We start from the raw sequence: 115,343 nt of genomic DNA on the forward strand, positions 1-115,343 counted from the left end.
GAAACTTAAATCAAAAAATAGCAGCTTAATATTTTGTCCAGTTTTTTGTTGCAAATCCACAAAAACAAAAATCAACGTAAAATTTCTAAACCCAGGGTTAAAACCCTGGGCTATAACATCTACGCCCTTACAGGGCTTGGGAATTCTTATTTGGAGGTCTAAGTCCAAGAGTGGAAAGAAGGTGCTTCAAAAGAAAGATCGCATTTTACTTATTTCTCTTAATCCTTAATCTATCTGGAATCATTTCATTCCCAAAACTCCAGTTTCAATAATATTTCTATTGAATTTCTACCATATTTCCACTTTATTTCAACCTAAGGAATATCTCAATATCCATAAATATCTACCAGTATCCACAAATATCCACAACCCCTATCCCGAATCGCTTTCCTTTCAAGACTTCCGCCAAAACTCTAGTTTTCATTATTTTTCAATCATAGGAATAACTAATATCTAAATATCAATCAATATCCATAATTATCCCTAACCCCTATCCCGAATCGCTTCGCTCTCGGGATCTTCGACTAAGATCCAGTTTTAACCCTATTTCTATAGTATTTCTACCATATTTCCACTTTATTTCAATCAATATCTATTAATATCCATCAATTTCCCCCAATATCATTTAAACCCAATTCCCATATTATAAAGCCCAAAAGCATAAATATCTGCAATTTCCTGAATCTGCATGGAAGTAGGCTTACCAGCTCCGTGGCCCGCATTGGTTTCTATCCTGATCAAAACAGGGGCATCTCCCTGCTGTGCGTCCTGCAAAGTCTGGGCAAATTTGAAGGAATGCGCGGGAACTACCCGGTCATCGTGATCGGCCGTAGTCACCAAAGTGGCCGGATAGCTTGCCGGCTTGAGGTTATGTAAAGGGGAATAGCCCTTGAGGTATTTGTACATTTCTTCGCTGTCATCGGCTGTACCATAATCATAAGCCCAACCTGCCCCAGCTGTGAACTGATGGTACCTCAGCATGTCCAAAACGCCTACAGCTGGAAAAGCAACTTTTGCCAGATCAGGTCTTTGGGTCATCACCGCGCCTACCAAAAGTCCGCCGTTACTCCCTCCTCTCAAGGCAAGGTAATCAGATGAAGTATACCCTTCATTGATCAGGTATTCTCCTGCTGCTATAAAATCATCAAACACATTCTGCTTTTTTAATTTGGTTCCATCCAAATGCCAGTTTTCTCCATATTCTCCTCCACCCCTTAGGTTTGGAACGGCATAAACTCCTCCATTTTCCAACCAAACTGTATTGGCAATGCTGAAAGCAGGAGACAAACTCACATTGAAGCCTCCATAACCGTATAGAATGGTTGGATTCTTCCCATCTTTCTTCAATCCTTTTTTGTGGGTGATGATCATAGGAATTTTAGTCCCATCCTTTGAAGTATAGAACACCTGATTGCTTTCATATTTTTCCGGGTCAAACTGAATGTCCGGCTTGTTGTACAGTTCGCTTTCACCACTTTCGATATCGTACTTATATATTGTACCGGGAGTGATGTAAGAAGTAAAGCTGTAATACAATTCTGCCTCTTCCCTTTTGGCTCCAAATCCACCTGCGGTACCTATTCCCGGTAAGTCAATTATTCTTTCTAGATTCCCCTCGTAATCCAGCTGTCTTACCTCCGTGATGGCATCTTTGAGATAGGATGCGAAAAATTTGCCACCTCCTTTTGAAATACTCACCACACTTTCTTCTTCAGGAATAACATCTTTCCAGTTTTCAGGATTTGGATCATCAAGAGACGCTATCACCAGTCGGTTATTCGGAGCATTTTTATTGGTAAGGATGAAAATTTTCCCATCCTGATGATCCACCGGATAATTATTGCTTTCCATATTGTCCACCACTTTTACAATGGGGGCATTTGCCTTTTCCAGTTCTTGAATGTACAATTCATTTCCTGAGGTAGAATTGGCAGCAGTAATGGCCAATATTTTCCCATCTTCACTTACAGAGGCACCTACATACCTTCTTGGATTGTCATCATCTCCGAAAACCAGTTTATCCTCAGATTGTGGGGTCCCTAATTTATGAAAATACAATTTATGGTTGTTGGTAAGGGCTGAAAGCTTAGATCCATCAGGCTTGTCATAGGTACTGTAGAAAAAGCCTTCATCTCCTTTCCATGCAATACCTGTAAACTTGGCATCTTCAATTTTATCCTCAAGCAATTCTTTACTTTCTGCATCCATTACATAGATGTCTCTCCAATCAGACCCTGCAACAGAAACCGCATAAGCAAAGAGCTTCCCATCTTCCGTAAAAGCAGAACCGGCAAGTGAAGTCGTTCCATCTTCAGAAAGCTTGTTAGGATCCAGAAACACTTCTTCATCTCCCCCATCTACCGGCCTTCTGTACATCACAGATTGGTTTTGTAAGCCGTCATTTCTGTAGTAGTATTGATAATCGCCCTGGATTCTTGGAGCAGATAACTTTTCATAGTTCCACACCTCTTCCAACCGCTTTCTGATGTCTTCTCTGAAAGGTATTTGTTCCAAATATCCAAAGGTTACCTCGTTTTGGGCGGTCACCCAAGCTTTGGTTTCATCTGCATAATCATCTTCCATCCAGCGGTAGGGATCTGCTACTTCTTCTCCCCAGTAGGTGTCTATTTGGTCACTTTTTCTTACTTCCGGATAATTCACGTCTATCTTTTCAAATTTTTGTTTTTGTGCACAAGCTCCCAATAGGGCTATGCCAATTGCTGTAAATAAAGTCTTATTTGGGGTCATTTCTGTTAATATTTAGTATATAAAAAAAGGCCTGTTAAAAGACCTTTTAAATTCATGTTATAGTAAATCAAAACCAAGATATGGTACAAGCACTTTCGGCATCCTGATCCCTTCTTCAGTCTGGTTGTTTTCCAAAATTGCTGCAACTATTCTAGGCAAAGCAAGAGCTGAACCATTAAGTGTATGGGCAAGTTGAGTTTTCTTATCTACTGTCCTATATCTCAGCTTCAGCCTATTGGCCTGGTAGCATTCAAAGTTACTGACGGAACTTACCTCCAACCACCTTTCCTGAGCTGCAGAATAGACCTCCATGTCGTATGTAAGTGCTGAAGTAAAACCCATATCTCCTCCACAAAGCCTAAGCACTCTGAAAGGAAGCTCAAGCTTTTTTAATAAACCCTGCACATAAGCACTCATTTCCTCAAGTGCTTCGTAGGATTGGTCAGGATGGGAAATATGCACCACTTCTACCTTGTCGAACTGATGGAGTCTGTTTAACCCTCTCACATGGGCACCCCAAGAACCCGCTTCACGTCTAAAACATGGTGTATATCCCACATTTTTGATAGGAAAATCAACCTCGTTCAAGATCACATCTCTGTACATATTGGTAATAGGGACCTCAGCTGTCGGTATCAAGTAAAGCTTGTCGGCGGTAGCCTCGTACATTTGTCCTTCTTTGTCCGGTAACTGTCCTGTGCCGTATCCAGAATCTTCATTGACCAAAATAGGCGGCTGAACTTCATAGTATCCGGCTTTTTGGGCTTCATCCAAAAAGAAGTTGATCAATGCCCGCTGCAATCTTGCTCCACGGCCCTTGTAAACAGGGAATCCGGCTCCTGCAATTTTGACCCCCAGATCAAAATCTATGATATCATACTGTTTGATCAATTCCCAATGTGGTTGACTCCCTTCAGGCAATACAGGGATTTCTCCAAATTCCAGTACAATTTCATTATCCTCTGCAGACTTTCCGGAAGGCACAGATACATGCGGAACATTGGGAATGGTATATAAAAGTTGCTTTAAATCCTCCTCGATATTGTTGTAAGCATCCTCAAGAAGCTTGACTTGTTCTTTGATCTCGGAAGTTCTGGACTTGATTTTCTCGGCTTCCTCCTTTTTACCTTCCCGCATCATCATTCCAATTTGCTTGGAAATACTGTTGGATTCGGCTTGGAGGTTATCTCTTTGAACCTGAGTATCCTTCCTGGCTTTGTCCAGTTCAAGCACTTGGTGCAAAGTAGCTTCCGCATGTGGGAAGTTTCTTTTTTGCAAACCTTCAAGTACGGTTTCAAAATTGTCGCGAATGGTATTGACGAGTAACATAAATCAGCTGATAGTTGAAAATAATAGGCGCAAAGATAAGGATGTTAGTGAAATAGACCTTCCGAAATCTGTATCAATCTAAGTAATAGACTCTTTTTACCCTGGAAGAAATGTTGGTCAGCAGTTCATATGGAATTGTTCCGATGTTTTCTGCCAGTTCTTTTAAAGAAATCCCTGGACCATAAACCAATACTTCATCTCCTTCCTCTGCATTGATTTCAGAAATATCTATCATACACATATCCATACAGACGTTTCCAATCACTTTAGCTTTTTGCCCTTTAATGAGTACGTATCCTTTCCCATTGCTGAAACGCCTGTCAAATCCATCTGCGTAGCCTATGGCAATGGTGGCAATTTTTCCATCCTTCTCCATGAGCCCCTTTCTTCCGTAACCAATGGTTTGCCCTTTTTTGAGCATTTTGATCTGAGAAATACTGGTCTTTAATGTACTGATCGGCTTGAGCTCTGAGTCAAACTTTCCAGTTACCTCCACCCCATAAAGCCCTATCCCCAGTCTAACCATATCCAATTGAAACTCTGGAAAAGCAGCTATACCGGCAGAATTCAGTGCATGAAGTATTGGTGTATAAGGCAAATTCTCTGTGACTCTTGAAGACATCTCCAAAAATCTGTCTAATTGCTCCCTCGTAAACGTTTCATGTACTTCCTCATCTGCGCCAACCAAATGTGTGTACAAACTGGCAACCCTTATTTCAGGGAATTCCTGCAATAAAGAAATGAGTTCGGGCAAATGAGTCTCCTCAAAACCCAAACGGTGCATCCCGGTATCCAAATCCAGATGCACAGAGATTCCTTTTTTCATATTTCTGCAGAAAAGTCCCAATTGCCTGAAAAATGAAGGGCTGAAAACAACTGGCTCTAATTTGTATTTTAAGAGATGTAAAAATGATTCTTGTACAGGGTTCAAAACCATGATCGGAAGTCTGATTCCCTCATTCCTCAAAGCTATTCCCTCATCTGTATAGGCAACAGCTAGATAATCAGCTTTCAATTGTTCCAAATGATTGGCAATTTCTGAAGCGCCGCCCCCGTAAGCAAAAGCTTTGACCATAACCATTACTTTGGTGCTAGGCTTTAGCCGACTTTTATAATAATTGTAATTGTGGGTAAGTGCGTTTAGATTTATTTCCAAAGCAGTTCCATGAACTCTTTCTTGCAACCTGTTGACTACTTCCTCAAATCCAAACTGACGGGCTCCCGTGATCAAAATCAAGTCATTTTGAAACTTAAGACTATTGATGGCTCCCAAGAGTTCTTTCGTATTTTCATATAGTTCTGTTTCCCCTTTGAAGAATTTACCTAACCTTTTAATCTCCCTTCCTACTCCAATCAGCCGGTCTATTTGATATTTTTCCAACATACCCGCTACCTCCACATAAACCTGCTTCTGATTGCCCACCTGAAGCATGTCCGATAGGATCACCACCTTATTGTTTTTAGGTCTCTGGGCGGACATAAAATCCAATGCCAGTTTCAATCCAGCCAAGTCATTGTTGTAAGTATCATCAATGAGAAGACATTGGTTAATTCCAGGCTTCAAAGTCAACCGCATATCTACAGCCTTCAGGTGGTCAAGCCCGATTTGGATAGTCTTAGGCTCCATTCCCAGACTTATTGCTGCTACGATGACATGCCTAACGTTTTCCAAAGAAGCCTCATCTGCAAAAGGGAGCAAAAATGTAAAAACGCTAAGGTCCGGACGCATCATTAAAATCCTGGCTTTTCCCTCATTCTTTTTGACACTGAGGGTATAGTCTGCTCCCGGCACCTCTGACCAAGCAATTAGTTTTTCCACAGAATAAATTTTCCTCAATGCTTCATCAGTTAGATTTTGCTCTTTTCTATAGATAATAAAGCTACAATCTTTGAACAGCTTCAGTTTTTCTTCCAGCTTTTGTAGCTCTGATTCAAACCCTTCTTCATGGGCTGTTCCAAGATTTGTGAAAATACCCAGTTGGGGCTTTAGAATTCGTTCAAGTTTTTCCATTTCACCAGTTTTGGAAATTCCAGCCTCCATGACAGCAACTTGGTGATGGTTTTCTATCCCAAAAACTGATAAAGGAACACCCACTTGGGAATTGTAGCTTTTGGGGCTTTTGGCGACAGCAAACTGTTGACCCAGAATCTGGCCAAGCCATTCTTTGACTATGGTTTTTCCATTACTTCCTGTGATTCCTACCAATGGGCCCAAAAAACGGCCTCTTTCATAGATAGCCAATTGCTGCAGTGCCCGATGTGTATCCTTCACGGCCACAAAAGCTGTAGAATCTTCCAGATCATCGGGGATACGATAACCTTCTTTGACAAGAAAACTCCTTACCCCTTGCGCATAAACTTCAGAAATGAAGTCATGCCCATCAAACTTTGCTCCTTTCAGTGCTACAAAAAGCGTCTGATCAGCCTGCATGATGTTTCTGGAATCAATGACAATATTTTCTACAGACAAATCATCAGAATCTCGAAGGAATTTTCCGTCTGTCAATTCTTTGATCTGTGAAGATTTCAGCGCTTGCATCATGGCTTCAATTTAAGCAATTAGCTTTGGCTTTTTTTCTTTTTGAAAAAGACCTGTTTAATCCATCTTGGGAGGAATATTGCACCCAATAGCAAATAAGGATAATATGAAAGCAGTCTCCATAGAATACTGGTCACGAAGGTATATCCAGATAGAAACTCTGAGAAAAACTGAGCAAAGAAAAACTCCGCAGTACCACTACTGCCTGGAGTTGGCGAGATCATCATGACAATCCACATGATTACTTGCCTGGCAAAAATGATGATATGCTCACTTACACTTAATGCTTCATACGCTCCAATCAGGGCATTGAGCATCAGATAGCGGGAACTCCATATAAATATGGTTGCCCCTATGATAGGTAGCCAATAATTCCAACTTTTGCCTACCAGTTCTTTTGAAGCTTCGATGATTTGGTTGCCATATTCATTGGCTGAATGCTTCCATTTGCGAAGCCATTTGATAGAATAAATCCGCAATAAAACCCATTTGAATACACGTGGCCTGTAGAAAAGCGCCAAAGCCATGATCAAAGAATAAATGGCATAAAGGGCATAACTGGTCCAGAACAATACTTCAAGACTTCTCCCAAGCTTCATTTCCATGACCCTACTGGCGGGAAATATATTTCCTTGTGCAAAAAACAATATAATTGGTGCACCGATCACAAAAAACAGGTTGTCCAAAATAGCGGTCACCATGACGAAAGCAATAGCCTTGCCCAGCTTTATGCCTTCTTTGTGCAGAATAAAAACAGCTACAGCTGTTCCTCCTACAATGGAGGGAGTCACCGCAGAGGCAAATTCCCAGAGAATAATGACATACAAAGCCCTGATCCAGGTCAATCTCTTTCCGGTGATTTCACGGATACGGTAAATATATCCTGCATCTCTGCACAAAATGACAAAAATCGCTAGAGCTATGCCCCAGGCGGAGGCATCAAATACACCTCTCAGTGTTTTTGCATTGACATTGGGATCAAGATAGAACATCAAGAAAACAATACCTACCCCTATCAGGACTGGAACCCAAATCTTGTTGGGATTGAGCGTTTGGAAAATTTTCTTATTGTCTAACTTCATACACTACTCCGTAGCCACCTGTTCTGTCTTTTCTACCCAAAAATTATTAAACCCATCTCCGATTGTAATGGTAACCTGAGATAACTGCAGAAGTTCCAAAATTGCCAAAAATGTGTAGATGACAAAAATCTTATCCGGCTTATAATCCACAAATTCTGAAAAAGGCACTCTTTCCCGAAATGCTATCTTTTCCAAAACAAAGTCCTTTTGTTGCTCTATGGTGTAGGGGTATTGAATTACGGTATGCTTGGTTTCATCTGTTCTGGCAGCAAATTTGGCCATCACCCGCTGATATACCTTCAGCATTTTGTACAGGTCGAGATCCTGAATTTCGGCCTCCACATCTTCCACTTTAGAAAGAGCCTTAAGTTCCGAAGCTATGTTCCCCCTCTTTTGTTTAGAAAGGCGCTCTTCCTCCAATTTAGCCAAATCCGCAATCACCGATTTATACTTTTTATATTCCAACAAATGCCTGATCAGCTCCTCTCTCGGGTCGATTTCCTCTCCATTCTCATCCAATTCAGGTCTGGGGATCAGCATCTTGGATTTTATTTTCATCAATGTGGCAGCAAAGAGTATGAATTCACTCGCTACCTCTATTTCCATTTTTTCCAAATGATGGATATATTCGAGAAAATCTTGGGTGATTTTTGCAATGGGAATATCATAAATATCCAGTTCATCTCTTTCGATGAAAAAGAGCATTAGGTCGAAAGGACCTTCGAAAAGTGGCAATTTGATTTCGAAACTCACTGGTTACTATTTATTTTCTCTTAATTTTGCACGGTATTTGGAACCAAAGATATCCAAATAATGCTAAATTAAGCATTTGGAAAACAAAAAGAGCCTGTAAGTCTGACATCGTCCTTATCAAAATCTTTTTATAAACAATTGGCATCGCATGATGTTAATTAACTTTAATAAATGAAACGTTTCGCTGATGATAATCCAACCAGGTAAACTCTTATCCCAGATCAATAATCCCGACGATCTGAAAAGATTTTCAAAAGACCAGCTTGTACAAATATGTGATGAACTCCGACAGTTTATAGTTGACAATGTATCAGTATATGGAGGACACTTCGGTGCCAGCCTGGGCGTAGTGGAACTTACTGTTGCATTACATTATGTGCTCAATACCCCAGAAGACCAATTGGTTTGGGATGTTGGACACCAAGCTTATGGTCATAAAATCCTAACGGGTAGAAAAGAGAGATTTCACACCAACAGGTTGTATGGCGGACTTTCGGGATTTCCCAAGAGAAAAGAAAGTGAATACGATACTTTTGGTGTTGGCCATTCAAGTACTTCGATTTCCGCTGCTTTAGGGATGGCAGTGGCATCCAAATATAAAGGGGATAAGCTCAAGCAACACATAGCAGTAATCGGTGACGGTTCTATGACCGGCGGGATGGCTTTTGAAGCCATGAACCATGCAGGTGTCTCCGATACCAACATGATTATCATCCTCAATGACAATTGCATGTCCATTGACCCCAATGTTGGAGCACTTAAGGATTATCTTACAGACATTACTACTTCCCACACCTATAATAAAGTAAAAGATGAAGTTTGGAACTTGCTTGGAAAATTCAGCAAATTCGGAACTTCTGCCCAAGAGGTAATTTCCAAAGTGGAAGGAGCCATTAAATCCGCAGTACTAAAACAAAGTAACCTGTTTGAATCTCTCAACCTCAGGTATTTTGGACCTGTAGATGGACACGATGTTAATCACCTTGTAGAAGTATTGGCAGACCTAAGGGATATTCCCGGACCAAAAATTCTTCATTGCGTCACCGTTAAAGGGAAAGGCTATGCTCCTGCCGAAAACGGTAATAAAACTACTTGGCATGCACCAGGTCTTTTTGATAAGGTGACGGGAGAAATTTATAAAAAAACTCCTACCAAACCGCAGCCACCCAAATATCAGGATGTTTTTGGTCACACCTTGGTTGAACTCGCTAAAGAGAACGATAAAATAATGGGGATAACACCTGCAATGCCATCTGGTTCTTCGCTTAACATCATGATGAAAGAAATGCCGGACAGAGCATTTGATGTGGGTATTGCAGAACAGCATGCAGTGACTTTTTCGGCCGGCTTGGCTACGCAGGGGATGGTTCCTTTCTGTAATATATACAGCTCTTTTATGCAAAGAGCATACGATCAAGTTATTCACGATGTGGCTTTGCAAAATCTTCAAGTGGTGTTATGTCTTGACAGGGCCGGTTTTGCCGGAGCGGATGGTCCAACTCACCATGGAGCATACGATTTGGCTTATTTCAGATGTATTCCAAATATGGTTGTATCCGCTCCTATGAATGAAGAGGAGTTGAGGAACTTGATGTACACAGCAACCAAATTTGAAGGTCCATTCTCAATTCGATATCCAAGAGGTCAAGGCGTGATGCCGGAATGGAGGACACCTATGAGAGAAATCCCTATCGGTCAGGGAAGGATTGTCAAAGAAGGAAAAGATGTAGCCATTCTGACCATTGGCCATATCGGTAACTATGCTGTGGAAGCAACTGAGAAGCTTGCCTTGGAAGGAATGGATCCAGCGCACTATGACATGAGATTTGTCAAACCATTGGACGAGGACTTGTTGCATGAGATTTTTGGAAAATTCAGTAAGGTAATCACCGTAGAAGATGGCTGTCTGATGGGAGGTTTTGGATCAGCAGTGATCGAATGGATGATGGACCATGATTATCAGGCACAGGTAAAACGTCTGGGCATTCCAGATAGAGTTGTAGAGCATGGTGAGCAGTTGGAGCTTCATAGAGAATGTGGCTTTGATCCTGAGGGAATCATGCAAGCAGTAAAAGAGTTTGCAAAAATTGAAGTTGTGAAAAAATAAATCCTTTTTAGAAAATTCATGGTATGAGTATCACGGTTATCAATAAATCCTCACTAGCCAAAGACATTTGGTTTGATGACAACAAGATGTTTATCCTTTTAGAGGACGGTAGAGAATTGGGCATCCCCTTAGAATGGTTTCCAAGGTTGAGAAAGTCAACAAAAGAGGAGTTATCAAAATGGAGATTAATTGGCGATGGAGAAGGAATACATTGGGATTCTTTGGATGAGGATATTTTGGTAGGGGCTTTGCTTTAATTCAAAAAGTTTCATGTTTCTACCCTTCTTTACCAGTAGCCTCAATTTCTGATACCAATGGATGTTACATAACAATCTACTAGTAACTAGTTCCGAAGGCTCGGAATCGATTTGACCTGAATTCCCAAGCTTAATTTCATTACAGCAAAGTTCCGTATATACATAATAAGTTTTTCTCAGGTACAATATTTTTCTTAGTTTCAATGCATGATAGCTTTTTCTAAAAACGGTAAGGGGCTTCCAGTCATACTTATTCACGGGTTTTGTGAAAGAAAAGAAATGTGGAAAACTTTTTCTGACCACTTATCCACATCTTACACGGTGTATTGCCCTGATTTACCGGGATTTGGGGAGAGCACACTTCAGGAGGAAAAGACAAATCTGGAAAGCATAGCAGTAAATCTTTCCGAATGGATGGATGTGGAAGGAATCAGAAAACCCGTTATCATCGGACATTCTTTGGGAGGTTATGTCACTTTAGCATTAGCCGAATTGTTAGGCAATGAAATCAAAGGAATAGGATTGTTTCACTCCACAGCTATGCCTGATGATATGGTTAAGAAAAAGACCAGAAACAAAACCATCACTTTTCTGAAAAAGCACGGTGTGGATAAGTTTATGGATTCATTTGTTCCGCCACTGTTTGCCCAGGCCAATAAAGACATTCATGCCGACACCATTGATAGGCTCATTGAAGCAGGGAAAACCAGTTCATTGAAAACTGTCATTGCCTATACAGAAGCCATGCGTGACAGAAAGGACAGAATGGAGGTCTGGAAAAATTTTGCAGGGAAAAATTTGATGATCGCAGGTGAAATGGATATGGCCGTTCCATTGGCAAACAGCAGACTGCATCAATCATCTTCTGACCTGTATCACGAACTTCAAGGAGTGGGCCACATGGGGATGTTTGAAGCACAAACCAAAACTTTGGAGATCTTGAGAAAATTTTTATCCATGTCTTAAGTGCCTCCTACTCACTTTTCAGGACTTTTTCTTCATTACTGAAAAGGTAACCGAAAGCTTTCAGCTCAGGAATATTTCTGCAGAAAATAGTGATAATAGCGAATAACGGTATAGAAATTACCATCCCAATAATTCCCCAAATGGCATTTCCAATCAGAACTGAAAGAATTACAAAGAAAGGGTTGATATTCAATTTATTGCTGAAAACAATTGGTTGAAAAACATAGGTGTCTAAAAATTGCACCAACAAAAAAGTAACTGTAATCATAATCACCATATTGGTATCACCTCCTGAACCAACGCCAAGAATAAGCGCTATAACATAAGCCGCCATATTTCCAATAAAAGGAATTAAAGATAGTACTGCACCAATAAGGCTGGCCAAAATGAAATTCTCAACCCCGGAAATCCATAACCCAAGGCTGTAAAGCAATACCAGAAAAACCATGAGAATGAGTCTTCCTCCAAGGTAATGCTGAACCAGGTCAGTGGATTTAACAATCGTTTTCTTATACCTATCCCTTTCAGTTTTTGGGAAAAGAAGCATGGAAAATTTGAAAAATTTCTTTCTGTAGAGAAGAAATAAAAATAAGTAAACAAACATCAGGATGAAGTCCGCAAAAAAGCTAAAAGTAGCTCCAAGCACCTCTATTGCTTCTTTTTGATTTTCCTTGACCTCTTCTTCCCCCGGCTTTTTTTCCGGCTTTTCATCTTCCTCCAAGCCAAACTCCTCTTTGTAAGATTCCAGCTTGCCTCGATCCAAAGGAGTATGTTTGAGTACAAAGGACTCTATAGAAACTAGAGTTGGGTAAAACTGCTTCTTCAGATCATCAGAATCTTCCAAAAAATTTCTGACCTGAAACGAAAGTATTGCAGTAACACCAAGAATGACAATCAAATTAATCAACAACACTAAAGTCGTTGACCAGAATCTGGAAAAGCTCCATGATTCTAACTTTCGCGCTAATGGTACAGATAGCATGGCCAGAATCAAGGCTATGATCACCGGTGCCAATACACCCTTTGCAGCTATGATCCCAGCTACAGCAAAATACAAGCCTATCAGGACTAGAAAGTAGGCACAGACCCGGACGGGATTTTTAAAAATCTTTTTAAATGTCATAGCAGAAATTCAATAATCTTCAGGTAACACAATTTCCGTGCTACCTGCACCAAATCACTTCAAAGGAGTCTTTGTGGAGAAAAATACCCAGCTAATCTATTGTTTTAACAAAGTTTTTCCCCACTATGACATCCCCTCCCACACTTACAAAATTCCATTTTTCCACAATAGGACTGTTTAAGCAGAATGAATGTCGTTAAAATAAGACTGCAAATTCAATTTAAACTTTTCCAAAGTTGGATTAAAAGAAAAAAACAAACATTGTCCATAAATCAGAACTTTGGAAAATTTCTCCTACACTTAAACGAAATTGGTTGCAGTGTTAATCCTACTTTGTCATAGTAACAGATTAGGTCAAACCTGCCAGGTTTATCAGCCAAAACAGCTTTAATTTTTATCGTTTCAAAAAGAACCCTGGCAGGTTTTTTCTTGTCATTTTCTAACATGACAAAGTAAGCTTATAAAGTCATGGCTTTTTCAACAGCCTTTTTTCCACCATCTCCCTATAATTATTGGCCAAAGGAACCGCATCCCCCTCAATCCAGACCTGATGCTTTTCCAGTTTCTCTATTGCATTGAGATTGACCAACCAAGACTTGTGAATCCTCATGAAGGTATCTAAAGGGAGGATGGCAATCAATTCCTGCATGGTCATCCTGGTGCTCAGACTCCCTGTCTTAGTGTGGATAAACAAGAGATTACCATCGGATTTGACATACTTAAGCTCGCTGAGATTCACCCTGATCCAATCATAACTGTCTTTAAAGAAAACACTGGTTTCTTCCCCTTTTTTCCTCACAATTTCCTGATAAGCCCTGTTGAGTGAAGTCAGGAACCTTTCGAAAGAGAAAGGCTTCAATAGGTAGTCCAAGGCCTGCAATTCATATCCCTGAAGGGCAAACTCGGAATAGGCCGTCGTAAAAATAAAGCTTTTGCCAAATGGCTGAATGATTTTGGCCAGCTCAGTACCCTTCATTCCCGGCATGTTGATATCCAAAAATACCAGGTCGGGCTGATGGGAATAAATATACTCCAATCCTTCTTTTGAATCGGTAAAACTCTCGACCAATCGGATAAAAGGGACTTTATCCACATAGCTCTTGATGATTCCTATAGCTGGAAGTTCGTCGTCTATCGCAATAGCATTTATCAACATGTCATTTTCTTAAATCTATTTTCATCAAAACTGTAAATACCTTTCCAGTATCCTTTATTGTCAGACTGTGCTTTGCCGGGTACAGGCTCTTCAGCCTCTTTTTGACCAGGTCAATTCCATTTCCAGTGCCTTTATTATCCCTAAGCTGTCCTTTAAGGTAAGTATTTTCAATATGAATGGATAACTCCTCTTCTTCCACCGAGATCCTGACAAGGATTTTACCATTCTGATTACCCGGACCAAATTCAGAAAATTTGAATGCATTTTCCAAAAATGGCTGTACCAACATGGGACTGATATCCACAGGAAAACCATCCCAATTGATCTCTATATCCATTGACTTTTCCCCCGTACTTCCAAACCTATTTTTCTGAATCCTGATGTACTTATCCACAAAATCAAGTTCTTCCTCTATGCTGATAAAATCCTTCTTGGATTTTTCCAAAGCGAACCTCATTAAGTCCGAAAGCTGAAGAATCTGAGCGGCGGTATGCGGACTTTCTTCCTGAATTGCGGAACTGTAAGTCGAATTCAGGGCATTGAAAAGGAAGTGGGGATTGAGCTGTGACTGCAAAAGGTTCAGCTCAGCCTTTTCTTTCTGCTGTATCAGTTCGGTCTGTTTTCTCCTGGTATACATCAAGTCAAAAAACCAGGTAATGGCAAGAAAATAAAGTGCGACAACCCCTGTGAGGATCAGGTTATCTTTCAAAATCTCTTCCTCATACATGACCGTCCATTGCAGAAATTCGAAAAACACCATTAACAGCAATAGCTCAAGACCCCAAAACAAATACCAAGGTATATTCCTTTCTTTCCACTTCAGGAAAAGAAATTTAAAATTGGCCCAAGCCAGTAAGTTGACAAAAAAGAAAACAGCTAACCAGCTAAGAAGAAACACCTGTAGGTTTCCAAAATAATTCTCATCCCCGGCGGACATCTCCACTTGGATGAGCTGAAAAATCCTGATCAGCCAGTAAGCCAGTACTCCAAGAAACAAGAGTATTCCTACCGGTCTAATTATTTTTACAGCCAATCCTTTATTCTTCATTACAAACTGCTTTTTGTGAGATCAATGTACTGAGGATTCATTTTTTCTATGGCCAATTCCCCTGTTTGTTGCGGCCTTCTTACCAAGTGAAGCGTACTCATCAATACCTGATATTCCCTAATGGCTTCTAGGTAATAGGTTTTTCCTGCTTCCAAGGTAAGACTATAAGATTTATTCTCAGTCAGGTTTCTCAATGTTGCGCCCTTCGTCTCCAGTTTGACTTTACCTGGTTTGGTTTTGATGACATAGTATGTGTTTCTCCTGATTTCAGGAAGGACTTCTTTTCCATCCAACAAAAGCCTGAATGAAGAAAAATTAAGGCTTGGCTTGACGTATACCACCAAAATAGCCTCCTTTTCTTGCTGAGAAAATTGCAGGCTACCCATATAAAAGAATAGGGGCATAATAAAAAGGATCCACTTTGCCATCGAATGAAAATTCATTTCAGCGCTCTCTTGAGATAACCACAGCTGCCTTCAGATAAATAAGTGAAACCCTATCTCCAAACGAGTTGACCAATGGAGCATCAGAAGATCTCCACCTTGGCGAGCCGATTCCGGTCTTGTATCCGAGCTGTATGCTCTCCATGGCCGATACGGCTCTCAAAGCCCTTGGCAAGTATTCCAGTCCTATGTCTAAAGTACCTGAAATGTGTTCTAATCTTGGCCAGGCCTGCCCATTGCCTGCACGGAAATTATTGAAATCAAAGCTGCTGCCATCATATTGGGTGATGCTTAATTCTCTCCCCACGACTCCCAAGCCAGCTCTCAATATGATAAAATGATGGTCATTGGCCACTATAGCTCTGCCTATTGAAAAGTCCCCAAAAAAATCTCTGGATTCTATGATCGTCGAACCACTTGAGGACCTGTCAAAATTTACAGAGGCAATTGCGGGGAAGTAGAAATTGAAATTATAAAACATCAAGTTTCTTCTCCATCCTATTCCTACGCCTGAATAGTCAGTGAGCCTGTTCATTTTGAGACCAAAGGAATTATCTAACCTTCTTTGCATGGCCTGGTGGCCCAGCTGTAATCCAAATGTTCCCATTGGCGTGAAATAGTAATAGGTACTTCTTTCTGAAAGAATGGGGAAATCCATTCCTTCTTCTTCATCCAAATCAATGGTCTGGGCTTGGACTGCTTCTTTAAAGAAAGATAAAGCCAACAAAAAAAATATGTATTTCAAAAATCCGGTCATAACTATAAAGTTTGATTACGGGACAAAAAAAGAATGCTCTCTCGGGAATAACAAGAAAAGGTGATAAAGCCCCCAAAACTTGAGCTGAAAACCTAAAAAAATGATTTTTGTGTTTTAATATATCCTGAGTTATGTATGTCTGCAATTAGACCTGTAAGCAATTTAATGTGGGTCTTGAATCAACCCGATATTAATAGAAATAGGATATTTATTGATATTGGCTTTAAATCAAAAGTTTATTCTACCATGAAGATCTACTGTTAAAAAAAGCGGAAAATCATGTATCTAATTTCCTACTCAATTCAATATCAATACATATTTAAACGTGTTTATACGCATTTTTTCAGTAAGGCTATATCCTAAAAATTAATATTTGAATTTGATAAATATCAACAAGTATCTAATATCAATGAATATCGATTATAAACCAAATCGGCTATACATTTAAAACTCACAGTTTTGTATATCCAAACTTGTAATTCTATTTGTGAAGCACTTCTACCAGCCGTGCATTGTCATCATGGTCCAGGTAAGTATTGAACTCCAAAAAGTACTTTCCTGGGTCTATGCCTACAAAAGCCTTATACCTATCTTTTGTACCGGTATACATTTCCCTCTCCAAAGCAAAGGGAGCATATTGCTGTGCATAAGTATACCAAGCTTCCAAATTATCCACCACAAAAGCTATACTTGTCCCCTTCTTTTCGGTATAGTTGTGCATTCCCCTTTTTTCGTCCACCAAGCCTATATATCCGGTTTCTGACGCCTGATACACTTTGGCCCAACCTTGATCCACGATTAGGGTCAGGCCTATTTTTTCCTCATAAAAACGCTCTGCCTCCTGTAAGTCCTCGTAGTACATCCAAGTTACTGCTCCGTAAAAGCCTAATCCTGCGGCTATTTCCGCATTTTTGGTCTTAAGGGGGGCGAATTTTTGGAGCTGGGGCATAAGTTTTTCATTTTCAGGATGCTGCTTGAAGGTTTCAAATTCCAAGAGGTACCCCTCCGGATCTACTGCCACAAAACCATCATGGGCGTTGTTTTCTTTTGGCTTGTAAGTATACTTGATCTCTACTTCTTTTTCCTGTAAGTAGGCGTACCATTCAGGCAACTGATCCGTCAGAAGCGCAATGGCTACAGTTTTGGGCTCTTCTGCCTTGTGTCTTCCTACAGCAGCATCTACCAAAGTGATCAAAGCGTCCGGCGCCGCCCTGTATGTTTTTGCAAACTCATAATCAGACAGCAGCTCCATTCCCAAAACATCCCCATAAAATAAGGAGGCCTGCTCAAGGTCTGAATAATAAAGAAAAATATTGGTCGCCTGAATACCAAAATCAGGCAGAGTCCTGAAAGTGGTGTTTTTGGCCAGAAGCTCATTGATATGGGCAGGTGGATAACCCAACAATCTCCCGAACCTTCTCGCAGCCGCCTCTGGGTCAATTTCACCCATATCCAAAGTATGCTTGAGGTCGAAATAGGCCTGAAGCGCATTTTCTTTATGGAAAATCAACACCTCTTTACCGGATGAAATGCTTTTGTCAAACAAATCAGTGTGGATAAGTTCAGGCTCCCTGTAAACAGAAATACCGTATTTTTCAGCGATTTTTTCTGCTTCACCAAGTAGCTTATCCACAATTTCAGTATCCATCGGTTCACTCAAGGCGAGGGGCTTCACATCTGCCGCTACCATTTCCGCAAATGCCTCCATCTGCCCCATTTGCTTGGCTTTTTCATTTTCTTTACATGAAATACAGCTAATTATCAAGATAACAAAAAGGTGTTTAAAAACCCGGGAGGGGAAGTGTATCTTGCTCATATGGGATATCAATTTTCAGAAATATCCTTAAAAATTTTGACTTTTAGGGCTTTACTTTTTAGCAAGTTGATCCAACAATAGCTTTATGTATGCATCAGCTACTCGAAATTCGCTATTTCAAGTACAGATACCACGAATTTACAATTCGTCCTTTGAAAAGATAAGAAAGATTAAAAACCCTTTTCACCTGCATTCGGCATTGCAAATGTCGAACAGCTGATAAACTTAGTCTTCGGAACCTGAATCAATCTGGCTTTCAAATGTAAGCCCTCATCTTCACTACAGGATGTGGATAAATCGAACCCAAATTCACTCCCTTTGATTTTAATTCCTTTGTGGATAACTCAAATGGTATATGTATATCAAATCCCTCTAATCCTTGAAGTTCAGGGATCCAGGTCCTCACATAATCTCCTTTTTTATCATAGTTCTGCGCTTGCCTTAGGATATTGAAATACCGGTTTTCCCTAGGATCATTCCCCACACCTGCCACATACATCCAGTTGCCCCAATTGCTGCAGACATCATAGTCTATCAGCTGACTTTCAAAATAGGCCGCTCCCCATCTCCAATCGATCCCCAGATCATTGACCAAAAAAGAAGCTACATTCTGCCTGCCCCGGTTGGACATGAATCCGGTTGTGTTCAGCTCCCGCATATTGGCATCCACAAAGGGAATCCCTGTCTTACCATTGGCCCATATCCAAAAAAGATCTTCATTCCTGAGCCACTTATCCACATTGCTCTTAATACCTCCCAACTGAAAAATCCTGTTCCCGTGTTTTTTGGCTATAAACCTAAAATAATCCCTCCATATCAATTCAAAAATCAGCCAATAGGTGGACTGGTTCTTTTTCACTGCCTTCTCGTATTTCTGTATTTCCTCATAAATATACCTAGGACTTAAGCAGCCCAAAGCCAACCATGGGGAAAACTTTGAACTATAATCAGCTCCCAAGAGGCCATTTCTGGTTTGCTTATAATCCTTTAGGCAGTCATTTTTCCAAAAATAAGTCTGAAGTCGCCTGAGCCCTTCCTCTTCACCACCTTCAAACACCAACACACTTCGAGGGTCAGCATCAGGTTTCTCCAGACCAAAAGATTTTAAACTTGGAATCTCGCCTCTTAAAACATCTAATTCCGGTAACTTTAAATTAATAGGAATGGGGAAAGTCTTCTTGATATGAGCATATTTTTCACATTCTTTTCGGAATTGTGTGAATACCTCGGGTACCTGATTGATGGGAAAAGGCAAGTCCTCTAAATGGAACAAAGTGCTTTGCCAAAAGCTCTCAGTTTTGATGCCTTCTTTCCAGAGTTTTTTTTCAAGTGCCTCTTCTACATATTTTTCTTCAGAAGTTACTTCTTCCGAAAAGAACACGGCATCTACATTCAGTTCCAATGCTAACCTACTGACCTCTTCCTCAGGTTTTCCCTGAAGTATAAACAAATCAGAGCCTATTTCATTTAATCTCTTTCTAAGGTTATCCACAGCCGAAAGCAAAAAATCTGCTCTGAAAGATCCTGTCTTTGCAAAACCCAGTTCTATAGTATCAAACTGTCTTGGATCAAAACAATATACAGGTATCACTTCAACAGCTTTTTGAGAAGCTGCAAATAAGGGTGCATGATCATGCACCCTTAAATCATTTCTAAACCAAACTAATATTCTGTTCATTATGACCATTTAACAGCCTGTGAAAGAAAAGTGTTTGCACAAAAGGAAGGAATAATGCTAATTGAGTACCTATTCAAAACACTGATCAATGAAAAAAATCTTTACGCTACTGTTTGCCTTAATATCCTATTGCGGCATGGCCCAAGAAAAACCCGGAAACCAGATCTTCTGGGATAACTTAAAAAAGCACTGTGGAAAAGCTTATGCAGGAGAAATTATGACTCCCTCAGAAAATGATCCTTTTACCGGAAAAAAACTCATTATGCATGTGGTAGATTGTGGAGAGGACTTTATCCACATTCCTTTTTTTGTGGGAGATGACAAATCCAGAACTTGGGTACTGACCATGCAGGATGGAAGAATCAAGCTCAAGCATGATCACAGGCATGAAGACGGGAGTGAAGATGAGGTAACTCAATATGGTGGAACAGCTTCCAATACAGGTTTAGAAAAAATCCAGTTTTTCCCTGCAGATCAGGAAACCACAGATCTAATTCCATATGCATCCAGCAATGTCTGGTGGATAACCTTGGATGAAGATTCTTTCACTTACAATCTGAGGAGAATTGGTAGTGAAAGGTATTTCTCGGTGAAATTTGACTTAAGTACGGAAGTAAAAAGCCCAGGTCCGGCATGGGGGTATTAATGGATATTAATGGATATTGGTGGATATTTATAGATATTGGATACTTAACAATTGAAATACAGTAGAAATACAATGGAAATATTGTTGAAATATTATTGAAACCGGAGTTTTGGGAATGAAATGATTCCAGATAGATTAAGGAATAAGAGAAATAAGTAAAAAGCGATCTTTCTTTTGAAGCACCTTCTTCCCACTCTGGACTTAGACCTCCAAATGAGAATTTCCAAGCCCTGTAAGGGCGTAAATATTATAGCCCAGGGTTTTAACCCTGGGTTTAGAAATTTGACGATGATTTTTGTTTTTGGCCGAGGGATGGTCAAGAGTGAATAAGGCTTATCGCCAAAAACAGGGATGGGAAAGGGATTTTGATTGAAGGCTTATTACAATAATTTGCATTAACAAAGGAACTGTGTTTATCTGGGTAAATCGGTGGTTATTAAAAGATATTCGTAGATACTGATTGATATTGAGATATTCCTTAGGTTGAAATAAAGTGGAAATATGATAGAAATATGGTTGATATATTATTGAAACTGGAGCTTGGTCGAAGATCCCGAGAATGAAATGATTCGGGGCGGAAGTCCCGAGAGCGAAGAGATTCGGGATAGGGGTTGTGGATATTTGTGGATACTGATTGATATTGGTAGGTATTAGGAAACCTGATTTCAGGAGTTGCCCATATTTGATCCAGCCATATTGAACTTTAAGGCAAATCGGAATGAATTGAAAAGCTGACATCTATGAAAATGTAAGTATCATTCCATAAATATCTAATATCCATCAATATCAAACTCAATTAGAACTTTCGCTTAAATAGCAAAAAAACTTAACCCCAGTCATAAACACCCTCCTATGAAAAACTTATCCACATTGATTCTGGTCTTGATCGTTTTCCAGGTGAATGCCCAACAAAGGAATTTGGCAGAAAAACTTGGCTATGCACCAAATGACAAATTACTCATCATTCATGCCGATGACATAGGTCTGGCACATTCGGAAAATATCGCCACAGTGGCAGCTATGAAAAATGGTGTCGTCAACTCTACAAGCATCATGATGCCCAGCCCTTGGGCGACAGAGGTGGCTGAACTCGTCAAGGACATGCCTGATATTGACTTAGGAGTACATATCACGCTTACCGACGAGTGGTTCAATTACCGTTGGGGTCCGATAAGCAGCAAATCGGAAGTTTCTGGATTGGTAGGGGAAGATGGATATTTTCACTTTGATTGTGCTTCCGTAGCCCAAAATGCAAGCCCCGAGGAAGTGGAAAAAGAAATGAGGGCTCAGATTGATGCCGCGATCGCCATAGGTATAAAACCCACCCATTTGGACTCTCACATGGGTTGTGTATTTTCAGGAAGGCCTGAGTTTGTAGCATCTTACCTCAGGTTAGCAGAAGAATACGGTATCCCCGCCATGGTGGTAGAAGAACTCTATCAGGGAGTGGTTGTTCCCAATCAGGAATTGTTTGCCGGAATTGATTTGAACCAGGTAAAAATTGTGGATAACGTTGCCATCGGTAGCCCTGAGATTTATGACAGCATAGGGCTTTCCGCCTATTACACAGACTTACTCAAGAACCTACAACCCGGCCTGAATGTATTACTGATCCATGTGGCTTATGATGATGAAGAAATGCGGGCCATAACTACCCGATTTGATCACTGGCATGCCCGGTGGAGACAAAAGGATTTTGACTTTTTTACCAGTGAAAGGGCTAAAAAATTACTGGAAGAAAACAATATTAAGTTGGTCACTTGGAAAGAAATTGGAAAATTGTGATCGACTATCCTATCTTCGTGAAAAAATTTAACAAAAATGAATTTCCATAAACCAACTTTCGTGATTGTATTTCTAATGTCTTTAGGGATATTTGCGCTTAGTTCCTGTGAGGACAATTGCTCTGTAACAAGGTATGAGCTTCAGTCAATCTCTTTGGCCCCTAGAATCTTAAACGTTGAGGACTTGGACGCACTGACATGGAATGATGATTTGGAGCTTCCTGTCAATAACCTTGCTGTCAGAATAGGCATGAACAAATTTTTCTCCAACATCAACAATGATGACGAATGTTTTCCCAAGTTTGAAATAGGAAATAAGGTCAAAAATATCAGGCTATTGAGCAACCAGGGATTCGTATCTTCTCATCCTGCAGGAGAAGACCTTTTTACCATTTGTGCCTTTACTTTTGATGCGCGGAATTTTATTGAAAAAGAAGACTTTGTGGAAAGCTTTATCAATGACTCTAATTTTAATCGTTACTTCTTTGTATTCAACCAAAATCCCGAACTACAGGCTACACATAGGCTTGTCATGTACGTTGATTTCGAAGATGGCAGCACCATAGAGTCCAATCCAATTGAAGTCCTGATCACTCCTATTGACACTTCCAACCCACAGCCTGATTAACTCAGGTAAGCTGAAAGCTGAGACCAATAATTACAAAAAAGCCCGGATTTTTATGTCGGGCTTTTTTTTCCATATGCATATTATGCACCTGATTTGATTATTTTGATCAAAAGGAATCTATCTTTATTGATCAAAACAGCAAATAAGTCCATGATGAAAATAAATTCGCTAGCATTATTTTTTGGATTGAGCTTACTTTTTTCCTGCCAAAACAAAAAGTCTCAATCTTCACTTCAAGACTTGATTCAGGAATTTGAGGGCAAATCCGGAAAACAGGAATATTTGGCTTCTCCTTATGTGACTGCTGGAGACCGTGTCTATATGGTAGGGCATCAAGATGGTACTTTTCCGGATCTTGGCTTTCATGTGGAAGGTGAAATGGGTGGAATCTGGAATCATCCCATCAAGCTGATGGATGGGTTTACCGTAGCCATAGGTCTGGAGGGCAACTCATACTGCTTGGATAAGGCTGACGAGTTTGTGAATTATCCCGTGGCCAATAAACATATCTTCCGGGAGCAAGTCCCAGGTTTGGAAGTTGAGCGTTTTCAGTTTATTCCGGACAGGACAGAGGGTTTGATCCTTGAATTCTCCCTCAAAAATGTGGATAACTCGGCAAAAACTTTTGGTTTTGAATTCGCCGGGCATACAGACCTCATGCCCGTTTGGCTGGGTGAAAGAGCAGGTATGGTGGACCATGAAGATATTCTTGACTTTGATGAAGAAAGGCAGGCTTGAAGAGGCAAAGATGCTGGGAATGATTGGTTCGTACTATTTGGTGCTGACCGTCAAGCCAAACAAAGTGAAGAAAAATCAGCCACCTGTATTTATTCTCCTCAAGGTAAAGGCCAAGCTGCTAAACTTGGATTTGAAATAACATTAGCCCCAGGGGAAAAAGAAATCATTACTTTTTTCATAGCAGGTTCCTACAAATCTCAATCAGACCTGGAAAAAACCTACGACCTGATCAAGGAGCATAACGCCACCTATCTCAGGGATAAGGCCAAGCATTTCAAAAATATTGCATCAAAATCAAGAATTGAAATCCCCGAAAAAGATATTGAAGAAGCTTTCGAATGGATCAAATACAATACAGAGTGGCTTGTTAGGGATGTTCCTGAAATTGGTAGAGGCCTGGGTGCCGGAATTCCAGACTATCCATGGTGGTTTGGTGTGGACAACGAATATACCCTCAAAGGAGCTATTGCAACAGGAAGGAAAGACTTGGTATATCATACAATTGAACTTATCCACAAACTTTCCGAAGCAAATGGTAATGGCAGAGTGATCCATGAGGTAAGTACCAATGGAATTGTTTATAACCCAGGAAATATCAATGAAACGCCGCAGTTTGCATCATTGATTTGGTGGGTTTACCAATGGACTGGAGATAGAGAATTTTTGGAAAAATACTATCCATTTATTCAAGAAGGCCTTATTTGGCTTATGGAGGAAAATGATAAAGATGGCAATCTTTTTCCGGATGGATATGGCATGATGGAAATTCACGGGCTGGAATCAGAAATGATTGATGTGGCCACCTATACCCAAAAGGCTTTTGCAGATGCAGCTCAAATGGCCAAAGTGCTTGGTGATCTGGAGTCCGCCAAACCTTATCAACAATTGGCTGATGATCTTAAAAAGAAAATCAATGAACAATTTTGGGTAGAAGAATTCAATTCCTTTGCAGATTTTATCGGGAATACAGCTGAAGCTCTGAATTTGATCGACGCTGCAATAATCCGCGCAGACACATTGAATAAACCCTGGGCTGTGGAAGAGCTTAAGACTACAAAAAGAAAGTTATCCACATATCCACGAAGCCAAAAGAAAGGCTTTGTCATGTTTCACAATTGGGTAGTCAACACTCCCATGGAAATGGGCATAGCAGATCGGGAAAAAGCAGTCATAGCATTGGACAAAGCAAAAAAGTTTGTAAACCCCTTCGGCGTCTTTGTTACTGGAATTGATAGAGATGATTCTTCTGAAAATGAAGATGGCTCTTTTGAAGGAAGCAAGGTCTTTTCTTACACCGGTGCAGTGATGACCTTACCAACAGGGGTACAAGCTATTGCAGAAGCCAATTATGGAAGGGCTGATGAATCTCTTGATTATATCAAGCGAATGACAAGAACTTTTGGATACGCATTGCCTGGATCCATGTATGAGGTATCCCCTGACTATGGGATGATGACTCAGGCCTGGAATATTTATGCCTACGCAGTGCCTATTGTAACACAGTATTTCGGAATTCAACCAGATGCAGGTAATAAAATCATTCACATTAAACCAGTGCTTCCATCTAGTTGGGATAAAGCGAAAATAGAAAAAGTGATCATCGGAGAAAATGAACTTGACCTTGCTTATGAAACCAGTTCTGATAAATTCACGGCAAACTTTACCCAAAAAGAGGCTGACTATGAAATCCAATTTACGATACCGGATCCGTGGAAAGAAACAAAGAAGGTCTTGTTAAATGGAAAGGAAACTGAACCCAAAGATGGCAATATCGTGTTCAGTGGAAAGAAAAATACGCTTGAGATTCCAATAAAATAAACCTCATATCAACATAGATCTTTACCTAAAAAATAAGAATTGTATTTTTGTTATAGATTAGCAGTTCAATAAATCAAATCATGGAAAAAGAAAAAGTATCAGAGCAATCACCTGAAACAAGTTTATGGGATAAGGTTTTGGAAATTTTAGGATTTGCTGCTTTGATTCTCTTATGGTCTATGACTTATTATTTCCAACATAAGGGAGCAGAGTCGGTAGCCGCAGATTATAATTTTTTTGCCAATCCAAGTGAATATTGGGCCAGCAACATGACCTACTCTATTCCTATTATTGCGAGCATTCTATTTTTGGGGATTACCTTCTACAATCAAAAACCAAGAATTTCGGATTACACAATCAAAAACAATCCTGAAAAAGCTGATACATTGATTCAGATCAATACCAGATTGTGGAGATGGCTGAAATTCACACTCATTTTGATGTTTTTGTTGATTGAATATTTTTCATTCCACAGTGGTTCAGGATTTGGGACCGGTATTCCCACATGGTTTATTATAGTTTTCCCGATCGTACTATTCGCCCCTGTGGTATATTTCTTTATGGAATTTGCCAAAAACCAGCTGGATTAGATATTCAGCCAGTAATTTAATTTCATGACCAAAGCCCTTTGCTTGGGAATAAAGGAACCCGGGAAATAATTGTCCGTGTAGACCACAAAAAGATCAGAAACCGGCGCATACCTCCATTGCAATCGTGTATTGATATTGATATTGTCGATCTGATTGTTATACTGGAAAAAAGTAGTCCAAAATAAGCTTCTGGTGAAGGTCAGATCAATCCTAGGCCCAATCAGGAAAAGATCTGCATCATTTTGAGGCTCAGGAAGCCTGATATTGTTGTAACTGAAATTCATGGAGATATTGGCTAAGTACCCCAATCTCATGTTCATAGCTCCCTGCACAGTCCGGATATTGCCGTTGAAATATTCTCCCACTTCTCCCCTTCCAGTGAGAAAGAAGGATTTTCTCGGGTTTCCAAAATACTGAATGGAAAAAAAAGTATTCCTGTAATCTGTACCTGCCTGAAGCTGCTCCCCACCTGTTCTGGTAGGATCAAAAGGGGAAAAAAGGTATGTGTACCTATTATTTGCCAAGAAGGTTAAGGTGGAAAGTGATTGAAATTGAATCCTATAGGTAAGGGAATGAAGCTCATCTGTTATGCCCAAGGATTCATTCCACAATGTTTCGGTCTGAACCCCAGGCCCATGTCTGTTGATAATCTTTGATTTTGGGAAAAACTGGTAAGAGAAAAGCCCGGAGATTCTTTTATAATCACTTCGGGGAGTAAAACCTACCTCCGGGTTGAAGTTTTCCTGAACATGTGAAAAGGAAATACTACTGGAAATATGGAGGTCATTGTAATTCAATTGGGAGTGAAAAGCCCCGGATTGATCTTTATTATCGTATTCAAATGTCCTGTGGTAAAAAAACTTACCCGTCCAACGGTTATCCGCAGAAGCCAAATTATAATCCAACCCTGCCAACCGGTTATACTTGGTTCGGTCAATAGTAGGAAATCCTCCTTCAGCATTCATAGTTTCCTGATTGACCATAATCATCCCCACATTAGATCTGGCAAAGACCTTTTTTTGCAGCGCAGCTACAGAAAAATTTCTTCCCGTAATCCCCAGGTCAGGGTCGGTGGCAGTTTGCATATTCATCAAACCTACTCTCCAGTCCTCACCCAACTTTCCGGATAGCCTACTTCCAAAGAGAATTTGGTTTTGGACATTTTGTCCGGTCCGCTCATCTCTTGCCACTCCGATTCTTCGGGAAAAGAAAGGCCGGATCCCCACTGTTCCAAAATCTGCAAAGAGGTCGGCATTTTCAAGGAAAAACTGCCTCTGTTCGGGAAAAAATATTTCAAAACGATCGAGATTGGTCACTTGCTGATCAACTTCTACTTGGGAAAAATCAGGATTGATGGTCAAATCAAGGTTGAGTGCAGGCCCCATTCCAATCTTCGCATCTCCTCCAAAGGCAAGGTTTGCAGGATTGGAAGTACCTTCAAGAAAATCTCTATCTGTGGCTGAAGCCACATAGGGAATAATAGAAACATTAGCACTCTCTTTTTTCAGTGGTTCTTCAAACATCAACTTCCTCGAAAATGCCAAAGAAATCAAGGAAAAATTCCTTGGAATTGGACTCCAAGAGCTCCTTTCATTGTATTTTGAATCAATCCTGTAAAAATTAACATTCCAATTGACCGCGCCATCCTGATACCTTAATGTGGAAAACGGAATCGCTACTTCCACCACCCAATAATCTTCATAAATTTTGGCACTGGAATACCATTTATTGTCCCAGGCAAGATTGAGGTCTGAAGGAATCATGCCTCCATTGGCTATCAGCGATTCTCTCTGAACTCCATAAGGATTTACTCCAAACTGAAAAGCGTTGGTATTGTCATTGAAAGTATCCAGAATAAAAGATACACCATCATTCTGTTCTCCCCTATAATCCCTCCTCAATGAGGTAGATACGTATTCCTCTCTTGGCCCAAGGTTATACATAATGGCTCCGAAGTATAAAAACTTGTCATCGTAGGCCACCTTTATTTTGGTCTGCGCATTGGCCAGAGAAGTGTCTGACGGAAAATATTGAATAAAATCCTCAGCCCAGCCATCTTCTTGCTGCCAAATTTCTTCATCTAGTTGTCCGTCCAAAGTAATAGGATAGTCGATTTTCTGTGCAACTATACCCTCGTATGCCAATTTTTTGACTTGCGAAAAACATGGGTAAGACAAAACCCAAAAAAACAAAAATAGCACTAACCTCATACTGAACCGATTCAGTTCAAAGTTTAAAAATGCATTGACCAAATCGGAAACGATTTATATTAGAGGTTAAATTTTGCTTTAGTTAATGTGGATAAGCCTATATTTGGAAATTTTTCATTATAAAAATAGATTATTCTCCGAAGAGACTTAATACTATTGACCGCGGGCCGCCATGATCCCTAAACTCACATAAATATATCCCCTGCCAAGTTCCTAGGGCTATTTTTCCTTCAGAAACGGGTATTTGTAAGCTCGCCCCAAAGAGGCTTGATTTGATATGGGCGGGCATATCATCAGGTCCTTCATAGGTGTGGATAAATCGTGGATAAGTTTCCGGAATCAACTCATCTACAAAGGTTTCGAAATCTCTCCTAACAGTAGGATCTGCATTTTCATTGATACTTAATGCGGCAGAAGTATGCTGAATAAAAACATGAAGCAGTCCTGCTTTGACCTGTTTGATCTCCGGAAATTCTTCCTCTATAGTTCTGCTGATCAAATGAAAGCCTCTCGGGTAAGGTTTAAGCCTGATTTTCTTCTGAAACGTTCTCATCTTCTATCCATTTCCGAATAATTGCTGGTACATCTCCTCCAGCTTACTTAATGCAACAACTTTTATTTTATACTTTTTCAAATCAAGACCTTTGACAGCATATTTAGATACAAATATCCTTTTGAAACCCAGTTTCTCGGCTTCAGCTATCCTATTTTCAATCTTATGAACAGCTCTTACTTCTCCTCCAAGTCCCACCTCTCCAGCAAAACAACTGTCATCAGGAACTGCTAAATCTTCATAGGAGGAAAGCAAAGAGGCACACACTGTCAAATCCAGAGCAGGATCATCCACTTTCAATCCTCCAGCCACATTCAAAAATACATCTTGCTGCCCAAGACGCATTCCACCACGTTTTTCCAGAACAGCAAGCAACATATTGAGTCTTTTCCCATCAAAACCAGTGCTACTTCGCTGCGGAGTGCCATAGGTAGCCGGGCTGACCAGAGATTGAATCTCTATCAACAAGGGCCTGTTGCCCTCCATCATAGCACCAATCGCTACACCATTCAGAGCTTCTTCCCTTTGGGTAAGTAGAATTTCTGAGGGATTAGCTACCTGCCTGAGTCCTGTAGCACGCATTTCGTAAATTCCCAGTTCATGCGTACTACCAAATCGGTTTTTGGAAGTTCTCAAAATTCTATAGCTCAAATGCCTATCCCCTTCAAACTGCAAAACTGTATCCACCATATGCTCCAGAACTTTGGGCCCTGCAATGGAGCCATCCTTGGTAATATGCCCGATCAAAAAAACAGGGGTAGCCGTTTCTTTGGCAAAACGCATCAATTCAGCTGTACATTCCCGAACTTGCGAAACCGAACCAGCCGCTGATTCTACATGGCTGCTGTGCAATGTTTGAATTGAGTCTATAACCAAAAGTTCAGGCTGAAGTATTTCTACCTGTTCAAAAACTTTTTGGGTGTTGGTTTCTGATAAAATGTAACAATTGTCTGAAAATACATCCATTCTTTCTGCCCGCATTTTGATTTGGGACTCACTTTCTTCCCCAGAAACATAAAGTACTTTCAAAGCCGAAAGAGAAAGTGCAATCTGTAGCATCAGAGTGGATTTTCCTATCCCCGGCTCACCGCCGATCAAGACAAGTGAACCCGGTACAATTCCCCCACCCAATACCCTATCCAATTCGGTATCATTGGTTCCAGTCCTTGGAGATTCACTGAAATCTATTTCAGAAAGCTTTTTTGGCTTGGTGGATTTCCTTTCTTTGCCTTGGCCTACTTTCCATGTCCCCAGCACTTTTTCTTCCTTGTGGATGACTTCTTCCACATAAGTGTTCCATTCCCCACATGCAGGGCATTTCCCTATCCACTTAGGACTTTGTGCCCCACAATTCTGGCAGAAAAAGCTTGTCTTTGTTTTGGCCATTTTTATAGACTTTAGATATGAGATTTGAGAAGTGAGATATGAGAAACAAAATTTAAGTGAAAGAAAACCAGAATAGAGAAATCACATTTTTTAAAGGTACTTGCTAAGACTTGTCCGCTGGGGCGGACCATTCTTTATACTACAAACCCAAGTCTCATTTCTTTAGTCTCAGGTCTCAGGTCTCCTTAATGCGCTTCCAACCAGTCCTTTCCAGTACCGGTTTCTACTACTACAGGCACCCCCAGCTTGACGGCATCAGACATTAATTTCGGAATCTCTTTTTGAAGCAATTCAAGTTCATCCTTGACCGCATCAAATACCAATTCATCATGCACCTGAAGGATCATTTTTGACTTAAGCTTTTCCTGTTTCATCCACTGGTACACATTGATCATGGCTACTTTGATCATATCTGCAGCCGACCCTTGGATGGGGGCGTTAATGGCATTTCTTTCAGCAAATCCACGCATCGTCTGATTCCTGCTATTGATATCCCTCAGGTATCTTCTCCTCCCAAGAATGGTTTCTACATATTCATCCTTCTTGGCTTTTTCTATGCAATTGTCCATATAAGCTTTGACAGCAGGAAACTCTTTAAAATATGCATCAATGATTTCCTTGGCTTCTGTTCTTGATATATTCAATCGCTGCGACAGTCCGAAAGCCGAAATACCATAAATAATCCCAAAGTTGGCGGTTTTTGCTTTTCTCCTCATATCTGAGGTGACCTCCTCCAAAGAAACCTGAAAAATCTTGGCTGCTGTAGTAGCATGGATATCTCTTCCGTTTTTGAAAGCCTCTATCATGGATTCATCTTTGGAAAATGCAGCCATAATTCTCAACTCTATCTGAGAGTAATCCGCAGCAAAAAGCACATGATTATCATCTCTTGGCACAAATGCTTTTCTGATCTCTCTCCCCCTCTCAGTCCGGATAGGAATGTTCTGCAAGTTGGGATTGATAGAGGAAAGTCTCCCAGTGGCGGCCACAAATTGATTATAAGTAGTATGCACCCTGCCGGTTTTAGGATTGATCATGGTAGGCAAAGCATCTACATAGGTGGATTTGAGTTTGACAATCTGCCTGTATTCAAGAATCACCCGGGCTATTTCATGTTCAGCTGCCATTTTGCTCAGGATCTCTTCCCCCGTGGCATACTGACCGGTTTTGGTTTTTTTAGCTTTAGAATCCAACTTAAGTTTGACAAAAAGTATTTCTCCCAGTTGCTTGGGAGAAGAAAGGTTGAATTCTTCCCCCGCCAATTCATAGACACGCTTTTCCATTTCAATGCTTTCTTTTTCAAGCTCCTTGGACATCTCAGCGAGGCTCTCGGTATCTATCCTAACACCTTCAAATTCCATTTCCGTCAAAACTCTTATAAGCGGGTTTTCCACCTCATGCAACAGCTTTTCCAGACCGTTTTCTTTGACCAAAGGATCCAGCTTTTCCTTCAGTTTTAAGGTAATGTCTGCATCTTCGGCCGCATAAGCCACTACTTCGTCTACATCCACATCCCTCATACTGCCTTGATTTTTACCTTTTTTCCCGATCAGAGACTCTATAGAAACAGGCTTGTAATTCAAATACTGCTGTGCCAGCCAATCCATGGAATGTTTCCCCTCCGGTTCCACTAGATAGTGGGCCAACATGGTATCATACAATTTGCCTCGCACCTGCATGTCGTAGTTTTTCAACACTAATAGGTCATATTTTACATTTTGACCTATTTTGATAATGTTTTCATTTTCAAAAGCACCTCTGAAAAGCTCAAGTTTTTTCTTTGCCTCTTCCTGATCCTGAGGAAAAGGAATATAAAATGCCTCTCCAGGAACATAGGAAAACGAAAGCCCAACCAATTCTGCTTCATTTGGGTTGAGGGCTGTTGTTTCTGTATCAAAACAAAATTCATCCTGAATTTCAAGGTAACTGATCAACTCTTTGATTGCCTTTTCACCATCTACCTTATGATAATCATGAGCCGTGGTGAGGATGCTGTCATGCAAAACAGGAACCGGCAAGGGATTTTCTTCCGGAATGTCTTCTTCTTTTACTTCTGACTCTCCCGTAAAAAGCCCCAATTGCTCGGAAACCTTGACTTGGGGCTTTTTCATTTTTTCCCCAAACACCCGCTGTGTCAACGTTCGAAATTCCAACTCTGCAAAAAGGGCTTTGAGTTTTTCCTCATCAGGCCCGTCATAGTGTAATGATTTTTCATCAAAATCTACCGGCACATCAATATTGATCGTCGCTAATTCCTTGGATAGAAGGCCCTGCTGACCAAAATTGACAACGTTTTCTTTCTGCTTGCCTTTCAGATCATCTGTATGCTGCAACATTTCTTCAATGGAACCATATGCCTTGAGCAGCTTGACTGCTGTTTTTTCTCCTATCCCAGGAATTCCCGGAATATTGTCCACCGCATCCCCCATAAGGCCTAAAATGTCCCGTACCTGATCTACATTTTCTATGTCCCATTTTGCACAGACCTCTTTTGGCCCCATAATGTCCACTGCATTCCCCATAAATGCCGGCTTGTACAAATAAATATGCTCTTCTACAAGCTGTCCATAATCCTTATCGGGGGTCATCATGTAGACCACAAAACTTGTTCGTTCTGCTTTTTTGGCGATAGTGCCAATGATATCGTCAGCTTCAAACCCATCCAGCTCCAAAACCGGTATATTGAAAGCCTCCACGATCTGTTTGACCCATGGGATTCCGATTTCTATATCCTCAGGTTGTTCCTGTCTATTTGCCTTATACGCTTCAAACTGTACGTGTCTGAATGTGGGAGCTTTGGTATCAAAAGCCACTGCTATATGTGTTGGCTTCTCTTTTTCAAGCACTTCCAGCAAGGTATTGGTAAACCCCAACATGATCCCGGTGTTCAGACCCTTTGAATTGATTCTGGGGTTTTTGGAAAAAGCAAAGTGTGCTCTATAGATAAGAGCCATTGCATCAAGAAGGAATAATTTTTTATCTCCTTTGGAGGACATAGTAAATATTTTAGTAGGGTTTGAAATATGCGAATAATCGAAAAAAGCCTTTTCGAAGGATGGCTAAATTACAAATAATAATGAAAAGGATAAGAGTAGATCTGGACCATATTTTAGTTTTAGTGACTATTTTAAAAAAGGATTAGATGAGTTTGGTCTAATTCTTGGTTTTGAGAATTTACGTTTTATCGTTTAATAATTTCATTCACCTAAATAAACAACTTATGAAGAAGTTAGCTTATTTTTTGTCGGTAATGTTTTTGATGGCTGCATTTATGCCAGCTGCTACCGCCAAAACAACCAAGAAAGAAAAACCTGAACTGAATGAAGAGCAGCAGCTCAGACTTGATGAAATCGAAAACAGGGTAGAGGAAATCAAGGCAATGGATTTCTCCGACATGAGCAAAGAGGAAAGGAAAGAAATGAGGGATGAGCTCAGAGAAATGAAAAAAGAAGCTAAAGAAATAGGCGGTGGTGTTTACCTTTCCGTAGGTGCAATCATCATTATTCTCTTGATTCTGATACTGATCACCTAGAAAATCAATAAATGAAGTATTAATCCTCCATGAAAATGGGGGATTTTTTGTTTATTTATGTTTTAGCCAAATTATTTATGAAAATCTGTTTCGCAACCAATAACCAAAAAAAAATAGAAGAAGTAAAGTCAGCTCTCGGGCCGGATTTTACTATTGTATCCCTTGCCGAAATTGGATGCTACGAAGAACTTCCTGAGACCGGAGACACCTTAGAGCACAATGCCTTTCAAAAAGCCCGATATGTTTTTGATAATTATGGGGTGGATTGCTTTGCAGATGATACGGGGTTGGAAGTAGAAACCCTGAACGGTGCGCCAGGGGTATATTCAGGAAGGTTTGCAGGTGAGCCAAGAAGTGATCAAAGGAATATTGAACTGCTTTTGGAAAAAATGAAGAAAGAGGAAAATAGAAAAGCCAGGTTCAAAACGGTGATTGCTCTTATTCAGAATGGTAAAGAAAACAGCTTTATAGGTGTGGCAGAAGGAGAGATTCTGCATGAAAAAGTGGGGCAGGGAGGATTCGGCTATGATCCTGTATTCAAACCACTTGGGTATGACATGACTTTTGCAGAACTCAGTATGGAAGAGAAGAATAAAATCAGCCACAGGGGGAAGGCAGTGAAGGAATTGGTAAGGTTTCTAAAATAATCCTTATTTTTGTCTCCCATGAAGAAGCCCTTTATTGTAGGTATCACAGGTGGAAGCGCCTCAGGAAAAACCCTTTTTTTAGACAAACTTTTACACACATTTGAACCTGGACAGGTTTGCCTCATCTCCCAAGACAATTATTATAGACCCAGGCATCTACAACCTATAGACGATAAAGGTGTACACAATTTTGACACACCCAATTCCATTGATTTCGAACAATATGCCGAGGATATCCGAAAAATAGGAAATGGAGAAACTGTCTTCCGCCAAGAATATACCTTTAACAACCCCAACAAAAAACCAAAAATGCTTGAGTTTGCTCCAGCGCCTGTAGTAGTGGTAGAAGGGATTTTTGTGCTTTACTATCCGGAATTGGCCGACTTACTGGATCTGAAGGTTTTTATCGATGCCAAAGAATACATCAAATTGAAAAGAAGAATTGTCAGGGATAAAGTAGAAAGAGGTTATGATTTGGACGATGTGCTATACCGCTATGAAATGCATGTAATGCCTACTTATGAAAAGTACATTGAACCATTTAAACATGATGCAGATTTGATCATTCCCAACAACAGAAATTTTGATCGGGCATTGGAAGTTATCAGAACTTACCTGAGAGTCAGGACGGACAATGCCCCTAACTTATAGAAATTCAGTATTTTAACGCTTTTTATCTTTATTTTTTTATTCTAATTGTTAATTCTGCTATATTTGCCACCCATGAATAAAAAGCAACAATATATCAACCTATGGAAACAGAGAGTCTGCCTTGGACTTGTACTGTTTTTTTGTATGTTGGTGACCGGGGCTGAATACATTCACACTCCTTCAGAAAAAGAGGAACTGACCAAGAAGGAGTACAATGAAAACTCAGAAAACAATCAAGAGAAACAGACTTTTTTGAATGTTGCAGTTGATGCCGTAGTGCCATTTGTGACAGTTGTGGGTCAGCAGGTTTTTTATCTGATTTTCGAAAACCTAAAAATAGAAAAAGTAAAAACAGCAGGACAGCTGATATCTGTACCTGTCAATCTCCCTTACTGGGAAATACTTCTTGAAAGGATCATTTCTCCCAATGCTCCCTAAGTTTATTTTTTTATCTATCAATAGCTGGATCTCCGGCAGCATCAATCAGTAATTAACAATTTAACTTCATAATTAACATGCGTAACAAAGGTGTCGTGGTGTTTTTGACATTGATTATTACAGCACTTTGTCTGTACTATCTGTCATTTACGTTTGTATCAAATAATATCAACCAAAAAGCTGTGGAATTTGCCACTGATGAGGTTGGGAATGTGGATTATTCCAGAAGGCAAGCCTACCTGGACTCAATTTACAGGGAGCCGGTTTACAGCTTCCTTGGGGCTAAATTCACATACAAAGAAATCAAAGAAACTGAACTTGGTCTTGGTCTTGACCTACAGGGAGGTATGCACGTGACTTTAGAGGTTTCTCCTGTTGAAATCCTAAAAGGTCTTTCAGGTAACAGCAAGGATGCCGCTTTCAATACAGCCCTTGACCGTGCTACAGAGGCAGCTAAAACAAGCAATGAAAAATTCGTCAATCTTTTCTATTCTCAATGGCAGCAGGCTGCATCCAATAGAAGATTGAGCGAGATCTTTGCTACAGCGGCAAACAGAGGCAGAATTTCATTGGATACTTCCGATTCTGATATTTTGGGTATAATTGATGACGAAATCGAAAATGCCATCGAGCGTTCATTCAATATCCTTAGAACTAGGGTAGATAGATTTGGTACCTCCCAGCCAAATATTCAAAGAATCCAGGGTTCAGGAAGAATTCAGATAGAATTGCCAGGTGTGGATAACCCTGAAAGGGTAAGAAACCTTTTACAGGGAGTTGCCAAACTTCAATTCTGGGAAGTAGCAGAAATCAATGAGTATTTAAGTGAGCTTGAGGCCGTCAACAGCCTTTTGGTAGCTGAACAAAAATCGACTCCTAGCACTCCTTCATCAGATGACCAAGAAGAAGGCGAGGAGTCTGGCGAAGAAGAAGATTTAGCATCTGCACTTGAAAGGCAATTGGCAGAAGAGTCCGGGGAAGATTTCTCCTCTGAGATTTCTCCTATTTTCTCTCTGACAAGATCCAATCAGGGATTGGTCTATGAAGTAAGGGACACTGTAACCATCAACAGGCTACTTGCCAGAGAAGATGTGAAGTCTCTTTTACCTAGAAATGTAAAATTCCTATGGTCTGTAAAGCCAATTGCTGAAGGCAATATGGAACTTCTGGAGCTATTTGGAATCAAATACAACAGAGCAAGTGACCAAGCGCTACTTGAAGGTGATGTGATCACAGATGCAAGACAAACCCTTGATCAGTCTTCCAGACCTGCTGTGAGCATGCAAATGAATGCGGACGGTGCCAGAAGATGGAGAAAACTCACTTCAGAAAATATCGGTAAGAGAATCGCTGTCGTATTGGATGACTATGTCTATACTGCTCCGGTAGTACAGAGTGAGATTCCATCCGGACAATCAGAAATCACCGGTAATTTTACCATAGACGAAGCCAAAGATTTGGCCAATATCCTGAAATCAGGTTCACTTCCTGCACCTACCCGAATTGTGGAAGAGGCCATTATAGGTCCAACCTTGGGTAAAGAAGCGCTAAATCAAGGGTTGATTTCCATGGTTGCGGGCTTAGCATTGGTCGTATTGTTTATTGTGGCCTACTACGCTAAAGGCGGATTGGTAGCTATCGCAGCTTTGGTGTTCAACATCTTCTTTATCTTGGGGATTCTCGCCCAATTAGGTGCAGCATTGACCTTACCAGGTATTGCAGGTATTGTACTGACCATTGGTATGTCTATAGATGCCAACGTATTGATATTTGAAAGGATCAAAGAGGAACTGAGAAACGGCGCAGGACTACTGGTAGCAATCAATCAGGGCTACAACAAAGCTTTCTCCGCAATTCTTGACTCTAACGTAACCACATTCCTTACTGGGGCTATCCTTTACTCTTTGGGGCAGGGACCGGTTAAAGGTTTTGCCATCGTTTTGATGATCGGTATAGCATCATCTTTCTTCTCTGCGGTATTTATCACCAGGGTGATCGTAAGTTGGATGACAGCTAAGGGTGATAAGAGCAAGATTTCTTTTGATACACCAATTGCTAAAAATGTATTGAGTGAATTGAATATAGATTTCCTAAGCAAAAGAAAAGTTGCTTATCTGATTTCGACAGCTATTATCGTAGTAGGTATGGCGATTGCTGCGATCAATGGTCTGAAATTCGGTGTGGATTTCACAGGTGGTAGATCCTATATTGTGGAGTTTGCAGAACCTGTTTCTGCATCAGAATTAAAAATTGGCCTTGACAGCGAGTTTGATGGCTCTGTGGAAGTAAAAACTTATGGTGCAAACAACATCCTAAAAGTAACAACTTCCTACCTCATCAATGAAGATGATGATGCCTCAAATACGGAAGTAGAAACTAAAGTCAGGGAGGGAATTGCTTCCGTACTTGGCTTAACCTTCACTACTGACGCCGAAAACCTCCAAGAAAGCCAGTATGCTATTACCGGTTCTTCCAAGGTAGGGGCTACCGTGGCAGATGATATCAAAAACTCTTCTGCCAGTGCCATGTTCTTTGCCCTGGTAGCCATCTTCCTTTACATCTTGTTGAGGTTCCGTAAATGGCAGTTCTCGCTGGGATCTATCATTGCCTTGGTGCATGACGTATTCTTTGTGATTGCGGCTTTTGCCATAGCCAGTGCTTTGGGAGCGACCTTCGAAATCGATCAGGTGTTTATTGCTGCTGTCTTGACCGTAGTAGGTTACTCTATCAATGATACCGTGATTGTATTTGACCGTATCAGAGAAAACATCAGCAATAGAGGTACATCCAAATTGGTCAAGATGTTCAATGATGCCATCAATCAAACAATGGCCAGAACCTTGATCACTTCTGCTACTACTTTGATTGTGGTATTGGTCTTGTTGATTTTCGGTGGTGAAGTATTAAGAGGATTCTCCTTTGCATTGCTTATTGGTGTATTGGTAGGTACTTACTCTTCCATCTATATCGCTACACCTATCGTGGTAGATTTGATGAAGAGAGAACTGGAATCGGACAGTGCCTCTCAGGCAGCACCTGCCAAAAAGACTGCATAAGGTCTACTGGTTTTTTATAAAAATAAGTAATGATGCCAGTTTGTTAACTGACTTATAAAATAGTCTGAATAGAAACTAATCGATATTCGAAATTGCTTGATATTCTATAAAGACAATCCTTGATACTAAGTTTCAAGTTTACTGGCAAAGCAACGTTTAATAAGATAATTTCATAAAGGAAAAGGAGTTGGAGTCATCCAGCTCCTTTTTTTGTGTCATTTTGCTTCAAAATTACCCTGTACAGGGGATTTTTTGGCTTTTATTTTTACACTACTTTTCAGGCTCATCAAAAGAAGGAATATTGTTTGGTTTTTATCACTTTATAATAGGGTTAAGTTTAATCCTACTCCTCATTTTAAGACCCAAATTCGGGAAGAGAAGCAAAACCCAAATCAACCTTATCTCCATTACTCTTTTTGTGGTGTTGGTTCTCGAGTTGGCCGGGGCATATACTGCTTCCCAAAAAATCAACAATACGCTCTTGTACAATATAGGATGGATATATTTGGAGTCTTTTCTGCTCATTGCCTATTTTTATTCCCTCGAACAGTCCTTGGTATGGAGAAAAAGGACGGTACAGCTGACTGGCCTATTGTTCATCTGGGCAGTTCTTAACAGTCTTTTGTTTGAGCCCATTTCAGGTGCCTTACAGTATTATTCTTTATTTCCTTTTGGTGTTTTACTTATTGTATTATCCTGCCGACTAATCCGGCAGATTCTGACACTGAGGATCGATCCTGAAAAAAAACTCATCTACATTCCGCACTTTTGGATAGGTTTCGTGGTACTTTTTTTTTATTTAGAAGCCCTGTTACTATTTGGAGCATACCAACTTTATCCGGAATTTGTAGTCAAAAATGTCAATATCATGTTTAATTTGAACAAGCTAATGGCAAGTTTGATGTATTTGGTATTTGGGTTTGCATTTATTCTACCCAATCTCCGGTCACCAATGACTAAAAGAGGTTCCATTCCCCTGTATTTCTAAAAACATCCACATATAACACTTAAAAATCATGAACAGAAAAGAATTGGAAGCATTCAGAAAAGCCTATCAAAAGGCAGCCAAAAAAAGTATCAAGGCCAACAACGGCAAAGGAAAGCCCATAGAGGAGCAATCTGACTGGGTTTGGTTTGACAGGGATTCCATCCAAAAACTCTTAGATATGACTGATCCCAAAACCGGCGGAATCAAAATCTACTTCGGACAGTATGACAAGGAAAATGTAGAAATGCTTCCCCATGACAGAAAAAACAGAGAAGAATATGTAGGCAGGGTATCTGTGGCATTGGTGGCCTGTGACAAGACCGAAAAAGAATACAAAGATATTTACAGTGAATTATCGTCTGAAACTGAACCAGAAAGTTTAAAAAGTGATGGTGGGATTAGCCCAATGAATGCCGGAGAATTATGCCCTCCTTCCTGTAATCCATAATAAAGAATATGAGTTCAATAACGTGGTATAACGGGCTGATCATTCTGGGAATGTTGCTGAGTATTCCATACCTTTTTATGCCATCAAAGGAGTATAGGATTCAGCACATTATCGTGTTGATAAAACTAATAGTAATAAGTGCTACAGAAGTTAAGTTAAAACATTTGGGCAGCTTGGGAATCAATAATTCTTTTATTGCCAACATAGGCTACCTGTCAATTGGTATTTCTTTGATTTTCCTTTATTTCTATTTCCTGATGGGTCGTAATAAATACATTCTTTTTCTTTGGATAATTTACCTCATTTTTATCCTTTTAAATTCTCTTTTTTCCCAACCTATTGCCACTTCCTTTCAGAATTACACTTGGGCTTTGAGTAGTATAATGATTATTGGGATGAGTTTATATTTTTTTTACAGTATTTTTTCAAAAAATCTTTTTGAAGATAAAAACCTGATCTCAATCCCCTCTTTTTGGATCGTATCGTTTTTGATGTTTTTTTATGCCTGCACTTTCCTATATTTTCTTTCATTCAATTTTTCATATAAGGTCATGGACTTACAACTTTTTGATCAACTGAGATTTTTAATGAAAATTCTTGGGTCAAGCATGTACCTGGTCATGGGTTTGGCCTTTTATGCCCCTTTGATTTTCAAAAATTCTCCCACCTTAAAGTCAAAATAAATTCAATAAACTGATTATCAACAGGAAAATTGACCTCCAATGACAATTTAGTAATTTTAACAATTTAACAAAAAAGCTACTTAATAGTAGCTTTTAGTTTGAAATTAAAGTTTTGCGGCTTCTAAGATATCTTCCTCTGCATTTTTAGCTATTTCGTATTCCCAAGTTGGGGGAGGCATGCAAAATGGAGGACAAATTGTACCACCATTTATAAAGCTTTCAACATGGGGAACTTCATCTACCTTACAAGGAGCTAAAGCTACAGTTAGCTTTCCTATTAATTTTTCTTTGACATTTTCTAGTCCAGTAGGAATCGTATCTTCATCATATTGAGCGAAGAAAATTCTTACACCACCTTCTTTTTCATCAGTTAATTTTAATAAATTTTCCACCTGACTTCTACTAAACCATATTGATAAAGTTTGCTGCTTTATTGGATTTCCTTGTACATCAACTGCGGCCAAACCTCTACCAATACTTTTAAGATAATTCATTCTCATTTTTTTGATCTTGTTCATATTAAATAGGTTTTAGTGAAATTAAATGTAAAAATATTTGTTTATCTCAGCAAGAATATTTGAGAAATTTTGAAATTTAAAAAAAATTCGTTATTAATAGGCTAAACGAACTACTTAATTATTTTAAAATATATAGGAAATTATAGTATCTAAACTATTCAAAACTCCCAAAACAATTCACTCTTCCATAATCTTTTGTTTGTTCATGCGGAGACCTTGCTTTTACTCTATTTTTTTACCCTCATCTTCAAGCAAAAAAAAGTGACACTCAGAATTTTTATTTCGGGATTGTTATTGGTGGTCTGGGCATTGATCAATTCACTTTTCTATCAGCCTATCACAGAGGTTTTCCAAACTTATTCTCTGATCCCATCTGCTATCGTCTTGATCCTATGCTGCATACATTTCTTTTATTTGATCATCAAGGATAATCAATACTAAAACGAAAATATAGTAGCAATACCCTCATTTTGGATAGTGACCGCAATCATGTTTTTTTATTCATGCTCTTTGCTGTTTTTTGCCTCAATACCCTTGGTCAATATGGATAACCTTGATTTGATATACGGAATTTATAATCTTATCAGGGCATTAAGTGTTTTGATGTATTTGGTGATGGGCCTGGCTTTTTATGCTCCGTTGGTTTTTAAAAGCGAAAATATTTCAGATACATCAATTTCATGACCCAGAGGTATTGAACTTACATTTATTGCTTTTTATACCCCAATTTTCATCCTTTGATCAAATTCTTTTGCAGGGAAAATAAAATTTGAGGATAAAACCATAATTTAAAGGGTTGATTGTCCTTTCTATTTAATCCCCTGTGGTTCCCTTATAGCATTTACCAATGGAAAATAACGGTTCAGATCTGTTTGTAATCATTCTTTTGGGCTTTTTTCTAATGCTCTTGATGGTTTCTTTTATTGTCATCATGGTCATCTATCACAGGCAACGCCAACTGGAGAACCGGCAAAAAGTAGCCTCAATGAAGGCTGAATTTGAAAATACAATCCTGAATGTAGAAAAGGAAATTCAGGAAGATACCCTTTCGCATGTGGGAAGAGAGCTCCACGACAATATCGGACAAATGCTTTCTCTTGCCAAAATAAATTTTGCCAGATCCAAACCTGAATCAATATCTGAAGGAAGAAATATCATCAATCAGGTGATCAAAGAAATCAGAGGCCTTTCCAAATCCTTGAATTTGGACTGGGTAGAATCTATCAACATGGAAGATTTTATCAAAAGGGAATTGGAAAAACTTGAAGCAGCAGAATTCTGTCAGACAGATTTTTCAATAGAAGGCGAACCACTCAGCCTGAAAAAGGACGAAAAACTGATCTTGATCAGAATTATACAAGAAGCTTTAAATAATGCCATCAAACACGCCAATCCAAACACAATCTCAATAACCATTAAAAATGAAAATGATAGCAAACTCATTTTAATACAGGATGATGGAATTGGTTTTGACACAGCTAACAAAAGCGAAGGCTCAGGTATGGCCAATTTTAAGAAAAGAATGAAAATGCTGGGCGGGGACTTTCAAATAGACTCTGAACAGGACAAGGGCACACTCATCAAACTTTACTTGCCAAAATAAGTAGTTTATACTATCTTTTCCGTTGTATTAATCACTCCCCACAAAAAATTTATGATAAGGATAGCACTGGCAGATGATCATAAGATGTTTGCTATGGGAATCAAAGGGCTTTTAGAAGAGGAAGACGACTTTGAAGTCAGGGCCATTTTCCACAATGGGAAAGATCTCGTGGAATATATCCAAAAGAATCATGTGGATATCATTCTCACGGACATGAATATGCCCAAGTTGGACGGAATGGGTGTTATTTCTATTATCAAAAAGAAACAGCCAAGGTCTAAAATCATCGTCCTATCCATGTATGACGACCCCCTAATTTATGAAAAAGCCATCAAGGCTGGAGCTGATGCCTACGTCCTGAAGGGTTCAGACCCTGATGAATTAATTTATACCGTGCGGGAGGTTTTTGAAGGATCCTATATCCTGGATTACAAAAGAGTGGAGTTTCAGAATGAGCCTGATGGATACCCAGATCATTTCAAAGAGAAATTTAAACTCTCAAGAAGGGAGACAGAAATACTTAGGCTCATCAAGGATGGAAAAATGAATAAGGAAATCGCTGAACTCTTAAGCCTTAGCCAACATACAGTGGAGTCTCACAGAAAAAAAATCCATAGCAAGCTAGGGGTGAGTACCGCGGTGGAATTGGTGAAAAAAGCTTTGGAGATGAAAATTTAAAAAAAGAGTCCTGAGCAACGTATTTGCAATATCCCGAACTCTTCAAATTAAAAAAGCCGACATCAAGCCGGCTTTTATGCTGGCACGCCATAAAGCTCTTTCAGCTTTTCCACAGTATAATTCACTTCTTCAATAGTATTGAAACGGCTGAAAGAGAAACGCACAGATTCCCGTTGAGGATCGGCTTTCAAGCTTCTCAGCACATGAGAACCTACTGATGCACCACTACTGCAGGCCGAACCTCCAGAAGCTGAAATCCCATTGAGGTCAAGATTGAAGAGTAACATACCGGAGTTTTCCTCAGAATATGGCAGACTCACATTCAAAACTGTGTAAAGGCTATGCTGCATTTCTGCAGATCTCCCATTGAAGCTGACTTCAGGAATTTGTTGTTTTAAACTTTCTATAAAGTGTTTTTTCAGGTTTTCAATATGTGCCCTATGGCCAGACATGTCTTCATAGGCCAATTCAAGCGCCTTGGCAATCCCTACTATCCCGATTACATTTTCGGTTCCACCCCTCATATTTCTTTCCTGAGCTCCCCCATAGATAAATGGGTGGATTTTTTTGTCTTTTCGGATATACAAAAAACCCGAACCTTTTGGCCCGTGAAATTTATGCCCTCCAGCAACAAGTGAATCAACAGGAAGGGTTTTCAGATCATGTTCGTAATGCCCCATAGTCTGTACAGTATCAGAGTGAAAAAAGCCGCCATAGTTTTTCACGAGTTTACCGATCGCACTCAGGTCATTGATATTACCGATTTCGTTATTGGCATGCATGATGGAAACCATGGAGTTTGGATTGGATCTCAACAATTCCTCCAAATGATCCAGGTCAATATCCCCTTTTTCGTTTACCTTGACCAAACTCAATTTTACTTTTCCTTTTTGGGCACAATGCTCTAAGGTATGCAGTACAGCATGGTGTTCAATAGCTGAAGTAATGGCGTGTTGAATCCCATAAGTCTCAATTCCACAAACCAAGGCTGTGTTATCTGCTTCTGTTCCCCCAGAAGTGAAAAAAATTTCAGAAGGACTGGCATTCAAAAGTTCAGCAACTTTTTTCCTTGCTCTTTCAATGGCTGTACGTACTTCTCTTCCATGACTGTGTACGGAAGAAGGATTGCCATAATGATCCTTCATAAAAGGAATCATAGCCTCTACTACCCTACCATCCATGGCAGTAGTTGCTGCATTGTCAAAGTAAACTCTCATGCTTCAAGTATTTGGGTTGATGTTATGCTCTGCAAAGAAGCCTATAGAAGTTTAGCTTCCCGTAATGACTTCTTTGATGTCCATAATGATTTTATTTGCCAAGTGTTCAGCTGTTGCCTGTGATTCAGACTCAGAATAAATTCTTATGATGGGTTCGGTATTTGATTTTCTTAAGTGAACCCACTCTTTTTCAAATTCTATCTTTACACCATCTATGAGATTGATAGGATGCTTACTGTATTTCTCCTTAATAGCCTCAAGCACGTTGTCTACATTGATGTTAGGAGTCAATTCTATCTTATTTTTGGAAATGTAATAGTTGGGATAGCTTGCTCTAAGACGGGAAATGGTTTTCCCAAACTTTGCTAAATGTGTCAAAAACAGACCAATCCCCACCAAAGCATCTCTGCCATAATGGGATTCAGGGTAAATCACTCCGCCGTTGCCTTCTCCCCCGATAATCGCATTGGTTTCTTTCATCTTGTTGACGACATTGACTTCGCCTACAGCTGCTGCCTCATATTGTCCTCCCCTTTTTTGGGTGACATCTCTTAATGCACGTGTAGAACTCAAATTTGAGACTGTATTTCCGGGAGTATTGGCAAGTACATAATCTGCTACCGCCACTAGTGTATATTCTTCACCGAAAGGACTTCCGTCCTCATTCATAAAGCAAAGCCTGTCTACATCCGGGTCGACTACGATGCCCAAATCAAACTTCCCCTTTGCCAATTTTTCAGAAATGTCTCTCAGATTTTCCGGCAATGGCTCAGGATTATGTGGAAAATGCCCATCTGGTGTACAATACATTTCCTCAATCTCTTCTACGCCCAATGCCCTCAGAAGCTTCGGAAGCGCGATACCACCGGTTGAATTGACACAATCAATCACCACCTTGAAATTCCTCGCTTTGATCGCCTCTACATCCACAAGATCCAAGCCAAGAACATGCTGCACATGCCTTTCTATGTAATCATCAATTTGGGTATATGCACCAAGCTTTTTTACTTCTGCAAAAGTAAAGTCTTCTTTTTCTGCACTATCCAGAATTGCTTTTCCTTCAGCATCGGAAATAAACTCTCCTTTGTTGTTGAGCAGTTTAAGCGCATTCCATTGAATAGGATTATGGCTAGCTGTCAAGATGATACCTCCTCCCGCATTTTCCAAAGGAACTGCCAACTCAACAGTAGGGGTGGTACTCAAACCCAAGTCTATGACATGAATGCCTAAGCCTTGAAGTGTTGCAGCCACTAATTTGGACACCATTTCTCCCGAAATCCTGGCATCTCTTCCAATAACAACTTTGGGATTTTGGGTATGCTTGATCACCCAGCTTCCATAAGCAGAGGTGAATTTGACAACATCCAAAGGGGTGAGGCCCTCTCCAGGTTTTCCACCGATAGTTCCCCGTATACCAGAGATTGATTTGATTAAAGCCACTCTAAAATAGATTAATAGTTAAATAGAAAAATCCTGGAAAACCCAGGAGTTGAAAAGGCGATTATTTGAATTTGGCAAGAACCTTATCCACTTCATTGTCAGGGTTGCCACAACTGCTGTCTGCATCTACGGTTTTGCCACAATAGCTACATGTACCGCCATCCTTATTCAAATAAGGGTTCTGTGAGGCACAGGTGCCTTTAAATTCTCCGTTTTTCAATAAAATTAGTCTTACTGACATCAAAATAAAGAAGAGTGCCAAAAAGCCTAAAGTCAAATACAAGGTTGCCATATCAATTAAATTTGTCCAAATTTACGTAATACTTTCAAAACGTCCTCAATTAAATTATAGTTTCCCCGCTTATGTCCCAATTGTCACAAAGAAAAGAGCAATTAGCTGCGTTTGATAAATTATTGACCATCATGGATGAACTTAGGGAGCAATGCCCTTGGGACAAAAAGCAAACGATTGAGAGCCTTAGACACCTAACCATTGAAGAAACTTTTGAACTTTCAGATGCCATTTTGGAAAATGATCTGGAAGAAATCAAAAAAGAACTGGGAGATATACTTTTGCATATAGTTTTTTACGCAAAAATCGGTTCTGAAAAAAAAGCCTTTGACATCACGACTGTCATAGAAAGTCTTTGTGAAAAACTAATCCGTCGCCATCCTCATATTTATGGTGATACAATAGCTCAGGATGAACAAACTGTTAAAGAAAACTGGGAGAAAATCAAACTGAAAGAAAAAGGCAATCTATCAGTTCTCGGCGGGGTTCCAAAGTCCTTACCGGCATTGATCAAAGCGATGCGAATTCAGGAAAAAGCCCGTGGCGTAGGATTCGACTGGGAAGAAAAACATCAGGTCTGGGAAAAAGTAGAAGAGGAAATGGATGAATTCAAGTCCGAATTCAATGCTGCTGATGAAAAAGAAATAGACAAAGAAAAAGCTACAGGTGAATTTGGAGACCTACTTTTTTCCCTGATCAATTATGCAAGATTTATTGACATCAATCCAGAAGAAGCACTGGAAAAAACCAATTTAAAATTTATCAAACGCTTCCAATATCTGGAAAAATCTGCCAAAGAAGCCGGTAAAAAAATAGAAGACATGAGCTTGGCAGAAATGGATGTTTTTTGGGAGGAAGCCAAACGGCTCCCCGGTAATCCTATTAAATGATCAGACCCGAAAATATGGGTTAAGCTATTTTCTTGATTTAGGAGTAGGCCTGGACCAAAAAGGAAATCAATTATCGGACTTACCTTCCAAAATCATCTTGAAGACGCACAATATCTTCCTCATCAGAAGGGTGTGAAGCATCTGTGTGTTGCCATATTTCGGCCACCATTCCCCAGTCTTCCAAACCTATGAGTCGGTGCCTTTCGCCTTGTTGAAGCTTGATTTTGTCACCCTCCTTTAATATATGCTGCGCCTTTTCCACATCAGTCAATGATGTTGCGACAGCCACTTTACCGGAAATACATCTCCAGATTTCTGCTCTGCGATGGTGATACTGCCAGGAAAGCCTTTTGCCCGGCGCAACCAAAAGTATCTTTGGGCTGAGTTTTTTTGAAATTTTCAAAGCTTCAAAATCCTCTTCCGGGAAAAACTGGGCTGCAAATGCTTCGGCCTGACTTTCTTCAATGACCAAAAAACCACCCCAAGGTCTATTTCTATCTTCTTTGGTGATAGTGAAGTTCAACCTATGCATCAAGCGCTCGGCTTTGTCAAAAATTTGTGTGATCGCTTTGTCCATATTCAAAAGTAGAAAAAAATTCTTTTCTGAATATGAAACTTTTTAAATTCAACCAATTCAATCCTTCTTACAATTCTACGAAATAAATGATTTCAATCTCCTGAATATAGAGGAGGACTTTAGTAATTTAGCCCTATGGAATACAAATGGATGATACGGGAAAAGGCCGATAGCGAAGCGGTAAAAACCCTTAGTAAGGAAATCAACGTCAATTCCATCTTGGCCAATATGCTGGTGAACAGGGACGTAGATACTTTTCAAAAGGCAAAGGATTTTTTCAGGCCTGATTTGGACAAACTGCATGATCCAATGCTCATGCAGGATATGGATAAGGCGGTAGAAAGGCTTGAAAGAAGCATTGAGAACAATGAAAAGATTCTAGTCTATGGGGATTATGATGTAGATGGCACCACCTCAGTAGCCATGATGTATGGCTATTTGAGCCAAATTTACGACAAAGTGGATTTTTACATCCCGGATAGATACAAGGAGGGTTATGGAATTTCAGAAAAGGGGGTGAGATTTGCTGCAGAAAACGGATATTCCCTGATCGTATCATTGGATTGTGGCATCAAGGCCATAGAAAAAGTCAAGCTGGGAAAAGAGTTGGGTGTGGATTTTATTATCTGTGATCACCACACTCCAGGAGAGGAACTGCCACCTGCTGTTGCCATTTTAGACCCCAAGAGAAAGGATTGCAAATACCCATATAAAGAGTTGAGCGGTTGTGGAGTTGGTTTCAAGCTGGTACAGGCTATGGCAGCAAAAAGGGGAGAGGATTCAAGTAAGGTCATGGGATATCTTGATCTTTTGGCCATTAGCATTGCCGCTGACATTGTACCGATCACAGGGGAAAATAGAATCTTCGCCTTTTATGGAATAGAAAGGATCAATAACAATCCCAGGCCTGGAATCAAAGCCTTGATGCTGAGGAGCAGAATAGAAAAAGAGCTGGAGATTTCAGATATCGTTTTCAAAATCGGCCCAAGAATCAATGCTTCAGGCAGGTTGGAGCATGCCAAGGCATCAGTAGAATTATTGATCTCCAAAGACCTGGAAGATGCTCTGGCCAGAGCAGAAATAGTAGACACGGTCAATGCAGCAAGAAAAAATTTCGATGAAAATATTACCAAAGAAGCCCTCTCAATGATAGAGAGCATGGAGATCGAAAAGAAAACTACTGTACTTTTTAAAGAAGATTGGCACAAGGGAGTGATTGGTATAGTTGCATCCAGATGTATAGAAAAGTATTACCGTCCAACAATTATCCTTACCGAATCCAACAACAAAGCTACGGGCTCAGCAAGATCTGTATTTGATTTTGATATTTATGAAGCCATTTCCGAATGCAGTGATTTGCTGGAGCAGTTTGGAGGCCATAAGTATGCTGCTGGCCTCACCATGTCTGTGGACAAAGTTCCTGCATTTCAGAAAAAATTTGAGGAAGTAGTCAGCTCAAGAATTTCAGACATACACATGAAGCCCGTTCTTGAAATAGATGATGAGATCCTATTGGATCAGGTGAATTATAAATTTTACAATATCCTGAAGCAAATGGCCCCATTTGGTCCCGGAAATCCGGAACCGATTTTCTGCCTGAAGCAGGTCTTTGCAGAGAATGTAAGGATATTAAAAGACAAGCACCTAAGATTCAACGTAGTGCAGGACGGCATTGATACCAAACCAATCTGTATTGCTTTTGGAATGGCTGACAAAACCATCTTCCCTGATGAGATTATTTATAAAATGCTTTTACGAAAAATGCGATTCGATTTGGCTTTTGAGATAAGGGAGAATACATTTAGGAACAACAGTACCTTGCAACTTTACGTGAAGGATATAAAATTTGATTGAGCATGAAGCTAAGGGCCGATAATTTGGTGAAAATCTATAAAGGCAGAAAAGTCGTCAATGACATCTCTGTAGAAGTGGAACAAGGTGAAATTGTTGGTCTACTTGGTCCCAATGGGGCCGGAAAAACCACCTCCTTTTACATGATTGTTGGACTGATTCAGCCCAACCATGGTGAAATATTTTTAGAAAATCAAAATATCACCAAGCTTCCCATGTACAAAAGAGCCAAATTGGGAATCGGTTATCTTGCCCAGGAAGCTTCTGTTTTCAGGAAACTTTCAGTAGAAGAAAATATCATGGCTGTCCTGGAAATGACCAACAAAAACAAGGTAGAACGGAAAGAGAAAGTTGAAAGCCTTTTGGAAGAGTTCAGCCTTACCCATGTTCGCAAAAACTTGGGAATGGTACTTTCCGGGGGAGAGAGAAGAAGGACAGAAATCGCACGGGCACTGGCTGTAGACCCCAAATTTGTGCTTTTAGATGAACCTTTTGCAGGAGTGGATCCGATCGCAGTAGAAGAGATTCAGACCATCGTAGCCAAACTCAAAAACAAAAATATAGGAATACTCATCACCGACCACAATGTCAATGAAACCCTTTCCATTACCGACAGGGCATATTTGATGTTTGAAGGCAAACTTTTGAAGGCCGGTACTGCCGAGGAATTGGCAGCAGATGAACAAGTCAGGAGAGTGTATCTTGGCCAACATTTTGAACTGAAAAGAAAAATATTCAACTAATGGAAGTTGTCAATTCTTTTATCTCCTGGATTTTGAAAAGCCGCATTGGTCAGATCGAAAATTTTAAAAAGCAGCCTTTCAGAGCTCAGAAAAACGTCTTTGATGAACTGCTTGAGTTTGGAAAAACCACAGAGTTTGGGAAAAAACACCATTTTGATAGGATCAATTCTTATGAGGAGTTTGCTCAGGCGGTTCCCATTCACGATTACGAACAAATGAAGCCCTACATTGAGAAAACAATGAAAGGGCATCAAAATGTGATTTGGCCGACACCCATTGAATGGTTTTCAAAATCCTCGGGCACTACCTCAAGTAGAAGCAAATTTATCCCTGTTTCGCAAGAATCCTTAGAAGACTGTCACTTCAAAGCCGGGAAAGATATGCTTTCCATCTACATGAATAATTATCCCGACAGCAAGCTTTTTGCGGGAAAAAACCTCACAATAGGTGGAAGCCTGACCAAAAATCTCAGCGCCTCTAATAAAAGCAGCCAAGTGGGGGATATTTCTGCTGTCATCATGCATAATTTACCGCTTTGGGCGCAATTTGCGCGAACACCAAGTCTGGAAGTCGCACTGATGAGCGAATGGGAATCCAAAATTGAAAGAATGGCCCAAGAGGTAATGGACGAAAATGTGGTCAGCATGTCCGGTGTCCCAACCTGGACCATCGTACTCTTACAGAGAATACTTGAAATCAAAGGCGCCAATAACATCTTAGAGGTTTGGCCAAACCTTGAGGTCTTTTTTCATGGTGCGGTAGCTTTTGGGCCATACAAAAACCTCTTCAGGGAACTGATTCCTTCTGATAAAATGAGGTACATGGAAACTTACAATGCCTCTGAGGGATTTTTCGGTATACAAGATCAGAAAGAATCAGATGAGCTCCTTTTGATGTTGGATTACGGTATTTTCTACGAATTCATTCCTATGGAAGAATGGGAGAATGAAAAACCCAAAGTAATCCCACTTTGGGAAGTAGAAACAAACAAAAACTACGCAATCATCATTACTACCAATGGTGGTCTCTGGAGATACAAAATCGGAGATACTGTCAAGTTCACCAATACTGATCCATACCGTTTTAGAATTTCAGGCAGGACCAAGCATTTCATCAATGCATTTGGGGAGGAGGTCATAGTAGAAAACGCAGAAAGGGCAATTCAAGCCGCTGCAGATGCCACTTTGGCGACAATCACCAATTTTACTGCCGCTCCGGTTTATTTTGGAGGGTCTAAAAGCAAGGGCGCTCATGAGTGGGTAGTGGAATTTCAGACTTTTCCCAGTGACGAAAGTATATTTTGTGAGATTCTTGACAAAACCCTCAGGGAAATCAATTCGGATTATGACGCAAAGCGCTATAAGGACCTCGCACTTTCAGCTCCAAAAGTCCATCTTGTCAATTCCGGGGTTTTTCAGAAATGGTTGAAATCCAAAGGGAAATTGGGCGGACAAAATAAGGTACCCAGGCTTTCCAATACCCGGGAGTATCTTGATGAAGTATTAAAATTTATCTGATCAAACACCCATTTCCACCTGCTCCAGGTTGTTCATCTGTCTCAAAATCCAAACCTGCCTTCCTAATATGTAAGGAGTAGGTCTGGCAGGAGACCAGCGTCTGGGATTTGGCAATACTGCAGCAATCAAGGCTGCTTCATTCCTGTTCAGTTTTTCTGCCGGTTTTTTGAAGTTATGCTGTGCAGCAGCTTCTATTCCATAAATCCCCTCACCCATTTCTATGACATTGAGGTAAACGGTCATAATCCTCTCTTTCCCCCAGATCATCTCAATCAAAAAGGTGAAATATGCTTCCAGCCCCTTTCTGACAAGGTTTCTTCCCGGCCACAAAAACACATTTTTAGCGGTTTGCTGGGAAATGGTACTTGCTCCCCTTACCTTTTTTCCTTGCTTATTGGATTCCCACACCTTTTTCATCTCATCCCAATCAAATCCATTATGATCCAAAAACTTCTGATCCTCGGAAGCAATCACAGCCTGTGGGGCGTTTTTTGAGATTTTGCCCAAGGGAACCCAATCTTTGTAAAGCTTCAATGATTTTTCCTTATCAACAGCTTGCTCATAAAGCCTGATCACCATCAAAGGTGTGATGGGGACAGGTACAAACTTATATAAGACCGTAAGTCCTATGGTGATGAGAAAGAACCAAAGAACCAATTTGAGCGTAAAACGAAAAATTCTCCTGAGTATTTTCATGGTTTAAGCATAGGCGGTAGCCTGAATAAATCTGTAATAAAAAACTGATTCCGGCATGGATTTTAATCTATCCATAGCCATCTGCATTTCCAAAACCTGCTGGGCAGATACAATACCTTCCTCTATCAATATTGGTGCTCCAGAGCTCATTAGGTTTTTCCAATAAGAAAATACTTTTTGCTTCTCTTCAGGCTGTCTGCTGTCCAGATGAAAACCTCCACTCCTAAGTTGAATATTTTGGTAACCAGCTTCCTCCAAAAGATCCCCTAACCTTGCGCCGACCTGTGGATCTCCACCTATTGAAACCTGATAATCATTATACAGTTTCCAATAGTCCATGACCTCTGGCATAAGCGGATAGGTGTAAAAAGTAGCATTGAAAACCTCCGTTATAGAAATCATCGCACCGGTTTTCAGATTACCTTTGACACTTTTCAGCACCTTGACAGGCTCTGGGATATGCTCCAAAACCCAACAGATAAATGCTGCATCATATTTTTTTGGTAAAGAAAGCTTTTTAGCATCTTGATGAATAAAGTTAACCTTTTCTTTGCCATACCCCAGGGCTTTCATATTGTCCAATGCTTTGCGGATTTGCTTGGACTCATACTCTACACCGGTGATTTTCAGCTGAGGCCACCTTCTGAGAAGAATCTCTGTCTGAGCTCCCACACCACTGCCTACCTCAAGGAGTTCCTCCACTTTTGAAAAATCTATGTAATCGTAAATCGGCCTTTCTATCACAGATGCCTGCTCGCGCAATCTTTCCTGCTCGACCTCCTGATAGCCATGAATATATTTGTATGCTTTTGTTTTACTATCCATAATTAAAATCCAATCCTGAAAATTACCGGGATTTCACCAATATTTATCCCTACTTTCTCAATTTAATGGAGATGGTTAAAAACCTGATAGGTCTCACCCTCTCTATAAGTTTTTTTGGCTTTGCAGCTGATTAAACCTGTCAGGGGTTCTATGCAATCCAATGAGCTTAAAGTTTGGTTATTGTTTCTACAAATTTCCATAAAGTTATTCCTGTCAACTTGAATTTGTATTTTTTTAAATACCTTTATTTTCCAAAAATTTATAACACATGAGCCAGATTACCATAGGAAGCTTTGAAGACTTCGAAAAATTCATAGGCCAAGACCTTGGATTATCTGAATACCATAAGATCACACAGGAGCAGATTCAAAAATTTGCAGATGCAACCTTAGATCAACAGTGGATCCATACTGACCCCGAAAGGGCAAAGACAGAAGGGGCATTTGGAAATACCATTGCACATGGTTACCTGACATTGTCTCTCGTTCCCTACCTATGGGAGCAGATTGTCCAGGTAGAAAATCTCAAAATGATGGTCAATTACGGGATCGAGAATCTGCGATTTGCCCAAGCTGTATTGGTTGAAAATGAAGTCAGGCTGAATGCCAACCTGAAAAATGTCGTCAACCTCAGAGGTACTATCAAGGCTGAGGTGAATGTAAAACTTGAAATCAAAGACCAAAGAAAACCAGCTTTCTCTGGAGTATTGGTTTTCCTTTATCACTTTCAGTAAGCTTTAAAAGCGTAATTTCTTGTAACCACCTCTACTTGGAATCTATTGTGTAGAAGGTGGTTTTTTCATTTGTGAACCTGAACGAATGCTTATATCACCTCATTTAACCCAAAATAAAAAGCCCTTTGATCTCCAAAGGCAATGTCCAGCCTGATATTCAGCCCGTCTTGATTGAGCTTGTAGCGGAACCCAAACCCTCCCCCATAACGAAATCTGCTCCAGTCAAACTGTTCAGGACTTTGAGCAACCTGACCGGCATGCCCGAAAAACACCATTCCAAAATTCCTATAAACAGGCAATCTATACTCCAACTGATGCACCATGGCATGACGGTCTCTATATCTACCTTCAAAATAACCTCTCATCCTATCACTTCCCCCGATGAGGGAAATATGCTGAAAAGGAGCTTCCCCAGTGGTAAAACTCCACCAAGACTGTACTGCGAGAACCTGGTTATGAGTCACATTTAGATACTTTCTCAGGTCTAGCATGTATTGGCTAAATGTGAAATTACTGCCTAAAAAAGATGCAAAACCCATCCATGAAAGGCTATTGTTCCAGCCTTGGCTTGGTTGAAATATATTATCGCGGGTATCATATTTTGAAACAATGCCCAAACCGGAGAGCCTTTGCCCATCAAAGCCCAGAGGCTGCGTAGACTCCAAAACACCCCCCACCTCTCTATCTCTAATATCATCGATTCTGAATTCATAGCGAGGCCCCAAATAGACTCCTTTCGCTATTTTCCTTTCGTAGTTCAGGTGGAAATAGGCAAATCTGGTCGTATAAAACTCACCTTCAGCTAAAAGAGGGTCGTTTCCAATTCCAAAATATCGAAAAGGGAAATTTGAAAGCTCAAACCGGGCATTCAGATAATCCCTATTTTCATTGGCCCAGAGGTCTAACTCTGTGGTGAAAATCGTCTGATTATTCAGTGTATACAAAAACGTAATGGGTAGAGTAGAGGGTCTGAGTACTTTACTGCTGTCATTTTGAAATCTAAAAACACGAATAGCTCTTGCCCCAAGGCCAAGGCTTGTTTCAGGTGAATAGACCACCGCAGGGATAATCGCCCACTTTTCTCCGGAAATAAAGTCAATGACTGCATCTCCAAAATCAAAGAGGCTCTCAGCTACACCTGCTTTTCTATCGGCCTCCTCTACTCCCTGCGCCAATAATATTCCGGAGGCATACCAAAAAAGCCCCAAGAAAAGCATCATTTTCTTCATCGGGACAAAAATAAGGAAATCAACCGTATTTGGATTTAAAACTCCACAATGATGCCAATAGTTGGTAAAATAGTTCCAGCAGGGTTTTCTACCAGCCTCATTTTATAGCGGCTTGGATCTAACGGGTCTACTATCAAATTACCGGCATCAGACCGCTCAGGCACTAATAGGGGTGGCTGTTCTGCCCTGAAATTATAGGCATTTTGAATATCCAAATACCAATTCAGATTCCACTTATCAAAGAAGTACCTTTTGTCTATCCGGAAGTCCAATTGATGAAATGCATTAAGTCGCTCCGCATTGATCCTATTGAAATCCGGGATGGCCATGCCACGTAAATCCCAGACTTCTCTTAAAGATGAGGCCTCCACATCTACAGGAGTGTAAGGCAAACCTCCCAAATATCTCCAACGTGCTCCCACTTCCCAATTTCTGGCAAAGCGCTTTCCTGCTGTAAGACTAACAATGATCCTGTTATCCCATGCAGAAGGCACAAAGCCTACAGTATTGGGATTTGTGAATTCCGATCTGACCAAAGTAACTGAGGCTATTCCAAAAAAATCATTGAATAAGCGCTGCTGGGCCAAAAATTCCAAGCCAAAGGCTCTTCCTTCTGAATCTGAATTGACGGCTTCATTCCCTATGACTCCAAAATCAGCCCCCAAATTTGCCAAAGCAATCCCGTTCCTGAGTGAAGAAGGATAGTTGGCATATAGTTTATAAAACCCCTCCAAACTGAACCTTCTGCTTTTTTCAGGAATCACTTTTTCAATTCCTGTGACAAAATGAGTGGATCGGATAAACTTGATATCATTTTGTTGATTGACCAATTCACCTTCATTATTCCTAAAGCCCAAGGCAGTATAAGGCGGTTTTTGATAATATACACCTACATTTCCTGTCCAAAATAATTGTGGGACAATCTGATAGGAGAGTGAAAACCTGGGTGAAATCTGGTTCAAAGGGTTTCTGGCAGTTTCCCCAAAATCTGAACCGTCGACCCGCACCCCACCTGTTAATAAAAGCCTGTCATTTTTGGAAGTCTGACTGGCAGAAATAAATGCTCCATAGCTATTGAAAAGACTTCTGTCATTAACCTCTATTATCCCGCCTTCTCCTGCTAAAGTGAACCTGTCAAAATTGTTGATTAAATATCTGGCGAATTCGTAATTCATGCCATATTTAAGAGTAGTCCTTCCTCTGAAAATGCTGTTCTCAATACGGACCTTATTTTCACTTTCCTGAGAGGTATAATCAAAAAGTAAGTTGTCGGGATTTGTATCATCATTTTGGAAATATTTGAAAGAGCGGTTATTCAGCATATTTCTGCTGAGAATAAAAGTCCAGAATCCATTCTCTCTGAATCTCTTCAATTTTAACCCCGTCGTGTAATTCCACTGCGTGGATATTGGCAGGTTTTCAAGCAGGTATAGCCTGTTTTCTCTTTCATCCTCTGTTTCATTACCGGGTGTATCAAAATTTAGAGAAAACAAATCAATCGCACCAACTCCCAAAAATGTCAACTCAGTTTTGTCATTGATTTTGGTTTTGGTTTTGACTGTAAAGTCATTGAAGGTAGGTAGGAAAGGCAAACCCAATGCTCTGAACAAAAGCTGCAAATATGATTGTCTGGCCGACACGAGGTAAGTGGTTTTTTCTCCAATAGGTCCTTCATTGGAAAGGGTAAATTCACTTGCTCCAAGCGTAACCTGGGTAAACATTTTGTCTTTCCGGCCATCTTTTAGGTCAAATTCAAAAAAGGAACTCAGGGAATTCATCCTGTCTGCGGGAAATCCCCCAGTGATCACATCCACATTTTTTATCAGGTTTACATTCAAGATGCCTACCGGACCTCCAGAGGAACCTTGTGTAGCAAAATGGTTGATAACTGGAACTTCAATCTCCTCAATAAAAAATTTGTTTTCATTGGGAGCACCTCCTCTGATTATGATGTCATTTCTGAAACTCGCAGTGCTGGCAACACCCGGTAGGGACTGAATCACCCTGCTGATATCTCTGTTGCCACCTGGATAGCGCTCAATTTCATTGGTGTTGAGACTACGGACAGAAATGGGCTTGTCTTCTGACCTGGAAAAACCGGCCTCTACCGTGACCTCACCCAGGTCTGAGGCCTCCTCACGCAGTTCAAAATCAAGCCGTACGGCTCTCGCTCTTGTAATCTGGATTTCAAATTCAGTTTTGGTTCTGAAACCTATAAAACTGGCCCTTACATTGTAAAGACCCGGAGTAATTCCTATGATCTCGTAATCACCATTTTCATCTGTTACTGTTCCATAGTCCGTATTGAGCAAAACCACATTTGCAAAGGGAACTCCTTCATTATTGACTGGATTAAAAACCCTGCCCCTTATAGCTCCTTCTTGAGCAAATAGAAATGTTACCTGGGATAAAATCAGAAAAAAGAGTAAAGAATGTTTCATAGTTGGGTATCAACAATATTTGTAAAAGCTTGAAAACTGACAATTGTTTATAAAAAGGCTAAATTCATTGAAAAAAATATCTATTCAGGATTATGAATTTTCTTTTACACGCCAAAGCCTCCACCAAGGAGTCCCCGGAGAATCATGATGTTCAAAGTGATAACCAAAAAAATAACAGGAAAGAAAAGCCCATATATGATTTTTTGACTGACTTTGAGAGTGGTGTTTATTGTTCGATTCTCCCCGGTGAGGTAGATAGGTTCCAAAATAAAAAAGCTGCAAGGTGGAAAGAATCGCAGGTAGCATCCAAAAGACAATCAGATTCTCTGTGGGAAGATACAGCTTGAGGATGTTAAAGGTCACTGCCATCAAAAGCATTTGCCAAATAGTCACATACTGTCTGATAAAGCTCAAATACCAAATAAAGAAATTTCCCGAATGGTGATAATCGGGATCCTTATCTGTCGCAACAAAACGGTGGTGCTCGTGGTGTTTGGGGTATAATTTCCAATAAAAGTTATAAGAAAAGAGAATAGCTGAAATCCAGCCTATGGTATGGTTTATTTTTCTATTGGAAGACACTATACCATGCATTGCATCATGTGCAGTGATAAATAAACCTGTGTAGAGATGCATTTGAACCAACACTGCCAAATAGGTAAGTGGATTATACCAGCTGAAGTCCCATTGCAATAAAAAAAATAAAGAAATTGCCCAGAGGATTATTACCGTTGAGGCTATAAGAATCCCTTTAGGATCTATTTTTCTTTCAATATATGTAGAAGTTGTCTGCACAGTACAAAGGTAGGAAGAATCTGCTACCTAAAAGGCCTCAATCCTTTCTTTCACTTGCTCCATCAGCCACATAGGTGTAGAGGTAGCTCCGCATATTCCAACACTTTCACCATTTTTAAACCAATTTTTATCTACTTGTTCAGGGTTAGATATAAAATAAGTATTGGAATTTTTTTCTTTGCACACATTATAGAGAACTTTTCCGTTGGAAGATTTTGTACCACTGACAAAAACTATATGGTCAAATTTTTCTGCAAAATCTCTCAATTCCTTATCCCTGTTGGACACCTGTCTACAAATTGTGTCATTGGTATTGACTGTAATTCCGTTTTCTTTCAGGATTTGATTGATCTCATAAAATTTGTCTGTGCTTTTAGTAGTCTGACTGTATAAAGTGATATTCCTTGGCAGGTTCGGCAAGTCCAACTCATTGATATCCTGAAAAACAACTGCTTTATTGTTGGTTTGTCCCAACAGGCCTATCACCTCTGCATGCCCATGCTTACCATAGATGTAGATAGACTCCTCTTTGTCAAAGGAGTTTTTGATTCTATACTGCAATTTGAGCACTACCGGGCAACTTGCATCGATCAGGGTAAGGTTGTTATTGATCGCCAATTCGTAAGTAGAAGGCGGTTCACCATGAGCTCTGATAAGCACCTTTTCATTGTATAAGTCTTTCAGATCATCATGACAGATGATTTTGAGGCCCTTATTTGTCAGTCGATTTACCTCTTCGTCATTGTGCACAATATCTCCCAAACAGTAGAGATATCCTTGTTCTTCCAGTATTTCTTCTGCCATTTCTATGGCATAAACCACCCCGAAGCAAAAGCCTGAATGCTGATCTATATGTACACGGAGATTCATCATAGGTTATAAACTTTTGACCTTTGGAATTGTTTTGGGCTGTATGATTCTTTCCTAAATAGAAGCAAATAAGTCCTTTCGGAAAAAGACCTGATCAGCGGTAATGATGTCGCCAGAATATTTAAAATCAGGTATAGGTACTTTTCCATAATTTCTCCTAGCTCAATCCCAACTTCATCCCAAAATATGTCCCTAGAAGCAGGGATAATTTTCTGGAATTTGGAATTCTGATTCTTTGATGTGTAATGATTTCCGGCTCTAGCCCCTTAATTTTGGTAAAGAGCTTGAGGTAGTAAAGGTAGGCTACTTTGACACCAAGTTTTGCTCCTTTTGGAAGTTGTTGGATGCCGATCAAAGCATCGTTAAAGTCTTTTTGAATATCTTCTTCAATAAGAGTCTTTACAGATTTGTTAAAATTATTGTAGTCTACACCTGGAAAATATACTCTTCCCCTTTCTTCAAAATCACTTTTAATATCTCTTAGAAAATTGACTTTCTGGAAAGCTGCTCCCAGCTTACAGGCAGGTGATTTTAATTTTTCGTAAAGGTGGTTATCTCCTTCACAAAAAACCTTTAAACACATCAGCCCCACCACTTCAGCAGAACCATAAATGTATTCGTGATATTTGGAATCATCATAAGTCTTGAAATCCAAATCCATTTCCATGCTTTTCAAGAACGCCTCAATGAGATCAAGATCAATCTGATATTGATTGACGATCAGTTGAAATGCATGAAGAACAGGGTTGAGTGAAATTTTTTCTTCAATTGACTTATACGTATCTTCTTTGAACAATTCAAGCAAGGTTTTTTTGTCCTTATCGTGAAAAGTGTCTACGATTTCATCGGCATAGCGCACAAAACCATAAATGGCATAAATAGGCAGATGAAATTTCTTGTCAAGTGTTTTGATACCCAAGGTAAAGCTCGTGCTGTACCTTTGAGTGATCAGTTTTGAACACTCTAATGTAGTCTGATTAAAAAGCTGAATTGCATCCATACGGATAATATACAAATTTATCTACAGATTGTTTTCTTTTATCACTTCTTTAGCAACCACATGTCCTGAAATCAAGGATGGCGGTACTCCAGGTCCTGGAACCGTCAGCTGCCCTGTGTAATACAGATTCTTTACCTTCTTATTTTTAAGAGAAGGCTTTAAAATTGCAGTCTGAAGTAGTGTATTTGCCAGACCATAGGCATTGCCTTTGAATGCATTATAATCTGACTTGAAATCCTTGTGAGCATAAGACCTTTTAAATATGATGTGGTCTCTGACATTCTGCCCAGTAAGTTTTTCCAGCCTGTCCATGATTAATTCAAAGTATTTTTCCCTGAGTTCTTCGGTATCTTCTAAATCCGGGGCCAAGGGAACAAGGAGGAAAAGGTTTTCTTTCCCTTCAGGGGCCACTGTTTTATCTGTAATAGAAGGAACTGAGGCATAGAAAAGCGGTTTTTCGGGCCAGCGAGGATTGGTGTATATGGCATCTGCATGAGGACCTAGAGGCTCATCGAAAAACAGGTTGTGATGCCTAAGGTTATTTAACTTTTTATCTATACCCAGATAAAAAAGCAAACTCGAAGGAGCCATTACTCTTTTATCCCAATACGACTCGCTATAGTTTCTATTTTCAGGACTGAGCAACTGACTGTCGACATGATGATAATCAGCTCCTGCTACTATAATGTCAGCAGTAATGTTTTCCCCGGTTTTTAACTCTACGCCATTTGCTAATCCGTCCCGTACAAGAATCTTAGAAACATCAGCATCAAACTTGAATTTTACACCCTTTTCTTCTGCCAGGCTTACCATACCCTCGATGATCTTATGCATTCCACCTTTTGGATACCAAGTACCTAAAGCGATATCCGCATAATTCATCAGGCTGTATAATGCGGGTATGTTCTGAGCTGTTTCGCCAAGAAACAAAACCGGAAATTCCATCAGGCGGATAATCTTATCCGCTTTAAAAAACTTATGTACGTGCTTTGACATGGATTGGAAAATATCCATACGAAGCATGTCCAGAAGTAACTTAGGACTTGCAAACTCCATTAAAGACCTGCTTGGTCTATACACCAAGTCCTGAATGCCAACTTTATATTTATATGCTGCTTGCTTCAGAAATTCGTCCAACTTTGGCCCCACACCTGGTTCAATGGACTCGAGCAAGTTTCTAAATTCATCCAGATTGGCTGGAATATCCATGAAATCATCCTCTCCAAACACAACAGTATAAGAGGGGTCTAACCTTTCCAATTCATAATAATCAGAAGGTTTTTTGCCAAAATGGGAAAAGTAGGTTTCAAAAACATCCGGCATCCAATACCAACTTGGTCCCATATCAAAAACAAAACCCTCGGCCTCGAACTTTCTAGCTCTACCACCGGGGGTTGAATTTTTTTCTAACAGGGTTACTTCGTATCCTAAATGTGCCAGATGTGTTGCGGCTGACAATCCGGCAAAACCAGAACCTATCACCAACACATGCTTTTTGGGCATAAAATTTAATTTTTAAATCTGTAGACGTTCAAATCTTCTTTGAGAAGCTTCCTTGCAATATGTATTCTATTCTTAACAGTTCCTATCGGAATTTCCAATTTATCCGCGATTTCATGGTATTTAAAACCTTTATAATGCATCATGAAAGGAACCTTATATACATCATCCAAGCTTTCAATGGCTGTATAAATATCATCCATAGTAAAATCTCCAAAGGCACCATTTTCTATCAAAGCATCACCTGAATTGATATAATGCAAATTATCAGTGGTATCAACGAAAGTTCCTCTTCTTACCATTCTTTGGTAATTGGTGATAAAGGTATTTTTCATGATCGTGTAAAGCCACGCTTTCAAATTAGTCCCCTCCGTAAACTTGTCCTTGTTTGTGAAGGCTTTTACCATTGTGTCTTGTAAGAGATCATTGGCATCATCCATATCTCTTGTCAATTTAAGAGCAAAAGGCTTCAATGCACTGGACATCTTGTGAAGTGAGTAACTAAATTCTAGAGTTGTCATGGCTTTTTGTTTTTTGTTTAATCAAATGTAGTGATGATTAAACAAATACCAAATATTTTGTCTAATTATTTTTCATTTTTCTTAAACAAAATTAAGAATTCGAAGCGCAAAAAGGTTAAAAAAGCTTCATATGGGAGAAATAGGGTGGTTTTGGCATAAAAAAAAGCGAAGGAATAAAACTTCGCTTTGTTTAACATTTATCTCAATTTGTTAAATTATTTCTCTAAAGACACCTCTTCAATCTCTTCCAGATAATCTTTAATCTGCCTGATATAGTGCATGGTTTTTATATTTTTTGGGAATCTTAGGTCCTGTCCGATTATTTGATACCCTGAGATAATAATCTCAGCTTCTGAAAAAGTTTCCGAAATATGGTCAATGTATTCCTGCACTTCTTGGGAATTGGGAGATGTGGTCACCACAGTCATTAAATACTCAGGCTTGTAAAGGTTGTAAACGGACTTCAAATCTTCACAGGGGGTATTTTGACCTAAGTACATTACTTTGTGTCCCTTTAGCTTGATGAGGTATGCTGCAAACAATAATGAAATTTCATGAAGTTCTCCTTCCGGAAGATACAACAGGAACTTCTTACCTCCACCCTTATATATCTGGCCATCTATCGCAACGATCAGTTTTTGCCTCACCAGATTACTGATAAAATGTTCTTGAGCGGGGTTTATAGCTCCAGTTTGCCAAAGTACTCCTATTTTGGATAAAAAAGGATAAATGATATTGAGCATGGTATGCTCAAATCCAAGTTTGAGAATATTGGTAGATAATACTTTCTCAAACCTATCCTCGTCCATTTCTATCATGCAGATAGTAAGAGCATGGATCTGATCGTCATAAGTGAGGTTTTTTTCGGTGAGTTTAACGACCTCCTCCCTCATCTCATGCATTTCCATGCTGGCAATTTTGCTAATCTTGAACCCGTTATCATTCAATAAAGCGACGTTGAGGATGAGCTTCAGGTCATCATCATCATAGTACCTGATATTGGTATCAGTCCGCTTTGGCGAAAGCAGATTGTATCGCTGTTCCCAGATTCTCAGGGTATGGGCTTTGATGCCGGACAGCTGCTCAAGATCTTTGATTGAATAGGTACTCACTTTATTTTTTGTTTATAGAATTTTTTGGGTACAACAAATAGTCCAAAAGATACTGCATCTTCCTTTTTGTTGGTCGCATGATGTGCCTGATGCGCTTTAAATATTCCCAACAGAAACCTGTTTTTTGGTCTTTCAAACATTTTGATCCGTCTGTGAACTAAAACGTCATGAATAACAAAATATAACATCCCGTAAAGGCTTATTCCAATTCCCATCCAAAATCTGTAATCTAATTCCGAGACTCCTAAAAGGATCAATATTATAGCTATACTTCCGAATAGTAATGAAAATAGATCATTCAACTCAAAGAAGTACTTAGATGGTTGATGATGGGTCTTGTGGATATTCCACAAAGGACCATGCATGATATATTTGTGAATAAACCAACCTGAAAGTTCCATGGCTACAAATCCTATGATAACAAATAGAATGGCAATCATCATATGGGTAACTTTAAAGTGTTCAGAATGTTTTTATAAATTTTTTTCATTACAATATAAAGTTCAATAAGGCAAAGAATGTTATTAAATTGAATAAAAGGAACCAAGAAATTGTATTTTCCTTATTGAATTTTAACTTTCTGTAGAAAAGCTGAATCAAAAAGGCTACTCCCAGCCAACCGATAAAATTAGAAACAGGAATCAATCCATTCTCCCAGTCCCAAAAATCAAGAGCAACAGCTACTGGCTCAATCAGCACATCAATGAGCATCATTGCCAAAGCTGCAAGCCCGGCGGCAAGCCAGTCATTGTTGATTTTATTTGCAAACAGGTTCCCTGTGGTATATACCAGAATGAGCCAGTTGACTCCTATCATCAATGGCACTTCCAAAATCTGAAAACCCAAAACCGGGCCATATGCATAATTACCAAATGGAAAACCCGTATGTACGCCCAAAACCTCGGAGCCATAGCCTAATGTAAAACCTATGGCCAAAAAGATCCAAAAGTCCTTGTTCCACTCTTTATGAAAATACAAAAGAATACCAAAATTCAACAATAGGTGAAATGGGGTCAGAATTTGAAAATAGGGTCTTACGTCCTCTATGCTCATACCTATTAGTCCAACCAGATAAACAATGCTGATGATCAATTGAAAAATGATCACTTTCCTTTTTTTCAGGTCGATTCCGGATTTGGTAAGGATATTTGCCAATTTAATTATGCTTTAGTGAAAAGGGTGGTCATTCTAAATACCAATATTGCAGACTTTTTAACTGTATGCCTCTATATTTGTTGGTAAATGAAGTCGACAAAATTAATTATAAAATTGAAAATCAATGTTATTATATAATGTAACCGTCAATATTGAAAAAGAATCAGAAAAAGAATGGGTACTTTGGATGAAGAAAACCCACATCCCTGATGTTTTGGCTACAGGAATGTTTGTGGAAAACAAGTTCTTCAGAATTGTTCATGAATCTGAAGATGGTAGCGTAAATTACTCAGTGCAGTATTTTGCTGAGAGCATGGAAAAAATCATGGAATACCAAAAAAACCATGCTCCAAAGCTTCAGCAGGATATAGAGGAAAAATTCAAAAATAAATATGTCATTTTCAGGACTCTGTTGGAATCTGTAGAATAGGAACCAACCCCTATGGAATTGCTATCAAAAATAAACAAAACTCCCTGTCCATGGTGCACCGGCTTCGAAGCCTACAGGAGATATCATGATGAAGAATGGGGAGTCCCCGTAAAGGAAGACCAAAAACAGTTTGAGTTTTTGGTTTTGGAAAGTGCCCAAGCGGGCTTAAGCTGGTCAACAATACTGAAAAAAAGGGAGGGTTACAGGCTGGCATTTGCCGATTTTGATTACAATCAAGTCGCACAATTTCCCGAATCATATATTCAGGAACTTCTTGTAAATCCAGCAATAATCAGAAATAGGCTGAAAATCAGGGCTGCCGTGAACAACGCCCAAAGATTTTTGGAAGTGAGGGCTGCTTTTGGAAGCTTTAGCAATTATATCTGGGGATTTGTGGATGGAAGCCCTATTCAAAATCACTTTAAAAATATGCAGGAAGTTCCTGCCCAAACTCAGATTTCTGATGCTTTAGCAAAAGATATGAAAAAAAGAGGGTTCAAATTTTTAGGCAGCACCATATTATACGCCCACATGCAGGCTACAGGCCTGGTCAATGACCATTTGACTTCTTGCTACAGGCATCAGGAGATTATGAATTTAAAATAAAGCCCCGAAAACAAAAGATTTCGGGGCTTAAACACTTTAATAATACTAATTCTGCTTAAGGTTTATAAGCATCTTTGTACCTGCTCCAAATTTCATAAATAGGATTACCGGTAGAGCTTACACCACTATGATGCCACTCTCCATCAATAACTCTGTAAGTAAACCCTAAACTGGCACCTACTCTTGAATCATCTCTGGAAAAGAACTCAATATATTCTGTGTAAGCGCCATCTTCCGCAGTGTAAGTGCCGCCGCCTGTGCCCATAAACTCCTTAGTGGCTGAATTAAAAGCTATCCACTGGAATCTGCCCCCACTTAGGATTTTGACAGTTCTTCTGTCACCTGGCGTGCTTCTGGAAATTTCCCCATCGCTTTGTCTTCCTGTAAAAACCCAGTTATTAGTCAATTCATCTTCCCTTTCTCCGATTTTTTCCCAGATCTCGACAAGTGTTTGACCTTCAAGTTCAGCAGAAATAACCATCCTTCCACCAGCCAAGTCCATGTTGAATTTTGTTGTATTGCCCACATATTCCGGTTTAGGGGTAAAAAAATCAAGTGTCTCATGGTATTCATTTCCTTTCAGGGAAAACTCTCCCCCACCAGCTGAAATAAACTTATTGCTACCAATTTCCTTGGCACCAAAGGCAAAATATCCATCCTGATAAATTTTTACATACTCCTGTTCCGACATGGCTTGGCCATTTTGGTGGGTCATTTTCCAGGCTCCTTCGATATTTTGGGCAAAGAGAAACCCAGTGATAAACAATAATGGTAAAAACAATATTTTTTTCATGATTTGATTATGTTTAGGTTTATAAGTATAAGTAGCAATTTACCATTTATTATTCCATAATGAAAACTTTCACTCTAGGGCAAAGTAAGTCTGAAGTAATGCAAATGCTTCCCGAAAAGGTTATAAAAATGGTACAGCTTGGATCCAAAAAGGTCTGCGTGGTCAATACCGGTTCGGATTTTTTTGTATTTGATCCCCATTGTCCACATCGGATGGCCTTTCTCGGAAATGGAAAAATCAATAACCAAAAAGAAATTATTTGCCCACTGCACGAGTACAGGTTTGATCTGGAAACAGGACAAGTGAAAAGCGGAGATTGTGCAGATCTAAAAGTCTACAAAGCCGATTTGACAGAAACGGGTTTGGAAATCGAGCTCTAATGAAGCTTTTCCCCGTTAGGTACCGGAAAATCAACAGTAGAAAGGACTACATTCCCGTCTTTATTTTTGAATCCTGTCACCAAAACTTCAGACATAAAATCAGCAATTTGCTTTGGAGGAAAGTTACAAACACAAATAACCTGCTTGCCAATAAGCTCTTCTAGATCATAAACCTCAGTGATCTGAGCAGAAGATTTACGGATTCCCAAATCACCAAGATCAACCCAAAGCTTGTAAGCCGGTTTTCGAGCTTTTGAAAAATTTTCTACTTGAACTATTGTCCCTATTCTAAGGTCTATTCTTTGGAAATCACTGAAGTCAATCGTTTGCATTGCCATAGATTTTTTGTAAATTTGAAAACTTAATCCTTTAACGCAAGTTAAAACAACACAAACCACTCACTATATAATGTCAACTCCAAACAAAATTTCATTCGAAAGTAACAAAACAGTCACTTTGACTATGTTTTTTTGCTTTTTTTTGAGTTTTACGGCATTAGCCCAATCTGAAAGGGAAAAACAGATCAACGACCTTCCCAAAAATTCAGACTCATATTATCTTTATGAAGGTCCTGAATCCAACTTTGACACAAGGGTAGAAAATGTCAACCGAAACTCTAACACCACCCAAACAAGAGAAGACAGGCTCAACAAAATAAATCAAAACAGAAAAGATAATTCCCTTTTGAGACAAGGAGGGGAAAAAGATATTAGAAAAGATAAAGAGAATATGTCTACACTTTCCTTCAATTTATTTTTATATATAGTAGACAAGTTCAAGGAAGATTAATGCAAATACCAATAAACCAAAAGAAAAAAGAGAGACTCATGGTCTCTCTTTTTTTTATCCAAGAAGTTTGAGCTTGGTCATGAAGTCCCATAAGGTAATCCCCATGGTGACTGAGATATTCAATGAATGCTTGGTTCCCAACTGAGGTATTTCCAATACCTGATCACATTTTTCCAAAACATGATCTTCTACACCAAATACCTCATTGCCAAAAACCAATGCGTATTTTTTGTTTTTTTCAGGATTGAATTCATGCAGCTTTACGCTACGTTCTACCTGTTCCAAGCCGCAAATAGTATAGCCCGCTTCCTTAAGACCTTCTACCGCCCTTGCCGTATCCTCTACATATTCCCAATCCACAGATTCAGTAGCACCAAGCGCTGTTTTTTGTATATCCCTATGTGGAGGAGTACCTGTAATCCCACATAGGATGATTTTTTCCAACAAAAAAGCATCTGAAGTCCTGAATGCAGAACCGACATTATTTAAACTTCGAATATTATCCAGCACAATGACAATAGGTGCTTTTTGTTTCTCTTTGAACTCCTCAACAGAAAGCCTATTCAGCTCATCCATACTTAATTTTCTCATGCTGTTTTGTTTCCCTTTTGATTAATTATAATTTCAGGCTTTCAAGAATTCACAAAATTAACAGAAAGTAATTAATCAGGTAGGATATGGCCAAAGCGAAGGCGAAAGAAATAAAAGAAACCCCTTTGATGAAACAGTATAATGCCATCAAAGCAAAGCACCCGGGAGCCTTACTGCTTTTTAGGGTTGGTGATTTTTATGAAACCTTTGGTGAAGATGCAGTCACTGCCAGCAGAATTCTTGACATCGTCCTGACAAAAAGGGCCAATGGGGCTGCCTCCCATATTGAGCTGGCTGGATTTCCCCATCATTCTTTGGACAACTATCTGCCCAAGCTAGTAAGAGCGGGCAACCGAGTGGCCATCTGTGACCAGCTGGAAGATCCTAAAGAAGTCAAGGGCATTGTAAAAAGAGGTGTGACAGAGTTAGTCACGCCGGGACTTTCGTTCAATGACAATGTCTTGGACAAAAGGAAAAACAATTACCTGGCCTCAATTTATTTTGGAAAAGAAAAACTGGGCATTTCATTTTTGGACCTTTCTACAGGAGAGTTTATGGCCGCTGAGGGGTCCCAGTCCTATATTGAAAAACTTTTACAAAGCTTCGCTCCATCAGAAGTAATCTACTCAAAAGCTTTCAGGTCCCGGGCACAGGAAATACTTAAGGATAACTTTACAGCCTTCCATTGTGAAGACTGGGTGTATCAATACGATTATACTTACGAAAAACTGACCAACCATTTCTCAACTGCTAACCTCAAAGGATTTGGTATCGAGTCACTGGAATATGCCATCATCGCTGCAGGAGCTGTACTTTTCTACCTGGAGGAAACCGAGCACAAAGAGGTCAAGCACATTGCATCCATTTCAAGGATAGCAGAAGAGAAATACGTCTGGTTGGACAGGTTTACTATCCGCAACCTTGAGCTGGTCTATTCGCAACAGGATGGTGGAGTACCTCTGATCAATATTCTCGACCAATCCGTCACACCTATGGGGTCCAGGATGATGAAAAAGTGGATGGTGCTTCCTCTGAAAGAGAAAGAACCCATAGACGATAGGCTCAAGGTGGTAGAATATTTCTACGAAAACCCTGATTTGACCGAAGAAATTATTTCCCATCTCAAACATATCGGTGATTTAGAAAGGTTGATTTCAAAAGTGGCTGTAGGAAGAATCAATCCCAGGGAAATGAATCAGCTAAAGAAAGCCCTGAAAAACACCCTTCCGATCAAGTCCCTTTTGAAAAGCTCCAAAAGTGATTCTTTGAAAAGGCTTTCTGATCAGATCAATTCCTGTGAGTTTTTGCTTGAAAAAATAGAGAGAGAACTTCAGGAAGATGCCCCAATGCTGATCCATCAAGGCAACATCATCAATGATGGAGTCGATGAGCAGTTGGATGAATACAGAGGCCTGGCCAATTCCGGAAAAGATTACCTTGTCGCTTTACAGCAAAGAGAAATGCAAAGAACCGGCATCAGTTCTTTGAAAGTTGCCTTCAACAAAGTGTTTGGTTACTACCTTGAAGTCACCAATTCACACAAAGATAAAGTGCCGGAAGAATGGATCAGAAAGCAGACCTTGGTCAATGCAGAGAGATACATTACACCTGAACTAAAAGAATACGAGGAAAAAATCCTGAATGCTGAGGAAAGAATGATTGCCATAGAGCAAAAGTACTTTCTTGCCTTAGTACAGGATGCTTCGGAATATGTTACACAGATACAGCAAAACGCAAGAATTTTGGCTACAGTAGACTGCCTGCTCTCTTTTGCTGTAGTCGCCAAATCAAATAATTATTGCAAACCCAAGGTATCAGATACCGACTCTCTTGAAATCAAAGACGGAAGGCACCCTGTGATAGAAAAGCAGCTTCCTGCGAGTGAACCTTATGTCCCGAATGATATTTTCCTGGATAATGAAAGCCAACAGATCATCATCATTACAGGACCAAACATGGCCGGTAAGTCTGCGCTCTTAAGACAAACTGCCCTAATTGTCCTGATGGCACAAATGGGAAGCTTTGTGCCGGCATCCTACGCCAGGATAGGCATTATTGACAAAGTATTCACTAGGGTTGGTGCTTCGGACAACCTTTCCAAAGGGGAGTCAACTTTCATGGTTGAAATGACCGAAACAGCAAGTATTCTCAACAACCTTTCTGATCGGAGTCTGGTTTTAATGGACGAAATAGGCAGAGGAACCTCTACTTATGATGGTATTTCCATCGCTTGGTCTATCGTGGAATTTTTGCATAACCATCCAAAGTTCAGAGCAAAAACCCTTTTTGCTACCCATTACCATGAATTAAATCAACTGACTGAAGATTTTCCGAAAATCAAAAACTTCAACGTTTCAGTAAAAGAAATGGGAAACAAAGTAATTTTCATGAGAAAATTAAAAGAAGGGGGAAGTGAACATAGTTTCGGGATTCATGTTGCTCAAATGGCAGGAATGCCAAATGCTGTCGTATTGAGAGCTTCTGAGATCATGCAGCATTTGGAGAAAGATAAGGAGCTTCATGCATCTAAGGAAAAAATCAAGGAAATGCCCAAAAACAATTACCAATTGAGCCTTTTTGATATGGATCCGAAATTTAAGGAAGCTCAGGAAATGTTGGATGAAATTGACATCAACACAATTTCTCCAGTTGAAGCTTTGATCAAACTGAATGAGATCAAAAAGAAGCTGGAGTCATAGTTTGGCAAAAAATCTGCTTTATATAAAGAAACCTGAAGGTATCAATGATGACTAATAGCCTAATAGAAGAGCTTAAGAAACAAAATAAGCTTTCGGAGTTTTTTAATTACTGGAAAGACAAAGGCCCCGTTAAGCTTCCAGAAGAAAAGAAAGTCCTTGAAGATTTAAGAAGGCTTAGCCAAAGCCTTTCCATGAAGGAAGGACTGATTATGGGTTGCTTTGATTACAGGGATTTGAGCTTGGCTTTTTTCACAGAAAACATAGAAGAAATCAGTGGGTACACTGCAGAGTTTTTGAAAGAAAATGGAATTGCCGGAGTTATCTCTGCCCTTCACCCCGAAGACGCCCAAGAACATGTAGAGTTCAACAACAAAGTGTTGGAAATTTTTAATAAGGCCAGTTTGTCTGAGAAAAGGACATTTGAGCTTTCTTACACCCTCCGATGGCTCCATAAGTTTACGCAAGAGGAAATATGGTTTTTTACCAAGGCCAAACCCTATCTGATGGATGACAAGGGAAACTTTATTTACGACTTGCACATTGGGTTTCAAATCACTAACCATGAACATCTAGCCGGTTACGATTGGAGTTTTTCTTACACCAAAGACAATGGAAAGAAAATCGTTTTCAAAAAGGAAGATATCAAACCTTCTGTTTCTCCTTTATTGCCCATTACAAAAAAAGAAATGGAAATAGCCCTGATGGTAGCCAAAGGAATGAATTCAGGTGAGATTGCGGAAAAGCTATTTATTTCCAAAAACACAGTTTTTACGCATAGAAAAAAAATCCTGAAAAAACTCAAAGCAAAAAACACGGCAGAAATGTTGAAAATTTTAAGTGCCTACAAAGGAGAATAAGTCTCTGATAATCAATTTTCACCATTCGATCTGTTTACAACGACCGAATATTTTTTAACTTAGCCTTTTGCAATTTTGGAAAACTGATATACCTTTGCACACACAAAAGACGGAGACAGAGGGTTTCAGTCAAATATTTGTTGAAAAGCGAGAGTAGCTCAGTTGGTAGAGCACGACCTTGCCAAGGTCGGGGTCGCGAGTTCGAATCTCGTCTCTCGCTCAAAATTAAGCCCTTGCAGAAGGGCTTTCTTGTTTCAGATAAGTAGCTCCAACACACGTCGGAGTGAAGCCGGGATGGTGGAATTGGTAGACACGCAAGACTTAAAATCTTGTGGCCTCACGGCCGTGCGGGTTCGATTCCCGCTCCTGGTACAGAGCCTCACAGAAATGTGGGGCTTTTGTGTTTATTCTTATATTTTAAGCTGCAAGATTTTCAGAAACTAGTAGGTTTATCAACATTCTTAGGGAAGCTTTGATTTCCGCTCCTGATCAGCATGAAGTGAAATAACCACTGAGCAGGTGTCCAAGCTTTTTTATTTTTCAATTATCCCGCTCAAATCCGCAGGTGAATAATAAATAGACTTCAAGGTCTTCCTATCTTCTGCCCGATAGACCAAATACTGCTCTCCCTCTTTTTCATAAAAACAATCAACTCCTTGGCTCTGATAATGTGACATAGTAGCCTTAGCCTCCTCCTCACTTTTGCAGGCTTTACTCATGTTGGAGCGCTGCACTTCGTCAAAAAGTTCTTTGAACTTATCCCCAAGGCCAAACTCTAAAATGGCTCCGGCTAGGACATACTGAATATCACAAAGGGCATCCGCAACCTCTACAATGTCTTTATCTGCGATCGCCTCTTCAAGCTCTTTGAGTTCTTCTGCTATCAGAGAAACCCTCAAATCACATCTTTTTTGATCAGGAATTTGTGGAGATGACAGCACAGGGTGTTTGAAAGTTTTGTGAAATTCAGCTACTGCCCTTAGACTATTTGGATCTTGCATAAAAATATGGGGTTATAATTTTGAGATTGTCCAAATAAAATAAAAAAGGCCGAAAATTCCGGCCTTTTTTGATATCAATTCAACTGAATTATTTTTTCCTAAACTTGGCAGCTGATGAAATGTTGCTTTCTATCTGCGCCAAAATCGCTCCATTCTCATCTTCACTTCCTGGACCTATTTCAATCACACCGTCAGCATTGCTGTCTACAGCACCAGAGAAATCAACACCTTCGAAAAGTCTGTTCATATCGAAAACAATTTCCATTGCAGTCTCTCCGTCTACCATTACGCCGTCTTCATCTTCGGATTCTGCCGTGATAGCCAACTCCTGATCTAACCAAAGCATGGCATTTTCTCCATTGATCTGTCCCTCTATCAATAGGGATTTTTCAGATAAGGAGGAAGAGGATTCTGTGTTTTTGAACAGCCTGAAGTCAATTTCTCTATAACTTCCTTCAGGAGTATCTCCCTGTCCAACAGCAGCCGACTCTACTGTACCGTTGGCCATCAGGCTAAGTGTTTGTTCCCTAGAGGCTGATGTCTGAAGAGAAGCATTCACGGTGGTATTTAGATTAATACCGCCCAAGCCAATTCCTGCGAGTACATCTGCTTTAGTCACATATCGCATTTCAACCTCTTTCATTCCCACCTGAAAATCGGTCGTGGAGAAACCATTTACGATAATTCTTTCATTGGTTGAAGGAGGATTGGTATTTTCTCCCTCAACAGTAGCCGTCAGAGAGGCGCTACTTTTTGGCTCTTCAAAAGTCTCTTCCGGATCATCTGTACACGCAAATCCACATGATACAATTGCCAGGATCAAAAATCCGTTTCTTAGGTTCTTCATAGTTTTTTTCATGTTAATACTAGTTGGTTTATATGCATAGCAGTTTTGCAATGCCTGTGCCATTAAAGGCAAAGAATCAGACCAAAATTTTGTGGTTTCGAACCTTTTTTATGGAAAAAATTAACAATTGGGCAAAAATAAAGGGTGGCCTATGTCCAGCCACCCTGACTTTTTTAACTTTTAAGAATCAATGTCACTTAGTTAAGACCACAAGTTGAATTCAAGCTTTTCCAAAGTTGGATAAAAAGCGAAAACAAACATTGTTTGTACATAAGAACTTTGGAAAAGTTATCCTAAACTTAACGACATTGTGTTAGGAATTTAAAACTTCTTGTTCAAACTTTAAACAATTCTGGTCCTAAAATCGAAACAGTATTGTTATCCCTGGACAAGTACATTATATCTTTCTGCAACAGCATCCCAGTTGACTATATTCCAAAAAGCTGAAACATAATCTGGCCTCCTGTTTTGGTAATTCAAATAATAAGCATGTTCCCAGACATCAATCCCCATCAGTGGTATTCCCTGAAAGTCAGAAACATCCATCAAAGGATTATCCTGATTTGGAGTAGAACCAATTTTCAGAAGATTGTCCTTGTCCAGAACCAACCATCCCCAACCGGAACCAAACCTGCCTTTGGCTGCATCTTCGAACTGGGTTTTGAATTCATCATAACTTCCAAATGCACCGTCAATAGCTTGCCTTAGGTCACCACTTGGTTCACCTCCGCCATTTGGAGACATGATTTTCCAAAACAGCTCGTGATTGTAATGACCTCCTCCATTGTTTCTCATTTTGGTAGAGTACTTCGAAATATTCATCATCACCTCTTCTAATGGCTTTCCTACATCTACACCTTCTTCAGAAGCAGCTTCACCTAAATTATTGGCATAAGCTGCAGCATGTTTGGTATAGTGGATTTCCATGGTCATGGCATCGATATGCGGCTCAAGTGCAGAATAATCATAGCCCAGGGAAGTCTGATCAAAGCCTGTACTGAGTGAAGGACGATCGTCATCACCTGAACCGCCTTCACCGCATGCGGTCAGGAAAGCGGAACCTATTGCACTGCTGCCAATCCCTAACATCAAGGTGGCTTTGGAACTATGGCTTAGAAATGATCTTCTGGATACTTTAAAAGTCTTATTTTTCATATGGGTTGGTTTTTTTGAATGATATATCTTCAAACAACAAGGTCCAAGTTAACTAATTCGACTTGATTATAAAACCGAAAACAAGACAATAAGTCTGTTTTTCTGACAAGTTGATTATGTTTGTGAAACCAAATATTCTTGGATTGGTTTTTGAAAATAGCATATTCCTAAGAAATAAGGGAAATTTACAATGGATATCATCTTTTATAAATATCAGGGTACAGGCAACGATTTTGTGATGATTGATGACAGGTCTGAAAGCTTCCCTGAAAGAAATCTCGGGCTAGTGCAGGAAATTTGTGACAGAAAGTTCGGTGTTGGGGCTGATGGTCTTATCCTTATCCGCAACAAAGCAGGTTTTGATTTCGAAATGATTTATTACAATGCCGACGGTAGCCAGAGCATGTGTGGAAACGGCGCACGCTGTGCGGTAGCTTTTTCCCACTTTTTGGGAATTATTCAATCCAATACCACATTCCTTGCCATAGATGGCCCTCACGAAGCACATATTGAATCCGGTATAGTAGATTTAAAAATGGGAGCTGTATCCAGTCTTTCCAATGCCGGTAAAGATTATTTTGTTAATACCGGTTCTCCCCACCATGTCAGATTCGTAGACGATGTACATTCCTATCCTGTGGTCGAAGAAGGGGCCAAAATAAGGTATTCCGATCCGTACAGCCCTAAAGGAACCAATGTGAATTTTGTCTCAAAAATAAATGAGGATGAAATTTTTGTCCGTACTTATGAAAGGGGAGTAGAAAACGAAACGCTTTCGTGTGGAACAGGCGTTACCGCATGTGCCTTGGTATTTGGTTCCAGAAATGAGCTTAGAAATGTTAAAATAAAAACTCCGGGAGGAAGCCTTAGTGTCCGTTTTTCAGAAAATGCAGACGGAAGTTTTCAGAACATCTTTCTGGTGGGACCTGCAATGCAGGTTTTTGAAGGTAGAATCAAAATTGAAACTGAGCCTTGAAACAAAAAACTTATACTGAACCTGTTCTAATTCGAAGCTTCAAAAAAATACTTTGAATACAAATGAGAGAAGAACCCAAGACTAAGGTCTCAAATCTCTCATCTAATTGAGATTATTCATAAAAACGCCGTAATTTTAAGGCCCCAATTATACTAAAAGAAATTATGTTAGATTATATAGCCAAAGGATTGGCAAAAGTATTCGGAACCAAATCCGACAGGGATATTAAAGAATTTTCTCCTAAAGTTGCCTTAATCAATGATGCTTTTCAGAAGCTACAATCACTAAGCGACGATCAGTTGAGGGCCAAAACAGAAGAAATCAAAGCGACCATCAATGCTGACCTGAAATCTTTTGATGACAAAATTACCGAATTGAAAAATCAGATTGATGCTTTGGCCCCTGATAAAGTCCACGAAAAGGATGCTCTTTTTAATGAAATAGAAAAAACCGAAACTGCCCGCGATGAAGAGTTAGAGGTGGTTTTGGATAAGGTGTTGTACGATGCTTTTGCCGTCGTAAAGGAAACCGCAAGGAGGTTTAAAGAAAACGGCAAACTTGTAGTAAAGGCAAGCCTTAATGACAAAGAAATCGCCTCAAAAAAATCGAATGTGGTCATTGAAGGTGAGCAAGCCGTCTGGCACAATAAGTGGATGGCAGCAGGAAACGAAGTGGTTTGGGACATGGTGCATTACGATGTGCAGCTCATTGGCGGGATGGTCCTTCACAAAGGTAAAATTGCAGAGATGGCTACAGGTGAAGGTAAAACGCTCGTATCTACCCTACCTGCCTACCTCAATGCTCTTGCTGGAAGAGGTGTTCACTTAGTTACTGTCAATGATTACCTGGCCAAAAGGGATTCCGAGTGGAATGCCCCTCTGTTTGAGTTTCATGGTCTTAAAGTGGACTGCATAGATAAATATCCTCCAAATTCTGATGCCAGAAGAAAAGCTTACGGAGCTGATATTGTCTATGGTACCAATAATGAATTTGGCTTTGATTACCTCAGAGACAATATGGCCAGAAATGCTGACGACCTGGTTCAGGGTAAGCATCATTTTGCCATGATAGATGAGGTTGATTCCGTTTTGATTGACGATGCAAGAACACCTTTGATTATCTCAGGCCCTGTACCTAGAGGTGATCAACACGAGTTTGCCGATATGAAACCGAGGGTTTCTACCTTGGTGGATGAACAAAGAAAACTAGTCCAAGGGTACTTGACAGCTGCCAAAAAGCTGATTGCGGAAGGTAATGAGAAAGAAGGCGGATTGGCACTTTTCAGGGCATACCGCGGAATGCCCAAATACAAGCCTTTGATCAAATACCTTTCGGAGCCTGGTATCAGGGTAGTCCTACAAAAAACGGAAAACTATTATCTTCAGGATAACAAAAGGAATATGCCAGAGGCGGATGAGCCCCTTTTGTTTACCATAGAAGAAAAAACCAATGGCATTGAACTCACGGATAATGGTATTGATGTCATTACAGCCAAAAATGAGAATCCGACATTTTTTATCCTTCCTGATATAGGATTGGAGATAGCAGAAATGGAAAAGGACCCTGATCTGGACGAGAAGGAAAAACTGATCCGTAAAGAGGAAATTATCAAGGATTACGGTGTCAAAGCACAAAGAATCCATACAGTAAACCAATTGCTCAAGGCATATTGTATGTTTGAGAAAGACACTGAATACATCATTGTAGATGGAAAAGTGAAAATCGTCGATGAGCAGACCGGTAGGGTGATGGAAGGTAGAAGGTACTCTGATGGACTCCACCAAGCCATTGAAGCAAAAGAAAATGTAAAAGTAGAGGATGCCACCCAGACCTATGCGACCATAACCTTACAGAATTATTTCAGAATGTATCACAAGCTCGCTGGTATGACCGGTACAGCTGAAACAGAAGCTGGAGAATTCTGGACCATTTATAAGCTAGACGTGGTGGTAATCCCTACTAATAAACCGATCATAAGGGATGATAGGCAAGACAAAGTTTACAAAACAGTCCGCGAAAAATTCAATGCTGTGGCGGATGAAATTGTTGAGTTGACCAATGCAAAAAGACCAGTGCTAGTAGGTACCACATCGGTTGAAATTTCAGAGGTACTCTCCAGAATGCTGACCATTCGAAAAATCAACCATCAGGTCTTAAATGCCAAGCAACACGCCAGAGAGGCTGATGTAGTAGCAGAAGCAGGAAAGCCAGGAACTGTAACCATAGCCACCAACATGGCAGGGCGTGGTACTGACATCAAGCTTACGCCAGAATCCAGATCAGCCGGAGGTTTGGCAATTATCGGTACTGAGCGCCATGAATCAAGAAGAGTGGACAGGCAGCTTAGAGGTAGATCCGGAAGACAAGGAGACGTAGGTTCATCCCAGTTTTTTGTATCCTTAGAAGACAACCTGATGAGAATGTTCGGTTCTGACAGAATCGCAAAATTGATGGATAGAATGGGCTTGGAAGAGGGAGAAGTGATCCAACATTCCATGATTACCAAATCCATTGAGAGAGCTCAGCGAAAGGTAGAGGAAAACAATTTCGGCGTCAGGAAAAGGCTTCTGGAATATGATGACGTGATGAATTCTCAAAGGGAGGTTGTATATAAGAGGCGTAAAAATGCCCTTATAGGCGAAAGGCTTGAGCTGGATATTCTAAATGTGCTCTATGACGTGTCTTTTGACATCATGCAAATGGCAAAAACCACAGAAGATCCGGAAAACCTGAGAATGAATATTTACAGCTCGTTGGGTATAGACCATCAATTCTCCGAAGACGATCTCAAAACCAGAAATGTCAATGAACTGACCCAAGAACTTTTTGATGCAGCCTACAAAAATTATTCTGAAAAGAATGAAAGAATCCTGGTCAAGGCAATGCCTATACTCAAGGATGTCTACACCAATAGAGGCGCAACTGTAAAAGAAATCATGGTTCCGATTACAGACGGTATCAAGCAAATAGGAGTAGTCATCAATTTAGAATCTACAGTCAACAATGAAGGCAGAGGTCTCATTAGGGCTATTGAGAAAAATGTGACCTTGGCTATAATTGACCAAAACTGGAAAGAACATCTCCGGGATATGGATGACCTGAAACAGTCTGTACAAAATGCGGTCTATGAACAAAAGGACCCTTTATTGATTTATAAATTTGAAGCTTTTGAAATGTTCAAACGCTTCTTGGGAAAACTCAACGAAGATACCATTTCTTTCCTGGCCAAGGCAGAATTGCCTACACAGGACCCTAATCAGGTAAAAGCAGCACAAGCACCAAGAAGAGATGATACCAAAGTAACAGCTTCTAAGGAAGAAGTTGGCAGCACGCTCAACCCCGGTGCAAACAGACAAGCTGCCGCTGCAGTAGCCAATAGAACTGCCCCTCCACAAGCTGTAGCACCTAGAAAATCCGACAAAGTCTACGGAAGAAATGATAGGGTCACAGTACAATATGCAGATGGCAAAACAGTTAAGGATGTGAAATACAAAAGTGTGGAACAGGATGTTGCTGAAGGAAAATGTGTTATCATAGATTAATAAACTAAAAAAACCCCAGCAGTATGAAAAGGTCTATTCCGGCGATTATCCTCATGGTATTTTTCATCAGTTCTTGTGCTTTGTTCAAGAAATCAGGGCCAAGCCCAGATGAATTTGCCAATTACACGGAGGACATCAGCAGTGATAGGATCACCTTTCCTGATCTCAGTGAAGAGGCCAAAAAAGTAGCAGAAACCGCTCCAAAATCAAGTGCAATATCGGTCGACAATGATTTGGAATATGCCCTCAAAGCCATCAAGGACAATAATAAAGGAGAAAGATATTGGAACGGCTTTACCGTTTTAGTGTACAGCGGCGTTGACAGAGAGCAGGCTTTTAAAGCTAGGGAGGAGCTGACAGAAGAATTCCCTGATATTAAATCCGAAATGCAGTATCAGCAACCCCGATACTTGTTGAAAGTGGGCAAGTTTGTCAACAGGGTCGAAGCACAGGCCCATTACCATAAATTAAAATCAAAATTCCCGACGGTAAGAATCATACAAGATAGGTTCCAGAGGGAAGGTTATGTAAATCCAGACCCCGTAGAGGATGTTGAAAGACCAGATCAGAACATTAGCGAAGACATATAAAGCAGAATTTATTTCCAACAGAAGGCATTTACATGCTAACCCGGAATTATCATTTCAGGAATTCAAAACCTCGGAGTTTGTACAAAATCAGCTAAAGGCTTTAGGAATTACCAAACTCGAAAAGAAAGCAGATACAGGAATTGTAGCTTTGATAGAAGGAAAAAATCCAGCCTCAAAGACCGTAGCTTTGAGGGGAGATATGGATGCTCTTCCAATTATTGAAGCTAACGAAGTCCCTTACAAATCTCAGCAACCAGGTGTGATGCATGCTTGTGGCCATGATGTGCATACCGCCTCACTTTTAGGAGCAGCTAAAATTTTGCAGGAAGTCAAAGACAGTTTTGAAGGTACTGTAAAGCTCATTTTTCAACCTGGTGAAGAATTGATCCCCGGAGGAGCTTCATTGATGATCAAGGAAAAAGCATTGGAAAATCCCAGACCGTCCGGAATTATAGGTCAACATGTTATGCCTTTGATTCCTGTGGGTAAAGTTGGTTTTCGCTCAGGGATGTATATGGCCAGTGCGGATGAACTGTACATTACCATAAAAGGTAAAGGAGGACATGGAGCCATGCCTGAAACTCTGGCTGATCCTGTATTGATGGCATCACATATGATCATTGCATTACAGCAGGTTGTCAGCAGAAATGCCTCCCCAAAAATCCCCTCCGTGCTCTCATTTGGCAGGGTAGAAGCATTGGGAGCTACCAATATCATCCCCAATGAAGTAAAAATCCAGGGAACATTCAGAACCCTCAATGAAGAGTGGAGAGCCAAGGCCCATATCCAAATGGTCAAAATTGCAAAAGGAATAGTAGAAGGCATGGGAGGTGAAATAGACTTTGAAGTAAGGAAGGGTTATCCTTTTCTTAAAAATGATGTAGTCCTCACTGAAAGAGCAAAAAGTGCTGCCATAGCCTACTTGGGAGCGGAAAATGTCGAAGACCTGGATATTTGGATGGCTGCTGAAGACTTTTCCTATTACACTCAGGAAATAGATGGCTGTTTCTACCGTTTAGGAACCAGAAACGAAGCCAAAGGAATTACCTCAGGCGTCCACACCCCTACATTTGATATTGATGAAGATGCCATGGAAATCGGTGCAGGTCTCTTGGCATGGATTGCCATTAATGAATTGAAAGCATAAAAGAAACAAGCCCTTGGCAAAATAAATAGAAAACTAATTCTACCTATTGAAAGACAAGTTCGCCAGAATAATAAACAACCCTCTTTCTAATTTATTTTAATAATATTTCAACCTTATTCCTACATTATATCCATAAGATTTCTATTCTATCCCGAATCGCTTCGCTCTCGGGGTCTTCAACTATATTTCAATTGTATTTCTACTCTATTTCCATAATATTTCTAGTTTATTAAAGAAAACATGAAAAGAATTAAAACCCTTATCTTGGCCATTTTGATGGCTATCAGCATCAATACCCAATCATTTGCCTGGGGAGGAATCGGGCATTACGTCATTGGCAAATTGGCCGAATGGCATATGAAAGCTGAAACCGTCGAAAAAGTAGAGTCTATTCTTCTGAACCAGTCCATATCAGGTGTAGGGGTGTGGATGGACAATATACGTGCAGATAAAAAGTATGATTATACCTACACATGGCATTGGGTCACCACCGTGGATGGGGAATATGATCCAAGCATTCAGGAAGAAGGAGGAGATGCTTACTCAGCTTTATTAAAACTTAAAGAAAACCTGAAAAAAGGTGGCTTGAGTGCTGACGAGGAGAGAGATCAATTGAGAATGCTTATCCACATTGTGGGAGATTTACACCAACCTTTTCATGTAGGCAAGCCTGGAGACAGGGGAGGAAATGACGTCAAAGTGAGTTTCTTCAATAAAGAAACCAATATCCATGCGATCTGGGATTCTGATATGATCGAAAACAAAAAGATGAGCTATACCGAAATCGCCCATGAACTGAACAAAAGAATTACTCCTGAACTCAAAGAAAAATATACCAGCAAAACTCCTGCTGACTGGTTGAGGGAAGCCGCCGCTATCAGACCTGATATGTACGATATTCCTGAAAACAACCGCATCGGGTACGATTACATTTACAAGCACTATCACCATACCGAAGAAAGGTTGACAGCTGCTGGAATCAGACTTGCTGATATTCTGGAAGAAATTTATGGATCCAATTGAGTTTGGATGGTATAAAAAGTTCTGAAAGCCGGTGATTGATCATCGGCTTTTTTTATCCATGAAGATAAAATGATGTCCGTAAAAACATGAAGAGCTTTATGTTTTTTCATCAAAAAGAATTCATTTATTACTTTTACATAATACACTAAACTGTAGCCCTAATTAATTTTAAATAAGCCTTGTCTTCTTTTTTTGATACCAAAATAGAATTTCTTCGCGGCATGGGCCCGCAAAAGGCTGCTTTGATTAATAAGGAGCTGAATATTTTTACCTATGGGGAGCTTTTGCAGCATTATCCTTTTCGCTACGAGGACAGAACCAGGTTTTTTAAGATCCGGGAAATCAACGAAGATTTAGAAAATGTACAGCTGATCGCCAAAATCCGAAAGGTGGAAACCATAGGTGATGGCAGAAAAAAAAGGCTGGTAGCCCATATTTTTGATGAAACCGGGGAAATGGAATTGACCTGGTTTAAAGGTATCCAATGGGTAGTCAAAAAGCTTGTCACAGGCGTTCCGTTTGTTTTTTTTGGCAAACCTAACCGCTTTGGCCGCAAATTCAGCATAGCGCATCCTGAGATGGAACCCCTCAGTCAGGTTCAGGAAGAGAAAAGCTTTTTTCAGCCGGTATATTCAACGACTGAAAAATTGCGGGCCAGGTATCTGGATTCCAAAGGTATTTCCAAAATCATGGAAGGCTTGGTGCAAGCAGCCTTACCACAAATCCAAGAGACCCTTACCTTGGAAATTATTCAACGCTTCAACCTGATAGGTAAACGGGATGCCATACGTCAAATCCACTTTCCCGAAAGTCCGGAATTACTTAAAAGAGCCCGTTTTAGATTAAAGTTTGAGGAATTTTTTTACGTACAGCTCCGGCTATTGAAGCTCAAACTTACCCGTACTGAAAAATCACAAGGGCAAATCTTAAATCAGACAGATCTACTAAACAAATTTTACAATGAATATATCCCTTTTGAACTAACTGAAGCACAAAAAAGAGTGGTCAGGGAAGCCTTTGCAGATATGAAATCAGGAAAGCAAATGAACCGGCTAATTCAGGGAGATGTAGGCAGTGGCAAAACCATGGTAGCCTTTATCTGTATCCTGATTGCCATAAGTTCAGGAGCGCAAGCTTGCCTGATGGCCCCTACGGAAATCCTTGCCAATCAACATTACGAGGGACTCAAAGAGTACGCTGACTTGATGGGACTTAAAATTGCTTTGCTCACTGGTTCCACAAAAAAATCAGCCCGGAAAATTATTCACGAAATGCTGCTTTCCGGAGATTTACATATCATCATTGGTACCCATGCCCTATTGGAGGATATCGTGCAGTTCAAAAATCTCGGACTGGCCATTGTAGATGAACAACACCGCTTTGGAGTAGCCCAAAGGGCCAAGTTATGGGGAAAAAATGAGAATTTTTACCCACACGTTCTGGTCATGACAGCCACTCCCATTCCTCGTACATTGGCCATGACACTGTATGGAGACTTGGATATCTCGGTGATAGATGAGTTGCCGGCTGGCAGAAAGCCCATTCAGACTGTTCACCGCTATGATAAAGACAGACTAAAAGTTTTTGGTTTTATCCGAAAACAGGTTTTAGAAGGGAGACAAGTATATATCGTGTATCCATTGATTGAGGAATCTGATAAAATGGACTTAAAAAGCCTCATGGATGGCTATGAAAGTATCTGCAGAGCTTTTCCGGAATTCCCGGTCAGCATCGTTCACGGCGATATGAAAGCCGCTGACAAGGATTTTGAAATGCAGCGCTTTGTAAAAGGAGAAACCAAAATTATGGTAGCCACCACAGTGATAGAGGTTGGCGTCAATGTACCCAATGCCTCGGTGATGATTGTGGAAAACGCCGAGCGTTTTGGCCTGTCACAGCTTCATCAGCTCAGAGGGAGAGTAGGCAGAGGAGCGGATCAGTCTTATTGCATTTTGATGAGCAAATATGAATTATCCAAAGACAGTAGAGTTCGCTTGGACACTATGGTCAGGACAAATAATGGTTTTGAGATCGCTGATGTAGACCTCAAACTGCGAGGCCCAGGAGACCTGATGGGCACCCAGCAAAGCGGCATTGCTGACCTGATGATCGCAGACCTGAGCAAGGATGCACCGATACTTACTTTGGCCCGCGATGCAGCCGAAATTCTATTGCAGAATGATCCAGAACTTAACAACCCAGAAAACGCTATGGTACTTCGGCAGATTAAATCCCAGAAAAAGCACCAAATGAACTGGAGCAGGATATCTTAAATCTATTCCTCCCGCAGATCACGCTAATGCACGCTGATGGAATTATAAGCCATTTACTTTTCTGAATATGCCCTCGTTGATATTATTCACATTAAAATTCACTAAAATACCAAGCCTAAAATTACTAAGCTTCAAATACGAAATTAACTGCTTATGATGTACGGGTAATAATTCTGCTACAGATTTGACCTCAACTATTACTTTATCATTTACCAAGAGGTCCAACCTAAAGCTTCCCAGTTGATCTCCACAATAATGGAATGGTAATACTACTTGTCTCTTAGTTTTAAGCCCTAGTTTCTTTAACTCATAATCCAAAGCTGATTCATAAATTGACTCCAGCAAGCCTGGGCCAATATTATTATATACAGAATATATAGCACCTCTGATTTCATAAGAAATGTCATTTTCATAAATCATAAAAGTGGGTTCTGATACAAAAATTTTAAAGCAGTTCTAATGAATTTTTCTATTAAATTAATTAAACCGTTCAAATTCTAGAAAAAAATCTGTGTCTATCTGCGCCATCTGCGGGCAATATTTTTACCTCCCGCAGATCACGCAGATATAAAGACTCTTAAATCATTACCTTTTCTCCCTTTTCAGAAGATTTGAGAATTGCCTGAACCACCTTGATATCTCTCAGGCCCTCTTCTCCCGGTACAGGCATTGGCCGCCCTTCCATAATGGCCAAGGCATCCATATCCATTTGATTGGCTTGCTGCCAAGGGATTTCATAAGGGTAATTGATCTCTCCCAATGGGCTTTTTCCTTTATTTCCTGCATAGGAAGAAAAGGGTTCCATCTCTATCTTGCCTTCTTCACATGTAATATTCAGGAAATTCGTGTTTTCGTAAAAAGAGGTTTTAACCTTTCCGATCACACCACCTGGAAATTCCAGCTCTGCCTCTACTATCTCTCCCAGCCCATCTTGGTAGATTTCCGGCCTTTCGGCCCAGACCTTGGCAGAATTGACCGCAATTGGCTCCATATTGCTTCCTAACCTTGCTCCTTGAATGGCATATACGCCCATGTCATAGATGACACCGCCGCCCATTTCTCTTTTTTGCTTCCAGTGGTCAGTTCTGTTTTCTCTGTATCCAGCAGCACAATCCACTGAGAGCACTTTGCCCAATTTTTCATTTTTCACAATATCCTGAAAGGCCAATGTATTGGGCTCATGCTGGCATCGATAGCCTATGGACAAGCTCACATTGTTTCTTTTACAGGCATCGATCATGGCTTGACACTCCTCTGCTGTTACAGCCATAGGCTTTTCACACCAGACATGCTTTCCGGTATTGGCGGCTTTGATGGTATATTCCATGTGCATGGAAGGAGGAAGGACTATGTAAATCACATCGATATCGTCATTTTCAGCGATACCTTCCATATTTTCATAATTGTAAACATTTTTTTCGGGTATGTTGTATTTCTTTTTCCAATCTTCAGCTTTGGAGGGTGTACCGGTAACGATACCTGCGAGGTAGCAGTTTTTGGTCTGTTGAAGCGCTGGCGCCAAAAGGTCTGTGCTGTAATATCCCAGTCCAACCAGTGCTACTCCAAGCTTTTTGTCCTTTGGAACTTCTGAACATCCAAAAATGGAAAAAGGAGTAATTAGACCAATTCCGGTTCCCAGTGTAATGGCTCGAAGAGAATCTCTTCTGCTAAATTTTTTCATTATTTAATGGTTTAGGTTTAAAAGATGCTTATGGTTTGAATTTAAGGTTTTTGGGCAGGGCTTCAAAATATTCCTTAAATTAGAATTTTAAGAATTGACCAAAACCAAAAAAAAATGAAATCCTTTCTTCTTGCTACAGTTTTGATGGCTTTTTCCATCACTGGATACTCCCAAAACACCCAACCTTACCTCAGTCTCGCAGAGGCCAAAAGAATCGCAGATGCTGCGGAAGCAAAAGCGATTGAAAATGAATGGACAGTGGTAATTGCTATAATGGATGCTGGTGGGCATTTGATACTGCTTAGAAAAATCGATGGCACGCAGATCGGCAGTGTGGAAGTAGCACAGGCCAAGGCCAAGTCAGCAGTATATTTTAAAAGAAGTACCAAAGTATTTGAAGACGGGGTTAATGATGGGAACAACAGGCTCATGACTCTGCCAAATGCTGTGGCCTTGGAAGGTGGAGTTCCGATTTTTCGGGATGGGCATTGCATAGGAGCTATAGGAATCTCGGGAGTCAGATCAGATCAAGATGGCATCATCGCCGAAGCAGGGCTCTCAGTATTGGAATCTAAATAAGACCGACAACATATGAAAAAGAGATATTTAAGTTATTCAGGGATTTTATTTGCACTTATTCTTTTTTATTCCTGTAGCCAGCCTGATGTCAAAAAAATAGGGACAGGTGAAGGATATGTAGAAGTCGAAGGTGGAAAAGTCTGGTATGAAATAGTGGGTGAAGGAGATAAACTACCTGTCTTGCTCCTTCATGGTGGACCGGGAGGAACGAGTTTTGGATTTGAGCCTCTGAAAGAAATGGACTACGAAGGTCCTTTGATTTTTATGGACCAATTGGGCTCAGGACGTTCGACAGCCCTTTCGGATACCAGTTTGATGACAGTGGAAAATTATGTGGATCAGGTTGAAAAACTGAGGAAACAATTGGGATTAGATGAATTTGTACTTTACGGATCTTCTTGGGGAACCATGTTAGGTATAGCTTACATCACAGCCTACCCTGAGGCAGTCAAGGGTGTTATTTTTAGCAGTCCTTTATTCAGCACAGATATGTGGATTGCGGATGCAGACACCTTGATAGCCACTTTACCTGACTCCGTACAGCAGGTCATTCGCTATCATGAAGAAATGGGTGAATTTGATCATCCGGACTATCAGGAAGCCATTACTTTGTATTACAGCCTTTATGTGAGAAGAAAAGAAAGCCCGAAAGTAGATCGAAGCCATATGAATCTCTCCTCTGGAAAAGAGATCTATGAATACATGTGGGGGCCGAGTGAGTTTACCTCCACTGGAACTTTACGCTCATTTGACAGGTTAAATGATCTAGGTAAGATTAAAGCACCTACCCTGCTTTTCACAGGAGAATTTGATGAAGCCCGCCCCAGTACGGTGGAGTTTTATGCCAGCTTGGTTCCTGACTCCCGTTTTGTTGTGATCCCTGACGCTGCCCATGCTACCTTGAATGACAATAAGGAATTCACCCTAAAAACGGTAAAAGAATTTTTGGAAGAGATCAACCATTAAGTTCTTTCGAATTGATGAAAGCAAAATATGTTAAGAAAACATCCACTCCTCAATTAAACCAAGGTTTTTTAGTTGATTTTTCTTAGATTATGAAGAATAATAAATGAGTAAAATTTAAGTATCAGTAAGTTTTTATGAACAAAGAAAAGTTAACCTTTGAGCAGATCGCCAATATGGATCTGCCTAACATCATCCTTTATGCTGCACCTATAATGATTGGGCTAGTTGGCCTGGAGTGGTATCTTTCTTACAGACAGAAAAAAGATTTTTATGATAGCAAAGACACTATCGCGGCAACTGTGATCGGCTTGATCAATGTGGGAATGAGCGCAGGTATCAAAGTCATCACATTTGGGATCATTCTGTTTTTCTACAACCTTGTTCCCTGGACTATTCCCATGACTTGGTGGTCATTTGTACTTTGTTTGTTTTGGCTGGATTTCTGGAGATATTGGGCGCATAGGGTTGCACATGAAAACCGTTTTTGGTGGGCTACGCATGTGACACACCATAATTCGGAAAAATACAATTGGTCAGTGTCCTTTAGACTTAGCTGGACCCAGCATATCAAAATCATTTTCTTTATCCCTGTAGCCCTAGCTGGCTTCCATCCTGTAGTCTTCTTTATCGTGCACCAACTGGCGGTATTGTATCAATTTTGGATACACACCGAATACATAAACAAGCTTCCCAGACCAATTGAGTATTTCTTTACCACGCCCTCCCATCACCGGGTACATCATGCCACCAATGAGAAGTATTTGGACAAAAACTACGGCTCCACATTTATCATCTGGGACAGGATGTTTGGTACATTCCAGCCAGAAGAAGAAAGACCAAATTATGGACTTACGAAGCAGGTCAAGTCATACAATCCCATTACTCTCAACTTCCACGAGTGGTCTGATATAGTCAGAGATGTAAGAAACTCCCGATCTCTCAAGGAAGCTTATGCCATGGTATTTACAAGGCCAAGTGAGCTAGAAGCTAAAAAGAAGGAGTTTGAAGCCTCCTATGAAAAAGCAAAAGTGAAGGTGAATGGGTAGTGAAAACCCCGATATTAGTTGATATACAGAGATATTGGGATATCATCTGCTCTGGAAAATTTAAAAAGTTTTAGATTTCAGAGTCTAAATTGAAAATCCTTAAAGAGGTCAATTTCTTTGAGGGTTTTTTCATAATACCCAGTCTGAAAAATTGATTTTGTCTACTACGCTCCATTTGGCTTGAGGGTAAGCTTTCCCAAAAGCAATGGGTTTTTTTGTTTTCGAATTCCCCCATTTACATTCCAGTGCCAGCATGTTTTGTGAACTGTCGATTTCGATCAGGTCGATTTCCTGACCATCATAAGTCCGCCAAAAATAATATTCCCGATTGAAGGAACGTGAAGCGTTAAGTTTCATTCTTTCTGTAATGATAAACTGTTCCCACAATTGGCCTACATCATTTCTGACTTCTATGGGACTGAAATTATTGATCAAAGCATTTCTGATTCCATTGTCATAAAAGTACCACTTCTTACTTTTTGTGACTTCTTTTCTGAGATTTTGACTGTATCCACTTAAGGGGAAAATTACAAATACTTTGGATAATAAGTCTAAGTAACGCTCTACAGTATCTTTGCTTATTTGAAGGCTATTTCCCAATTCTACCGTACTTACCTGAGAGCCAACCTGCCAGGCCAAGAGTTTGAGCAACCTGAAAAGTACATCTGCTCCTTTTACATTACTCAAAGCCAAGAGGTCTTTCAACAGATAGCTGTTCACCAAAGACTTCAAATATTCTTCTTTCTCGTTAAGATTTTCAAGCTGGGACAATTCAGGGTAATTGCCAAAAACTAGCCTATGTTGCAACAACTGAAAACTTTCAATCCTATTTTCTGATAAGGCATATTCCAGCTGGGCTATGGGGTAAAGCAAAAACTGCCTGTCTCTTCCGACCAATGGCTCTCCTGCCTGATTTACCAAATCCAGACTGCTGCTACCAGTTGCTATAATTGTGATCCCTTTCAGACTGTCGATCATGAGCTTTAGGATCTTTCCGATTTCCGGAACTGCTTGAGCTTCATCGATGATGATAAGTCTTTTATCTCCCACAATTTGCCTGTAGTTGGTCACAGTACGCAACTGAAGTATTTCAGCAACTTGGACATCTTCGCCCAGAAGTAACAAAGCATCTTCAGCATATTTCTTAAATAGTGCTTCAATGATTGTTGTTTTCCCTGTACGTCTACTTCCATAAAGGAGCAAAACCTTTTGCTTTCCTATCTGCTTTTCAAGCAAATCAAATACATATCTGGAAATTTCCATACTCTACCAATTTTATCAAATTAGCGCAATTTACATAAATTAGGCTAATCACCTAGCGCAATTTATATAAATTAGGCTAGTTGACTAGCGCAATTAACAAAAAAAGAGGCTTTTAGCCCCTTTTAATTTTTTTATATAATTAGTTTTTCTTATAAAAACGATCATGGAAATCGTAGCGCTGGTCCTTTTCGGCTTTTTCTTTTTCAGTTTTGACATCAATATTGATGATAGAAGGGTTCTTTTCTTCCTTGCCTACTTTTGGCCAATCCGGTAATCCATCCCCATTGGGATTTCCTGTTTTCACAAAATTGGTAAAGTAGCCAAACATAGTTTTTGAAACCTGATAGTCCTCTGCTGTCCATTCATAATCCTTGATCAAATGAAGATTGCCCATGGCATATTCAATTTCCATGGCATGAGGTGCGCCAATAGCTTTTGGTGCCGGTTCAGCGCTCTCAGCTCTTACCGTACCTCCTGCAAATCCCGATGTCAAAGACTTGTCCACCAAAGGCGGTCTAAGTTTGCTGAAAAGGTAGCGGTAGACAGGTTTGTCTGAGCTTTTTTTATGCAAATCAGCCCATTTCCAGGTACTGTATACGATAAACCTGTCAGAGGCCAAATCTGTGGCAGATTGGGCTACTTCTTCTGCATTGCTATGAGGATACATTTTCAAAACTTCTTCATAATCCTCAGGATAAGTTTCTTTTACTTTTGCCACAAAATTCTCTTTGGTGTATGGCTTACCCTGCATAAACGCCATCCCATTCATTTCTGCAGAATTCCAACCCACAAGCAAAGGAACCTGAGCCTGTTCACCGGATTCAAATATTTCAGGCAAAGTCTTTCCAAGAAAATGACCATCCAAAACTACAGGAAAGCCAAACCTTCCCGACTCAGTGTACATTTCAAAAATATCTTTCGTGGACATTTTCCTCAATTCAGTCAAAGTTTTAATACCTTTTCCTTCCAGGAATTCTCTCCCTGTTTTTTCGGCTTCTTCCAGACTAACAGGAGCCAAGGTTGGATAAATTCCCGCTCCACTTTCACCTATTGCACCTGCTATCAAATTCCTTGAAAGCGGCGAGGCCATTTGATAGCTTACAGAAATAGATCCTGCGGATTCTCCTGCAATGGTTATTCTTTCCGGATCACCTCCAAAAGCTTCTATATTATCTTTTACCCATTGCAATGCCATTGCTTGATCCAAAAGACCATAATTGCCGGAAGCTCGGTAGGAAGACTCTGCACTGAGCTCAGGATGAGATAAAAATCCAAAAATATTTAACCTGTGATTGGCCGTAACTACCACGACCCCTTCTTTGGCCATACTCTCTCCATTGTATCTGGGTTCGGAAGCGTCGCCAGCTACAAAACCTCCACCATAGATGTAAAACAAGACTGGGAGTCCTTTTTCCCCTCTTTTGGTAGGTGTCCAGACATTCAGGTACAGGCAATCTTCACTCAGGCCATCCGACCAGGAATTCATGTCCCCAAATACATTGGCCTGGACTGGCCTGGGACCGAATTTTTTGGTTTCTTTTACTCCCTCCCAATTTTCTGGTGCTTGGGGAGCTTTCCACCTCAGATCATCAATAGGTGGCTTGGCAAAAGGAATTCCGAAATATTTAGCAATGCGGGAATCTACATCATAATTTCCTTCTATTATTCCGTTGCTGATTTTAGTTTGTACTGGAAGATAATAATTCCCAGTCTCTTGGGCATTGACAAGACCTGCCGTTACCAACATAATACATAGGGTGAAGAAGTAATTGAATTTCATGGTTTAACTGGTTCTATTGTTACACTTTGAGACAATAATAATTGTTTCTTTCCAAAATTCCTATTTACTTAGGGTTGAAATACCCATGACAGATTTGTCGGAACCGTCACCCTGAGTGAAACGAAAAGCTGCCCCGATTCTTTCCGGGTGTCTCCCAAGCTAAACGGTAGGAGATTCTTTACTACGTTCAGAATGACGTATGGCGGGTCTTCATCCTGAAGGAGGTACGACTGAAGGATCTCCAAAGTCCAGGGATGAGATTTCCCGCAATACTGCAGGACAGGCTTTCAATACGTTCATAATGACGCAGAATCCGATGTCATTTTCTTTATGTCAATGCCAAATTATATACTAAACATGCCACATGTCTTTACCAACTACTTCAGATTTTCTTCCCCACATTGCTTTTGATTCCGTCATTTTTGGTTTCTCAAAAGGGGAACTCAAGATTCTATTGATGGAATACCATGATACAGGCTGGTTTGCGCTTCCGGGTGGATTTGTAGCAAAAAATGAGGACCTGAATCATGCTGTCCAAAGGGGTTTAAAGGAAAGAACAGGCTTGAAAAACATTTACCTGGAACAGTTTTATACTTTTGGGAATCTGGATCGGCATAAGCCTGAAATCATGAAAACCATACTGTCTGCCAATGGCTATGAGGTAGCCGATGACTTTTGGCTTTTGGATAGATTCTTATCAATTGCCTACTATGCATTGATTGATTTTGAAAAAGTAACTTTACTTCCTGACTCCCTCTCCGATTCTATTGACTGGTATGATATTCAGAAATTGCCGGAATTGATTTTGGATCATCAGAAAATTGTGGAAAAAGCGCTCCAAACCCTTAGGGAAAATCTGGACAGAAAGCTGATCGGTGGAAAGCTTTTGCCCGAAAAATTTACTATGAAAGAATTGCAGCAAGTTTATGAGGCAATTTTGGGAGAAAAGATCAGAAGAAGCAGTTTCCAGAGGAAGATTCTAAGCCTGGATATTTTGGAAAGACATGAGAAACTTTTCACAGGCAAAAGTCATAAGGCTCCTTACTTGTATAGTTTTAAAGACTAGTTTTTTGATAAACTTAAACCTGGCAGGTTACGTCTACCTTATTTCCACTGAAAAGGGCTGAGGTCTATTTCGGATTTTTGGTTCAAAAGCTTTTGCGCGATGGCCTCTCCGAGACCTGCGGAGTGTTTGAATCCATGCCCGCTACATGCAGAGGCAACCAAGACTTCAGGAAAGTCAGGTAATTCATCCACTACAAAGTTGGAGTCGGAAGTGACTGTATAGATACAGACTTTGGATTTAACTATTTTCTTATCTACACCAATAAACCTGTCTGCAACTTTTCCCTCTAAAAATAACTCCTGTTCTTCAAGACTTACTTGCCTATTGACGGTGTCAGGATGATTGCTTTCATGAAAAGATTCAGAGGCCATTTTGACAGTTTTTCCATCTAAGGACGGAAATCCATAAATAAAGTCTTCTGATCCAGATCCAAAACCCCACATGTAAACAGGGGTTTTGTCCAACTCAAAATTTCCCTGCTTCACAGGCATCCAATGCAATACCTGACGGCAGATTTTGAATTGGCTTTTATGAAAAGGAGGAAGAAAATCCTTGATCCAAGAACCTGCACTCAACAATACTTTTCCAACTTCAAAAATCCCGTGATTAGTATGGATCGCCACGCCTTCGACAGAGGGCTGAATGCCCTGGACCTTGGTGTGGGTTTTGATCACGGCACTGTTTTTCTCAGCCAATTGCAACTGGCTTTTAATAGCCAATTCCGGCAATATGTACCCAGCGCTGGGTTCAAAGTAAGCCCTTCCTGTAGATTCTAGATCAAATGCCCCAAACCGTCGCTTCACTTCCTCCGAATTCAAAATCTCATGAGGAGTATTTCCTTGCTGGGCAAACCTCAATGTCCTGTCGAAAAATCCTTCTGAGCCATGTTTAGACCAAGATTCCAAGCCCGAATCAAAAAGTAAGCCACCAGTGGTATGCATGATTTTTTTACCTGTAAGAGATTCCAACTCTCTCCAGATTTCATGTGATCTTTTGACAACAGGCACAAAATCCATCCCTTCACCTACCGCCAGCCTTGTAATCCTTGATTCCCCGTGGGATGAACCCATGTCATGCGGAGGCGAAAACTGGTCCAGTCCCAGGATGCTTTTTCCGGATTTGGACAATTGCCAAAGGGCCGAGGAACCCAATGCCCCTAGACCTATTACCGCGATGTCATAAGTTTTGGACATACCTTTTTTTGATAATAATTGGTTTAGAAGAAATTAATAGATATTAGATATTAAATGGATATTGGGGTAATGCTAGTCTTAATCCATAGGACATTTGAATTTAAAACTTATATCGCCGAAGGCATATATCAACCTTGTTCCGAATCACTTTGTTCTACCAATGACAGATATGGAGGGATCGTCATTCTGAGTTACTAAAATTGGCATTTACAGAAAGGAAATGACAAAAGGTTTCACGCAGCGGGCGCAGCGAAGTCGCAGCGATCGCTGCGTGAAATAGCTATTTGTCAATGGTAACGTAGTGAAGAATCTCCTACTTTTAAAGAGAGGAGATCCTTCATCTCCGCAAGCTCCGATTACCATTGACAGAAACGTACGTCACTCTGACGAAGGAAGAGTCTCCCAAAATAGAGGAGATCTCCCGCAATGCTGCGGGACAGGCTTTCATCTCCGCAAGCTCCAATTCAGGATGACGTACACCAATTGTCATTTCCTTTCTGAACATTCCCCTAAATGTTAAATACTCGGGATCGCCGTTTCACTCCGATATCGCGCAGCTTATATCATTAATTTACTCCGTCCATATCTTCCCCACATCCGAGTAAGGAATACAACCTTCGTAAGGACCGGGAATCGGATTATATGCCAAAACCTCTTTTCCGATTTTTTCGGAATGAAAATATCCTATCAAAGCCAATTCCTTCATCATCCTGTAAAAAGGAAACTCCTTGGGTTCACCAAAGGAAAATCCCCACATAGAACCCGGAAGAGGACCGGATTTTTCTTCAAAAATCCTGATCACATCATCCTGCTGCTCTCCTTCCAGTTTGACAAAATCCTTTCCGTGCAGGTTTTTTGCTTCTTGGTTAAAACTGTCTATACCTCCCGCAAAACCATTTTGGATCACTTCAGGAAATACATTATTCAGCATTTTATCGATAAACTGGTCCACTCCAACATCCAAACCGCCAGGAGTTTCAGTTTCCGGCAATACCCTATCTACTATCCTGGAAAGGATCTGGGCCTGTTCCTTGCTCAGTACTTTTGGCGTCCAGTTCAGCTTGGGACCTGATTCGCAGGATTGCATCAAAGCGGCCACCGTAGACCCTGTCAATGCATATCCGAAAATCATTGCTGTGCCCTTGAGGGCTTCTCTTCTGTTCATCGTGTCTGTATTTAAAGGTTGTTACGGTTCATTTCTTTCATGACAAAATCCACTGCCCTGGCTGTCATGGCCATGTAAGTGATGGATGGATTTTGCGTTCCTGAGGAAGTCATACATGCTCCATCAGTCACAAACACATTTGGAACTGCATGCAGCTGATTGTTGCCGTTCAGTACAGATGTTTTAGGATCCCGGCCCATTCTGGCAGTTCCCATTTCATGGACACCTATCCCGATGGCACCGCTGTTGTCATAAGTATGGACATTCTTCAGTCCTGCTGCTTCCAGCATTTCTGCTGCATCCGATTTGATAAACTCCCGCATGACCATTTCATTTTCCTTGTAGCTGGCATCAAAAACCATTTTTGGAATACCAAACTCATCGGTTTCGTCTTTGCTGAGATACATCTGGTTTTCATGGTAAGGAAGTATTTCTCCGAAACCCGTAATCCCAAAAGTCCATGGGCCGGCCTGCATCATATTGTCTTTAAAGTCAGCACCAAACTCTTTGCTATTGGCACCCCTTCCAAAGTTCGCTCGGGAAGCGGATCCCTGATAACCATAACCTCTGAGGAATTCCTTCATTTTGGTCTGTTCATTGATATTCCTGAACCTTGGAATATAGATACCATTTGGCCTGCGTCCCTTGTAATATTGGTCTTCAAAACCATCAAAAGTACCGGAAGCTCCCAAGCGGTAATGGTGATCCATGATGTTGTGTCCCAATTCACCGGAGTCATTGCCCAAACCATTTGGAAAACGGCTCGAGGTAGAATTCAGCATGATCTGTGCTGTCGCCGGCGCAGAGGCATTGAGGAAAATGATGCGTGCATAGTACTCGATCATTTCCTTGCTTTCCCTGTCCACAACCCTGACTCCTTTGGCTTTACCGGAGGCATCGTCATAAATGACAGAATGCACGACTGAGTTGGGCCTCAAAGTCATGTTGCCTGTTTTAGCGGCATCAGGTAAAGAAACAGAAACGGAACTATAATAGGCTCCATAAGGACATCCACGATGGCATCGGTTACGCGACTGGCAAGCTCCCCTGCCATTATGTTCACGGGTAAGGTTAGCCACTCGGCCAATGGTCATGTACCGGAAAGGGAATTTGGCTTCAATTTCTTTTTTAATGTGTTTTTCCAGACAGTTCAGCTCCATTGGAGGCAAAAACTGTCCATCCGGTACATGGTCCAAGCCCATAGCCTGACCGGAAACACCCACATATTTTTCCACATAATCGTACCATGGCGCAAGATCCTTGTAGCGTATGGGCCAGTCTATGGCGATGCCCTCTTTGGCATTGGCTTCAAAGTCCAGGTCAGACCAACGGTAACATTGCCTGCCCCAGATAAGAGAACGGCCACCGGTATTGTCGGCACGGATCCAGTCAAACTGCTGTTTTTCTATGTATGGGTCAGCCTTGTCGTTATGGTAAAAGTGCTTGTTATCTTCATTGATAAAACCCGATCGGATCTGAACGTAGTAATCTTCACGTTCCTGATGTGTAAGACGTCCATGGTTATCAAAATCCCAAGGGTCTTTTTGCATGGTGGGATAATCCTGAAGGTGGGTGACTAAGCGGCCACGTTCAAGAACCAGGGTTTTGAAGCCTTTTTCGCAAAGTTCTTTGGCTGCAAAGCCACCGCTGATTCCCGAACCAACAACAATGGCATCATAGGTGTTTTCCGCCATTGCTTTGATATTGAGGTTAATCATGTAGATAGGGTTTAATAAGGTTAATTGATGGATCAAAGTAGTGAAAAAGTAGATTGGAAAAAAGGAGATTGTATGGATGGTCAATTGTGAGAAATAAAATGTCAAAATTTGTGTGGGGAGTTTTGCTGTACGATTTTAGAATTCCGAGGCTGAACGCTTGGTTTTATCTTTAGGTATGGAAAATAGGCGCCGATAAAAAATCAAAGTAAGTTCGACCCCTTCAAGGTCGTTGATGGACAAAAATTGATATCATCGTTTTCCACGGGTTTCACCCAGATTGCTTATATAATTCCTCCCGAAGATTTCGCAGATTAAAAAGGTAACCACTGATTTTCACAGATAATTTTCATAATCCCTCTGCGGATTTCTGTGCTATCAGCGGGGGTGATTTTTTTGGATTCTTGCAATCACGTAAATAGATTTCTCGCTATACTCGAAATGACAAGGTGAAGTTTAATCATTACTTACACCTGATTCCAATATCTGTGCTTAGTCTCTCTGCGAAATTCTGCGCCTTCTGCGGGAGTTAATTTTTCTTTGCTTCTTGGCGTCTCCCGATTCAGGACAAGTTTTGCGAGAAATTTTCTTTGGGGATCTTTGCTCCTTTGTTTTCTCCCGATTCGGGACAAGTTGTGCGTAAACCCCAGCCTGAACCCAGAACATGAAAAAGCCGCGTCTGATCTCACCCAGATACAGACACGGCTTTTAATAAAAAATCCCTGGTGCTTATTTCAGGTACTTAAAATTACAGCATAAATCATTCAGATATATTTTTATTTAACATTCGCGGCATTTTGCAGGATATTCGCTGCGATTTTCATTTATTTAAAAAAACAAGGTATCCTGATGATGATTTCTGTACCCTTGTTTTCTACAGAAATCACCCGAATACTTTCCTCCTTATAGCCCGGCAAAAGTGCCAACCGCTCCCGCACCAAATCCATTCCACGCGATTTGTAAATGCTCTCCTTTTTTTTAGCCTGAATACCCTTGCCATTGTCCCATACCGCACAATAAATCATCCCCTCATCGGGCACAGAAAAAGAAATGATCAATTGAGGGTCAGTTTGTCCCGGTTCGAAGGCGTGTACGAATACATTTTCCACAAAGGGCTGTACAAGCATGGAAGGAATATAAAGGTTGTCGGGATCTATTTCCACAGGGATTTCCATTTTGAAATTCACCTTATTGTTAACCCTTTTGTTCTCAAGCTCTACATAATTGCTCAGGTAATCCACTTCTCTACTGAGCCGTACCTGTGGACGAACACTATTTTCAAGGGTATTGCGCATGAGTTTGGAGAATTTCCCCAAAAAATCCAAAGCCTCATCTCCTTGATTGCCCAAAATATAGTATTGTATAGAGTTCACCGCATTGAAAATAAAATGGGGATTCATCTGAGACCTCAGTGCTTCCAACTTGGTCTGTACAATTTTCTCCCGGATGACCGCTTGCCTGCGTACCTGTTGCAGCCTCCACCTGAATGCTGTATAGGTTACTAGAGCCAGTAACAAAAACACACCCAGCAAAAACCACCACCTGAAATAAACCGGAGAGGCTATGGAAAAATCCAACAAAACTGTTGCACTTCTTTTCCCGCTATGCAAATCCAGCGTTTCTATTTCCAATTGGTATTCCCCATAAGAAAGCGAAGCAAGGGTGATTTTACTTTCCGAAAATTCCGCACTCCAAGTATCCTCCGGGGTCAATCTATACCTATACCGCAACTTCTGTGGATAGGGGTGTCCCACGGGTTTAAAATCTATGGAAATGGTTTTTTCCCTATTTTTCAATAAAATTTTTTCCGCCTCATAGCTGAACCAGAGGATCTTTTCCTCTCCGTATAAAGAATTATTCACCATCAGTTCATTGACATCAAAAGTGAATTCATACTCCTTTTCCTCTAAAAGCTCTGGCAACTGTATTTTGTAATACCCCATATCGTAACCCACATAGAGCACCTCTCCGATTACTTTTCCGGAGGTAATCAACCCTGCACCCAAGCCCTGTTCCTTATCAAAAAATCTCACGGTTCCCTTGCTGTAGATATTCAATCCGACTTCTGTTCCAATCAACACCGCATCTCCATAAGTTTCAATAAAAACAATTCCATTCCCAATCAGCTGGGATTTGGGAACTTTATCTACAATTTCAAAGCCTTCATTGAGGTCAAGGATATAAAGGTCACCAAACTCAGCTCCCATATACAGCAAACCATCCTGTCCTAAGTGGACAGACTTAAATTTATTTTCTGTCCAAATTTTCTCATGCAAAAATGACCTCAAGCCCGAATCTACCCGAAGGTCATATAGCCCTGAAAAAACAGAAACAAAATAACTTGCGGAATCAGAGTGCACTATCCCAGCCAATTGGGTTGGAGTCTGTGGATCTTTGGGGGAAAAATAACGGAACTTAAAATTACCGGGATCATCATAAATCCTCATACCACCGTAAGGGTTGCTGCTGATTAATTTATCTTCGGGGCTTGATCCGATTACATAGGTATGAACAGGCAAGTAAAGCTTAAATTCACCTGAAGCAGCAAGTCCGAAAATACCTATATTGGTATTTACCCAATAAAGCCCAGCGATTTTGTGGATTTGATAAAAAACCACATCTTCAGCATGAGTGTCATAATCCAGTTCAAAAAAATCATCCTCATGGTTTGGAATAGGAAAAGGGAGGTTTCGAAGAAAACGGGTCTGTGCTTGCTTAAAATCTGAAGACGATAAAAATTTAGAAGCTTCTAATAGAGAAATCCCGTCTGAGTAAAGAATCGCACCAAGTTCATCCTTCCCGGAAAAACCTTTTACCTCTGAGTTTCTCTCTCCTTCAAAAAGTATGCGCTCATCCAACTTAATGCTGTACATTCCACGGTCATTTGAACCTAGGTAGAGGGTTTTGGTGAGTGAATCAAATGTTCCGGAGATAAAATTTTTGGCTTTTAGACCAAGATGTCTTTCAAAGGGCGCAAAGCGGCTTCCTGAAAGGACGAAGAGTCCTCCATCCTGTCGGTATATTCCCCAGGATGCTGCGAAAACAGTTTCCTCGGGTCCTTTCAGATAGGACCAGACCACAGATTGACCAAATGATATGGGCTCAGGTTGTGCTGAAATAAAGTTTTCTACATCAAATAAATCAACATGCCCTTTGTTGGAGGTATACACTTTTTGATCAAAATGACCAATGGCATAAATAGGCTTATGGTCATGGATCTTTTTCACTTCTGTTCCGGACTCAGAAAACAGGATTTCATAAAGTCCATGCCTGTAAGTTGTATAAAAAAGTCTTTCCCCGGCTTCAAAAAAACCTGAAGTATAGTTAGTGCCCTCGTCTCTTTGGGTTTCGGGAACAGACTCTATTCTTCTTTCCTCAATATGGATGATGGAAATACCGTTTTCTGTACCCACCAGCATTTTGTCCTGATAGGCATATAGTTGCCTTATCCTATCATCGATCAAACCGTTTTGGGAGTTGAACACCTGAAAACTTTTACCGTCAAAGAGGGTCAGGCCACCCCCATAACTTCCAAACCACATCTGATTGAGGTAATCTTCACCAATTGCCCAGCAACTATTGAATGCAAGGCCATCGGACTCAAAAAAAGACCGGAAGCTTCCATTTTCCATTTTGGACAAGCCGTTTTCTGTTCCTACCCAAAGCAGACCTCTTGAGTCTACAAAAAGCACCCTGATTGCATTATTGGGCAAGCCCTCGGCAGTGGTATATTGACGGAATGAATATTGTTGTGCACAAACAATCTGCACACAAAATAAAAACAAGACTAATGAATTACGCAAATTTCTGCAACTCACTTTTCCTACGGGTAGAAACAGGGATTTCGTGTCCATTGTGCATAATGAGGAGGCCGGTACCTCGGTCGTACCTTTTGATCTTGGTGATATTGACCAAATATGATTGATGGATTCTGACAAACCTTTCTTTTGATAATTTTCTTCCAATATAGCTCAGGGGTTTGGAAACAAACAAAGGTTCTTCTCCTGTGGATACAAAAAGCCTAGTATAATTTTTATCTGACATGCAATAAATCACCTCATCATGGCGGATAAATTCCAAACCTCCATCAATGGAAAAAGCACTGACTGCCAACCTTCTTCCTTGTGCAAAAATAGAGTTTTCTTCTTCTTTGAAATTGATATACCTCAAAAGGGTTTTTTGAAATTCCCTGATGTCAATGGGCTTCAGCAGGTAATCAAATGCACGATGTTTGAATGCCTCTATGGCGTAGTCCTTATGGGCTGTAGTAAAAATGACGTCAAAAGAACGGTTTTCAAAAAGTTCAAGTAAAGCAAAACCCGACTGTCTGGGCATTTGTATATCCAAAAAAACCAAATCGGGTTCTTCCCCCTGAATCAAAGGTACTGCCTCATCTACAGAGGAGCATTTTTGAATCACTTCAAACTTTCCTTCAAAATACTTATTCAGCAGCATTGCCAATGACTCTTGAGCATGCGGCTCATCATCGATAATTAAGACAGTGTACATAGGTATGATCATTAAGCCTGAGCCTCTTGGGTGAATTGGCTCAACAAGAAGGTAAAGTTATAGGAGAAGCTTCGATTAAAAAATACCGTTTACAGGGGATATTTGAATGGTTTTTGGCAATAAAGTGTAAGAAAATAATGGTATAGGAATATTTAATCCGAAAATGATTCCTCATATATGCTGCACACTAAGCAATTTTTGTACTTCAAAATCTCACCAAAGTGATCAGTTCTGCCACACAAACAGGTTTGGATTCGGTTTCTGAAGATAAGGCAGCATGCAGAAAAAGTTTAACCGTACCGTCTGGATTTTTTTCCACTTTGCTGATGGAAGCTTCCAATGTAAGTCTATCACCGGAGTAAACAGGTGCCGGGAAACGTACCTTTTCCGTGCCATAATTCAATGCCATCTGCACCCCTTCCAAAGGAAGAAGTTCATAAAGCAAATGAGGAATAAGGGAAAGTGTCAAGTAGCCATGTGCTAGATTTTTACCTCCCGGCAACATTGCCGCTGCTTTTTCTACATCTACATGTATCCATTGCAGGTCCTGCGTAGTTTCTGCAAATTTTTGAATCAAATCCTGACTCACGGTGACTCCACTGCTTTTTCCCAGCACTTTACCAATCAGTTTTTGAAGATCACTAGCGTTTTTGATTTTTATCGGCTTAGTCTCTTGATGAGCTAAGTCTTGTTGACTGTTTTCTTTGGCAACTTCTTCGGATTTTTGGGTACTTTTTTCCTTGTCTTTGGCCAATAAGCCTTCATTGACCACCACTACGGCCTTTCCGATGACTTTTCTTTCCATCATGTCGGCCAATGCCGATGGAGAATCTTTAAGGGAATAAGTCTGAAAAATGTGCTGCTTGATTTTACCTTTCTGAATATAGTTAACCAATTCCATCAGATTTTGCTGCGCCTCTCTAGGTTCTTCAGAAGAAAACCTTCCCCAAAATACACCCATCACTGCACAGCCTTTCAAAAGGGCCAAATTGAAGGGGAGTTTTGGGATTTCTCCAGCTGCAAAGCCAACCACAAGGTATCTTCCTTTCCAGGCCATACTGCGAAGGGCAGGCTCTGCATATTTGTCTCCGACTACATCTAATACTACGTCCACCCCTTTGCCTTCTGTAAGTGATTTGACTTTTTCCTTTAGGTCTTCTTCCTCATAATTGATTAAAACATCTGCTCCTTTGTCCTTACAAATGGCCAGTTTTTCTTCCGTGGAAGCCGCCGCTATCACTTTGGCTCCCATTAGTTTACCTAACTCTACAGCAGCCAATCCAACGCCTCCCGATGCCCCTAGAACCAAAAGTGTTTCCCCCGATTTAATTTGTGCACGATTTTTTAGTGCATGGTATGAAGTGCCAAAAGTGTACAATGTGGAGGCTGCTGTGATAAAGTCCATTTGTGTTGGCACGGGAAACACCCGGTTTGCTTCCACCTTGACTTTTTCTGCAAAACCTCCCCAGCCACAAAGGGCAAGCACTTTTTGTCCTTCCTTTATGTGCTTCACTGCTGTTCCTACTTTTAGGACAATTCCGGAAACCTCTCCTCCAGGGGCAAATGGAAGTTCTGGTTTAAACTGATATTTATTCTGGATGATCAATACATCGGGGTAGTTAACAGCACATGCTGCCACTTGGATCAGGACATCTTTCTCTCCGATTTGAGGGTCAGAGGTTTCGGTATATTGCAACAGCTCAGGACCTCCGTATGTAGTGCAAAGAATAGCTTTCATGGATAAAAGTTTTTTGTAAAATAGGCAATTCTTTAAATATAGCGTAATTTTATAGATTGGTTTTGGACAAGGTAATAAGCCTTTTAAAAACAAATTGCGAATAGAATAAAAACTCAAATATAATGTCAGTAAAACAATTTATTTCAGAGAATCAACAACGGTTTATTGAAGAACTTTTTGAATTATTGAGGATTCCCTCGGTAAGTGCAGACCCAAAATTTAAAGATGATGTCTTCAAGGCAGCAGAATTTGTAAAGGAAAGTCTTGAAAATGCAGGTGCTGATCAGGTGGAAGTCTGTCAGACTGCCGGATACCCAATAGTCTATGGTGAAAAAATAATTGATCCTAGCTTGCCTACAGTATTGGTTTACGGGCACTATGATGTCCAACCCGCAGATCCCTACGAGCTTTGGGATTCACCACCTTTTGAACCGGTAATCAAAAAAACTCCCAGACATCCCGAGGGTGCTATTTTCGCCAGAGGTTCAGCTGATGATAAAGGTCAGTTTTATATGCATGTGAAAGCCTTTGAAGCCATGATGGCCAATGAGGCTTTGCCTTGCAATGTGAAATTTATGATTGAAGGAGAGGAAGAAGTTGGATCTGAACACTTGGATATTTTCGTAAAGGAAAATAAAGAAAAGCTAAAGGCCGATGTAGTGCTCGTCTCCGATACCCACATGATTTCTTTGGAAAACCCATCAGTAACAGTGGGACTGAGAGGTTTGGCCTACATGCAGGTGGAAGTCACCGGACCAAACCGGGATCTCCATTCCGGTACTTACGGTGGAGCTGTTGGAAACCCGATCAATATCCTTTGCAAAATGATCGCTTCCCTTCAGGACGAAAATAACCATATCACGATTCCGGGCTTTTATGATAAAGTGGAGGAATATTCTCTGGAATACCGTGACAATCTTAACAAAGCTCCATTTGACCTGGATGATTATAAAAAGGAACTGGACATAGAAGATGTACATGGTGAGGCGGGTTTTTCGACAATTGAAAGAGTGGGAATCAGGCCTACTTTGGATGTAAACGGGATATGGGGCGGCTATACCGGAGAAGGCGCCAAGACTGTTTTGCCTTCAAAAGCTTTTGCCAAAATCTCCATGAGGCTCGTGCCCAATCAGGACCACAAAGAAATCGCCAAATTATTTGAAAGTCATTTCAAATCGATCGCCCCTGCCTCTGTCAAAGTAAAAGTCATCCCGCATCATGGAGGAGAGGCTGCCGTAGTATCCACTGACACCCCAGGTTACAGGGCGGCAGACTTAGCTATTCAGGAAGCTTTCGGCAAAAAGGCTATTCCCACCAGAGAGGGTGGCTCTATTCCAATCTGTGCATTATTTCAAAAAGAATTGGGCTTGGATCCTATTCTTTTGGGTTTTGGCTTGGATACGGATGCGCTTCATTCTCCGAATGAGCACTATGGCGTCAAAAACTATTTGATGGGTATTGAAACAATCGCCTCTTTCTTCAAACATTTTAAAGAGGAAGCCTCCAAGTAATGAAAATCATCTCACTGGAATCACTGAAAAGTTTCCGGTGATTTTATTTCAAGACTGATCCGATTTGAACTAAACCGCAGATTTCTTCATTATTATTCCTTAGAATATTAATCTCCCCGAAATGTCTACATACTTTAAGTCCTCTTTGGTATTGATCTTCTTGCTACTATTTAACGTGCAGGCTTTTGCCCAGCTTATCGCACCACCCAACTGGTCCATACAGTTTGAAAGCAAAACCCTGACAGTAGGTGAAGAAACCAAAATCATTTTCAAAGCACAGATTCCAAAGGATTGGTATATCTATAGCAATGATTTTGATCCTGACTTGGGACCTATGTTGACAGAGCTGAATGTGGATAAGTCTTCTGGACTGGAATTGATCGGGGAATTGAAGGCCATTAATCCCAAATCGAAGTATGATGAAATATGGGAAGGTGAGGTTACTTATTTTGAAGGTACCGGAGCCTTTGAGCAAAAAGTAAAAATTACTGGTAGCAATGTATCATTAGTAGGTTTTTTGGGCTATCAAATGTGTACCGACGTGACAGGCCAGTGCATTCCATTTGACGAGGACTTTGAATTGACCACACAAGCCAGCGGTACATCCAATTCTGATTCAGGATCTTCAGAAACACAAGAACTTCCTCTCAATGAAGAAGTAGAGGAAGAAACCCAAGTTGCTCAGGATAAAATTGAAGAGCAGACCGGAGCCCGAACTTTTATCAATCTGGATGATGATGAGGACCAATCTGGTTTGATAGGGTTTATGATCGTGGCCTTTTTAGCAGGTTTAGCGGCATTGCTTACACCTTGTGTTTTCCCGATGATCCCTATGACCGTGACTTTTTTTACAGGAAGATCAAAGTCCAGAGTTCAGGGGATCCGAAATGCTTCCATTTATGGACTATCCATCATTGCTATTTATACCATTGCAGGTACTGCAGTAGCAGCCATACAGGGGCCTGAATTTGCCAATTGGCTTTCAACGCACTGGCTGCCCAACATCTTTTTCTTCTTGGTATTTATCTTCTTCGCATTTGCTTTTTTGGGTATGTTTGAGTTGACGCTCCCTAGTGGTTTTGTCAATAAGATTGATGCCAAAGCAGATAAGGGGGGCTTAACAGGAATTTTCTTTATGGCCTTTACTTTAGTGTTGGTGTCCTTTTCCTGTACAGGGCCTATTGTGGGTTCTATTCTGATAAAAGCTGCAGGTGGAGATTTTCTGATGCCAATTGCTGGCATGTTTGCCTTTTCTTTAGCATTTGCTATACCTTTTACCCTGTTTGCTATTTTCCCCGAGTGGTTGAACTCCCTGCCAAAATCGGGTGGATGGCTGAACTCTGTGAAAGTGGTTTTGGGCTTTTTGGAGTTGGCTCTGGCATTCAAGTTCCTTTCCGTAGCAGATCAGGTGTACCATTGGGGACTTCTGGACAGGGACATTTACATCGCTATTTGGATTGTAATATTTGCGCTTTTGGGTTTTTACCTTTTGGGAAAAATCAGAACCAAGCACGACTCTCCTATGGATTACATAGGTGTACCCAGGTTGATGCTTGCAATCACAACTTTTGTTTTTGTAGTCTATTTGATTCCGGGCTTGTGGGGTGCTCCTCTTAAGGCACTTTCTGGGTACCTCCCTCCGATGGCTACTCATGATTTTAATATCGCTTCAAGCAAAGGGCTCACAGAATCATCCAGCAATCAACTGGACGATATTCCCAAGTATGCTGATTTCCTTCATTTTCCACACGGGATTCAGGGTTATTTTGATTATGATCAAGCCTTAGAAGCTGCAAAAAGAACAGGCAAACCGCTTTTCATAGACTTTACGGGTCATGGCTGTGTCAACTGTAGAGAAATGGAAGCGAGGGTTTGGTCAGAAACTCCTGTTTTACAGAGGTTAAACGAGGATTTTGTGATGGTAGCCTTGTACATCGATGAGCGCTATGAATTGCCAGAGGCCGAATGGTATACTTCCGACTATGATGGGAAAGTGAAAAAAACTATAGGTAAGCAGAATGCTGATTTTCAAATTACCCGCTTCAATAACAATGCACAGCCTTATTATGTAATTTTAGATCATAATGAAGAGCTACTTGTCAGGCCAAAAGCCTACGACACGAATGTGCAAAACTTTGTTGAGTTTCTGGATGGGGCAAAAGAGGAGTTTACTAGAAGATAGGTTTTTTAACCACTGATCATCACAGATCTGCACAGATAATAAAGCCATCAATTTACTCTGTTAGAAGAACGAACTGTGTTGATCCATGTCTGCTGGGGTTAACTTGATTACTGACATTTAGAACTACTGATCATCACAGGTCTGCACAGATATTGAGTCCACCATGATAGCTTGACCGAAGGACTATCTGTGTTCATCCGTGTCATCTGTGGTTAATTTATTTGGTCTAAAGCGTTAAGCAAGTACATATGGTTTTTGGCTCGGTGGAAGTTTTGTGCTTCGTATTTGATCTGGTAGTAAATGTTACCGTTCAGGTAGTCTGCCAAGAACCTAAAGCCCATGATGCAGGTCATCATTTTCCCTCCAAAGTGTAAAGAAGCTATTTCATCCTTTGTCAGAAAAGCACTCCCTCCATCGCAAAAACCCTGATACAGGGCCTCATATTTGGACTTATCAACAGAGATTTTTTCCCAAGCAGTGGAATGCTCATGCTCGGTACAAGCTACTGTCCTCACCAAATCCCCAAAATCATAGAATGCAAATCCGGCCATGATGGTATCCAAATCTATCACTGCCTTAACTGTGGATAAGTCCCCAGAAAAAATAAGGTTATTGATCTTCGTATCATTGTGTGTGAGCCTTAGAGGCAGTTTGGCAGCCCATGCTTTGTATTCCTTGACCAGATCCTCCCGGCCAAGATAAAAGTCAATCAACTCCTTCAATTCCACATTCAGCACTCTTTTGGACTTTTCAACTGCTGTCAAAAGTTGATGGTATCTCAAACTTAGGTCATTGAACCCAGGTATCACTTCTTTCAGATCTGCTCCCCGTATATGCTTCCCAGCATCGATAAGTTGAGAAAATGCCTTTGAAGCCAAAAAAGCATGCTGAGGCTCCTGAACCTCATTGACACAGGCTCCCTGCACAAAGGGAGAAAACCTAAAAATTCCATCCTCAAGTTTAGAAAATACCTCACCTCTTTTATTGGGAATTGGTAAAGGAAGTTCAAACGGAAGCTCCTTCCTGTTGATTTTTCTCAACATGATCAGATGGTTGTGAGAGATTTTTTCAGGAGCAGTGAACACCTTGTTGTTGAATTTTTGCAAAATCATCTTACCCATTGAAGTATCCACCAAATAGGTGTGGTGAATATGCCCATCGCCAAAGGCTTGAATACTTTCCAACTTTATGGAAAAAGGGTATTGTTTTTCGAGAAAGGAAAGCCAAGGGTATTGCATATTAGAAGATGGGAGTATTGTCTATGTAAAACCAATTCAATTTTTAGAAAATCAAATAAAACCCAAATCTGCAGGAATTTTAGCTAATTTGGAATCAGGCCTTTTGCAAATCCTACATAAATATTTACATTAGTAAAATTTATTAAAGAAGTTTGAAAGACAAAGGAAAAAAAATTAATAAACATTTCCTTATAAACACTTAAGAAACCCAAAACCTATGAACATTTCCTTAATTGACTGGGGTATCATTCTAGCCTTTTTTGTCATTTCCATGCTCATTGGAGTTTTTACATCCAGAAAAGCCGGTAAATCAGCAAAAGAGTTTTTTCTTTCGGGCCGAAATATGCCTTGGTGGCTCTTAGGTGTTTCCATGGTGGCTACAACATTTTCCGCAGACACACCAAACCTAGTAACCGATATAGTCAGAAAAGATGGAGTATCAGGCAACTGGGTATGGTGGGCTTTTCTTTTGACAGGCATGTTGACCGTTTTTGTATATGCAAAATTATGGAGAAGATCTGAGGTGACTACTGACCTGGAATTTTATGAATTGAGGTATGGTGGCAAGCCTGCGGCATTTCTGAGAGCATTCCGGGCTTTGTACCTGGGTGTTTTTTTCAATGTGGTAATTATGGCCACTGTCTCTCTTGCAGCTATTAAAATAGGCGGGGTCATGTTAGGCTTGAGCCCTGTAGAAACCTTATTGATTGCTTCTGTGGTTACAGTGATTTATTCATCCCTAGGTGGATTGAAAGGTGTTTTGTTGACAGACTTTTTCCAGTTTTTTATCGCTATGGCAGGAGCTATAGGAGCTGCTATTTACGTTTTGGATATGCCGGAAATCGGCTCACTTGACAACTTACTAACACATCCCAATGTAGCAGATAAGCTTGATTTCTTTCCTGATTTCAACAATTGGAATCTGGTTGTCCCGCTTTTGATCATGCCTTTGGCTATACAGTGGTGGGCAACCTGGTATCCCGGTGCTGAACCTGGTGGCGGCGGGTACATCGCTCAAAGAATGCTTTCTGCCAAAGATGAAAAAAATGCCATCGGAGCTACATTGTTTTTCAATATTGCCCACTATGGGATGAGACCTTGGCCCTGGATCATCATTGCCCTTTCTTCTCTGATCATTTTCCCGAATGTTTCAGATATGCAGGAAGCTTTTCCGCATATCCCTGTGGATAAGTTGGGAAATGATTTAGCCTATTCTGCTATGCTTACCTTTCTGCCTACAGGATTGATCGGTGTAGTCTTGGCTTCACTGATTGCTGCTGTGATGTCCACTTTATCCACACATCTCAACTGGGGCTCTTCTTACGTGGTGAATGACTTTTACTTAAGATTTCTAAAGCCTGAGGCCACTGACAAAGAATTAGTAATGGTTGGCAGAATATCTACAGTTCTTTTGATGGTTTTGGCAGCGTTTCTTGCACTGGCTTTGTCTAATGCACTTGAGGCCTTCAATATACTCTTACAGATTGGGGCAGGTACAGGGTTGATATTTATACTCCGCTGGTTTTGGTGGAGGATCAATGCGTACACAGAGATTTACGCTATGGTGATTTCATTTGTAGTAGCCATCTTTTTTGAAACCATTAATCCAAAAATTGGCCTTATACCTATTCCGGAAGATATGGCTTACTTAAAACTCCTCTACGGTGTGGGCATTACCACTGTCGGATGGATTTTGGCCACATTGCTCACCAAGCCCGAAAAGGATGAGGTATTGCTTTCTTTTTACAGAAAAGTCAGACCTGCTTCATTTGGCTGGAAAAAAGTGCTGGACAGATTCCCTGATGAGAAACAGGAACAGGGTCAACTTCCTATGGAAATAGGTTTGATGTTGATAGGATCAATCATGGTCTATGCAGTACTTTTTGCTGTGGGTTTCTGGATTTATGGAAACACCCTTTCTGCTATTATTGCTACAGTTGTAGCTATTTTAGGGGGAGTTATTATAATTAAAAGTTGGAAAAACATGCGTTAAAAATATCAGATTAGCTTTTCCAAAGTTCTCAGCTTTGGAAAAGTTTCAATGCTTTGGCAAACCTTATTTTTTAAACTCCAAAGTATTCATCAGGTGAACCATATCCACTTTGATGTACTCAATGGCAGGAGCCAAAGAATCATTTTTCATAGCCGTATCAAAATACAAAGCTCCTCTTAAAAAATTGTCTGTGGAATCAGTCACAAAAAACTGAAACTGCGTAGGAACTTCACCTGATAGTTCGGCAACCACACCGGTGTAGCCCCTGGGGGTAAGGGTAATGGATTCTTCAATGCCATATGCTTTAACCTGATGCTTGGCTGTGAGATTAATGGCATCATTCAAAACGGATTTAAGATCCTTGCCATCCGATTTCAATGGCAAATAGGTAAAATGAACTTTACCTCCAAGGCTATGATAATTCAGATTGATCCAATATTCCTCCGAAAGATTAAAGCTATCTGACTCGACAATTGCATGTTTGGAATGCTCAAAAGAATAGGGAAAGTCTCCTTCCAAACGTATAAAACCTCTTTCAGGAAGATCAATTCTGTTATATCCTTTAGGTTTTGGAAGGTAATCTCCCTGACAAGCAGAGAGAAAGGAAACTATCAGTAAAAGCGCAAAAACTCTAAGCATAGATTCAAAGTTATCATTTTGGTTTGAAATGAACCTTGAGAAGTTGATATTTATACTCAATACTAAAATCAGATGTTATGACAATCAAGTTAAAATTACTTTATTCAGTGATGGCCATGGGCGCATTTTTCTTTGTCCAGACTATTTCTCAAGCTCAGACTACCGTAGATGAGTTTTTGGCCAAGTGGGAAAACAGCATGCAATTTACCATGGAGGTGGTTGACAAAATGCCGGAAGACTTATTGGATTACAAACCCCATGAATCAGCGATGAGCTTTCAGGAGCAAATTGCACACCTTTCCAATGCAGCTGTTGCAATGAGTCAAAGATTTTTGGATGGGCCAGATGCACAAAATATTTTGGAAGCAAAACCATCCAACAAAGAGGAACTGAAAGCGCATGTTAAGCTAAGTTTTGAATATGCGATGAAAGTATTCAAATCTGTTCCAGAGAATGAATTAGGCAATACTTTGGAAGTTTTCGGAGGCAATACCGCTTCCAAAAGGCAGGTTATGGTGCTTATCGACGACCATACTACTCATCATCGGGGAGCTGCTATTTCCTACATCCGAGCCAACGGAATTGAGCCACCAGCTTTCAGAGCCATGTAAGGTTTAACGTAAAAATTAAAAACCATCGAGTCTAAATAAACTCGATGGTTCCCTTCCTTTCAGCAACCCTCCACTCAACCAATCACAAATCTAAAATCGTAGATCTAAAATTTCATCCTTCTCCCCCTCATTCTTTATCCATTATCTTTCACCTGACCCACTCCACTTTATCTTCAATTGGCCTCCTTCTTCCCAAAGGCCAACGCTCAGTCGCTGGTTTAGCTACATAAAAGAAGCCCATCAGCATATCATCCTCACCCAGACCGAACCATTCCTTGGCTTCAGGCCAAAAAGTAGGACCTCCAGTACCCCAATAAGCAGCCAAGCCATAGGCTGAAGCAGTCAAATACATGTTTTGAACAGCCATGGCCACAGAAGCAATTTCCTCCATTACAGGAAGATTTGCCTTTAGGTCTCTTTTCATCTTAATGGCAATGATATGCGAAGCCTTAAGCGGATTTTCTTTGAACTTGGTATAAGTAGCTTCAATGAAGTTCCCATTTTTCATAGCCCGCTCTCTGTAAAGCTCTGCCTGAAAATCTGCAAATTTTTTCAGACCCTCTCCTGAGAAAACTGTGAATGACCAAGGTTCTGTCAATTTATGTGTGGGTGCCCAATTGGCATTTTCCAACAATTCCTGAATAATGGCATCTTCAACAGGATCATTTTCTTTAAACTGTGCTACAAACATGGATCTGCGTCCACGGATGATTTTATTTACTTCTTCAATATTAAATTCCGGTTTTTCCATAATTATAAACTTTGTTCAACTAATGCGATTTTTACCCGAAAGGTTTCCGAAATCCAGCCTTTCCGAATCATTTTAAAAACTTTCGAATATCCTGTACCAACTTTTCAAAATCCGGTCTGTGATTATACATCATATGCCCTCCTTCATAATAAAACATCTCCACTCTTTCTTGAGGGATATCATGTCTGGCAAAGGTATATTCAGCATCCAAAAAAGGCGTAATCATATCATAATATCCATTGGCCACCATCACTTTCAGGTCTTTATTTCTTCTCATAGATTCCCCAAGGCTTCTGGCAACATTTACATAAGAAGGTTCCCAGCCTACTCCCTGAGGCACTGGCCTCCAATTCCATTTACCATAGATTTTTGAGTTAGAAGTAAGATAGGGGCGGTCTTCCATTTCTATGTTTAAAGTATTGGCGAAATACTCCTGCAAGGCTGCAGTATACGCGGCATCCGTTCCATATCCTGAAGGGTCTCCTAAAGTAGGCCTATCAGCAGTTGCATCTCCTTCTTCTCCTAGATACCTGGAATCCAAAGTACCTATTGTTTTGCCCTCTTGACGTAGCAACTCTTTCTTGAACCTTGAAGTAAGTATTCTATTATCTGAAAGCAGGATATAATCCTTTTCCAAACCTAAGAAATAAGCTATCCTATCAGCAATTTTGTCCTTTTCACTTGTGGATAACTGGGAACCTTTATACAATGCTGGCAGGTATTCCTTGTAAGCAAAGTCTCTGGATTCCGCTACGAAATCCTCCAAATCTTGTCCTTTTCCAGCCTTTTTATGATACCAAGCTGTGGCTGCCATTGTAGGAAAATAGGTAAAATAAGAGGCAATATTATCATGTGTAGAAGTGGAGCCCTGATAATCCAAAGCCTGTGAAATCAAGATCAACCCGTTCAAGGCCATGGATTGTCCTCCTTTTTCCAAAGCTGCAGTAACTGCTGCCGCCCTAGTTGTACCAAAACTCTCACCTGCGATATACTTAGGTGATTGCCATCTTTTATTACGGGTTATCCACACCCTTATAAAACCAGCAATTGAAGCCGCATCTTCATTCAAACCCCAAAAGTCTTCAACTTTGCCCTGCCCAATTACTTTACTATATCCAGTTCCTACAGGGTCCACAAAAACCAAATCAGCCATATCCAGAAGCGCCAAGTCATTGTGGATAACTTTATATGGGGCAGCTCCATCATCTTCAGAAGCATCAGATTCGACTTGAACAATCCTTGGTCCAAATACACCCATATGAAGCCATATCGAGGCTGAACCCGGGCCTCCATTGAAAATAAAAATCACAGGTCTTTTGGAATCACTGCCTTGCTTCACATAGGCTGTTGACCAAATCGAAGCTACAGGTTCACCCTGATCGTTTTTCAAATAGGTTTCCCCTGCTATGGTTTTATACCTGACTTTGACCCCATGAAAGGTTCCTTCATGTTGAGATTCAAACAGTTTTGGCTCTGGTAATTTTGGATCGCTTTCTTGGGCAGACCCAAAAGCGCAAATAAAATAAATCAATATTAAGGCTTTTTTCATAGCTACTACTTTTGTGGATAACTGAATCTTTGTGGAAACTATCAAACTTATAATTATAGACTAATTCTGTGGATAACTCAGTTTTAAATTACCGCATCAGCCTCTATTTCAACCATGTAACCTTCACCGACTAACTTTGCTTCTACCAATGTATTAGCCGGTTGAATAAGACCGAAGCGCTGACCATGAGCCTTGGCTATGGCCTCCCAATCCCCAATACTGTTGACAAATATCCTGGTTCTAACGACATCCTCAAGCTTACCACCGAGTGAGGTTATTGCAGCTTCTATTTTGTCGATTACAAAATGGGTCTGGGCAGCAGCATCCCCTGCACCTATGATTTTATCTCTGTGGGTGGCAGTAGTACCGGAAACAAAAATTTGATTGCCCTTCCTTGTTGCCCTACTATATCCGGCCATACCTTCCCAAGGGGTTCCGCTGAAAACTTTTTTGGTTTTTGAAAGGCCTTCTTCCACCTCAAAGGCTTTGGGAATTTCATCTAAATGATGGCTTAAGTCTCCTGAGGCTGTGAGAAAAGGCGGCTTCCTGTATTCATCGCCACAGTCTCCTGGGATTGTGGATAACTCAGCCTGAACAGCCCTGATCATCCCAAGGTCCTCTTCGTCCAGTTCGAATTCAAACAAACGCTTGGTATCCTCTAAGTGCGCGCTTTGTCCCAACCTGGCTCCTATAATGACACCTCCCACATGTTTTTGATCCAATATAAACTTTGTGGCTATGTTTGCGATAGAAACTTTGTGCTTTTTAGCAAGCTGTTCTAAAGTGAATAGCAAAGCCTGGAATTTTTCCCAACCTCCCGCCGCATCAATAAATCGCTTATATTTCATCTGTGACCAAGTAGCTGCAGTTTCTGTATCTGGCTCGGTTTTGTTTAACCACCGGCCTGATAAAAAACCTCCGGCAAGTGTCCCAAATGCCAATATCTTAACATCATAGGCTTCACAAACTGAAGCCATTTCCCCCGCTGCACGCATGTCTAATAAAGAGTGGCATACTTGATTGGATACAATAGGAATTCCTGAGGCACATGCAATCCTCAAGTGGGCTGCATCGAAATTGGTCAAGCCTATGTTTTTTATTAACCCTTCTTCCTTCAGCTCATTCAACCAAAACAGTTGATCCAACCAGACCGGGTCGGAATAGACCCAGGCATGAAACTGCAACAATTCCAAGCTGTCAGTCTGAAGCCTTTTAAGAGCCAATTCCACCGCTTCCCTAGTCGCCAACTTAGTGGATTTTCCGGGTTTAGGTACCCATTTGGTAAGCATTTGAGCTTTGGAACCCAGTTCATGGGAGGTTTTAAAAGTGCCTGCAATAACTTCAGCCGAGCCATAATGGTCTGCCATATCAAATGTGCTCAATCCTGCTTCCACATAAGGAGCCATTTCAAAGGCCGTTCGATGAGGATCAAGAGCCTTACCATCTCTTTCCATATCTGCAATCTGCCAGAGCCCCGTCAATACTTTTGAAATGGAAATATTTCCCAGTTGGGTGTATTGTTCTTGTTTCATTTATTTAAGGTAGTTCTTTAAATATTCTGTCAATCTCTTCGCCATTACTTTTTAGTTTGCTGAATTTTACCCAAAAGATAATACTTGCCAAAAGCATTACAATCAACCAAATTGGAGTAGAATGAAAATACCAAGC

At 40.4% G+C, this 115,343-nt stretch carries 101 protein-coding genes and 2 tRNA genes (1 of these 103 running past the window's edge); 48 read left to right on the top strand and 55 right to left on the bottom strand.

What is annotated here, in order from left to right; translation table 11 throughout:
* Positions 1 to 621 precede the first annotated feature (621 nt).
* The 5 genes from A33Q_RS11325 to A33Q_RS11345 form a co-directional block, all read right to left on the bottom strand.
* Positions 622 to 2,748: a prolyl oligopeptidase family serine peptidase gene (locus A33Q_RS11325; protein WP_009034949.1), complete on the bottom strand. Its 2,127-nt coding sequence runs from the start codon at positions 2,746 to 2,748 to the stop codon at positions 622 to 624.
* 57 nt (positions 2,749 to 2,805) lie between these two features.
* Positions 2,806 to 4,077 carry a serine--tRNA ligase gene (gene serS / locus A33Q_RS11330; protein WP_009034948.1) on the bottom strand — a complete coding sequence of 424 codons (1,272 nt, stop codon included), beginning with the start codon at positions 4,075 to 4,077 and terminating at the stop codon, positions 2,806 to 2,808.
* A 73-nt stretch (positions 4,078 to 4,150) separates the two neighbouring features.
* Positions 4,151 to 6,619: a bifunctional UDP-N-acetylmuramoyl-tripeptide:D-alanyl-D-alanine ligase/alanine racemase gene (locus tag A33Q_RS11335; RefSeq protein ID WP_009034947.1), complete on the bottom strand. Its 2,469-nt coding sequence runs from the start codon at positions 6,617 to 6,619 to the stop codon at positions 4,151 to 4,153.
* A 17-nt stretch (positions 6,620 to 6,636) separates the two neighbouring features.
* Positions 6,637 to 7,698 carry a lysylphosphatidylglycerol synthase transmembrane domain-containing protein gene (locus A33Q_RS11340; protein ID WP_009034946.1) on the bottom strand — a complete coding sequence of 354 codons (1,062 nt, stop codon included), beginning with the start codon at positions 7,696 to 7,698 and terminating at the stop codon, positions 6,637 to 6,639.
* 3 nt (positions 7,699 to 7,701) lie between these two features.
* On the bottom strand, positions 7,702 to 8,451 hold the full coding sequence (locus tag A33Q_RS11345) for a segregation and condensation protein A (protein ID WP_009034945.1): 750 nt from the start codon (positions 8,449 to 8,451) through the stop codon (positions 7,702 to 7,704).
* 187 nt (positions 8,452 to 8,638) lie between these two features.
* Here A33Q_RS11345 and dxs point away from each other — a divergent pair, with 187 nt between their 5' ends.
* From dxs to A33Q_RS11360, 3 genes are all read left to right on the top strand, one after another.
* The gene (gene dxs, locus A33Q_RS11350) at positions 8,639 to 10,558 is read left to right on the top strand and encodes a 1-deoxy-D-xylulose-5-phosphate synthase (protein ID WP_009034944.1); all 1,920 of its coding nucleotides are present in this window, start codon (positions 8,639 to 8,641) and stop codon (positions 10,556 to 10,558) included.
* A 23-nt stretch (positions 10,559 to 10,581) separates the two neighbouring features.
* On the top strand, positions 10,582 to 10,815 hold the full coding sequence (locus tag A33Q_RS11355; protein ID WP_009034943.1) for a DUF2442 domain-containing protein: 234 nt from the start codon (positions 10,582 to 10,584) through the stop codon (positions 10,813 to 10,815).
* Between the two features lie 207 nt (positions 10,816 to 11,022).
* Positions 11,023 to 11,781, top strand: coding sequence for an alpha/beta fold hydrolase (locus A33Q_RS11360; protein WP_009034942.1), 759 nt, complete (start codon positions 11,023 to 11,025; stop codon positions 11,779 to 11,781).
* A gap of 7 nt (positions 11,782 to 11,788) precedes the next feature.
* Here the strand turns inward: A33Q_RS11360 and A33Q_RS11365 are convergent, their stop codons facing one another.
* From A33Q_RS11365 to A33Q_RS11395, 7 genes are all read right to left on the bottom strand, one after another.
* Positions 11,789 to 12,904 (bottom strand): AI-2E family transporter, encoded by a 1,116-nt coding sequence (locus tag A33Q_RS11365; protein ID WP_009034941.1) that lies wholly within the window; start codon positions 12,902 to 12,904, stop codon positions 11,789 to 11,791.
* Positions 12,905 to 13,370: 466 nt separating this feature from the next.
* Positions 13,371 to 14,060: a LytR/AlgR family response regulator transcription factor gene (locus A33Q_RS11370; protein ID WP_009034940.1), complete on the bottom strand. Its 690-nt coding sequence runs from the start codon at positions 14,058 to 14,060 to the stop codon at positions 13,371 to 13,373.
* A 1-nt stretch (position 14,061) separates the two neighbouring features.
* Positions 14,062 to 15,108, bottom strand: coding sequence for a sensor histidine kinase (locus A33Q_RS21570; protein ID WP_009034939.1), 1,047 nt, complete (start codon positions 15,106 to 15,108; stop codon positions 14,062 to 14,064).
* Positions 15,108 to 15,536 (bottom strand): hypothetical protein, encoded by a 429-nt coding sequence (locus tag A33Q_RS11380; protein ID WP_040490407.1) that lies wholly within the window; start codon positions 15,534 to 15,536, stop codon positions 15,108 to 15,110. Before A33Q_RS11380 ends, A33Q_RS21570 begins: the two co-directional genes overlap by 1 nt.
* Positions 15,537 to 15,552: 16 nt before the next feature.
* Positions 15,553 to 16,308 (bottom strand): hypothetical protein, encoded by a 756-nt coding sequence (locus A33Q_RS11385; RefSeq protein ID WP_009034937.1) that lies wholly within the window; start codon positions 16,306 to 16,308, stop codon positions 15,553 to 15,555.
* Positions 16,309 to 16,789: 481 nt separating this feature from the next.
* A complete protein-coding gene (locus tag A33Q_RS11390; protein WP_009034936.1) occupies positions 16,790 to 18,124 on the bottom strand; it encodes a VOC family protein in 1,335 nt (444 codons plus the stop codon).
* Between the two features lie 256 nt (positions 18,125 to 18,380).
* Positions 18,381 to 19,802, bottom strand: a complete 1,422-nt coding sequence (locus tag A33Q_RS11395) for a DASH family cryptochrome (RefSeq protein ID WP_009034935.1) — start codon at positions 19,800 to 19,802, stop codon at positions 18,381 to 18,383.
* A gap of 88 nt (positions 19,803 to 19,890) precedes the next feature.
* Between A33Q_RS11395 and A33Q_RS11400 the strand changes: the two genes are divergently transcribed.
* The 7 genes from A33Q_RS11400 (at position 19,891) to A33Q_RS11420 (ending at position 26,006) form a co-directional block, all read left to right on the top strand.
* Positions 19,891 to 20,448 carry a hypothetical protein gene (locus A33Q_RS11400; protein ID WP_009034934.1) on the top strand — a complete coding sequence of 186 codons (558 nt, stop codon included), beginning with the start codon at positions 19,891 to 19,893 and terminating at the stop codon, positions 20,446 to 20,448.
* 852 nt (positions 20,449 to 21,300) lie between these two features.
* A complete protein-coding gene (locus A33Q_RS11405) occupies positions 21,301 to 22,233 on the top strand; it encodes a polysaccharide deacetylase family protein (RefSeq protein WP_009034933.1) in 933 nt (310 codons plus the stop codon).
* Positions 22,234 to 22,269: 36 nt separating this feature from the next.
* The gene (locus A33Q_RS11410; protein WP_009034932.1) at positions 22,270 to 22,860 is read left to right on the top strand and encodes an NUDIX hydrolase; all 591 of its coding nucleotides are present in this window, start codon (positions 22,270 to 22,272) and stop codon (positions 22,858 to 22,860) included.
* Between the two features lie 150 nt (positions 22,861 to 23,010).
* Positions 23,011 to 23,598, top strand: coding sequence for a hypothetical protein (locus tag A33Q_RS22435; RefSeq protein ID WP_235062797.1), 588 nt, complete (start codon positions 23,011 to 23,013; stop codon positions 23,596 to 23,598).
* The gene (locus A33Q_RS22440) at positions 23,579 to 23,737 is read left to right on the top strand and encodes a hypothetical protein (RefSeq protein ID WP_235062798.1); all 159 of its coding nucleotides are present in this window, start codon (positions 23,579 to 23,581) and stop codon (positions 23,735 to 23,737) included. The genes A33Q_RS22435 and A33Q_RS22440 overlap by 20 nt, the downstream gene beginning before the upstream one ends.
* A gap of 296 nt (positions 23,738 to 24,033) precedes the next feature.
* On the top strand, positions 24,034 to 25,416 hold the full coding sequence (locus A33Q_RS22445; RefSeq protein ID WP_016255144.1) for an alpha-L-rhamnosidase-related protein: 1,383 nt from the start codon (positions 24,034 to 24,036) through the stop codon (positions 25,414 to 25,416).
* Positions 25,417 to 25,496: 80 nt separating this feature from the next.
* Positions 25,497 to 26,006 carry a hypothetical protein gene (locus tag A33Q_RS11420; RefSeq protein ID WP_009034931.1) on the top strand — a complete coding sequence of 170 codons (510 nt, stop codon included), beginning with the start codon at positions 25,497 to 25,499 and terminating at the stop codon, positions 26,004 to 26,006.
* Here the strand turns inward: A33Q_RS11420 and A33Q_RS11425 are convergent.
* The 4 genes from A33Q_RS11425 to polA form a co-directional block, all read right to left on the bottom strand.
* Complete coding sequence (locus tag A33Q_RS11425) at positions 26,003 to 28,216, bottom strand: carbohydrate binding family 9 domain-containing protein (RefSeq protein WP_009034930.1); 2,214 nt, start codon at positions 28,214 to 28,216, stop codon at positions 26,003 to 26,005. The two genes, A33Q_RS11420 and A33Q_RS11425, sit on opposite strands and share 4 nt — an antisense overlap.
* Positions 28,217 to 28,346: 130 nt before the next feature.
* Positions 28,347 to 28,769, bottom strand: a complete 423-nt coding sequence (locus tag A33Q_RS11430; RefSeq protein WP_009034929.1) for a secondary thiamine-phosphate synthase enzyme YjbQ — start codon at positions 28,767 to 28,769, stop codon at positions 28,347 to 28,349.
* A 3-nt stretch (positions 28,770 to 28,772) separates the two neighbouring features.
* Entirely contained in the window at positions 28,773 to 30,155 is a 1,383-nt protein-coding gene (gene radA / locus A33Q_RS11435) for a DNA repair protein RadA (protein WP_009034928.1), read from the bottom strand.
* A 185-nt stretch (positions 30,156 to 30,340) separates the two neighbouring features.
* Positions 30,341 to 33,151, bottom strand: a complete 2,811-nt coding sequence (gene polA, locus A33Q_RS11440) for a DNA polymerase I (protein WP_009034927.1) — start codon at positions 33,149 to 33,151, stop codon at positions 30,341 to 30,343.
* A gap of 224 nt (positions 33,152 to 33,375) precedes the next feature.
* On the opposite strand from polA, the gene A33Q_RS11445 reads away from it, so the two are divergent.
* From A33Q_RS11445 to A33Q_RS11480, 8 genes are all read left to right on the top strand, one after another.
* Entirely contained in the window at positions 33,376 to 33,687 is a 312-nt protein-coding gene (locus tag A33Q_RS11445; protein WP_009034926.1) for a seryl-tRNA synthetase, read from the top strand.
* Positions 33,688 to 33,764: 77 nt separating this feature from the next.
* Positions 33,765 to 34,334 carry a non-canonical purine NTP diphosphatase gene (locus A33Q_RS11450; RefSeq protein WP_040490429.1) on the top strand — a complete coding sequence of 190 codons (570 nt, stop codon included), beginning with the start codon at positions 33,765 to 33,767 and terminating at the stop codon, positions 34,332 to 34,334.
* 18 nt (positions 34,335 to 34,352) lie between these two features.
* Positions 34,353 to 34,985 carry a uridine kinase gene (udk, locus tag A33Q_RS11455; RefSeq protein WP_009034924.1) on the top strand — a complete coding sequence of 211 codons (633 nt, stop codon included), beginning with the start codon at positions 34,353 to 34,355 and terminating at the stop codon, positions 34,983 to 34,985.
* Between the two features lie 72 nt (positions 34,986 to 35,057).
* A complete protein-coding gene (locus A33Q_RS11460; protein ID WP_009034923.1) occupies positions 35,058 to 35,423 on the top strand; it encodes a hypothetical protein in 366 nt (121 codons plus the stop codon).
* A gap of 77 nt (positions 35,424 to 35,500) precedes the next feature.
* A complete protein-coding gene (gene secDF, locus A33Q_RS11465; protein WP_009034922.1) occupies positions 35,501 to 38,479 on the top strand; it encodes a protein translocase subunit SecDF in 2,979 nt (992 codons plus the stop codon).
* A 421-nt stretch (positions 38,480 to 38,900) separates the two neighbouring features.
* Complete coding sequence (locus A33Q_RS11470) at positions 38,901 to 39,467, top strand: hypothetical protein (protein ID WP_152527406.1); 567 nt, start codon at positions 38,901 to 38,903, stop codon at positions 39,465 to 39,467.
* 28 nt (positions 39,468 to 39,495) lie between these two features.
* On the top strand, positions 39,496 to 39,915 hold the full coding sequence (locus tag A33Q_RS11475) for a hypothetical protein (RefSeq protein WP_009034920.1): 420 nt from the start codon (positions 39,496 to 39,498) through the stop codon (positions 39,913 to 39,915).
* Between the two features lie 8 nt (positions 39,916 to 39,923).
* A complete protein-coding gene (locus tag A33Q_RS11480) occupies positions 39,924 to 40,598 on the top strand; it encodes a hypothetical protein (RefSeq protein ID WP_016255147.1) in 675 nt (224 codons plus the stop codon).
* Between the two features lie 104 nt (positions 40,599 to 40,702).
* On the opposite strand, the gene A33Q_RS11485 is transcribed toward A33Q_RS11480, so the two are convergent.
* The gene (locus tag A33Q_RS11485) at positions 40,703 to 41,116 is read right to left on the bottom strand and encodes a hypothetical protein (protein ID WP_009034918.1); all 414 of its coding nucleotides are present in this window, start codon (positions 41,114 to 41,116) and stop codon (positions 40,703 to 40,705) included.
* Positions 41,117 to 41,377: 261 nt separating this feature from the next.
* Between A33Q_RS11485 and A33Q_RS11490 the strand changes: the two genes are divergently transcribed.
* From A33Q_RS11490 to A33Q_RS11505, 3 genes are all read left to right on the top strand, one after another.
* The gene (locus A33Q_RS11490) at positions 41,378 to 41,557 is read left to right on the top strand and encodes a hypothetical protein (protein WP_016255148.1); all 180 of its coding nucleotides are present in this window, start codon (positions 41,378 to 41,380) and stop codon (positions 41,555 to 41,557) included.
* 406 nt (positions 41,558 to 41,963) lie between these two features.
* Positions 41,964 to 42,719 carry a sensor histidine kinase gene (locus tag A33Q_RS11500; protein WP_009034915.1) on the top strand — a complete coding sequence of 252 codons (756 nt, stop codon included), beginning with the start codon at positions 41,964 to 41,966 and terminating at the stop codon, positions 42,717 to 42,719.
* Between the two features lie 51 nt (positions 42,720 to 42,770).
* The gene (locus A33Q_RS11505) at positions 42,771 to 43,397 is read left to right on the top strand and encodes a response regulator transcription factor (RefSeq protein ID WP_009034914.1); all 627 of its coding nucleotides are present in this window, start codon (positions 42,771 to 42,773) and stop codon (positions 43,395 to 43,397) included.
* A gap of 74 nt (positions 43,398 to 43,471) precedes the next feature.
* Here the strand turns inward: A33Q_RS11505 and A33Q_RS11510 are convergent, their stop codons facing one another.
* The 3 genes from A33Q_RS11510 to A33Q_RS11520 all read right to left on the bottom strand — a co-directional run bounded on the left by A33Q_RS11510 (position 43,472) and on the right by A33Q_RS11520 (position 46,346).
* Complete coding sequence (locus tag A33Q_RS11510) at positions 43,472 to 44,614, bottom strand: cysteine desulfurase family protein (RefSeq protein WP_009034913.1); 1,143 nt, start codon at positions 44,612 to 44,614, stop codon at positions 43,472 to 43,474.
* Positions 44,615 to 44,665: 51 nt separating this feature from the next.
* Entirely contained in the window at positions 44,666 to 46,054 is a 1,389-nt protein-coding gene (glmM, locus tag A33Q_RS11515; protein WP_009034912.1) for a phosphoglucosamine mutase, read from the bottom strand.
* A 61-nt stretch (positions 46,055 to 46,115) separates the two neighbouring features.
* Positions 46,116 to 46,346, bottom strand: a complete 231-nt coding sequence (locus A33Q_RS11520; RefSeq protein ID WP_009034911.1) for a hypothetical protein — start codon at positions 46,344 to 46,346, stop codon at positions 46,116 to 46,118.
* 71 nt (positions 46,347 to 46,417) lie between these two features.
* Between A33Q_RS11520 and mazG the strand changes: the two genes are divergently transcribed.
* Complete coding sequence (gene mazG / locus A33Q_RS11525) at positions 46,418 to 47,236, top strand: nucleoside triphosphate pyrophosphohydrolase (protein ID WP_009034910.1); 819 nt, start codon at positions 46,418 to 46,420, stop codon at positions 47,234 to 47,236.
* Between the two features lie 79 nt (positions 47,237 to 47,315).
* Here mazG and A33Q_RS11530 read toward each other — a convergent pair whose 3' ends face one another.
* Positions 47,316 to 47,813 (bottom strand): cupin domain-containing protein, encoded by a 498-nt coding sequence (locus A33Q_RS11530; protein WP_009034909.1) that lies wholly within the window; start codon positions 47,811 to 47,813, stop codon positions 47,316 to 47,318.
* A 135-nt stretch (positions 47,814 to 47,948) separates the two neighbouring features.
* On the opposite strand from A33Q_RS11530, the gene recJ reads away from it, so the two are divergent.
* The 3 genes from recJ to A33Q_RS11545 are packed head-to-tail and all read left to right on the top strand — an operon-like array spanning position 47,949 to position 51,924.
* The gene (gene recJ / locus A33Q_RS11535) at positions 47,949 to 49,667 is read left to right on the top strand and encodes a single-stranded-DNA-specific exonuclease RecJ (protein WP_009034908.1); all 1,719 of its coding nucleotides are present in this window, start codon (positions 47,949 to 47,951) and stop codon (positions 49,665 to 49,667) included.
* Between the two features lie 2 nt (positions 49,668 to 49,669).
* Entirely contained in the window at positions 49,670 to 50,407 is a 738-nt protein-coding gene (gene lptB, locus A33Q_RS11540; protein WP_009034907.1) for an LPS export ABC transporter ATP-binding protein, read from the top strand.
* Positions 50,407 to 51,924 carry a GH3 auxin-responsive promoter family protein gene (locus A33Q_RS11545; protein ID WP_009034906.1) on the top strand — a complete coding sequence of 506 codons (1,518 nt, stop codon included), beginning with the start codon at positions 50,407 to 50,409 and terminating at the stop codon, positions 51,922 to 51,924. The genes lptB and A33Q_RS11545 overlap by 1 nt, the downstream gene beginning before the upstream one ends.
* Here the strand turns inward: A33Q_RS11545 and mtgA are convergent, their stop codons facing one another.
* The gene (mtgA, locus tag A33Q_RS11550; protein WP_009034905.1) at positions 51,925 to 52,620 is read right to left on the bottom strand and encodes a monofunctional biosynthetic peptidoglycan transglycosylase; all 696 of its coding nucleotides are present in this window, start codon (positions 52,618 to 52,620) and stop codon (positions 51,925 to 51,927) included. It abuts the gene before it with no gap.
* Between the two features lie 3 nt (positions 52,621 to 52,623).
* Positions 52,624 to 53,445 carry a class I SAM-dependent methyltransferase gene (locus A33Q_RS11555; RefSeq protein ID WP_009034904.1) on the bottom strand — a complete coding sequence of 274 codons (822 nt, stop codon included), beginning with the start codon at positions 53,443 to 53,445 and terminating at the stop codon, positions 52,624 to 52,626.
* 268 nt (positions 53,446 to 53,713) lie between these two features.
* Here A33Q_RS11555 and A33Q_RS11560 point away from each other — a divergent pair, with 268 nt between their 5' ends.
* Positions 53,714 to 54,178, top strand: a complete 465-nt coding sequence (locus A33Q_RS11560) for a MaoC family dehydratase (protein WP_009034903.1) — start codon at positions 53,714 to 53,716, stop codon at positions 54,176 to 54,178.
* Positions 54,179 to 54,267: 89 nt separating this feature from the next.
* On the opposite strand, the gene A33Q_RS11565 is transcribed toward A33Q_RS11560, so the two are convergent.
* From A33Q_RS11565 to A33Q_RS11610, 10 genes are all read right to left on the bottom strand, one after another.
* Positions 54,268 to 55,407 carry a BamA/TamA family outer membrane protein gene (locus A33Q_RS11565; RefSeq protein ID WP_040490411.1) on the bottom strand — a complete coding sequence of 380 codons (1,140 nt, stop codon included), beginning with the start codon at positions 55,405 to 55,407 and terminating at the stop codon, positions 54,268 to 54,270.
* 35 nt (positions 55,408 to 55,442) lie between these two features.
* Positions 55,443 to 57,848: a TonB-dependent receptor gene (locus tag A33Q_RS11570; protein ID WP_009034901.1), complete on the bottom strand. Its 2,406-nt coding sequence runs from the start codon at positions 57,846 to 57,848 to the stop codon at positions 55,443 to 55,445.
* Between the two features lie 90 nt (positions 57,849 to 57,938).
* Positions 57,939 to 58,643: a fatty acid desaturase gene (locus A33Q_RS11575; RefSeq protein WP_009034900.1), complete on the bottom strand. Its 705-nt coding sequence runs from the start codon at positions 58,641 to 58,643 to the stop codon at positions 57,939 to 57,941.
* A 27-nt stretch (positions 58,644 to 58,670) separates the two neighbouring features.
* Positions 58,671 to 59,516, bottom strand: coding sequence for a 4-hydroxy-3-methylbut-2-enyl diphosphate reductase (locus A33Q_RS11580; protein WP_016255153.1), 846 nt, complete (start codon positions 59,514 to 59,516; stop codon positions 58,671 to 58,673).
* 154 nt (positions 59,517 to 59,670) lie between these two features.
* On the bottom strand, positions 59,671 to 60,513 hold the full coding sequence (locus tag A33Q_RS11585; protein WP_009034898.1) for a phytoene/squalene synthase family protein: 843 nt from the start codon (positions 60,511 to 60,513) through the stop codon (positions 59,671 to 59,673).
* A gap of 21 nt (positions 60,514 to 60,534) precedes the next feature.
* Positions 60,535 to 62,016, bottom strand: a complete 1,482-nt coding sequence (locus A33Q_RS11590) for a phytoene desaturase family protein (RefSeq protein WP_009034897.1) — start codon at positions 62,014 to 62,016, stop codon at positions 60,535 to 60,537.
* A 5-nt stretch (positions 62,017 to 62,021) separates the two neighbouring features.
* Positions 62,022 to 62,534, bottom strand: a complete 513-nt coding sequence (locus A33Q_RS11595; protein WP_009034896.1) for an RNA polymerase sigma factor — start codon at positions 62,532 to 62,534, stop codon at positions 62,022 to 62,024.
* A 215-nt stretch (positions 62,535 to 62,749) separates the two neighbouring features.
* The gene (locus tag A33Q_RS11600; protein ID WP_009034895.1) at positions 62,750 to 63,646 is read right to left on the bottom strand and encodes a MerR family transcriptional regulator; all 897 of its coding nucleotides are present in this window, start codon (positions 63,644 to 63,646) and stop codon (positions 62,750 to 62,752) included.
* A complete protein-coding gene (locus A33Q_RS11605; RefSeq protein WP_016255156.1) occupies positions 63,643 to 64,089 on the bottom strand; it encodes a sterol desaturase family protein in 447 nt (148 codons plus the stop codon). The genes A33Q_RS11600 and A33Q_RS11605 overlap by 4 nt, the downstream gene beginning before the upstream one ends.
* Positions 64,090 to 64,135: 46 nt before the next feature.
* Positions 64,136 to 64,801 (bottom strand): carotenoid biosynthesis protein, encoded by a 666-nt coding sequence (locus A33Q_RS11610; RefSeq protein WP_009034893.1) that lies wholly within the window; start codon positions 64,799 to 64,801, stop codon positions 64,136 to 64,138.
* A 124-nt stretch (positions 64,802 to 64,925) separates the two neighbouring features.
* On the opposite strand from A33Q_RS11610, the gene A33Q_RS11615 reads away from it, so the two are divergent.
* Positions 64,926 to 65,231 (top strand): DUF4286 family protein, encoded by a 306-nt coding sequence (locus A33Q_RS11615; RefSeq protein ID WP_009034892.1) that lies wholly within the window; start codon positions 64,926 to 64,928, stop codon positions 65,229 to 65,231.
* 12 nt (positions 65,232 to 65,243) lie between these two features.
* Positions 65,244 to 65,837, top strand: coding sequence for a DNA-3-methyladenine glycosylase I (locus A33Q_RS11620; RefSeq protein WP_009034891.1), 594 nt, complete (start codon positions 65,244 to 65,246; stop codon positions 65,835 to 65,837).
* A gap of 55 nt (positions 65,838 to 65,892) precedes the next feature.
* Here the strand turns inward: A33Q_RS11620 and A33Q_RS11625 are convergent, their stop codons facing one another.
* Complete coding sequence (locus A33Q_RS11625; protein WP_009034890.1) at positions 65,893 to 66,630, bottom strand: hypothetical protein; 738 nt, start codon at positions 66,628 to 66,630, stop codon at positions 65,893 to 65,895.
* A 59-nt stretch (positions 66,631 to 66,689) separates the two neighbouring features.
* Here A33Q_RS11625 and A33Q_RS11630 point away from each other — a divergent pair, with 59 nt between their 5' ends.
* Positions 66,690 to 67,010, top strand: a complete 321-nt coding sequence (locus A33Q_RS11630; protein WP_040490412.1) for a Rieske (2Fe-2S) protein — start codon at positions 66,690 to 66,692, stop codon at positions 67,008 to 67,010.
* Here A33Q_RS11630 and A33Q_RS11635 read toward each other — a convergent pair.
* A complete protein-coding gene (locus A33Q_RS11635) occupies positions 67,007 to 67,342 on the bottom strand; it encodes a tRNA-binding protein (RefSeq protein ID WP_016255159.1) in 336 nt (111 codons plus the stop codon). The genes A33Q_RS11630 and A33Q_RS11635 overlap by 4 nt on opposite strands.
* A 76-nt stretch (positions 67,343 to 67,418) precedes the next feature.
* Between A33Q_RS11635 and A33Q_RS11640 the strand changes: the two genes are divergently transcribed.
* On the top strand, positions 67,419 to 67,799 hold the full coding sequence (locus A33Q_RS11640; protein ID WP_009034887.1) for a hypothetical protein: 381 nt from the start codon (positions 67,419 to 67,421) through the stop codon (positions 67,797 to 67,799).
* A 54-nt stretch (positions 67,800 to 67,853) separates the two neighbouring features.
* Here A33Q_RS11640 and A33Q_RS11645 read toward each other — a convergent pair whose 3' ends face one another.
* A complete protein-coding gene (locus A33Q_RS11645; protein ID WP_009034886.1) occupies positions 67,854 to 68,390 on the bottom strand; it encodes an RNA methyltransferase in 537 nt (178 codons plus the stop codon).
* Between the two features lie 86 nt (positions 68,391 to 68,476).
* On the opposite strand from A33Q_RS11645, the gene mutS reads away from it, so the two are divergent.
* From mutS to A33Q_RS11665, 4 genes are all read left to right on the top strand, one after another.
* Positions 68,477 to 71,089 (top strand): DNA mismatch repair protein MutS, encoded by a 2,613-nt coding sequence (gene mutS, locus A33Q_RS11650; RefSeq protein ID WP_009034885.1) that lies wholly within the window; start codon positions 68,477 to 68,479, stop codon positions 71,087 to 71,089.
* Positions 71,090 to 71,133: 44 nt separating this feature from the next.
* Positions 71,134 to 71,946, top strand: coding sequence for a LuxR C-terminal-related transcriptional regulator (locus tag A33Q_RS11655; protein WP_009034884.1), 813 nt, complete (start codon positions 71,134 to 71,136; stop codon positions 71,944 to 71,946).
* 147 nt (positions 71,947 to 72,093) lie between these two features.
* Positions 72,094 to 72,166, top strand: a tRNA-Gly gene (locus tag A33Q_RS11660).
* Positions 72,167 to 72,234: 68 nt separating this feature from the next.
* Positions 72,235 to 72,318: transfer RNA gene (locus tag A33Q_RS11665), tRNA-Leu, on the top strand.
* 161 nt (positions 72,319 to 72,479) lie between these two features.
* On the opposite strand, the gene A33Q_RS11670 is transcribed toward A33Q_RS11665, so the two are convergent.
* From A33Q_RS11670 to A33Q_RS11685, 3 genes are all read right to left on the bottom strand, one after another.
* Positions 72,480 to 72,947, bottom strand: a complete 468-nt coding sequence (locus A33Q_RS11670; protein WP_009034883.1) for a pyrophosphohydrolase domain-containing protein — start codon at positions 72,945 to 72,947, stop codon at positions 72,480 to 72,482.
* Positions 72,948 to 73,035: 88 nt separating this feature from the next.
* On the bottom strand, positions 73,036 to 73,794 hold the full coding sequence (locus A33Q_RS11675; protein ID WP_016255161.1) for a hypothetical protein: 759 nt from the start codon (positions 73,792 to 73,794) through the stop codon (positions 73,036 to 73,038).
* Positions 73,795 to 74,172: 378 nt separating this feature from the next.
* The gene (locus tag A33Q_RS11685; protein WP_009034881.1) at positions 74,173 to 74,949 is read right to left on the bottom strand and encodes a superoxide dismutase; all 777 of its coding nucleotides are present in this window, start codon (positions 74,947 to 74,949) and stop codon (positions 74,173 to 74,175) included.
* A 190-nt stretch (positions 74,950 to 75,139) separates the two neighbouring features.
* Between A33Q_RS11685 and dapF the strand changes: the two genes are divergently transcribed.
* The 6 genes from dapF (at position 75,140) to recG (ending at position 84,500) form a co-directional block, all read left to right on the top strand.
* On the top strand, positions 75,140 to 75,925 hold the full coding sequence (gene dapF, locus A33Q_RS11690) for a diaminopimelate epimerase (RefSeq protein WP_009034880.1): 786 nt from the start codon (positions 75,140 to 75,142) through the stop codon (positions 75,923 to 75,925).
* Between the two features lie 164 nt (positions 75,926 to 76,089).
* Positions 76,090 to 79,467 (top strand): preprotein translocase subunit SecA, encoded by a 3,378-nt coding sequence (gene secA / locus A33Q_RS11695; protein ID WP_009034879.1) that lies wholly within the window; start codon positions 76,090 to 76,092, stop codon positions 79,465 to 79,467.
* Positions 79,468 to 79,490: 23 nt separating this feature from the next.
* Positions 79,491 to 80,057, top strand: coding sequence for an SPOR domain-containing protein (locus A33Q_RS11700; protein ID WP_009034878.1), 567 nt, complete (start codon positions 79,491 to 79,493; stop codon positions 80,055 to 80,057).
* Positions 80,017 to 81,204 carry a M20 metallopeptidase family protein gene (locus A33Q_RS11705; protein ID WP_009034877.1) on the top strand — a complete coding sequence of 396 codons (1,188 nt, stop codon included), beginning with the start codon at positions 80,017 to 80,019 and terminating at the stop codon, positions 81,202 to 81,204. The genes A33Q_RS11700 and A33Q_RS11705 overlap by 41 nt, the downstream gene beginning before the upstream one ends.
* Before the next feature lie 240 nt (positions 81,205 to 81,444).
* Positions 81,445 to 82,227: a S1/P1 nuclease gene (locus A33Q_RS11710; protein ID WP_009034876.1), complete on the top strand. Its 783-nt coding sequence runs from the start codon at positions 81,445 to 81,447 to the stop codon at positions 82,225 to 82,227.
* Between the two features lie 179 nt (positions 82,228 to 82,406).
* Positions 82,407 to 84,500, top strand: a complete 2,094-nt coding sequence (gene recG / locus A33Q_RS11715) for an ATP-dependent DNA helicase RecG (RefSeq protein WP_009034875.1) — start codon at positions 82,407 to 82,409, stop codon at positions 84,498 to 84,500.
* 42 nt (positions 84,501 to 84,542) lie between these two features.
* On the opposite strand, the gene A33Q_RS11720 is transcribed toward recG, so the two are convergent.
* Both A33Q_RS11720 and A33Q_RS11725 read right to left on the bottom strand, forming a co-directional pair.
* Positions 84,543 to 84,920 (bottom strand): GxxExxY protein, encoded by a 378-nt coding sequence (locus A33Q_RS11720; RefSeq protein ID WP_009034874.1) that lies wholly within the window; start codon positions 84,918 to 84,920, stop codon positions 84,543 to 84,545.
* 157 nt (positions 84,921 to 85,077) lie between these two features.
* The gene (locus A33Q_RS11725; protein ID WP_009034873.1) at positions 85,078 to 86,181 is read right to left on the bottom strand and encodes a Gfo/Idh/MocA family protein; all 1,104 of its coding nucleotides are present in this window, start codon (positions 86,179 to 86,181) and stop codon (positions 85,078 to 85,080) included.
* 114 nt (positions 86,182 to 86,295) lie between these two features.
* Between A33Q_RS11725 and A33Q_RS11730 the strand changes: the two genes are divergently transcribed.
* From A33Q_RS11730 to A33Q_RS11740, 3 genes are all read left to right on the top strand, one after another.
* On the top strand, positions 86,296 to 86,760 hold the full coding sequence (locus A33Q_RS11730) for a GlcG/HbpS family heme-binding protein (RefSeq protein WP_009034872.1): 465 nt from the start codon (positions 86,296 to 86,298) through the stop codon (positions 86,758 to 86,760).
* Between the two features lie 12 nt (positions 86,761 to 86,772).
* Positions 86,773 to 87,726 carry a proline iminopeptidase-family hydrolase gene (locus tag A33Q_RS11735; RefSeq protein ID WP_009034871.1) on the top strand — a complete coding sequence of 318 codons (954 nt, stop codon included), beginning with the start codon at positions 86,773 to 86,775 and terminating at the stop codon, positions 87,724 to 87,726.
* Positions 87,727 to 87,860: 134 nt separating this feature from the next.
* The gene (locus tag A33Q_RS11740; protein WP_009034870.1) at positions 87,861 to 88,772 is read left to right on the top strand and encodes a sterol desaturase family protein; all 912 of its coding nucleotides are present in this window, start codon (positions 87,861 to 87,863) and stop codon (positions 88,770 to 88,772) included.
* A gap of 129 nt (positions 88,773 to 88,901) precedes the next feature.
* On the opposite strand, the gene A33Q_RS11745 is transcribed toward A33Q_RS11740, so the two are convergent.
* Together A33Q_RS11745 and A33Q_RS11750 are read right to left on the bottom strand one after the other, a co-directional pair.
* Entirely contained in the window at positions 88,902 to 90,035 is a 1,134-nt protein-coding gene (locus A33Q_RS11745; RefSeq protein WP_009034869.1) for an ATP-binding protein, read from the bottom strand.
* Positions 90,036 to 90,174: 139 nt separating this feature from the next.
* Positions 90,175 to 91,815 carry a carboxylesterase/lipase family protein gene (locus A33Q_RS11750; protein ID WP_040490415.1) on the bottom strand — a complete coding sequence of 547 codons (1,641 nt, stop codon included), beginning with the start codon at positions 91,813 to 91,815 and terminating at the stop codon, positions 90,175 to 90,177.
* A gap of 364 nt (positions 91,816 to 92,179) precedes the next feature.
* Between A33Q_RS11750 and A33Q_RS11755 the strand changes: the two genes are divergently transcribed.
* Positions 92,180 to 92,881, top strand: coding sequence for an NUDIX hydrolase (locus tag A33Q_RS11755; RefSeq protein WP_009034867.1), 702 nt, complete (start codon positions 92,180 to 92,182; stop codon positions 92,879 to 92,881).
* Positions 92,882 to 92,919: 38 nt separating this feature from the next.
* On the opposite strand, the gene solA is transcribed toward A33Q_RS11755, so the two are convergent.
* From solA to A33Q_RS11785, 6 genes are all read right to left on the bottom strand, one after another.
* Complete coding sequence (gene solA, locus A33Q_RS11760; protein ID WP_009034866.1) at positions 92,920 to 94,074, bottom strand: N-methyl-L-tryptophan oxidase; 1,155 nt, start codon at positions 94,072 to 94,074, stop codon at positions 92,920 to 92,922.
* A 571-nt stretch (positions 94,075 to 94,645) separates the two neighbouring features.
* A complete protein-coding gene (locus A33Q_RS11765; protein ID WP_009034865.1) occupies positions 94,646 to 95,239 on the bottom strand; it encodes a gluconate 2-dehydrogenase subunit 3 family protein in 594 nt (197 codons plus the stop codon).
* 11 nt (positions 95,240 to 95,250) lie between these two features.
* Positions 95,251 to 96,957 carry a GMC oxidoreductase gene (locus A33Q_RS11770; protein ID WP_009034864.1) on the bottom strand — a complete coding sequence of 569 codons (1,707 nt, stop codon included), beginning with the start codon at positions 96,955 to 96,957 and terminating at the stop codon, positions 95,251 to 95,253.
* Positions 96,958 to 97,778: 821 nt separating this feature from the next.
* The gene (locus A33Q_RS11775) at positions 97,779 to 100,757 is read right to left on the bottom strand and encodes a histidine kinase (RefSeq protein ID WP_160169351.1); all 2,979 of its coding nucleotides are present in this window, start codon (positions 100,755 to 100,757) and stop codon (positions 97,779 to 97,781) included.
* Positions 100,750 to 101,463, bottom strand: a complete 714-nt coding sequence (locus A33Q_RS11780) for a LytR/AlgR family response regulator transcription factor (protein WP_009034862.1) — start codon at positions 101,461 to 101,463, stop codon at positions 100,750 to 100,752. The genes A33Q_RS11775 and A33Q_RS11780 overlap by 8 nt, the downstream gene beginning before the upstream one ends.
* Positions 101,464 to 101,668: 205 nt before the next feature.
* Positions 101,669 to 103,201, bottom strand: coding sequence for a zinc-binding dehydrogenase (locus tag A33Q_RS11785; RefSeq protein ID WP_009034861.1), 1,533 nt, complete (start codon positions 103,199 to 103,201; stop codon positions 101,669 to 101,671).
* 122 nt (positions 103,202 to 103,323) lie between these two features.
* Between A33Q_RS11785 and A33Q_RS11790 the strand changes: the two genes are divergently transcribed.
* A complete protein-coding gene (locus tag A33Q_RS11790; protein WP_009034860.1) occupies positions 103,324 to 104,712 on the top strand; it encodes a dipeptidase in 1,389 nt (462 codons plus the stop codon).
* A 121-nt stretch (positions 104,713 to 104,833) separates the two neighbouring features.
* Positions 104,834 to 106,894 (top strand): protein-disulfide reductase DsbD family protein, encoded by a 2,061-nt coding sequence (locus tag A33Q_RS11795; RefSeq protein ID WP_009034859.1) that lies wholly within the window; start codon positions 104,834 to 104,836, stop codon positions 106,892 to 106,894.
* 212 nt (positions 106,895 to 107,106) lie between these two features.
* Here A33Q_RS11795 and A33Q_RS11800 read toward each other — a convergent pair whose 3' ends face one another.
* Positions 107,107 to 108,132 (bottom strand): phosphotransferase enzyme family protein, encoded by a 1,026-nt coding sequence (locus tag A33Q_RS11800; RefSeq protein ID WP_009034858.1) that lies wholly within the window; start codon positions 108,130 to 108,132, stop codon positions 107,107 to 107,109.
* 217 nt (positions 108,133 to 108,349) lie between these two features.
* Here A33Q_RS11800 and A33Q_RS11805 point away from each other — a divergent pair, with 217 nt between their 5' ends.
* Entirely contained in the window at positions 108,350 to 110,125 is a 1,776-nt protein-coding gene (locus A33Q_RS11805) for a sodium:solute symporter family protein (RefSeq protein WP_009034857.1), read from the top strand.
* A 63-nt stretch (positions 110,126 to 110,188) separates the two neighbouring features.
* On the opposite strand, the gene gldD is transcribed toward A33Q_RS11805, so the two are convergent.
* Positions 110,189 to 110,764, bottom strand: a complete 576-nt coding sequence (gene gldD, locus A33Q_RS11810) for a gliding motility lipoprotein GldD (protein ID WP_009034856.1) — start codon at positions 110,762 to 110,764, stop codon at positions 110,189 to 110,191.
* Between the two features lie 77 nt (positions 110,765 to 110,841).
* On the opposite strand from gldD, the gene A33Q_RS11815 reads away from it, so the two are divergent.
* Positions 110,842 to 111,375: a DinB family protein gene (locus tag A33Q_RS11815; RefSeq protein WP_009034855.1), complete on the top strand. Its 534-nt coding sequence runs from the start codon at positions 110,842 to 110,844 to the stop codon at positions 111,373 to 111,375.
* Positions 111,376 to 111,523: 148 nt separating this feature from the next.
* On the opposite strand, the gene A33Q_RS11820 is transcribed toward A33Q_RS11815, so the two are convergent.
* The 4 genes from A33Q_RS11820 to A33Q_RS11835 all read right to left on the bottom strand — a co-directional run.
* A complete protein-coding gene (locus A33Q_RS11820) occupies positions 111,524 to 112,126 on the bottom strand; it encodes a nitroreductase family protein (protein ID WP_009034854.1) in 603 nt (200 codons plus the stop codon).
* A 67-nt stretch (positions 112,127 to 112,193) separates the two neighbouring features.
* A complete protein-coding gene (locus tag A33Q_RS11825) occupies positions 112,194 to 113,675 on the bottom strand; it encodes a S10 family peptidase (protein WP_009034853.1) in 1,482 nt (493 codons plus the stop codon).
* Between the two features lie 83 nt (positions 113,676 to 113,758).
* A complete protein-coding gene (locus A33Q_RS11830) occupies positions 113,759 to 115,207 on the bottom strand; it encodes an aldo/keto reductase (RefSeq protein ID WP_009034852.1) in 1,449 nt (482 codons plus the stop codon).
* A 4-nt stretch (positions 115,208 to 115,211) separates the two neighbouring features.
* On the bottom strand, positions 115,212 to 115,343 hold the 3' end of the coding sequence (locus A33Q_RS11835) for an APC family permease (protein ID WP_009034851.1). The gene runs 1,341 nt beyond the window's last position; the window shows 132 of its 1,473 coding nt (coding positions 1,342-1,473); the start codon falls outside the window, past its right edge; it ends in the stop codon at positions 115,212 to 115,214.

The organism is Indibacter alkaliphilus LW1, from assembly GCF_000295935.2.
GTDB lineage: Bacteria > Bacteroidota > Bacteroidia > Cytophagales > Cyclobacteriaceae > Indibacter > Indibacter alkaliphilus.

Coding starts and splice junctions, on each gene's coding strand:
- A33Q_RS11740 (WP_009034870.1), top strand. CDS start 87,861: ATGAACAAAGAAAAGTTAACCTTTGAGCAGATCGCCAATATGGATCTG.
- A33Q_RS11700 (WP_009034878.1), top strand. CDS start 79,491: ATGAAAAGGTCTATTCCGGCGATTATCCTCATGGTATTTTTCATCAGT.
- polA (WP_009034927.1), bottom strand. CDS start 33,151: ATGTCCTCCAAAGGAGATAAAAAATTATTCCTTCTTGATGCAATGGCT.
- A33Q_RS11585 (WP_009034898.1), bottom strand. CDS start 60,513: ATGGATGCAATTCAGCTTTTTAATCAGACTACATTAGAGTGTTCAAAA.
- A33Q_RS11830 (WP_009034852.1), bottom strand. CDS start 115,207: ATGAAACAAGAACAATACACCCAACTGGGAAATATTTCCATTTCAAAA.
- A33Q_RS11355 (WP_009034943.1), top strand. CDS start 10,582: ATGAGTATCACGGTTATCAATAAATCCTCACTAGCCAAAGACATTTGG.
- A33Q_RS11520 (WP_009034911.1), bottom strand. CDS start 46,346: ATGGCAACCTTGTATTTGACTTTAGGCTTTTTGGCACTCTTCTTTATT.
- A33Q_RS11620 (WP_009034891.1), top strand. CDS start 65,244: ATGGAATTGCTATCAAAAATAAACAAAACTCCCTGTCCATGGTGCACC.
- A33Q_RS11460 (WP_009034923.1), top strand. CDS start 35,058: ATGAATAAAAAGCAACAATATATCAACCTATGGAAACAGAGAGTCTGC.
- A33Q_RS11605 (WP_016255156.1), bottom strand. CDS start 64,089: ATGATGATTGCCATTCTATTTGTTATCATAGGATTTGTAGCCATGGAA.
- lptB (WP_009034907.1), top strand. CDS start 49,670: ATGAAGCTAAGGGCCGATAATTTGGTGAAAATCTATAAAGGCAGAAAA.
- A33Q_RS11595 (WP_009034896.1), bottom strand. CDS start 62,534: ATGACAACTCTAGAATTTAGTTACTCACTTCACAAGATGTCCAGTGCA.
- A33Q_RS11365 (WP_009034941.1), bottom strand. CDS start 12,904: ATGACATTTAAAAAGATTTTTAAAAATCCCGTCCGGGTCTGTGCCTAC.
- A33Q_RS11730 (WP_009034872.1), top strand. CDS start 86,296: ATGAAATCCTTTCTTCTTGCTACAGTTTTGATGGCTTTTTCCATCACT.
- A33Q_RS11340 (WP_009034946.1), bottom strand. CDS start 7,698: ATGAAGTTAGACAATAAGAAAATTTTCCAAACGCTCAATCCCAACAAG.
- A33Q_RS11720 (WP_009034874.1), bottom strand. CDS start 84,920: ATGATTTATGAAAATGACATTTCTTATGAAATCAGAGGTGCTATATAT.
- A33Q_RS11755 (WP_009034867.1), top strand. CDS start 92,180: ATGTCTTTACCAACTACTTCAGATTTTCTTCCCCACATTGCTTTTGAT.
- A33Q_RS11745 (WP_009034869.1), bottom strand. CDS start 90,035: ATGGAAATTTCCAGATATGTATTTGATTTGCTTGAAAAGCAGATAGGA.
- A33Q_RS11555 (WP_009034904.1), bottom strand. CDS start 53,445: ATGGATAGTAAAACAAAAGCATACAAATATATTCATGGCTATCAGGAG.
- A33Q_RS11705 (WP_009034877.1), top strand. CDS start 80,017: ATGTTGAAAGACCAGATCAGAACATTAGCGAAGACATATAAAGCAGAA.
- A33Q_RS11820 (WP_009034854.1), bottom strand. CDS start 112,126: ATGGAAAAACCGGAATTTAATATTGAAGAAGTAAATAAAATCATCCGT.
- udk (WP_009034924.1), top strand. CDS start 34,353: ATGAAGAAGCCCTTTATTGTAGGTATCACAGGTGGAAGCGCCTCAGGA.
- A33Q_RS11725 (WP_009034873.1), bottom strand. CDS start 86,181: ATGAAAAAATTTAGCAGAAGAGATTCTCTTCGAGCCATTACACTGGGA.
- A33Q_RS11570 (WP_009034901.1), bottom strand. CDS start 57,848: ATGAAACATTCTTTACTCTTTTTTCTGATTTTATCCCAGGTAACATTT.
- secA (WP_009034879.1), top strand. CDS start 76,090: ATGTTAGATTATATAGCCAAAGGATTGGCAAAAGTATTCGGAACCAAA.
- A33Q_RS11645 (WP_009034886.1), bottom strand. CDS start 68,390: ATGAGAAAATTAAGTATGGATGAGCTGAATAGGCTTTCTGTTGAGGAG.
- A33Q_RS11795 (WP_009034859.1), top strand. CDS start 104,834: ATGTCTACATACTTTAAGTCCTCTTTGGTATTGATCTTCTTGCTACTA.
- A33Q_RS11765 (WP_009034865.1), bottom strand. CDS start 95,239: ATGAACAGAAGAGAAGCCCTCAAGGGCACAGCAATGATTTTCGGATAT.
- dapF (WP_009034880.1), top strand. CDS start 75,140: ATGGATATCATCTTTTATAAATATCAGGGTACAGGCAACGATTTTGTG.
- A33Q_RS11485 (WP_009034918.1), bottom strand. CDS start 41,116: ATGAACAAGATCAAAAAAATGAGAATGAATTATCTTAAAAGTATTGGT.
- A33Q_RS11480 (WP_016255147.1), top strand. CDS start 39,924: ATGAGTTCAATAACGTGGTATAACGGGCTGATCATTCTGGGAATGTTG.
- A33Q_RS11655 (WP_009034884.1), top strand. CDS start 71,134: ATGATGACTAATAGCCTAATAGAAGAGCTTAAGAAACAAAATAAGCTT.
- A33Q_RS11405 (WP_009034933.1), top strand. CDS start 21,301: ATGAAAAACTTATCCACATTGATTCTGGTCTTGATCGTTTTCCAGGTG.
- A33Q_RS11630 (WP_040490412.1), top strand. CDS start 66,690: ATGAAAACTTTCACTCTAGGGCAAAGTAAGTCTGAAGTAATGCAAATG.
- A33Q_RS11560 (WP_009034903.1), top strand. CDS start 53,714: ATGAGCCAGATTACCATAGGAAGCTTTGAAGACTTCGAAAAATTCATA.
- radA (WP_009034928.1), bottom strand. CDS start 30,155: ATGGCCAAAACAAAGACAAGCTTTTTCTGCCAGAATTGTGGGGCACAA.
- A33Q_RS11325 (WP_009034949.1), bottom strand. CDS start 2,748: ATGACCCCAAATAAGACTTTATTTACAGCAATTGGCATAGCCCTATTG.
- A33Q_RS11815 (WP_009034855.1), top strand. CDS start 110,842: ATGACAATCAAGTTAAAATTACTTTATTCAGTGATGGCCATGGGCGCA.
- A33Q_RS22435 (WP_235062797.1), top strand. CDS start 23,011: ATGATGAAAATAAATTCGCTAGCATTATTTTTTGGATTGAGCTTACTT.
- A33Q_RS11800 (WP_009034858.1), bottom strand. CDS start 108,132: ATGCAATACCCTTGGCTTTCCTTTCTCGAAAAACAATACCCTTTTTCC.
- A33Q_RS11615 (WP_009034892.1), top strand. CDS start 64,926: ATGTTATTATATAATGTAACCGTCAATATTGAAAAAGAATCAGAAAAA.
- A33Q_RS11580 (WP_016255153.1), bottom strand. CDS start 59,516: ATGATGAATCTCCGTGTACATATAGATCAGCATTCAGGCTTTTGCTTC.
- A33Q_RS11425 (WP_009034930.1), bottom strand. CDS start 28,216: ATGAGGTTAGTGCTATTTTTGTTTTTTTGGGTTTTGTCTTACCCATGT.
- A33Q_RS11685 (WP_009034881.1), bottom strand. CDS start 74,949: ATGAAAAATAAGACTTTTAAAGTATCCAGAAGATCATTTCTAAGCCAT.
- mtgA (WP_009034905.1), bottom strand. CDS start 52,620: ATGAAAATACTCAGGAGAATTTTTCGTTTTACGCTCAAATTGGTTCTT.
- A33Q_RS11445 (WP_009034926.1), top strand. CDS start 33,376: ATGAAGAAGTTAGCTTATTTTTTGTCGGTAATGTTTTTGATGGCTGCA.
- A33Q_RS11785 (WP_009034861.1), bottom strand. CDS start 103,201: ATGAAAGCTATTCTTTGCACTACATACGGAGGTCCTGAGCTGTTGCAA.
- A33Q_RS11510 (WP_009034913.1), bottom strand. CDS start 44,614: ATGAGAGTTTACTTTGACAATGCAGCAACTACTGCCATGGATGGTAGG.
- solA (WP_009034866.1), bottom strand. CDS start 94,074: ATGTCCAAAACTTATGACATCGCGGTAATAGGTCTAGGGGCATTGGGT.
- A33Q_RS11675 (WP_016255161.1), bottom strand. CDS start 73,794: ATGAAGAACCTAAGAAACGGATTTTTGATCCTGGCAATTGTATCATGT.
- A33Q_RS11805 (WP_009034857.1), top strand. CDS start 108,350: ATGAACATTTCCTTAATTGACTGGGGTATCATTCTAGCCTTTTTTGTC.
- A33Q_RS11370 (WP_009034940.1), bottom strand. CDS start 14,060: ATGTTGATAAATGCTATTGCGATAGACGACGAACTTCCAGCTATAGGA.
- A33Q_RS11770 (WP_009034864.1), bottom strand. CDS start 96,957: ATGATTAACCTCAATATCAAAGCAATGGCGGAAAACACCTATGATGCC.
- A33Q_RS11750 (WP_040490415.1), bottom strand. CDS start 91,815: ATGAAATTCAATTACTTCTTCACCCTATGTATTATGTTGGTAACGGCA.
- A33Q_RS22440 (WP_235062798.1), top strand. CDS start 23,579: ATGAAGAAAGGCAGGCTTGAAGAGGCAAAGATGCTGGGAATGATTGGT.
- A33Q_RS11710 (WP_009034876.1), top strand. CDS start 81,445: ATGAAAAGAATTAAAACCCTTATCTTGGCCATTTTGATGGCTATCAGC.
- A33Q_RS11335 (WP_009034947.1), bottom strand. CDS start 6,619: ATGATGCAAGCGCTGAAATCTTCACAGATCAAAGAATTGACAGACGGA.
- A33Q_RS11825 (WP_009034853.1), bottom strand. CDS start 113,675: ATGAAAAAAGCCTTAATATTGATTTATTTTATTTGCGCTTTTGGGTCT.
- A33Q_RS11545 (WP_009034906.1), top strand. CDS start 50,407: ATGGAAGTTGTCAATTCTTTTATCTCCTGGATTTTGAAAAGCCGCATT.
- serS (WP_009034948.1), bottom strand. CDS start 4,077: ATGTTACTCGTCAATACCATTCGCGACAATTTTGAAACCGTACTTGAA.
- recJ (WP_009034908.1), top strand. CDS start 47,949: ATGGAATACAAATGGATGATACGGGAAAAGGCCGATAGCGAAGCGGTA.
- A33Q_RS11475 (WP_009034920.1), top strand. CDS start 39,496: ATGAACAGAAAAGAATTGGAAGCATTCAGAAAAGCCTATCAAAAGGCA.
- dxs (WP_009034944.1), top strand. CDS start 8,639: ATGATAATCCAACCAGGTAAACTCTTATCCCAGATCAATAATCCCGAC.
- A33Q_RS11790 (WP_009034860.1), top strand. CDS start 103,324: ATGTCAGTAAAACAATTTATTTCAGAGAATCAACAACGGTTTATTGAA.
- A33Q_RS11640 (WP_009034887.1), top strand. CDS start 67,419: ATGTCAACTCCAAACAAAATTTCATTCGAAAGTAACAAAACAGTCACT.
- A33Q_RS11635 (WP_016255159.1), bottom strand. CDS start 67,342: ATGCAAACGATTGACTTCAGTGATTTCCAAAGAATAGACCTTAGAATA.
- A33Q_RS11565 (WP_040490411.1), bottom strand. CDS start 55,407: ATGAAGAAAATGATGCTTTTCTTGGGGCTTTTTTGGTATGCCTCCGGA.
- gldD (WP_009034856.1), bottom strand. CDS start 110,764: ATGCTTAGAGTTTTTGCGCTTTTACTGATAGTTTCCTTTCTCTCTGCT.
- A33Q_RS11360 (WP_009034942.1), top strand. CDS start 11,023: ATGATAGCTTTTTCTAAAAACGGTAAGGGGCTTCCAGTCATACTTATT.
- A33Q_RS11385 (WP_009034937.1), bottom strand. CDS start 16,308: ATGACCGGATTTTTGAAATACATATTTTTTTTGTTGGCTTTATCTTTC.
- A33Q_RS11625 (WP_009034890.1), bottom strand. CDS start 66,630: ATGAAAAAAATATTGTTTTTACCATTATTGTTTATCACTGGGTTTCTC.
- A33Q_RS11380 (WP_040490407.1), bottom strand. CDS start 15,536: ATGGCAAAGTGGATCCTTTTTATTATGCCCCTATTCTTTTATATGGGT.
- A33Q_RS11505 (WP_009034914.1), top strand. CDS start 42,771: ATGATAAGGATAGCACTGGCAGATGATCATAAGATGTTTGCTATGGGA.
- A33Q_RS11780 (WP_009034862.1), bottom strand. CDS start 101,463: ATGTACACTGTCTTAATTATCGATGATGAGCCGCATGCTCAAGAGTCA.
- A33Q_RS11530 (WP_009034909.1), bottom strand. CDS start 47,813: ATGGACAAAGCGATCACACAAATTTTTGACAAAGCCGAGCGCTTGATG.
- A33Q_RS11420 (WP_009034931.1), top strand. CDS start 25,497: ATGGAAAAAGAAAAAGTATCAGAGCAATCACCTGAAACAAGTTTATGG.
- mazG (WP_009034910.1), top strand. CDS start 46,418: ATGTCCCAATTGTCACAAAGAAAAGAGCAATTAGCTGCGTTTGATAAA.
- A33Q_RS11735 (WP_009034871.1), top strand. CDS start 86,773: ATGAAAAAGAGATATTTAAGTTATTCAGGGATTTTATTTGCACTTATT.
- A33Q_RS11430 (WP_009034929.1), bottom strand. CDS start 28,769: ATGAGAACGTTTCAGAAGAAAATCAGGCTTAAACCTTACCCGAGAGGC.
- A33Q_RS11410 (WP_009034932.1), top strand. CDS start 22,270: ATGAATTTCCATAAACCAACTTTCGTGATTGTATTTCTAATGTCTTTA.
- secDF (WP_009034922.1), top strand. CDS start 35,501: ATGCGTAACAAAGGTGTCGTGGTGTTTTTGACATTGATTATTACAGCA.
- A33Q_RS11500 (WP_009034915.1), top strand. CDS start 41,964: ATGGAAAATAACGGTTCAGATCTGTTTGTAATCATTCTTTTGGGCTTT.
- mutS (WP_009034885.1), top strand. CDS start 68,477: ATGGCCAAAGCGAAGGCGAAAGAAATAAAAGAAACCCCTTTGATGAAA.
- A33Q_RS11670 (WP_009034883.1), bottom strand. CDS start 72,947: ATGCAAGATCCAAATAGTCTAAGGGCAGTAGCTGAATTTCACAAAACT.
- A33Q_RS11400 (WP_009034934.1), top strand. CDS start 19,891: ATGAAAAAAATCTTTACGCTACTGTTTGCCTTAATATCCTATTGCGGC.
- A33Q_RS11390 (WP_009034936.1), bottom strand. CDS start 18,124: ATGAGCAAGATACACTTCCCCTCCCGGGTTTTTAAACACCTTTTTGTT.
- A33Q_RS11395 (WP_009034935.1), bottom strand. CDS start 19,802: ATGAACAGAATATTAGTTTGGTTTAGAAATGATTTAAGGGTGCATGAT.
- A33Q_RS11450 (WP_040490429.1), top strand. CDS start 33,765: ATGAAAATCTGTTTCGCAACCAATAACCAAAAAAAAATAGAAGAAGTA.
- A33Q_RS21570 (WP_009034939.1), bottom strand. CDS start 15,108: ATGAAGAATAAAGGATTGGCTGTAAAAATAATTAGACCGGTAGGAATA.
- A33Q_RS11590 (WP_009034897.1), bottom strand. CDS start 62,016: ATGCCCAAAAAGCATGTGTTGGTGATAGGTTCTGGTTTTGCCGGATTG.